This is a genomic window from Paraburkholderia monticola (genome assembly GCF_001580545.1).
In the GTDB taxonomy this organism is placed as follows: Bacteria; Pseudomonadota; Gammaproteobacteria; order Burkholderiales; family Burkholderiaceae; genus Paraburkholderia; species Paraburkholderia monticola.
On record NZ_LRBG01000003.1, the window covers coordinates 226,507 to 331,191 of the forward strand.

A 104,685-nucleotide genomic window follows, 5' to 3' on the forward strand; every position below is an offset into this window, starting at 1 on the left:
CACCACGAAGTCGCGCTGCTGCACGATCGACGTCGAGCCGCGCTTGAAATAGAACACATAGTCCCAGCGCTCGGCATGGAACATGTCGGTCAATAGCGGCGTGCCGAGCAGTTGACGCACTTGCGCGCGCGTCATGCCGACCTTCATCTGATTGGCCATTTCCTGCGACACGAAATTACCTTGCACAACCGTAATACGATACGGCGTAATGCGTTGGGCAATGCGCTGGGTCAGGCTGTCGTATGTGGAACATCCGGCAAGAACCGCGACAGTCGCAACAGCGATCAAGGTACCCCGCATGCGGCTCCCCCGGTAGATCAATTGAGATTTAGAAATCATTTCACTCACCGTGCGGGCCCACTTGCGGGCCGCGCTCATTCCATCGAAGATGACCAGAACGGCAAAAACACATTACTATGAGAGCCCAGCATTGTACTCTAGGGATCCCTTGTCATGACCAATCCAACCGATCTCAAGAATATCGGGCTCAAGGCGACCCTTCCGCGCCTCAAAATTCTTGAGATTTTCCAGCACAGCCCGGTGCGTCACCTGACCGCCGAAGACGTCTACCGCAACCTCCTGCACGAAGAACTCGATATCGGTCTCGCCACCGTCTATCGCGTGCTGACGCAATTCGAGCAGGCCGGCCTGCTCTCGCGCAGCAATTTCGAATCGGGCAAGGCGGTGTTCGAACTGAACGAAGGGTCGCACCACGACCACCTCGTCTGCCTCGATTGCGGGATCGTCGAAGAATTCTTCGACCCCGAAATCGAAAGCCGTCAGCAGTCCATTGCCAAGGCTCGCGGCTTCAAGCTGCAGGAGCACGCGCTGGCGCTGTATGGGGTATGCACCAAGGAGAATTGCCCGCATCGCAAGCATTGATATCGATGCGTTGCGGACCGCAGGGATCAGGCGGCCCGCCAAGTGGAAAAAGACCCGGCCGATGGAGATCATCGGCCGGGTCTTTTTTTCGATGCGGCAGCCAATGTCGCTATCCGATCAGTTCCACGCTGGGCTCGAAGGCGAGCCGCCACGGCTCGGAAAGTTGCAATTCGTCGCAATTCGGCGCGTCGCCGCCACGATCGACGACGATGAAATCGCTGACCTGATCCAGCGCGAGCAGCGGATGGTGCCAGACCCCTTTCGCGTAATTGACGCCCTGCCACGCGTCCGTCCAGAACGCGCGCATGCTTGCCGCGTCGAACTCGCCGGCCGGCGCGACCACCACCAGATAGCGGCCCGCGCGTAAGGGAATGAAAGCCTGACTGCCGAGCGGATGCCGCTCCATCATCGTGATCTCGACGGGCAGCGCGCGCGGCTGCGCCCGAAACAGGTTGACGAGCGGCCGGCCGCCGTCCTCCACCACGTCGACCCGCGCGAGGTCGTGATAGCGCTCGGTCGTGCCGCCGTTGATCGGAAAATGACGCGCGCCGTCGAGTTCGATCACGTCGCCGAACGGTGCGAACGCCGCGCGCGTCAGGCGCTCCATCTGCAGGATCTTCATGGGTGCCGCTCCATTGCTCGACGTTAGGCGATCTCGCCCCACAGACGCAGGCGCGACACGCCGCCGTCCGGGAAGATGTTGAAGCGCACGTGCGTGACCGGTCCGAGCGCGGCGAGGTCATCCGTGAACGTGTGCACGTGGTCCATCTGCAGTTTCTGTTCGCCGAGCAGCACCGGCCAGAACATCGCCTGGGTGACGAGCGAATCGTCGGTGCCGCCCGTTACCGATGCCGCCTGCAGCGAGCAGCGGTCCGGGAAGTTGCCCTTGAAGTGCGCGGTGTCCACTTCGATCTTGCGGATCACGCCAGGCCGCGCAAGCGCGACGATCGCCCAGTCGTTGCCCGGCTCGCGACGCCGCCGCGTCTCCCAACCGTCACCCATGTTCACGCCGCGGCCCGGCATCAGCATCTGCGAGGCCGGCCCGAAATGCTGGTTGTTCGCGGCGACCAGATAGGCGCCGTTTTCGATCGCGGCGAGATCGAGCAGCGTGCCGCGCTCGACACGCGTCCAGTCGCGCTGCGGTTGGCCGTACACGCGCAGTCGCGCGAGGCCGCCGTCCGGGTACAGATTCACGCGCAGATGGGTGACGGGGTGCGGGTCGTTCACCTCGACGTAGTGATGCTGGTTGCCCTGCAACGTCGTGGCCGCCACGAGCGGCTGCCAGTCGGCGTGATCGGGCGGCACGTCGGCGTCGCTATGACAGGCGTCGATCGACGCGGCCGGCGGGAAATTGCCGGTGAAGTGGCTCGTATCGAGATCTACGCCACGCACGACGCCCGGCCGCGCGAGACGGATCACGCAGTAGTCGTGGCCGGTCGTGCGCTTGCGACGCGTTTCCCAGCCGTCCATCCACTTGCCGTGGTCGTCGTATTTGCCCGGGATGAACACCGCCGGCTGCGGGTCGAGCATGCGCTCTTTCGGCGCGAAGAATTCGTCGCTGGCGAACAGCGCCTGCGCGCCGAGGCGCGGATCGGCGAGGTTCATGTAGCGGCGCGTGAAGGCGGGAGCGTTCGGGTCGAGGATCGGGTTGGCCATGATGTCGGTCGGTGTCGAAGAGATCAGGAACAGCCAGCGGAATTGCGGCATCCGCCGGCTAGCGAAAAAACAGTAAAAGGTCGTTTAAAGCACTGTCGGTTGGTCCGGTCAGACCAGAATTAACGTATCGGCATCAGACTGCGGGGGCGTGCTCCCCCGCGCCCGGCTCGACGAGTGTGTCGTCGACCGCGGGCACGAAGCGCAGCGCGGCGTCACGATTGAGCACGCGATGCGCGCGCGCCTTGTCGATGTCGTTTTCCCACACCGCGACCACCACGGTCGCGACGCAGTTGCCGATCAGATTGGTGAGCGCGCGGGCGATGCCGACGAACCAGTCGACCGGCAGGATCAGCACGAGGCCGAGCACCGGGATCGCGGGAATGGCGGAGAGCGTCGCCGCGAGAATCACGATCGCCGAGCCCGGAATGCCGTGCGCGCCCTTCGACGTCACCAGCGATACCAGCACCACGACGATCAGGTCGTGAATCGACAGCGGCGTGTTGGTGGCCTGCGCAATGAAGATGACCGCGAGCGTCAGATAGATCGAAAAGCCGTCGAGGTTGAACGAGTAGCCGGTCGGAATCACGAGGCCGACCGTCGAATCCTTGATGCCCATCCATTCGAGCTTGCGCATGATCTGCGGCAGCACGGCATCGGACGATGCGGTGCCGAGCACGATCGACAGTTCCTCGCGCAGATAGCGGATCAGCTTGAAGATGCTGAAGCCGGCGAGTCGCATCACCGCGCCGAGCACGAGCACGACGAACACGACGCAGCTCGCGTAGAAGACCAGCACGAGCATGCCGAGCTGTTTCAGCGACTCGACGCCGTAGGTGCCGGTCGTGAACGCGATCGCGCCGAGCACGCCGAGCGGCGCGAGCTTGATGATGAAACCCATCACACGGAAGAACACCTGCGACAGTTCATCGATCAGCCCGCTCACGCGCTGCGCGCGCTTGCCGAGCAACGACAACGCGGAGCCGAACAGCACCGAGAACACGAGGATCTGCAGGATGTCGCCGGTCGCGAATGCATTGATCGCGGTGTCGGGGATGATCTTCAGCAGGAAGCCCGCGGTGTCTTTCAGGCTTTTCGCATGCTCGGTGTAGGTCGCGAGCGACCCAGCATCGAGCGAATTGAGGTTCACGTTCATGCCGGCGCCGGGACGCGTCGCGTAGGCGAGCAGCGCACCGATCACGAGCGCGACCGTCGTCATCGCCTCGAAGTAGACCACGGACTTCAGACCGACGCGGCCGACCTTGCGCAGATCGCCCGCGTGCGCCATGCCGCTCACCACGACGCAGAACACGATCGGTCCGATCACCATCTTGATCAGCTTCAGAAAGCCATCGCCGAGCGGCCGCAGCGACTGCGCGAAATGCGGAAATACGGCACCGAGCACGACGCCGACCACGAGCGCTATCACGACCCGGCCAAATAGCGAATTGAAGAATTTCAACACGGCTTCCTCCTACGGATGGTTGTCTCGGTCACTTCTGTTCAGACTGGTCCGACCAGTACTGTTATGGCCAATAGTAGGAAGTCGATATACTCCCGTCAAGGATTGATCGAACAGTGTTTACCCGTTGTTTTTTCGGCGATTTCGGGTCGGATTGGGGATTTCGCGTGGCGTGCGATACGCCCTCTTCGAGCCCGTATTAGAATTGCGGTCAGACCACGCTACCGAGCGCCTGCATGTCATGAAAAACGTCCCGCATACCGTCACCGACGCGGCCATCGCCACCATCCGCGAGCGCATCGAAGCGGGGGTCTATCCGGTCGGTAGTCTATTGCCGGCGCAGCGCCAACTGTCCGATGAATTGTCGATCAGTCGCGCGTCGCTGCGAGAGGCGCTCTCCACGCTCGAAGCGCTCGGCTTGCTGGTGATCCGCCCCGGCAAGGGCGTGTACGTGGAAAGCGCGCAGGCGAAGAACGCGCAGGCGTGGCGTTTCGCCGAGCAGTCGTCGCTGCCCGACACCTATCAGATGCGCTACGCGCTCGAAGGCTTCGTTGCCCGCATGGCGGTGCTCGCGGTCAGCGACGACGATCTCGCGTGGCTCGAAGAAAACATCACCGCCATGCAAAGCGCGCTCGCCTGCGATGAACTCGACGAAGCGGCGCGGCTCGATTATGCGTTCCATATGCGCATCGTCAGCATCGCGGGCAATGCGGCGATCGAGTCGATCCTGCGCAGCAGCGCCGAAATCATGAAGGAAAGCCAACGCATGCCGTTTTACCGGCGCGAGCGGGTGCTATCCACCTACACCGAGCATCGCGCGATTCTCGACGCATTGAAGGCCCGCGATTCGCTCGCCGCGGGCAAGGCGATCGAGACGCACATCGCCAACGCCGCGCAACGCGCCGGCGTCTATTTCCCGACGCCGTAGGCGGTAAAAACCGCAGACGAAAAAAAAGCCGCTCCGAAGAGCGGCTTTTTCATGCAGCGTGAAACCCGAAACTTACTTCGCGTTCGCGAGCGCCACAGCCGTGTCCAGCATGCGGTTCGAGAAGCCCCACTCGTTGTCGTACCAGCTCGACACCTTCACGAGACGGCCCGACACCTTGGTCAGCGTCGCGTCGAAGGTCGACGAAGCCGGGTTGTGGTTGAAGTCGATCGACACGAGCGGTGCGTCGTTGTAGCCGAGGATGCCCTTCAGCGCGCCTTCCGACGCTTCCTTCATGATCGCGTTGACTTCCGCGACCGTCGTGTCGCGCGCGGCGATGAACGACAGGTCGACGACCGACACGTTGATCGTCGGGACGCGGATCGCGTAGCCGTCCAGCTTGCCGTTCAGTTCCGGCAGCACGAGGCCGACCGCCGACGCAGCGCCGGTCTTGGTCGGGATCTGGCTGTGCGTGGCCGAACGCGCGCGGCGCAGGTCTTCGTGGTACACGTCGGTCAGCACCTGGTCGTTCGTGTACGCGTGGATCGTCGTCATCAGGCCGTTCACGAGACCGATCTTGTCGTTCAGCGGCTTGACCAGCGGCGCGAGGCAGTTGGTCGTGCACGATGCGTTCGAGATGACTGTGTCCGATGCCTTCAGCACGTTGTGGTTCACGCCGTAGACGACCGTTGCGTCGACGTCCTTACCGCCCGGCGCCGAGATGATGACCTTCTTCGCGCCGCCCTTGATGTGCGCGCTCGCCTTTTCCTTGGTCGTGAAAAAGCCCGTGCACTCCATCACGACGTCGACGCCCAGCTCGCCCCACGGCAGTTCGGCCGGGTTGCGGTTCGCCAGCACGCGGATCTTGTCGCCGTTCACGACGAGGTAGTCGCCGTCCACCGACACTTCACCCGGGAACTTGCCGTGCGCGGTGTCGTACTGCGTCAGGTGAGCGTTGGTCTTCGCATCGCCCAGATCGTTGATGGCGACGATTTCGATATCGTGCTTCTTGCCGTTTTCATAGAAGGCGCGCAGGGTATTGCGGCCGATCCGGCCGTAGCCGTTGATTGCGACGCGAATCGTCATGATTTATCTCCTGATGGCTAAAAAATCCGTTTATGTTCGCCTGGTCGGGCATGCGCTTCCGTGCGTTGCCGCGCAGCCTCGATCAGCGCGACGGCAACGCGATGCACCGTTCAGCCGAGCGCGGCCTTGGCCGTCGCCACCACGTGCTCGACGGTGAAACCGAAATGCTTGAACAGCACGCCTGCCGGGGCCGATTCGCCGAACGTGTCGATGCCGACCACGCCGCCTTCCAGACCCACGTACTTGCGCCAGAAATCCGACACGCCCGCTTCGATCGCGACGCGGCGCACGCCGTGCGGCAGCACGCGTTCGCGGTACTGGGCGTCCTGCTTGTCGAACACGGTCGTCGACGGCATCGACACGACGCGTGCCGCGATGCCTTCGCGCGCGAGCGGCTCGACGGCCTTCATCGCGAGTTCGACTTCCGAGCCGGTGGCGATCAGGATGATCTTACGCGCGACGATCTCTTCGTCCCAGTCGCGCAGCACGTAGCCGCCCTTCTCGACGTTGGCGATCTGCGCGTCGGTGCGCTCGTTGAACTGCAGGTTCTGGCGGCTGAAGATCAGGCACGACGGACCTTCATGCTCGATCGCATGGGTCCAGGCCACCGCGGTTTCGACCGTGTCGGCCGGGCGCCACGTTTGCAGGTTCGGGATCAGGCGCAGGCTCGCGACGTGCTCGATCGACTGGTGGGTCGGGCCGTCTTCGCCGAGACCGATCGAGTCGTGCGTGAACACGAAGATCGACGGCGACTTCATCAGCGCGGCGACGCGCAGTGCGTTGCGGCTGTAGTCCGAGAACGTCAGGAAGGTGCCGCCGAATGCCTTGAAGCCGCCATGCAGCGCGAGGCCGTTGATCGCGGCGCTCATGCCGAATTCGCGCACGCCGTAGTTCACGTAGTTGCCGGCGGCACGGCCTTCGGCATTCACGCGCACCGGCTTGGCGGCCTTCCAGTTGGTCAGGTTCGAGCCGGTCAGGTCGGCGGAGCCGCCGAGCAGCTCGGGCAGCACAGCCGACAGGCCTTCGATGGCCTGCTGCGACGCCTTACGCGTCGCGACGGTTTCGGCGCGCTCGTTGGCACCGGCGATGATTGCGCGCGCCTTGTCCTTCCAGTCGGCCGGCAGTTGCTTCGCGCTGCGGCGCTTGAACTCGGCAGCTTCCTGCGGGTACTTCGCCGCGTAGGCCGCGAACGCCTTGTCCCAGTCCGCTTCGAAGCGCGCGCCCGCTTCCTTCGCATCCCACGCTGTGTAGACTTCCTGCGGAATCACGAACGGCTCCCACTTCCAGCCGATCGCCTCGCGGGTTGCCGCGATTTCCTTGTCGCCAAGCGGCGCGCCGTGCGAATCGTGCGAGCCTGCCTTGGTCGGCGCGCCTTCGCCGATCACGGTCTTGCAGCAGATCAGCGTCGGCTTGTCCGACTGCTTGGCCTGCTTGATCGCCGCGTCCACTGCGTCGACGTCGTGGCCGACCACGTTCGGGATCACGTTCCAGCCGTACGCTTCGAAGCGCTTCGGCGTGTCGTCGTGGAACCAGTGCACCACTTCGCCGTCGATCGAGATGCCGTTGTCGTCGTAGAACGCGATCAGCTTGTTCAGCTTCAGCACGCCCGCGAGCGAGCAGGCTTCGTGCGAAATGCCTTCCATCAGGCAGCCGTCGCCGACGAACACGTAGGTGTGGTGGTCGACGATCTTCGCGTCAGGCTTGTTGAATTCCGTAGCGAGCAACGACTCGGCGAGCGCCATGCCGACCGCGTTCGCGAGACCCTGGCCGAGCGGGCCCGTGGTCGTCTCGACGCCCGGCGTGATGCCGTATTCCGGGTGACCCGGCGTCTTCGAATGGAGCTGGCGGAAGTTCTTCAGCTCTTCCATCGGCAGATCGTAGCCGGTCAGATGCAGCAGCGAGTACAGCAGCATCGAGCCATGACCGTTCGACAGGACGAAACGGTCGCGATCCGCCCAGTGCGGGTTCTTCGGGTTATGGCGCAGATGGCGCGACCACAAGGCGACGCCGATTTCGGCCATGCCCATCGGCATGCCGGGGTGGCCGGAGTTCGCCTTTTGAACGGCGTCCATGGCCAGCGCGCGGATCGCGTTAGCCATCAGGGAAGTGGGTGCGGGAGACGGGGTCGTCATGTCGAGTCCGGAGACAGAGTCAGAAAGCGGGGGCGCGCTTGATGCCCGGAAGCTCGGCGACCAGTTCGCTACGGCGCACGATGCGGCGCCAGGAGACGCGAAACGGGCAGAGCAAGCGGACAAGGCTGAAAGCATGACATTCTAGCAGAAGGTTAACCCGTATCCGGCCCGAAAGCCGCCTGGCCGTTAGGTTCAACGCACGCGCCGCCATGTCGCGGCATTTACAATTCGAGCAGCTGATTGCCCCACGTTGCCGATCGAGCCCGTCCGCCGTGAACGCTCCTCTGTTGTTCCATCCATGCCCCGACGCCGTCTATGGCTTTCCTCACGCGCGCCTCGTCGAGCGTGTCGAGTCGCGCTATCAGACGATCGAGATCTGGGACACGCCGCAGCTCGGCACGCTGTTCACGCTCGACGGCCGTCCGATGACGTCCGCCGGCGACGAGTTCATCTATCACGAATGCATGGTGCATCCGGCCGCGCTCGCGCACCCGGCGCCGCGCGCGGCGCTGGTGCTCGGCGGCGGCGATGGCGGGGCCGCGAGGCAGTTGCTCAGACATCCGGGCATCGAGCGGATCGTCGTGGCGGAGCTCGATGCCGAGGTCGTGCGGCTCACGCGCACGCATTTGCCGGACGTACATGGTGGAGCGTTCGACGATCCGCGCGTCGAGCTCGTGATCGGCGACGCGGCGGATTATGTCGCGTCGGCGGCTCATGCGATGCACGGTGCAACGAACCTCCCGACCGCGCAGTTCGATCTTGTCGTGTTCGACCTGACGCCGCCCGATTCGCCGGCGGCCGGCCTGTACACGCCGGCCTTCTACGCGCAGTTAAAGCGCGTGCTGCGCGCGGACGCGTTGCTGTCGCTGCATCTCGGCTCGCCGTACTTCCACGCGCCGCGCATCGCCGCGCTGCTTCGCGATCTGCGCGCCGCGTTCGCGCAGGTGCGCACGCTGAGCACCTTCGTGCCGCTCTACGGCTCGCTATGGATGATGGCAATCGCAAGCGACACACTCGACCCCGCCGCGCTGACCACCGACGCGCTCGCGCAACGCATGGCCGCGCGCGGCATCGCTTCGCTGCGTCACTACGAACCAGCCCTGCACGCGGGGCTATTCTCGGCAGCGCGATCGGTGCGCGATAAACTGAGTCCGTTGACGAAGCCATCCATTTGAAGCGTGGCCGCCTTCTTGCTCGAATCGATTCGAGCGATCCCGGCATGCCGCGCCCGACCGAAACCCGAAACAGTGACCTCGCTGACCCACGAGATCCGGAGAACTCCATGACCGCCCCCCGCCCCGCCGGTGTGCCCTGGCTGACCCCCTATCTGACGGTGCGCGACGCGCGCGCGTCGACGGCGTTCTTTACGGCGGCTTTCGGCTTCGAAGTGCGCGACAGCGTGCAGGACGACGGCGTCGTCATGCACGTCGAGATGACCTATCAAGGCCAACTGATCGTGATGTTCGCGCCCGAAGGCGCATTCGGCTCGACCGCGCAGACACCGAAAAGCGCGGGCACGATCGCGCCGCAATCGTTCTACGTCTATGTCGAGGACGTCGATGCCGTGTATGCTCGCGCGCTCGCGGCCGGCGCGAAGTCGCTGAGCGAGCCGCAGGACCAGTTCTGGGGTGACCGCTTCGCGCAGGTCGAGGATATCGATGGCTATCGCTGGGCGCTCGCCCGCCACCTTTCCTGAATTCAAGAGTCTTCCGTCGATGCCCCGTTTTTTTGTCGATACGCCGCTTTACCCCGACGACTCGATCGCGCTGCCCGACGACGTCGTGCGCCACGTGGCCGTGCTGCGTCTGCAGCCTGGCGATCCGCTCGTGCTGTTCAACGGCGAGGGCGGCGAATACGGCGCCGAGCTCGTTGAGGTCGAGCGCCGCTCGGCTCGCGTGAAGATTCGCGAATTTCGCGCGCTCGAGGTCGAGCCGCCGTATCGGCTCACGCTCGCGCAAGGCATCGCCGGCGGCGACAAAATGGACTGGCTGATCGAGAAGGCCGTCGAACTCGGCGCCTCGGGCTTCGTGCCGCTTGCGGCCGCGCGCAGTGTCGTGCGGCTCAGCGGCGAGCGCGCGCTGCGGCGGCAGCAGCACTGGCAGGGTGTGGTGCGGGCCTCGTGCGAACAGTGCGGGCGTAATCGTCTGCCGCAGGTGATGGCGGTGCAGGAATTCGGCGCGTGGCTCGATACGCTATCGCGCGAGCCGGCGCCCGGTGAGCTGCGCCTGCTGCTGTCGCCGCGCGCCAGCATCAGCTTTGCGGCGCTACCCGACGCGCCCCCGCAAGGCCACGTCACGCTGCTGATCGGCCCCGAAGGCGGCCTTTCCGCCGACGAGGAGTCCGCAGCCGGCGAGCAAGGTTTTACCGCCGTGGGCCTGGGGCCGCGCGTGCTGCGCACGGAGACCGCGGGAATCGCGGTGCTGGCGGCGCTCGCAGCGCGCTGGGGCGGTTGGTAAGCAGCGGTTTGGCGAGCCAACGCCCAAAAGCAAAGGCCCGCTAAATTGGCGGGCCTTTGCCGTCTTTACCGCGACGTTCGCTGCCGGATCCCGGCAACTTCGCCCCAACGGGCGAAATTCCTCCGAACCTCAAGCGAACGAGTAGAACACCCGGAACGCGACTTTGCGCTCGGCCCAGAATTCGGCCGCTTCGCGGAACACATCGAGCAGCGTCTCGCGCCCTTCCTTGTCGAATTTCTGCGCAATTGGCAGATGTTCGAGCACGATCACGAAACCGGGCTGCGCGCCGGCTTTATGCACGAGGTCGGTTAGGCAGTCGTACAGCGCGTCGTAGTTCTTGCCGAAATGCTTGGGAAACAGGAACGAAGTCGCGATCGTCTCGAGCACCTCCTGCTTCGAGGCGGCGTTCGCGCAGTGCGCATACAGAAAGTGCTGGCCAAGCTGGTTGGCTTCGTCGGCGAGATCCTGCACGCGGAACGCACGGATCGACTGCACGATATTCGGCCGCACCGTCCTGAAAAGGCTCATGGGCTCCTCGTTCGATGAAACCACCGTGCCCGCCTCACTTTGATTGTCGCGACCCTGCTCGGCGGCCCGCATCTTCATGACGCGTTGGAACAAATTGCCGTCGCCGGCCGCGAAAAGATCCGTCGCGACTCCCGAATCGTGCGCGTAGATGTTGTCGCTCATGCCGTTCATCCCGATGTCATTCAACAATACGATTAAAACTGGTGTAGTGGTCGTCCGAGTAATAACAATTGTCGGTTCGCTGTGGCGGACCTCCGCAGACGATGCGGCGCGCCCCGCGATTGCGCGCGTGAGGCGTGGGGACGGTGTACTCGTGGTAATAGCCGCGCCGATGGGCGGGCAGCACCCGTTCGTAGTTACCGAATACGATGCCGTCCTTCTGATACGGGTAAGGTCCGCCGGCGGCAATGAGGTTCAACGTGTTGACCGCCTCGCGCGGCAATTGCGCGAGTGCGACGGTGCCCACCTGCCCTTCCGCCGCAGCCGGCGCCGAGTAGTCTCGCGCCAGCGCTTCGGGCGCGAAACCAGACAGTGCGCAGAGCGCGGCAGCACCGATCAGCACGCCTTTGATGCGCAACCCGTTGCGTGCCATGTATCAGGTTTCCCCGCTGTCAGATCACGAGTTTGACGACCATGAAAGTCGTAAGGGTATCGCTAATAGCCTTTGGAATCAACGTTCGACGGCCTGCGGCACCCGATCCGACCCCACGGAAAAGCCGTCGGCCGCGACTTTGACGACATTTGACAGAATGTTTAGCCTGCTCAGGCTAAACTGAGCTCAATCGTGATCGAACGCAGCGCGCAGGCGGTGCAAGGGCCGCTCGTCGAGGCGTTCGATAACGGTTGTTAGAGCCTGGAATTGCTTAGCCGAAAGGCTAGGTCATTGCCATTTTTCGGGGTGGCGGTCCCCAGCTTGCCCTGAAGGCGTGCCCATTGCGGGCACGCCTTTTTTTTCACGGCGCACCGGTGGGAGAACCGGCGCCGGGCCTGGCGCGGCCCGGTGGCGACGCGGGGCTTAACGGGTTGCGATCACGTCCGCAACCAGCAGTGCCGTCATGTTGACGATGCGGCGCACCGTCGCCGAAGGCGTCAGCACGTGCACCGGTTTGGCCGCGCCGAGCAGCATCGGGCCAATCGCGATGTTGTTGCCGGCCGCCGTCTTCAGCAGGTTGTACGAGATGTTCGCCGCATCGATGTTCGGCAGCACCAGCAGGTTCGCGTCGCCTTCGAGCGTCGAATCGGGCAGCACCTCGCGGCGCAGGTTGGCGTCGAGCGCGACATCGCCATGCATTTCGCCGTCAACTTGCAGATCCGGCGCGCGTTCGCGCAGCAGTTCGAGCGTATCGCGCATCTTCTGCGCGGTCGGCGCGTTGCTCGAACCGAAGTTCGAATGCGACACGAGCGCGACCTTCGGCTCGATACCGAAACGGCGCACTTCCTCGGCGGCCATGATCGTGATCTCCGCCAGTTGCTCCGGCGTCGGATCGACGTTCACGTGCGTATCGACCAGGAAAATCTGGCGATTCGGCAGCACCAGCGCATTCATCGCCGCGTAGACTTTCGCGCCTTCCTTCTTGCCGATCACCTGGTCGATGAAGTGCAAATGGCGGTGCGTCGTGCTGACCGTGCCGCAGATCATGCCGTCCGCCTCGCCCTTCTTGACCATCATCGCGCCGATCAGCGTGGTGCGGCGGCGCATTTCGAGCTTTGCCATCTGCGTGGTGATGCCCTTGCGCGACATCATCTTCGCGTATTCCTGCCAGAACTCGCGGTAACGTTCGTCATGATCGGTGTTGACGACCGTGTAGTCCTGCCCTGCGACGAGCCGCAGGCCATAACGCGCGATCCGCTGCTCGATCACGGCCGGCCGGCCAATCAGGATCGGCTTGGCGAGCTTTTCGTCGACGATGATCTGCATCGCGCGCAGCACGCGTTCTTCTTCGCCTTCCGCGAACACGATGCGCTTCTTTTCCGGCTCGACGCCGCGCGCCAGCTGGAAGATCGGCTTCATCGTCGTGCCGCTGTGGTAGACGAACTGCTGCAGATGCTGGCTATACGCTTCCATGTCCTCGATCGGACGCTGGGCGACGCCGCACTCCATCGCGGCCTTCGCCACCGCGGGCGCGACCTTGACGATCAGACGCGGATCGAAGGGCTTCGGAATCAGGTATTCCGGTCCGAACGACAGATCCTGGATGCCGTACGCAGTCGCGACGATGTCGCTCTGCTCCTGGCGCGCCAGCTCGGCAATCGCGTTGACCGCGGCGATTTCCATTTCGCGCGTGACCGTCGTCGCACCGGCGTCGAGCGCGCCGCGGAACAGGAACGGGAACACGAGCACGTTGTTCACCTGGTTCGGATAGTCGGTGCGGCCCGTGCACAACACCGCGTCCGGGCGCACTTCGAGCGCGAGTTCCGGCAGGATTTCCGGCGTCGGATTCGCGAGTGCGAGGATCAGCGGCTTGGCGGCCATCTGCTTGACCATGTCCTGCTTGAGCACGCCGCCGGCCGACAGGCCGAGGAAAATATCCGCGCCTGCGACCACCTCGGCGAGCGAACGTGCGTCGGTTTCACGCGCGAAACGCTCCTTGTCCGGGTCCATCAGCTCGGTGCGGCCCTTGTAGACCACGCCCGCGAGGTCGGTCACGGTGATGTTCTCGAGCGGCAGGCCGATATCGACGAGCAGATCCAGGCACGCCAGCGCCGCGGCGCCCGCGCCGGAGGCGACCAGCTTGACTTCCTTGATGTCCTTGCCGACGACCTTCAGGCCGTTGGTGACCGCCGCCGCGACGACGATCGCGGTGCCGTGCTGGTCGTCGTGGAAAACCGGAATCTTCATGCGCTTGCGGCATTCGCGTTCGACGATGAAGCAATCCGGCGCCTTGATGTCTTCGAGGTTGATGCCGCCGAAGGTCGGCTCGAGCGCGGCGATCACGTCGACCAGCTTGTGCGGATCGGTCTCGTTGATCTCGATATCGAACACGTCGATGCCGGCGAACTTCTTGAACAGGACGGCCTTGCCTTCCATGACCGGCTTCGACGCGAGAGGTCCGATGTTGCCGAGACCGAGCACCGCGGTGCCGTTCGTGACGACGCCGACGAGGTTGCTGCGCGCGGTGAAGCGCGCGGCGTTCAGCGGGTTCTCGACGATTTCCTCGCACGCGAACGCGACACCCGGCGAATAAGCCAGCGCGAGGTCGCGCTGGTTGATCATCTGCTTGGTCGGGGCGATCGCGATTTTGCCGGGAGTCGGGAACTCGTGGTAATCGAGAGCGGCTTCGCGGAGTTTGGTATTGACGGGATTCGACATAAGGCGGGCTTCGAAGTGCAGATTAGAATAGACGTTCGACGGCATTGTAGCCCCAATTGCCTACGCAATTCCTTCAATACGGGTACAACAGCCGCGACTGAAACAGCGTGAAAGCGCATTGCGCCAGGTGTTGTCCGTGGCGCGCGTGGTCCGACGCGCGCTACGACATACCGCGCGCAATGCCAGTGATCCGTGCTATTTCACGCCTCTTTTTTCGCTCATCGTCCGCCATCATGCTTTCCGAGTTTTCGCTGATCGACCGCTTCTTCGCTCGCCGCGCCGCCACCGCTCGTCCGTCCATTGCCGGGAGCGACACGCTCGGTATCGGCGACGATTGTGCGTTGCTCGCGCCACGCTCAGGCGAGATGCTGGCGATATCGACGGACATGCTGGTCGAAGGCCGTCACTTCTTCGCCGATATCAATCCCGAAGCGCTCGGTCACAAGGCACTCGCCGTCAATCTGTCGGACCTCGCCGCGATGGGCGCGCAGCCGCAGGCGTTCACGCTGGCATTTTCGCTGCCGAAGGCCGACGAAGCGTGGCTTGCCGGCTTCAGCGAAGGCCTGTTCACGCTGGCCGATCGTTATGGTTGCGAGCTGATCGGCGGCGATACGACGGGCGGCCCGCTCAATCTGTGCATCACGGTGTTCGGCAGCGTGCCGCCACGAACGGCCTTGCGCCGCGATGCCGCGCTACCCGGCGACGACATCTGGATCTCCGGCACACTCGGCGACGCGCGCGCCGGCCTCGGCGTGCAGCGCGGCGAATGGACCGCGAACGCGAGTGACGCCGCGCTATTCCGCCACGCGCTCGAACGCCCCGAGCCGCGCATCGCGCTCGGCCTCGCGCTGCGCGGCATCGCGCACGCGGCGCTCGATGTGTCGGACGGACTCGCCGGCGATCTGCTGCACATCCTCGAGCGCTCGTCGGTATGCGCGAGCGTCGACGTCGATGCGGTGCCGCGCTCGGCCGCGCTGCGCCGACTCGCGTCCGACGTCCAGCAGCGCTGCACGCTTGCGGGCGGCGATGATTACGAGCTGTGCTTCACCGCGCCCACCGCCGCGCGCGCCGCGGTCGAGGCCGCCGCGCATAAGGCGTCCGTGCCCGTCACCCGCATCGGTACAATACGCGCCATGGATGCGGCCACTGACCGCCCGGCCATCGTCTGGCGCAACGCCGCCGGCGCGCCGCTCACCGTGACGTTGCAAGGTTTCGATCACTTTCATGCAGAATGACCCCTCGCTCGGCCCGGCCGAGGACTTCATCGGCGACAAGCCGCCTCAGGCGCCCGGACCGCGCGCACCGAAGCCCAGTGCGCCGCGCCGCGCCACCGCACGCTTCATGCTGTCGCATCCGTTCCATTTCCTCTCGCTCGGGTTCGGCAGCGGCCTGTCACCGGTCGCGCCCGGCACGGCGGGCACGCTGTTCGCGTGGGCCTCGTTCGTGGTGCTCAGCCGCTATCTGACGGTCATCGAGTGGGGCGTCCTGATCGTCGCCGGCTTTCTCGGCGGCATGGCGCTATGCGGCTTCACCGCGAAGCGGCTAGGCGTAGAGGATCCGTCGGCGGTCGTGTGGGACGAAATCATCGCGTTCTGGCTCGTGCTGCTGATGGTTACGCCTGCTACGCTCACCGGCCAGGTGTGGGCGTTCATCGTCTTCCGCTTCTTCGACATGGTGAAGCCGCCGCCCATCGGCTACTTCGACCGTCGGCTGAAAGGCGGCTTCGGCATCATGTTCGACGACCTGGTCGCCGCATTCTTTACGTTGCTCGTGATCGCCCTGTGGCGCATGTCGGTTTGAGCGCCGCCTGAGCACGGTTTGACTGACGTTCGACTCTTTTAGCCGCCGCCCGGCCCTTGCCGTTCGCCGCGCCTCACGGCCGGCTTCGTTTTCCGGATTGACTGACGCCATGCCTACCGATTCCGTCGTTCATCAGCTTGCGATCCGCGTGAGCAACCGTCTGCGCGACGAGCGCCTGATGCTCGTGACCGCCGAGTCCTGTACGGGTGGCATGGTCGCGACCGCGATCACCGACATCTCCGGCAGCAGCGGCTGGTTCGAGCGCGGCTTCGTCACGTATTCGAACCAGGCGAAAAGCGAAATGATCGGCGTGCCGGCCGACCTGATCGAAAAGCATGGCGCGGTCAGCGAGCCGGTCGCGCGCGCGATGGCCGAAGGCGCGCTGCGCAACAGCCGCGCGCAGGTCTCGGTGGCGATCACCGGCGTCGCCGGCCCCGGCGGCGGCACGGAAACCAAGCCGGTCGGCATGGTGTCGTTCGGCTGGAGCAACCGGCTGCATACGTCGGTGGAAACGAAGATTTTCAAGGGCGACCGCGAGCAGATCCGCGTGCAGGCCGCGGCGCACGCGCTGCGCGGCGTGCTGGCGCTGCTCGACGAGCGCGAGCATTGAGCCGCGCCTGACCATTACCCAAGAGGCGGACTATGCCGGATTCACGTGCGATCGCCGACGAACTGATCCGCCGCTTTGCTCTGCAGCCACATCCAGAAGGTGGTTTTTTCGCCGAGACCTACCGAGCGAGCGCGCGCGTGCTGCGCGCCGGCGAGCCGGGCAAGGCCGACGACACGCGCGCGGCGTCGACCGCGATCTATTACCTGCTGTGCGACGGCGCGCACTCGGCGTGGCATCGGATTCGCTCCGACGAGGTATGGCATTTCTACGCCGGCGAGCCGCTGCTGGTCCACGTGCTGGACGAGAGCGATGCCAGCGGCGCGCTGATCACGCACCGGCTAGGCAATCCGCTGACGCATCCCGACACGGTCTGTCAGGCCGTCGTGAAGGCGGGGCTTTGGTTCGCAGCCGAGTGCGCCGATCCGGCCTCGTTCGCGCTGGTCGGCTGCACGGTCGCGCCGGGTTTCGAATTCAGCGAGTTCGAGCTCGCGGATGTCGACACGCTGAAAACACGGCATCCGCGGCATGCGGGGTTGATCGGGCGACTCGGACCGGCGGATTGACGCGCCGCGCCGCCCGTCGATTCAACGAAACGCGTTGATCCGATCGCGTGTGTCTTTCGCGGCCTGCGCGGCTGCTTGCGCGAAATCGTCGCCCTTGCCCGCGTAGATGATCGCGCGCGACGAGTTGATCAGCATGCCGGTACCGTTCGCGGTCCGGCCCGCGCTCACGGTGGCTTGCACGTCGCCCCCTTGCGCGCCGATGCCCGGAATCAGCAGCGGCATATCGCCGACGATGCCTCGCACGACTTCAATCTCTTTCGGGAACGTCGCGCCGACCACGAGCCCGAGCTGGCCGCTCGCGTTCCACTTCTGCGCGGCCAGTTGCGCGACGACCTGATACAGCGGCCGCCCGCCCGTCTCGAGGAATTGCAGGTCCGAACCGCCCGCGTTCGACGTGCGGCACAGCACGATCACGCCCTTGCCTGCGTGCTCGAGATACGGCTCGATCGAATCGAAACCCATGTACGGATTGACCGTCACCGCGTCGGCCTGGTAGCGCTCGAACGCCTCGCGCGCGTATTGCTCGGCCGTGCTGCCGATATCGCCGCGCTTCGCGTCGAGAATCACCGGCAGGCCCGGATGGTTCGCGTGAATGTGGGCGATCAGCTGCTCGAGCTGGTCCTCCGCGCGATGCGCGGCGAAGTAGGCGATCTGCGGCTTGAACGACGACGCGTAGGGCGCGGTCGCATCGACGATCGTGCGGCAAAACTCGAAGATTGCGTCGGCTCGGCCCGCGAGCGCGCCCGGGAATTTGCTGGGCTCGGGATCGAGGCCAACGCACAGCAGCGAGTTCGTGCGCTGCCAGGCGTCGTTGAGTGTCTGGATGAAGTTGGACATGGTGTGTCTCGCGGCGAGCTGGTGATCGGGGAAGGCGCGTATTTTACCTGTCCCGCGAGCGCCGACCGTCCAGAGCGGCCCTCGCGCGGACCCGCCTCATTGGCGGCAGCCGCGCCCGTCCCTCTCCGGCAGGCGGCGACCGAGATCGCTATTGCTTGCGCCGCGAGCCGCGCCCGCCCGGCATCGAGCGCAGCCCGGTACGCTCGACCGTAAAGCGGAACGTGCGCGTCAGGCGCTCGCCGCGCTTGAGCAGCGTCATGCCGTTTTCGCTTGCGCCGCCGGCGAGGTTCATCGCGTTGATCGGATGGTCGACCGGCTCGAAGCAGAAGAAGTCTTCGCCGGGCGGTGTGTACAGCACGTAGTAGTCGGTGTCGGCAGCGATGTTCAGCGACAGCCGGCGCTTCGGCCACACCACCGCCGCCTGGCCGCTCCAGCCGGTGAACGCGTGATTGACGATCGACTCCGGCAGCGGGTACGCGACGCCGAACTGCCACGCAGGCGGCGCCGGCACGTGGCGCACCGGCAGCCAGTCGTCGCCCGAGAGCCACAGGCCGCCGGCCGCTGCCGACAGCTCGGTGTCCGCGTCGCGCACGAAAAACGGATGCACGCCGAGCCCGAAAGGTAGCGTCTCCCGTCCGGCGTTTTCGATCTCGAGCGCGACGACGAGCGTCGCGCCGTCGAGCGTGTAGGTTTGCGTCGCGCGAAACGCGTACGGCTTGCCGTCGCTGCGATCGAGCGCGAGCCGCACGTGTTCGCGGTCCGCTTCGAGCACCTGCCATTGCGCGAGCCAGCCGTCGCCGTGGATCGGCAGCGGTTCGTCGGCGCGGTTGCGCGGCACCTCGACGCGCCGTCCGGCCACGCTGAAATGGCCGCCGCCGATACGGTTCGAGTACGGCAACAGCGGATAGCAGGCGAGCTGGTTCGGTTGCGTGTCCGCGCCAACGTGGCGGCAGCGCCGGAAAATCGGCGTCAGCGCACCGTCGTTGCGCCAGTCGAAGCGGGTCACGCCGCCGCCGAGCGTCGGCGCGACGTCGAGGCGCAGCTGCGCGTTGGCGAGCGTGATACACGCGATATCGCCGGCGCTGCTTTCGCCGACCGCCACCGCCGACGTGCTCGGTCCCGCCAGCACCGGGTTGGCCGCCGCGGCGAGTCGCGAGCGTCGGGTTTGGGATGTGGTGGATGAGGCTGAAACGAGATTCGCAACAGTCATATCTGGCTCCATCGAGAGGCGTGGGACATTGCCGTCAGTGCTGACGGGTGTTGCGGGCGATTTTTATGTGACGAAGTCGCCTCGAGTCCGAACTGCATGCTGCCGATTCGTTGCCGGCCGGTCGCGGGCGCGTCGCTCGCGGACCGAAACTGCTACATCGACTTCTGCTTCACCTTCAGGACCGCAGCCCCGGCGCGCGACCGGGCTGCGTCATTCTGCGCTAGATGGGCGCGCCCTGGAACAGGGGTTCGGGCACACCGTGGCGCGCAAGCGTCGCGACGAACACGCCGCCCGCGAGCGTATCGGCTGCGCGCGCGGTCGCGTCGAGCTCGGCGTACGCGCTCGTGATATAGAGCGTGTCGAGCGTCGCGCTGGCCGGGGCCTCGCCCAGAGCGGCACCGCCGAACGCGACGCAGCTCGGCTGCGTGGTCGGCACGTCGACGCGCTCGGTTTCCACGCCATCGGCGCCGTAGCGCACCACGCGCGCGCCGCCCCACTGCGCGTTCCAGAGGCCACCGACGCTATCGACGGTCGAGCCGTCGGGGATGCCGTTCGCGTCGGTCAGGCGAGTGAACACGCGATCGTTCGCGACACGGCCGTCCGCGCGATAGTCGCAGGCGCGGATTTCACGGGTCGGCGAATCGCAGTAGTACATCGTCGCGCCGTCGGGACTGAACGCGATGCTGTTCGAAATCGCCGGCGCTGGCAAGGGCAAGCGTTCGAGCGACAGATCGTGATTGAGCCGATAAAAGCCGCCGACCGCCCGCAGTTGCCCGCTTTCATCCTTGGTGCCGAACACGAAACGGCCTTGCCGATCGCAACGGCCATCGTTCACGCGCGTCCCGAGTCCCGGCTCGACGTCGACGATGCGCCGCGTGCTGCCGGTCTCCAGATCGAAAAACGCCAGATGCGAAGCGAGACCGGCCAACAGATAGCGCGGGTTCGCGCACAGCGCGAAGGTGGCGAGCCGCTCGGGCATGTCGAACGAATCGCTGCTGCCGTCGGCCGGATCGTAGCGCCACAGCCGCGCGCCTTCGATGTCGGTCCAGTAGAAGCGGCCGCTCTGCGCGCACCAGGTCGCGCCTTCGCCCAGCTCGCACTGCGCGTCGAGCAGCAGCGTCGCCCGTTGCACGCGCGGGTCGGTCTTCACGCCCAGCCTCCGTCGACGATGATGTCCTGCGCCGTGATCATGCGGCTGTCGTCGGCCGCCAGGAACAGCGCCATGCGCGCGAGGTCGGCCGGCATCAGCTCGGCGTCGATGCACTGGCCTTCCTTGATCTGGCGGCGGCCGTTGTCGTCGAGCCACAGGCGCAGCTGCTTCTCGGTCATCACCCAGCCCGGCACCAGCGTGTTGACGCGGATATCGAAGTGGCCGAGATCGCGCGCGAGGCCGCGCGTGAGACCCTGCACCGCCGATTTCGACATCACGTACACCGGATAGCCGCCGTTCTTCAGCATCCAGCTGATCGAGCCGAGATTGATGATCGAGCCGCTGCGCGCGGCCTTCATGTCCTCCATCACGGCCTGCGCCGCGAAGAACTGATGGCGGATGTTGACCGCGATGCCCGCGTCGAACGACTCGCGCGTCACCTCGCCGATCTGGTGGCGTTTATCGTTCGCCGCGTTGTTGACGAGCACCTGGATCGGACCGAGCGCCGCCTTCACGTCGGCGATCGCTTTTTGCAGTGCGTCGACGTCGGTCAGATCGCAGCGCAGAAACAGCGGCTTGTGCTTCGAATCACCGAGCTGGTCGGCGAGCGCTTCGCCCGCGCTCGCGTCGATATCGAAGAACGCGACGCGCGCGCCCTGCGCCGCGAAGTGCTCGACGAACGATGCGCCGATGCCGGTCGCGCCGCCCGTGATCAGCACCGTACGGTCGACGAGGCTCGGATAGCGCGCGTACGCGGTATCCGCGAGGCGGGCATTTGCATTGGCAGGAGACGACATCGTTCGATTCCTTTATGAGCTTGGGATGAGGTGAAAGTGAATCAATCGCGCGAGCCGCGGTTCTTCAACTGGTCGAGCAACACGGCCGCGAGCAGGATCGCGCCGCGCACGAGGTACTGGTAGAACGCGTCGATGTTCATCAGGTTCATCACGTTCTCGACCGTACCCATGATCAGCACGCCGATCACGACACCGGAGATCGTCGCGCGGCCGCCCAGCAGCGACACGCCGCCGAGCACGCACGCGGAGATCACGTTCAGCTCGAAGCCTTCGGCGGCGTTCGGCTGACCCGACGTGATCCGCGAGGCGAGAATCACGCCGGCGAGCGCGGTGACCGCGCCCTGGATCAGGAAGATGTAGACGCGCGTGCGCTCCACGTTGATACCGGCGAGCCGCGACGCTTCCGGATTGCCGCCGATCGCGAGCGTATTGCGGCCGTAGACGGTCTGGTTCAGCATCACGCCGAACACGATGAAGCACATCAGCGTGACCCAGATCGGCAGCGACACGCCGAAGAACGTCAGGCCGCCCAACGCGATGAACGTATCCGACGACACGCCGACCGCCTGCCCATGCGAGACGATGAAGCCGAGGCCGCGGACGATTTCCATCGTCGCGAGCGTCGTGATCAGCGCGTTGATGCGCAGATAGGCGATCACCGCGCCGTTGACGAAGCCGATCACCGCGCCTGCCGCGACCGCCGCGACGATCGCGATGAACGTGCTGTTCGTCGCATTGAGCACCATCGCGCACAGCACGCCGGCGAACGCGACGGTCGAGCCGACAGAAAGATCGAAGTCGCGCGACGCGAGGCAGAACATCATCGTGCACGCGACCATGCCGATCTGCGAGATCGACAGCGCGAGGCCGAGCATGTTCTCGATCGAGAAGAAATGATCGACGGTCAGCGACATCGTGACGAACATCACGACGAAGATCACGATCAGGCTGTACTCGGTGATCTGCTGCCACCACTTGGCCTTGTCCGTGGTCTGCGGAATCAGCGCGTCGGCCGCGCTCTTGGCGGCCTGCTGCGCGAGGTTTTCTCTGGCTTGCATGTTCAATACTCCTCCCCGTTCCCCACGGGTTGCGGACTCACGTCCGGATAAGGTTCAGGCCGCGCGCGACCCGCTCTGGTTGGCGGCGTTCGCGTTCGCATCGGCGTTCGCATTGGCGTTTTCAGGCGGCGCGGTCGAGCTTTGCGGCAGCGCGAGGCCCAGCACCGACTGCTCGCTCGCGTCCTTGCGCGCGAGTTCGCCGGAAATGCGGCCCTGGCGCATCACGACGATCCGATCGGACACGCCGAGCACTTCAGGTAGTTCAGACGAAATCATCACGATCGCGCAGCCGCGCTCGGCGAGCTGATAGATCACGTTATAGATCTCGTGCTTCGCGCCGACGTCGATGCCGCGCGTCGGTTCGTCGAGAATCACGACCTTCAGATCGGGCTCGGCGAGCCAGCGCGACAGAATCGCCTTCTGCTGATTGCCGCCCGACAGGAAGCGGATCTTCTGCCGGCGATGCGGCGTCTTGATCTTCAGCAGCTTGATGAAACGGTCGGCGGTCTGCGCCTCCTTCTTGCGATCGAGAAACACGCCCGCGCGCAGAAAGTGACGGCGGCAGCTGATATTGATGTTCTCCGAGACGCTCGCCATCGCGACGATGCCCTCTTCCTTGCGATCCTCGGGGCACAGCACGATGCCGTGTTTAATCGCCTCGCCCGCGCTGCGCACCTTGATCGGCTTGCCGTCGAGCACCAGTTCGCCGCCCTTACGATGCTCGGCGCCGTACACCAGATGCATCAGCTCGCTGCGGCCCGCGCCGACGAGGCCGAAGAAGCCGACGATCTCGCCGCGCCGTACCTCGAAGCTCGCCGGCTGCGCGAGCGGATGCCCTTCGATCGCTTTCGCCGCGAAGCGCACTTCGCCGAGCGGCCGCGCCGAATAGCTATAGATGTCCGAAATTTCCCGCCCGACCATCTCGCTGACGATCGTGTCGCGCGACACGCCTTCGAGCGTAGGATGCGAGGCGACCTTGCGGCCGTCGCGGAAGATCGTGCACGCGTCGCACAGCTCGTAGATCTCGTCCATGCGGTGCGAGATGTAGATCATCGCGCGGTTGTCGGCGCGCAGATCGCGCACCAGCTTGAACAGCACCTCGGTCTCGCGATGCGACAGCGAGCTGGTCGGCTCGTCGAGCGCGATCACGCGCGCGTTGCGCATCAGCGCCTTGCAGATCTCGACCATCTGCCGCTGCGCGATCGACAGCTTGCGCAGCTTCGCGTTCGGATCGAGCGCGACGCCCATCGCTTCGAGGCGCTCGCGCACGAAGCGCTTCGCCTCGCGCTTGTTGACCCAGCCGAGCGAATTGGGCAGCTGACCGAGCAGCAGATTTTCCGCGACCGTGAGGTCGGGCACGTACTGCAGTTCCTGGTGAATCACCGCGATGCCGGCACCGATCGATGCGGCCGCGCTCGGAAAGCGCACCTCGTTGCCGTCGATCATCATGCGGCCCGAATCGGGCTGATACTCGCCGCCGAGAATTTTCAGCAGCGTCGATTTCCCTGCGCCGTTTTCGCCCATCAGGCCGTGCACCTGGCCGACGTTGACGTCGAAGGACACACCGTCGAGCGCACGCACGCCTGGAAAGACCTTGCCGATATTGTCAAAACGTAGCGTCGCTGACACTTCGCCTCCTCATGCCTCATATGTACCTTGGGCGCGCCGCCCTCCGCGAGATGCGGAGAAAGCGGCGCGCCGGCGGTGTACTTCATGTCACCGCAAGACCCGCGCTTACTTCGACGCGAGGCCCATCTTCTCGCGCACTTCGGCGACGTTGTCGCGCGTCGCCAGCATGCCGCTCGTCAGCGTCAGCAGCGGCGGCTCCTTGCCTTGCGTGATCCACACGTACATCAGGTCCGAGGTTTCTTCGCCGTGGCGCTTCGGGCTGATGATCACGGTGCCGTAGAAGCCAGTCGGCTGCGGCTTCTTGAACTCGTTCAAAGCCGAGTCCGCCCCGCCGATACCGATACCGATCATGTTGTCGGCCTTGAAGCCGCGGCCTTCCGCCGCGCGCACCGCGCCGAGCACACCTTCGTCGTTCAGCGCGTAAGCGACCCAGTGCTTGAACTGCGGGTTCTTGGTCAGCGCGATGTTGGCGGCATTGAACGCGTTTTCCGTGTCGGTCTTCGCTTGCGGCGCGGCGATCACGTTCGCTTTCGGAAAGCCCGCGGCGACCAGCGCGTCGGTTGCGCCGGTGGTGCGGTCATGCGCGGTCGGCAGCTGCTCGTAGGTCACGTCGATCGCGCCGACGTCCTTCATGTCCCAGCCGCGTTTCTTGATTTCAGCCGCCAGGCCGTCACCGACCTGCTTGCCGATGTTGTACGCCGAGATGCCCATATGCGGCACCGACTCGATCGGCTTGCCCGCACCGTCGACGAGGCGGTCGTCGACCGTCATCATCTTCAGGCCGTCGGCCTTCGCCTTCGCGACGATGCCCGGCCCGAGCTTGACGTCGGGCGTGCAGATCACGAAGCCCTGAGCCTTCTGGGCGGCGAGGTTATCGATTGCGCTCATCACCTTCTCGCCCGACGGCGCACCGATCTTCACCAGCGTGAAGCCCTTCTCCTTGGCGGCAATCTCCGCGAACTTCCATTCGTCCTGGAACCACGGCTCTTCCGGCTGTTTCACGAGAAAGCCGATCTTGACCGTATCGGCAGCCTGTACGACCGGCGCGTTGAAGAGCACACCCGTCGCCGCCGCTGCCAGCGTGAGGAAAATTCTTCGTTTCATGATGCGTGTCTCCTGACTAATTGATAACGAGAAGGTATCGGCCGCGTCTTCTTGTACCGGTCTGACACACGCGGCCAGCGCGTCGTCCGGTGTTCGGTGCATGTTGTTGCTCGTGTCTGTTCGCGATGCGAGCTCAGTCGTGATACAGCGCCGAGCGCCCGCCATCGACGGTGATGCAGCTCGCGTTGATGAACGGCGCCTCGTCCGATGCGAGGAACACCGCGGTCATCGCCACCTCCTCCGGGCGGCCGATGCGCTTCATCGGTTGCAGATCGAGCGTCGCCTGCTTCGCGGCGGCCGGATCGGGCTGCTCGTTCCACCAGTCGTGCGTCAATTGCGTCTCGATGTAGCCCGGCGCGATCGCGTTCACCCGCACGTTGCGCGGCGCGTACTCGATCCCGAGCGCGCGCGTGAGGCCGATCACGCCGTGCTTTGCCACCGGGTACGGAAAGCAGCCCGGAATGATCTTGAAGGCGTGCGTCGACGCGATGTTCACGATGCTGCCCGCGCCGCGTTCGACCATGCCCGGCAACACCGCGCGGCAGCCGTTCCACACGCCGTCGAGATCGACCGCGAAGCAGCGCCGCCAGTCGGCGTCGGTCATCGTCAGCGGATCGCAGAACACGTTGATGCCCGCGTTGTTGACGAGGATGTCGAGCGCGCCGAACGCGCTTTCGCCTTCGCTGACCGCGTGCTGCACCGACGCCGCCTGCGTCACGTCGGTCTGCACCGCGAGCGCACGCGCGCCGGTCTGGGCTTCGATCTGCGCGGCCGTGCGCTGCGCCATGTCGAGATCGAGTTCCGCCAGCACGACGGCCGCGCCCTCGCGGGCGAACGCGAGCGCGATCGCCGCGCCGATACCGCGCCCGGCGCCGGTCACGAGAGCGGCTTTGCCGGCGAGCCGGTTCATTTCTTCACGCCCGCGCGAGCGATCCGCAGACCGTTGATGAACGCCTTCGCGTGCGAGGCGGTCACCGCGGCGCTCTGTCCCGGCTTGTACAGCGCCGAGCCGAGCCCGAAGCCGTTCGCGCCGGCGCTGAGAAACGGCCCCATGTTGTCCGGCGTGATGCCGCCGACCGGCACCAGCGGCACCTGCGCGGCGATCACCGCACGCCATGCCTTGACGACCTGGCAGCCGAGCTGCTCGGCGGGGAACATCTTCAGCACGTCCGCGCCGTTCTTCAGCGCGATGAACGCTTCGTTCGGCGTCGCGACGCCCGGCGCGCAGGCGAGGCCACTCGCCTTCGCGGCCCTGACGACTTCCGGATCGCTATGCGGCATCACGACGAGCTCGCCGCCTGCCGCCTTCACGTCGTCGACGAACTGCGGATGCAGCACCGTGCCCGCGCCGACGATCGCGTCGGCCGGCAGCACCTTGCGGATCGCCGCGATGCTGTCGAACGGCTGCGGCGAATTGAGCGGCACCTCGACGATGCGAAAGCCCGCTTCGTACAGGGCCTGACCGTGATCGGCCGCGTCGGCGGGCGTGACGCCGCGCAGGATCGCGATCAACGGACAGGCTTCGAACGCGGCGATCAGACCCGCGTGCGGCATGTACGGTCCGGGCAGATTGATGTGAGGTTGCATGTCGGTTCCTTGTTTCGTGAGCGTCAGGGGCGAGAGTCGCGCCGGTTAGCCTGCGTGCGTCGCATGGGCGGAAGGCTGGACGAGCCCCGCTGCGACGGCGACGCGCCACAGGCCGCGCTCGGTTGCGTGCCTGACCGGTTCCGCGCGCAGACAGCCGAATTGCGCAAGCGCGAGGCGGTAGCGCTCGCACAGCGCGTCGTTGCCGATCAGCCGAAGACTCTGTTGGGCGAGCGAGCTGCCTTGCTGCGCGAGTACCGCTTCGAGGCCGGCGAGCTCATGTCCAATCAGAAGGCCCGACAGATAGTCGGGCTGCGCCTCGCTCGACAGCTCGCCGGTCAAGCCGAGCGTACGTGTGCTGAACACGGTCGCGAGCACGCCGGCCTGGCCCTTCTCGCGCGCGATGTTCACGCCGCGCAGGAACGCTTCGGTATCCGGACGATCGGGGGTGGCCATCGTGCGACCGAGAATCGTATGCTCGCGCAGCGCGGCGAACACCTCGCCGGTCATGAAGGTGTGAAAACGCTCGATGCGCGCTCCCTGCACGACCGCCCACTTCGCATGCGTGCCGGGCAGGCCGATCAACGAACGGGCGTGGCTGTCGGCCGCGTTCGGCTCCTGCGCGCCGTCGGTGTCCGCGCTGAGCGCGCCGAAAATTTGCGTCTCCTCGCCGCGCATCACGTTGGGCAGCTCGCCGCGTTGCAGCACGCCCGGCACGATATGCAGCGTCGCGCCCGATGCGGTCTCGACGCGCACGATGCCGGCCACCAACGCATCGGCGTTTGCGGGCGTTTCGACATACGGCGCCTCGAGCCAGCCCTGTGCGCTGCCGACCATCCCCGCGGCGATTACCGGCACGCCGCGCGCCTGGTCGAGCCAGGCGCCGCAGGCGTCGTCGAACGCGGCGTCGAAGCCGCCCTCGGCCGCGCTGCGCGGCAGATTCATGATGCCGGCCGCCGATGCGCGCGTCGCCAGCACGTGGCCGTGCGCGTCGAACAGATAGGCGCGCAGCGATGTCGTGCCCCAGTCGAGCGCGATCAGCGCGGCGTTGGCGAAGTCGACGGCGGCGACGTCGGGGGCGCCGGTCGTCACGCCCGTATCGGGCGCGGCGGCCGTCTGGTGGTTCGCCAGCGTGGCGGTGCCCGCTTGTTTCATCGCTTGATCCTGCGCGTGGCCGGTTGCGGAGCGCGCCAACCGAGTTCTTCCGAGATCGCGCGCGCCTCGCGCTGCACGATCGGAATCAGTTCGTCCATCCGTTCGAGCGGCATATACGGAATCGTGCTCGCCACCGACAGCGCCGCGACGATCGCGCCCGACGCGTCGCGCACCGGCGCCGCGACGCAGCGGATCGCCGCTTCGTTCTCCTCGAGATCGAACGTGTAGCCGCCGGCCGCGTAGCTGGTCATGCGTTGCAGGAAGGTCGGCGCGTCGGGGCGGTTGTCCGGCTTGAAACTCACGCCGGCGAGCGCGCGGCGCGACGCGTCGAACAGCGACTGCCATGCATCCGGCCCAAGGTCGAGCATCATCGCCTTGCCGATGCCGGTCGACGCGAGCGGCATCCGGTGACCGACCCGCGAGCGCATTTCGAGGCCACGCGTGCCGGGGATCTTGTCGATGTACAGCACGTCGTCGCCGTCGCGCACGCCGAGATGGATCGTGTCGAGCGTCTGCTCGGCCAGCGACTCCAGATGCGGACGCGCGACGGCCGTGAGCGGCATCTGTTCGAGCGCGATCGTGCCGAGCTCGATCAGCTTCGGCCCGAGCAGATAGCCGCCCTGCACCTGACGCAGATAGCGCGCCTGCACGAGGCTGCTGACGAGCCGGTGGGTGGTGCTGCGAGTCGTGCCGAGCGCGGCGCCGAAGCTGCGCAGATCGCGCACGCCGGCCGCGGCCGCCTCGAGAATCGCGAGGCCGCGCAACAGCGTCTGCGTGCCGGCCTGCTGCGGCGTGATTTCCAGCAGCGTGACCGGCAGCCCGAGCCCGTCGACGGTCGCCGCGCGCGCCACCGGACGCGACGTCCTTGCGGTAGCGGACGCATTGGCGGCGGCATGGGTGGGGTTGGCTGAGGTCTCGCGCGACGTCGGCTTCAGCGCGGAATTCGACGCGCTGTCCGGGCCGCCGTTCGACCCCTGCGCGACCTCGGCCGCGCTGGCGGCGTGAGTGGGCATCGCTTTGTTCATGGCGATTCGCTTTCGGATGATTTCTGCGCCTGGCGCGCGGGCCCGGAGAACAGGGCGGGAATGTCTGCGGCGGCGCTGCTAGCGACGGCGCGTTCGCGCGGCCGCTGGGTTCGGCTGCCAGACATGGTTGGCCTCGTCTCCGGTTTTTTCTGTCGCTGTTCGCTGGGTCTCGCTCTGGGCGCGGACTTCGCGATGCATGTTGGCTTGGATTGTAGGGCGACTTTCGAGAATCACCAATATGTGAATGTTGAGTCCATATAATGAGATTTTAGTAGCCAAACACGTGTTTAGCAGAGGGTTGCGCGCCTGACCGAAGACGCAAAAAAGCCCGCGTAAGGCGGGCTTTGGAGCGGGAAAACCGGAGAAATCGAGGTTTTTTCAATCGGGCAATTCGGCGGCACCCATACGCCGCGCGATCACGCGCGCGCGCTGCGCGAGGTACGCCGAATTCCTGTGTTCGTCGAAATATTTGGGGCGCGGCAGCATCACCGCGAGCCGCGCCGACTGCGCGGCCGTGAGCTTGCTCGCCGAGGTCTTGAAGTAATACTGCGCGGCCGCCTCGGCGCCGTACACGCCGTTGCCCCATTCGACCGAGTTCAGATAGATCTCGAAGATGCGCTGCTTGTCCATCAGCGTTTCGAGCATCCACGTGATGATCAGCTCCTGGCCCTTGCGGATATAGCTCTTCTCGCGCGACAGAAACAGGTTGCGCGCGAGCTGCTGCGAGATCGTCGAGCCGCCGCGCACGATCCGTCCCTGCGCCTTGTTGCGCTCCCAGGCTTGCAGGATCGCGTCGGTTTCGTAGCCTTTGTTGTTGACGAAGTTCGCGTCCTCGGACGCGATGATCGCGCGCTTCAGGTTGCGCGAAATCTGGTCGTACGGCACCCACGTGCGCTGTATCGACAGATCCGGCCGATCCTGCGAAAGACGCCACGCGTCCGAGCGCATGAACGCAGTCGAGCGCGGATTGACGACATTCCAGATCGCGATCTGCGCGAAGTAGAACGCCTGCGTGGCAAGCCACGCGATCACCACGACCGTGATCAGATATGCGAGCCAGCGCAGCGCGCCCGCCTGACCGCGCGGACCGCCGGTGCGCTGCGTCGCTGTCATGGTGCGTGCCGTCCGCGCGCTGACGTTATGCGGGCGACGGCGCCGACAGCAGCGCGCGCAACTCGGCGAGCACCGGCGCGCCGTCCGGACGCGCGCCGCGCCACACGTAGAACGATTCGGCGGCCTGCTCGACCAGCATGCCGAGGCCGTCGGCGCCACGCGCGCCGAGCTTTGCCGCGTGCTGCATGAAGACGGTCGGATGGGCGCTGTACATCATGTCGTAGGCGAGCGTGCCGTTGCCGAAGGCGCGGTCGTCGCACTCCGGCAACGCGGCCTCGAGGCTGCCCGCGGTCGCATTGACGATCACGTCGTACTGGCCTGCCTCGATCGCGCGGGCGCTGCCGCCGACGAGCCGGCAGTGCGCGTCGCTCGCGGCTTGCGCGAACTGCTCGACCAGCGCCTCGGCCTTCTGCGCCGTGCGGTTCACGATGGTCAGCGTATGCGGCGCACGGTCGAGCATCGGCAGCACGACGCCACGCGCGGCGCCGCCCGCGCCGAGCAGCAGGATGCGCGCGCCCTTCAGCGGCACGCCGAGATTCACCTCGATGTCGCGCACGAGGCCGAAGCCATCCGTGTTGTCGCCGTAGATGCCGTCGGCGTCCACCCGCAACGTGTTCACCGCGCCGGCCGCCGCCGCGCGCGGCGACAGCGTGTTGGCGAACGCATGCGCGTCGAGCTTGAACGGCACCGTCACGTTCAGGCCGCGCCCGCCCGCTTCGATAAACGCGCGCACGTGCGGCACGAACGCGTCGACCGGCGCGAGCAGATGGCCGTACTCGACCGGCTCGCCGGTTTGCGCCGCGAAGCGCGCGTGGATGAACGGCGACTTGCTATGACCGACCGGATTGCCGATGACCGCATAGCGGTCGCGTGCTTCGTTGCTGCTCATCGTCCCGGCTCCGTGATGTTTTGATCGGTGTCGGCGGTGTTGGGGGCGTCGTTGCCGTCGCCGCCTGCCGCGGATTCGTCGCCGCCGGCGGTGTCGGCTTCCGCCTCGGCTTCCGCTTCGCTTTCGGCGCTGGCGTCGGCCGCGTCGAGCAGTTCCTCTTCGCCCTCGTCCTCGCCTTCTTCCGCTTCGGCGCCGCTCGTCACGGTCGGCGCATCGAGCACATGCAGCAAACGCACCGACGCTTCGATCGTCAGTTCATCGATCGACATCACTTCCATCTGCAAGCGCGTACCGCGCGCATGCACGCCGAGCCCCGGCACGTGCAGCAGCAGCGGAATTTCTTCCAGACGCACGAGATCGCCCTTCACGACCGACGCCACCACCTGCTTGCGGTTTTCCTGCGTGAGCCAGCGCAGACACCAGAAGTACTCCATGCGGCGCTGATAGTCGGCGTAAGCGGTGTAGGTGTCGTCGAAGCCCTGCACGACCGCGAACAGATCGGCGTCCTTCGGCTTGAACGGCGCGGCGAGCTTCGCGGTCACGCCGTGCTGCACGCACGCGATCAGCTGCCACTGATTCACGAGGTCGACGTAGCGGCGCAGCGGCGACGTGCTCCACGCGTACTGCGTAACGCCGAGCCCTTCGTGCGGCGCCGCGTTGGTCTGCATGCGCGTGCGCTTCGGGCCGCTGGGCGCGCCAAACGCGCGCTGCGTGCGATAGATGCCCGGCACACCGTGATCGTGCAGGAACGCGCCCCACGACGAATTCGCGAGAATCGCCAGCTCGGCGACGATCGTGTCGAGCGGCGAGCCGCGCCGGCGCGGCGTGATCGTGATGTGCTCGCCTTCGACGTAGAAATTGAAGTCGGTATTGCGCTGCACTTCGCGGCGCAGGCCGTAGCCGGCGCGCGCGGTCTGGCGCTTTTCGAACAGCGCCTGGGCGAACGGCCACAGCACGGCGATATCGTCCTTGTGCGGATACTCTCCGCTGCCTTCGGCGAGCGCTGCTTCGGTGACGACTTCGTCGAGCGTGTTGTGGCGCAGGTTGTTCTTCACGAACACGCGCTCGGCGCGCGTCTCGCTCGCGACGATTTCCTGCGTTTCGCGATTGATGATCACGTACAGCGACAGCGCCGGGCGATACCCGCCCTCGGCGAGCGTGAACGTGTCGACGACGCTGTCGGGCAGCATCGTAATCTTGTCGCCGGGCATGTAGACCGTCGACAAACGCGCGCGCGCGATCGCGTCGACGTCATCGCCACGCTGGATGCCAAGCGCCGGCGCGGCGATGTGCACACCGATGCGCACGCGACCGTCGGCCAGATGCTCGACCGAGAACGCGTCGTCGATTTCGGTCGTGGTGATGTCGTCGATCGAGAATGCCTCGACGTCGGCCTGCGGCAGATCGTCGGGCACGTTCGCGGCCGCGACCGACGGGAAGCCGGTGCCATGCGGGAAGAACTCGGACAGGAACTTCGCCTCGTGCAGCGCGCGCGGCGACGCGATCGCGCCGCATTCGAGCATCAGCCGGGCCTGCGAGATGCCGCGCGCGGCCGCGGCGGCTTCGAGCGCCTTGTACTCGATCGTGTTCTTGTCGGGCTTCGTCAGCAATGCGAGCCCCTTGCCGCCCGCGAACGCGTCCGGCAGACGGCCTTCCTTCAGCTCTTCCTCGTACTGTGCCTGCACGAGCGCCTGCTGACGCTTGCGCTCGAGGCCCGCGAGCGCCATTTTCAGCTGCTCCTGCGGCGCGCGCTGGTACATGCCGCGGCCCTTGCGACGGAAGTACACCGGCGCGCCATGCATGCGCAGCACCAGCGCCGCGCGCTCGATCGCACCGAAGCTCTGGCCGAAGTACTCGGCGCCCAGCGTCGCGAACGGGAATTCCTCGTCCGGCGCGCACTCCCACAGGAAGTCGAGATCGATGTCCTGCGCGAGCGCGTCAGCCTGCTGCATCAGTTCGGCCGCGGTGGGCTTCTCGAACTCGATCAGCACATCCTTCGCGCGCACCTTCGCGCGCCGCCCGCCCGGCAACTCGACCTGAAATGCGTCGCCCTGGCGCGACAGCACGCTGCCGGCCTTGAAACTGCCCGATTCCTCGAAGAAAACGTTCACTCAATACTCTCGTTCTGACTTGCATCTGCCGGCGCGCCCGACGCCCAATGGCGATCGATCACTGCATGCGCGGCACGGCAACCTGTTCGTGATAAGAATCCGCGGCGCGCACTGCGCGCGCCGGCGCGGGTTGAAACTTGCGAATCTTGCGACCTGCGGTGGCGGTCGGTGTGTCTTTCTGACGTCCTTGCAGGGAGGGTGCAGCTAGTGGTGCCGCCGCCCTTGCGCGTCGTCAGACCGTCGCGCGCGGTGCCGGCGGCTCGACGTGTTCGGCGTCGCAAAACGCCAGCACGTCGTCGAGATACTGCGCGAACTCGCTGATCGCGTGGTCGCTGCCTTCGATCAGCGTCGTGCGCGCGCCCGGATAGTGCGCGAGCATCTCGCGGTAGTCGAGCACCTCGTCGCCGGTGGCTGCCATCAAATAATAGCGTTCGGGCCGCGTGATCGATGCGACCCCGAGCGCGCGTAATTCATCCAGATGATGCGGCTCGACCACGATGCTACCGCCGCCGTGCCACAACGGCTGCTCGCCGAGATACGCGCTCAGATCGCGCTGCGGCACGACCGCCGGGTTCAGCAGCACGGCCGGCCAGCCGTGCTTCTCGGCCAGATGGGTGGCGAAGTAGCCGCCGAGCGAGCTGCCGATCACCGTCACCTGCTGCGCACCGCCCTTCGCGCGAGCCTCGGCCACCCGCGCTTCGGCGAGCGCGATCGTCTCGAGCGGCGAGACCGGCAGCATCGGGCAGCACCATTCGTCGGCGCGGCCGAGTTCGGCAAGACGCGCCGCCAGCAGGCGCGCCTTGAACGAATTCGGCGACGACCGGAAACCGTGCAGATAGAGAATCACGACGCGCCTCGCGCCGAAAGACCGTCGAGCAGCTTCTGATGCACGCCGCCGAAGCCGCCGTTGCTCATCACCAGAATCTGGTCGCCGGGGCGCGCCGCGTGGACCACGGCCTTCACTAGCGCGTCGAGGTTGTCGAACGCCTGCGCCTTGCCGTCGAGCGGCGCGAGCGCCTCGCCGAGGTTCCAGCCGAGCGCGTCGCGCCCGCTCGGCGCGCCGTAGCCGAACACGAGGTCGGCGTCGGCGAGGCTCGCGGGCAGTTGCGCCTTCATGACGCCGAGCTTCATCGTGTTCGAGCGCGGTTCGAGCACCGCGAGAATGCGCGTGTTGTCACGGCCGACGCGCGCGCGCAGCCCGGCCACCGTCGTTTCGATCGCGGTGGGGTGATGGGCGAAGTCGTCGTACACGGTCACGCCGTCGACGCTGCCGCGCACTTCCATGCGGCGCTTCACGTTGCGAAAGCCGGACAGCGACTTCGCGGCCTGCGCGGGCGGCACGCCGACGTGGCGCGCGGCGGCGATCGCGGCGAGCGCGTTCATACGGTTGTGCTCACCCTGCACCTGCCAGGCGACCACGCCGACGCGCTCGCCGTCGTGATAGACGGCGAAGCGTTCGTCGACGGGCACGCCTTGCTCGGCCGGTTGAATCTCCCAGCCGCCCTGCACGCCAAAGCGTTCGACCTCGCTCCAGCAGCCGCGCGTTAGCACGCGCTCGAGCGCGTCCTCGCGGCCGTTCGTGACGACTCGGCCGAGGCGCGGCACCGTACGGATCAGATGATGGAACTGGGTTTCGATCGCGGCGAGATCGGGGAAGATGTCGGCGTGATCGAATTCGAGATTGTTCAGCACGGCCGTTTTCGGGCGGTAATGGACGAACTTCGAACGTTTGTCGAAGAACGCGGTGTCGTATTCGTCGGCTTCGATCACGAAGAAGCTCGAATCCGTGAGCCGCGCCGATACGCCGAAATTCAGCGGCACGCCGCCGATCAGGAAGCCGGGGTTCAGTCCCGCGTCTTCGAGCAGCCAGGTGAGCATCGAGCTCGTGGTGGTCTTGCCGTGCGTGCCGGCCACCGCCAGCACCCACTTGCCGTTCAGCACGTGCTCGCCGAGCCATTGCGGACCGGACACATACGGCAGACCGCGGTCGAGAATCGCTTCCATCAGCGGGTTGCCGCGCGTGACCACGTTGCCGATCACGAACAGATCCGCGTTCAGGCCGTTCAGCTGGTCCGCGTCGTAACCCTCGATCAGACCAATGCCTTGCGCCTCGAGCTGCGTGCTCATCGGCGGATAGACGCCGGCGTCGCAGCCGGTCACCGTGTGGCCCGCGTTGCGCGCGAGCACCGCGAGTCCGCCCATGAAGGTGCCGCAGATGCCGAGGATGTGGATGTGCATAAGCCTGTCGTGCCGCGCGGGCGTTTTTTGCGAGGGATGGGAGAGCCGCAGGAGGGCCGGAACGGCCATCTGCAAAGGACGCCTATTGTAACCGACGCGGCGCGCGCTGCTCCCCGCCAGCCACGCCCGGCGCCACCCGCTCCGGGGCGCCGAACCGCGTCGCCAGGGCCGATCGAGTATCATGCAAGGATGGTCCGCAAATCACATTTCGATCCGCAGCGCGTGCGCGAGGAAATCGCGATCGCGGCTGCACGCCTGATTGCCGAAGACGGCCTGGACTACGCCAGCGCGAAGCGCAAAGCGGCCCGGCAGGTCATCGGCGAGACCCGTATTGCCGGCGAATGGCTGCCGGACAACGATCAGATCGAAGAAGAGATCCGCGAATACCAGGCGCTGTTCCAGGGCGACAGCCAGCCGGCGCTGCTGCGGCGCTTGCGGGTGATCGCGGTCGACTGGATGGAGCGGCTCGCGCCGTTCAATCCATATCTAACGGGCGCGGTGCTCGGCGGCACGGCCGGCGAACATTCGGATGTCCATCTGCAGGTGTTTTGCGACAACCCGAAGGAAGTCGCGATCTACCTGCTCAATGCGAACATCCAGTACGACGTGTCGGAAACACGGCACTTCGCGGGTCGCGGCTATGTGGAGACGCTGAGCTTCCTGTGGCGCCCCGCGGACGAACGCGGCGCGGAGCCGGTCGGCATCCACCTCGCGCTGTACGAAACCGACGACCTGCGCGGCGCGGTACGCGCCGACGCGCGCGGTCGCACGGCGCGAGCCAATTTGCAGGCGGTGCAGGCGCTGCTCGACGGCGACCCAGTGCCGTCCTTCACCAATTGAACTGAACAGACAGAACAGAGCACGATGAACACAAGACGTATGCTGGCGGGCGCGGTCGTCGCGCTGGTCGCCGCGGGCGGCGGGGTGCTGGCCAATCACTGGTTCAATCGCGATAGCGAGGTCGCGTACGCGGCGCAGGCCGGTGCGCAAGCCGGCTCACAGTCCGATCCGCATGCGACGAACCCCGTCCAGCAACTATGGGCCGCGCCGGTTACGAACGTCGACGGCAAGCCGCAGTCGCTGAGCCTGCTCAAGGGCCGCCCGATCGTCGTCAACTTCTGGGCCTCCTGGTGCGGTCCGTGCGTCGAAGAAATGCCGGCGCTGTCGCAGATCCAGCGCGAGTATGCAAAGAAAGGCATCCAGTTCGTCGGCCTCGGCGTCGACTCGGAAAAGAACATCCAGACCTTCCTGCAGAAGGTCAAGGTCGCCTACCCGATCTACGTGACCGGCTTCGGCGGCGCCGACCTCGCCCGCGCATTCGGCAACAACGCGGGCGGACTGCCGTTTACCGTCGTGATCGACGCAAAAGGCAACATTCGCTCGACAAAATTGGGCCAGATCGACCCCGCGGCCCTGCGTCAGACGCTCAATGCGCTGTAAATTTCCCGATTTCCGGGACTGTGCTATTTGGCATCCGATTCCGTGCAGAACGAGCAAAAATGCGCGAATAATTCCCGAATTTGAGTGAAGTTGGGCCCACGGCCGCGCCGCCGCCCGCGCCAGCCGACGCCCCGTACGCGCGCGAAACTAGACAAGTTTCTCTAATCAGCGCTAAAGTTCGCGCAATTCCACGGAAAAAGAAGCGACCATGACGCGACTGCTGGTACTGCACGGCCCCAACCTCAATCTTCTCGGCACCCGGGAACCCGAGGTCTACGGTCGCGTGACCCTGCCGCAGATCGATCAGGCGCTGGCGGATCGCGCAGCCGACGCAGACGTCGAGCTTGCGTCGTTCCAGAGTAATCATGAAGGCGCGCTGGTCGACCGTATTCAGGCCGCCCGCACCGAGAAAACCGATTTCATCCTGATCAATCCCGCCGCGTACACGCACACGAGCGTGGCCATTCGGGACGCACTAGCGGGGGTCGGCATCCCGTTCGTCGAGATTCATCTGTCGAACGTGCATCGTCGCGAACCGTTCAGGCATCACTCGTATTTCTCCGACCAGGCTGAGGGCGTCATCTGCGGCCTCGGCTGGAAGGGGTATCTGTACGCGCTCGAATTCGCGCTCGACCGGCTCGCGGCCGGCTCGTCGCGCGGCTGAATCCAAACACGTCCAATTTGAGCCGGCTACTGCACGCTTGCACGCGCCGGCACACTACGCATTGAAAAGGGGCACCCTGATGGATCTACGTAAACTCAAAACTCTGATCGACCTCGTCTCGGAGTCCGGTATTTCCGAACTCGAAGTGACCGAGGGCGAAGGCAAGGTCCGCATCGTCAAGAATGCGCCGCCGGTTTACGTCCAGCAGTCCCCCTCGTACGCCGCACCGCAATTCCCGCAGGCCGCACCGGTAGGCGCGGTCGAAGCACCGGCCGCTGCGGGTGCTCCGGCCACGCCGGCCGCCGTCGCGCCGCAGGGTCACGTGGTGACCTCGCCGATGGTCGGCACGTTCTACCGCGCACCGTCGCCGGGCGCCGATCCGTTCGTCCAGGTCGGCGACACGGTCAAGGAAGGCCAGACCATCTGCATCATCGAAGCGATGAAGCTGCTCAACGAGATCGAGTCGGACAAGTCCGGCGTGGTCAAGGAAATCCTCGTCGAAAACGGCCAGGCGGTCGAGTACGGCCAACCGCTGTTCGTGGTCGGCTAACGCGGCACGCACTATCCGCCGCCCGCGCGCCGCTCTTCCCGAGGCGCGCGACCGATCCTCTGCGGCAGCCGACGTCGTGACCGACCCGGCGCCCATTGATGAGTCGAAAACCCGCTATGTTTGAAAAAATCCTCATTGCCAACCGTGGCGAGATCGCGCTTCGTATCCAGCGCGCCTGCCGCGAACTCGGCGTCAAGACGGTCGTCGTCTATTCGGAAGCCGACAAGGAAGCCAAGTACGTGAAGCTCGCCGACGAGGCGGTCTGCATCGGCCCGGCACCGTCGAATCTGAGCTATCTGAACATGCCTGCGCTGATCAGCGCGGCCGAAGTCACCGACGCCGAAGCGATTCACCCCGGCTACGGCTTCCTGTCAGAGAACGCCGACTTCGCCGAGCGCGTCGAGCAGTCCGGCTTCACCTTCATCGGCCCGCGTCCGGAAACGATCCGCATGATGGGCGACAAGGTCACGGCGAAGCAGACCATGATCAAGACCGGCGTGCCTTGCGTGCCGGGTTCGGAAGGCGCTCTGCCGGACGATCCGAAGGAGATCGTGAAGATCGCCCGCCAGGTCGGCTATCCGGTCATCATCAAGGCTGCTGGAGGCGGCGGTGGCCGCGGCATGCGCGTGGTGCACACGGAAGCGGCGTTGGTCAACGCGGTCAACATGACACGTGAAGAAGCCGGCCGTGCGTTCGGCAACCCGCAGGTCTACATGGAGAAATTCCTGGAGAACCCGCGGCACATCGAAATCCAGGTGCTGGCCGATTCGTTCAAGAACGCCGTGTGGCTGGGCGAACGCGACTGCTCGATGCAGCGTCGTCACCAGAAGGTGATCGAGGAAGCGCCGGCGCCGGGCATCGCGCGTCGTCTGATCGACCGCATCGGCGATCGTTGTGCGGACGCATGCAAGAAGATGGGTTACCTCGGCGCGGGCACCTTCGAGTTCCTGTATGAAAACGGCGAGTTCTACTTCATCGAGATGAACACGCGCGTGCAGGTCGAGCACCCGGTGACCGAGCTGATCACGGGCGTCGACATCGTGCAGGAACAGATCCGCATCGCGGCGGGCGAAAAGCTTGCGTTCCGTCAACGCGACATCGTGTTCAAGGGCCATGCGATCGAATGCCGGATCAACGCTGAAGATCCGTTCAAGTTCACGCCGTCGCCGGGACGCCTGACCTCGTGGCACATGCCGGGCGGTCCCGGCATCCGGGTCGATTCGCACGCGTACAACGGCTATTTCGTGCCGCCGAACTATGATTCGATGATCGGCAAGCTGATCGCTTACGGCGCGACGCGCGAACAGGCGATCAAGCGGATGCGCATCGCGCTGTCGGAAATGGTGGTCGAAGGCATTCAGACCAACATCCCGCTGCACCGTGAGCTGATGCTCGACGCGAAGTTCGTCGAAGGCGGCACCAGCATTCACTACCTCGAAAACCGGCTGGCTGCGCGTCAGCAGGTTGCGGAAGAAGCGTAAGTCATGAGCTATCGGGAACTGGTCGCCGAACTGGCACGCGAGCACGCGGAGGAGTTGTCCGACGCGCTGCTCGAGTTGGGCGCGCTGTCGGTATCGGTCGAAGACGCCGACGCCGACACGCCCGACGAACAGCCGTTGTTCGGCGAGCCCGGTCTGACGCCGGATCGCACGGCGTGGCAGCACTCGCGCGTGATCGCGCTGCTCGCGCCGGAACACGATCCGGCCGTGCTGCTGACCGCCGCGGCCAACGAAATCGGACTCGAAGCCGCGCCGGCCTACACCGTGCGCGAGGTCGAGGAGCAGGACTGGGTGCGGCTCACGCAGTCGCAGTTCGATCCGATCCAGATCGGCGAGCGCATCTGGGTCGTGCCGTCGTGGCACGACGCGCCGGACCCCGACGCGCTCGTGCTCGAACTCGATCCGGGCCTCGCGTTCGGCACCGGCAGCCACCCCACCACGCGACTGTGCATGGAGTGGATCGAGCAGTCGGTCAAGGCCGGCCAGTCCGTGCTCGACTACGGCTGCGGCTCGGGCATCCTCGCGATTCTCGCGAAGAAGTGCGGCGCCGATCCGGTGATCGGCATCGACATCGATCCGCAGGCGGTCGAATCGGCGCGTCACAATAGCGAGCGCAATCGCGCCGAGGTCACCTATGGCCTGCCCGACGCCTGTCCGGCCGGCGAGTTCGACGTCGTGGTCGCGAACATCCTGTCCAATCCGCTGAAGCTGATGGCGTCGATGCTGTCGTCGAAGGTGAAGCCGGGTGGACGCATCGCGCTGTCGGGCATTCTCGCGCGCCAGGCCGACCAAGTCGCGCAGGTCTACGCGCGCTGGATCGATATCAGCGTGTGGCGCGAGCATGAGGGCTGGGTGTGCCTCGCCGGAACACGCCGCGAAACCAATTAGAATAAGGCGTATTGTCACCCCAACGGCCTCAGGCTCAACGGCTCGATATGCACCTGGCGACGCGCTGCCCCTTCTGCGAAACTGTCTTCCGTCTGCAACCGGCGCAGCTTGCGCAGCGCCGCGGCCTCGTGCGTTGCGGGCATTGCCAGGAAGTCTTCGACGCGTCGAGCAGTCTGTTCGACGTCGCCGAAGGCGGTGATTTTTCCACGGCCAAACCGGTTGCCGCCGCGGCGGCGATCGAAGCGCTGTCGGGTGTGCGGCAACCGAGTCCCGACTTCAGCGGCGTCGCGATGGACCTGTGGGCGCCGGCTTCGGACCACGTGCCCACCAGCAGTTCCAGCAGCACGCTCGATAGCCGTTTGCGCGACCACGCCAACAGCATGGAGCTTGGGCCGCTGCCGCTCGGCCGCAACGAGCACGCCTCCGTCACGCGAGGCACCCCGCATCAGGCGAGCGAGCCCGAATTGCGCGCCGGCGGTTTCACCGCGCCGCTGCCCGCGGACGATGAACCGACGCTTGCCGACGCGCCGCTCGAACCATTTGCCTATCCCGCTGACGATGAGGTCGATGAAGCGCCTGTCGTCCCGCCCGCGGCGCGTCCCGCCGCGCCGCCCGCCCCACCGCCGTTCGAAGACGAAGCGCCGCGCGTGTGGCGCAAGACCGAACGCTCCGAGCCGTCCACGCTCGATGAACCCGCGCTGCGCGAACCCGCGAGTCTGCATGGCGTGGCCGACAACGAACCGCGCTTTGGCGCGGCCGGCTTAGGCGCGGCCGGCTTCGGCGCGGCCGCAGGCCTGGGTGCAGCGGGTGCAGCGAGTGCTGCCGGTACCGGCGGACCCGGCGGCCCGCGCCCGCCGGGCGGCCCATCGCCAGCCGGATCGAGCGGCGAGCCGTTCTCGGTCAACCCTCCCGTCGGCGACGGCGGCGATCCTTTTACGGTCATGCGCGAAACCCGCCCCGCGGAAGCCGGACGCGTCGGCTGGATCGTGGCTGGCGTGGTGCTCGCCGCGCTGCTCGTCATTGCACTGCTCGCGCAACTCGCGTGGTGGCAGCGCGAGACCGTGATGATCAACCTGCCGCGCTCGCAGATTCTCTACGCGCAGGCCTGCGCGCATCTCGGCTGCCAGCTGACGCCGCCGCACGACATCGAGGGATTGCTCGTCGAGCCGTCCGATCTGCGGCAGATCGACGGCCCGCACAAGCTCGAGCTGAAGATGCCGCTGCACAACCGCCTGAACATCGCGCTCGCCTACCCCGCAATCGAACTCACGCTGCTCGACGATCAGAACAACGTCGCCGTGCGGCGCGTGCTGTGGCCGCAGGATTATGTGCCGCCCGGCACCGTGATCGCGAACGGCCTGCCCGCGCACGCAACCCAGACGATGATCGTGCACCTCGACACCGGCACGGCGATCGCCTCCAATTTCCGCGTACAGATTTTTTATCCGTAACGCACCCTCGCGCGCCCGCCCCCGAGCGGGCGCATCATTGTCGTCACTGACGCACTTTTCGGAGCACAACACATGAGTCAAGTCACGCTGGGTGGCAACCCGATCGAAGTAAGCGGCACGTTCCCGTCGGTCGGCCAGCAGGCCGCCGCGTTCTCGCTGGTCGGCCGCGACCTGAAGCCGCTGACGCTCGCCGATTTCGCCGGCAAGCGCAAGGTGCTCAATATCGTCCCGAGTCTCGACACGCCGACCTGCGCAACGTCGACCCGCAAGTTCAACGAAGCCGCCGCGAAGCTCACCAACACGGCCGTGATCGTCGTCTCGGGCGACCTGCCGTTCGCGGCGTCGCGCTTCTGCACGACCGAAGGCATCGAGAACGTGGTGACGGCCTCGACGTTCCGCGGCCATGAATTCGCCAAGGCGTACGGCGTCGACGTGACGAGCGGTCCGCTGACCGGCCTGACCGCACGCGCGGTCGTCGTGATCGACGAGAACGACAAGGTCGTGCACGCCGAACTGGTCGGCGAAATCAAGAACGAGCCGAACTACGACGCAGCGCTCGCCGCGCTGAAGTAAGCCCTCTCGCGCGCGAACGACGGCACTGCGCGCGGTGCTGTCGTCGCCTCGCGTCTCTTCCCACCGCATTCATACAGGAACGCTCGCCTTGGCTACGCTCATCTGCGGCTCGCTCGCGTACGACAACATCATGACCTTCGAAGGCCGCTTTCGGGAGCACATCCTGCCGGAGCAGGTCCACATCCTGAACGTGAGCTTCCTCGTGCCGACCATGCGTCGCGAGTTCGGCGGCTGCGCGGGCAACATCGCCTATGCGCTGAATCTGCTCGGCGGCAACGCGCGCATCATGGGCGCGATCGGCGCCGTCGACGCGCAGCTCTATCTGGACCGGCTCGCGCAGCTCGGCCTGTCGACGGAAAACGTGCTCGTCGTGCCGGACACCTACTCGGCCCAGGCGATGATCACGACCGATCTCGAGAACAACCAGATCACCGCGTTCCATCCGGGCGCGATGATGCAGTCGCACCTGAACCGCGCTGACGAAGTGAAAGGCTTGACGCTCGGCATCGTCGCGCCGGACGGCTACGACGGCATGGTTCAACACTCCGAACAGCTTGCCGCCGCGGGCGTGCCATTCATCTTCGATCCGGGCCAGGGTTTGCCGCTGTTCGACGGCGAGACGCTGCGGCGCGTCATTGAACTTGCCACCTATGTTGCGGTCAACGATTACGAAGCCAGGCTGGTGAGCAACAAGACCGGCTGGTCGATCGAACAGATCGCCAGCAAGGTCGACGCGTTGATCATCACGCTCGGCGAGAAGGGTGCACAGATCCATCACGGCGGCGGTATCGAAGAGATTCCGGCTGTCACGGCCAGGCAAGTGCTCGATCCCACCGGCTGCGGCGACGCGTTTCGCGGCGGCTTGCTCTACGGTATCGAGAACGGCCTTGGCTGGGCCACCACCGGCCGTCTCGCCAGCCTGATGGGGGCACTGAAGATCGAGCATCAAGGCCCGCAAAACTACGCGCCCAGCCGGGCGGAAATCAACGAGCGGTTCAAGCAGGCCTTCGGATACGACCTGCCCTGATATCGCGAGCCATGGGAGTTTGGGAATGAGAACAACGAGTCGCCTGATCGTCGCCACCTTGATCGCGGGTTCCCTGGCCATGTCGGGGTGTGCGGTCAACAGCAGCTCTCCCGACGTTTTCACCGCGTCGCAGGCGCAGCGTGAGCAAACGGTTCGCATGGCCACGGTCGATAGCGTGCGCGCGGTGCGGATCAGCACGAACAACGGTCAGCCGAGTGGCCTCGGCGCCGCCGGCGGTGCGGCGCTCGGCGCGCTCGCCGGCAGTTCGATCGGCGGCGGACGCGGCTCCGTCGCGACGGGGATCGTCGGCGGCATCGGCGGTGCGGTCGCCGGCAATGCGGTCGAAAACCGCGTCGCCATGCGCGACGGAATCGAAATCACCGTGCGGCTCGACAACGGCGACATGCGCGCAATCACCCAAACCGCCACCGGCGAGATCTTCCGCGCCGGCGATCGCGTGAGGCTGCTGTCGAGCGGCGGCGTCACGCGCGTCACGCACTAAGCGCACTTCCCCTTCGCGCGGCCGCGCACGGTTCAGCGCCGCGACGACGACATCACACGCATGCGCCCTCACGGGTCCATGCGTGTTTTTTCTTTCAGGACACCGGGCAAAAAAAATCCCGCCACCGGCACACCGGTAACGGGACATTGACCGGGTGGCACTCGCGAGAACGCGAGCACCACCCGGTCATCCGACACATCCTGCGACGTGTCGACGTACTGCTACTGCTTACGGACGGCTGCCCGTCGGGAACGGCCATGCCGCTGCCGGGTTCAGCGCGGTCTTCACCGTCGCCGCCGGTGCGCTCGAGACAGCAGGCGCAGCGGGAGCAGGCGCAGCCTTCTTGGCGACAGCCTTCTTCGCAGGGGCAGCCTTCTTCGCAGGCGCAGCGGCCTTCTTCGCGGCAGCCTTCTTGGCAGGTGCAGCTTTCTTGGCTGCAGCCTTTTTCGCAGGCGCCGCCTTCTTGGCCGCTGTCTTCTTCGCTGCGGCCTTCTTCGCCGGTGCTGCCTTCTTCGCCGCGACCTTCTTGGCTGCAACCTTCTTCGCTGCGACCTTCTTCGCTGCGACCTTCTTCACCGCGGCTTTCTTCGCCGGTGCTGCCTTCTTCGCTGCGACCTTCTTGGCTGCGACCTTCTTCGCTGCAACCTTCTTCGCCGCGACCTTCTTCACAGCGGCTTTCTTCGCCGGTGCTGCCTTCTTCGCCGCAACCTTCTTCGCAGCAACCTTCTTCACTGCGACCTTCTTGGCGGCGACCTTCTTGGCCGGTGCGGCTTTCTTAGCCGGAGCAGCCTTCTTGGCAGCGGTCTTCTTTGCTGCGGGCTTCTTGGCCGCGGCTTTCTTTGCAGTTGCCATCATTTTCTCCTTCAGGTTTTCAGATGAGGTCAGTTCAAACTACACCCTTCGTCAAAACCCGCTTCCCGCGGACGCTTCTCAGGGCGCGCGCTACGAAGCGGGCTATTCATCGGCGTACGCTGGTGCAACGCGCTTACGCTAATGAATGCGGTAAGGCGCGCCGTGCCCGAAGGCACCGCGCGCCAAATCTGGTCGGCGTCGCAGGGCGACGCCGGCAATTGCTTGATCGGGCCGCCGGCAACGACGCCGGCGGCTTTTTCCGGGGGGAAGTTTGCCCATCCCACTGAAGGGTCCGCAAAGTGCCTGTCATGTTTGTGGGCCGTCAAGGCACCGGGCACGCTTTGCATCAGGCCGTTCTGCTCCTAACCCGGGGCGCCGCGGCCACAGGCGGCGGCATCCCCATCAATGAAACCATCCGCGATACGAATCCCGGCTTACTCCCAGGAAAGCGCACCGCCAGTCTGATATTCGATGACTCGCGTCTCGAAGAAATTGCGTTCCTTCTTCAGGTCGATCATCTCGCTCATCCACGGGAACGGGTTTTCCTCGTTCGGGTAGAGCGGATCGAGACCGATCTGCTGGCAACGGCGATTGCAGATGAAGCGCAGATAGCTCTTGAACATCGACGCGTTGAGGCCGAGCACCCCGCGCGGCATCGTATCTTCGGCGTAGCGATATTCGAGCTCGACCGCCTGCTGGAAGATCGCGCGGATTTCGGCGCGGAACTCAGCCGTCCACAGGTGCGGGTTTTCGAGTTTGATCTGGTTGATCAGGTCGATGCCGAAGTTGCAGTGCATCGACTCGTCGCGCAGGATGTACTGGTACTGCTCCGCCGCGCCGGTCATCTTGTTCTGGCGGCCGAGCGCCAGGATTTGGGTAAAGCCGACGTAGAAGAACAGGCCCTCCATCACACAGGCGAACACGATCAGCGAGCGCAGCAGCGTCTGGTCTGCTTCGAGCGTGCCGGTCTTGAAGGCCGGATCGGTCAGCACGTGGATGTACGGAATCAGGAATTCGTCTTTCGCGCGGATCGACGGGACCTCGTGATACGCGTTGAAGATTTCGCCCTCGTCGAGACCGAGCGACTCGACGATGTACTGGTAAGCGTGCGTGTGGATCGCCTCTTCGAACGCCTGACGCAGCAGGAACTGGCGGCATTCGGGCGCCGTGATGTGGCGGTAGGTGCCCAGCACGATGTTGTTGGCGGCGAGCGAGTCGGCCGTCACGAAGAAGCCCAGGTTGCGCTTGACGACGCGGCGCTCGTCCTCGGTCAGCCCGTTCGGGTCTTTCCACAGGGCGATGTCGCGCGACATGTTCACTTCCTGCGGCATCCAGTGGTTGGCGCAACCGGCCAGATACTTTTCCCACGCCCACTTGTACTTGAACGGCACCAGCTGATTGACGTCAGTCTGGCCGTTGATGATGCGCTTGTCGGCGACATTGACCCGCGCTTCGGAAGCGGCCGCCGCGTTGGCAACCGCGTTGCCAGCATGAGCGACGGGAGCGACAGCGATGTCGTTCGCGAAGACTTCTTGAGCGGAGGGAGCATGAGGAGCGGAACGCGTTCCGATTTGCGAACCCACAACCGACCCCGCAGCGTTGCGCAACACATCCGGTTGCGTCGCGCTCGAGGGAGTTACGGCAGCGATCTCGTCATCCCAGTTGAGCATAAATGTCACCATCAATTTAGAACGGTTTGTACCATCTTTTCACGAGCGATAAAAGAGTCCACTCGCGAAAATTCCTGTTTTCGATTCGCGTTGCTACGTTCATACAACACTTTGTTCGACATGCTGTGTGTGATGCGTCGAGTGACACGCGATGAACGCGTGTTGAACATGTGTTGTCGTGATGCTTCGCGAACTCGAAGAGCAACGTTTCGACACGACGTTTCGTTGCTCTATCTATATGTATTGCGCAGTGCGTTGGCGGCATCCGTTGACCGATCGATGCCGCGGGAGCTGCTCATCGCGAGAGTCGGCGTTGCCGGGTGAAGTGCGATGTCATGTCGGGCGATGCTTGCGGCGCTTGATCCTGATCGAGCCGCTTGCTTCGTCGGGTGTTGCCAACTGCCTGACCGACTGCTGTGCTGCCTTGCTGCATCGACGAGCGGTGAGATCTCGATACTGCCCACCGCCCATCGACCTGCTTCTACTTCGCTTCTACTTCGCTTCTACTTCATTGACGAGGCGCGTTGCTCGCCGCATGCGGGTCATCACCTACGACTACCTCGCGTGCTGTTAGCAAGCAACGCTCCCGCTGCTTGCCGCTGCTTACTGGCAAGCCTCGCACTCGTCGAAGCCAGGATCGCCCGGACGCATCATGCACACCGGACCATCCGCTTCGGGCGCCGCTTCGACTGCGACTGCGACCGCGGCAGTCGCCGCAGCCGCTGCCGCAGCCTGGAAGCCGCCGCTCACGCCACCCGCCGCACCACCGCCCACGCCGAAGCCACCTGCCGCGCCGCCTGCGCCACCCGAGCCGTCATGACCCGAGCTCACCGCGTTCAACGCGCCGTGCGCGACCGTCGACTTCTCGACGTGCGTCGCCGCCATCGTGCGCAGGTAGTAGGTGGTCTTCAGACCGCGCAGCCAGGCGAGCTTGTAGATCTCGTCGAGCTTCTTGCCCGATGCGCCCGCCATGTAGATGTTCAGCGACTGCGCCTGGTCGATCCACTTCTGACGACGCGAGGCCGCTTCGACGAGCCACGTCGGATCGACTTCGAACGCGGTCGCGTAGATCGCGCGCAGGTCGGCCGGGATGCGGTCGATGCGCGACAGCGTGCCGTCGAAGTACTTCAGGTCGGCGACCATCACTTCGTCCCACAGACCGCGTGCCTTCAGGTCGCGCACCAGGTAGTCGTTGACCACCGTGAATTCGCCCGACAGGTTCGACTTCACGTACAGGTTCTGATAGGTCGGCTCGATGCATGCCGACACGCCGATGATGTTCGAGATCGTCGCGGTCGGCGCGATCGCCACGCAGTTCGAGTTGCGCATGCCGTAGGTCGAGATGCGCGAGCGCAGCGTCGCCCAGTCCATCGACTCGCTCGAATCGACTTCGACGTAGCCGCCGCGCGCGTCGGCCAGCAGCTTCACCGAGTCTTGCGGGAGGATGCCGCGATCCCACAGCGAGCCGCGGTAGCTCGAGTAGCGGCCGCGCTCTTCGGCGAGCTCGGTCGACGCGTAGTACGCGTAGTAGCAAACCGCTTCCATCGAGCGATCGGCGAACTCGACCGCTTCCTGCGACGCGTACGGCGTGCGCAGCACGTGCAGGCAGTCCTGGAAGCCCATGATGCCGAGGCCGACCGGACGGTGCTTCAGGTTCGAGTTACGCGCCTTGGCGACCGCGTAGTAGTTGATGTCGATCACGTTGTCGAGCATGCGCATCGCAACGCTGATCGTGCGCTTGAGCTTGTCGTGGTCGAGCGCGAGCGTGCCGTCGGCCTGCTCCTTCAGGTGCGCGACGAGGTTCACCGAGCCGAGGTTACAAACGGCGATTTCGGCGTCGCTCGTGTTCAGCGTGATTTCCGTGCACAGGTTCGACGAGTGGACGACGCCGACGTGCTGCTGCGGCGAGCGCACGTTGCACGGATCCTTGAACGTGATCCACGGATGGCCGGTTTCGAACAGCATGCCCAGCATCTTGCGCCACAGCTGCGCCGCCGGAAGCTTCTTGAACAGCTTGATCTCGCCGCGCGCGACCTTGTCTTCGTAAGCCGTGTAAGCCGTTTCGAACTCCGCGCCGAACTTGTCGTGCAGATCCGGGCACGTGGACGGCGAGAACAGCGTCCAGTCGCCGCCTTCCATCACGCGCTTCATGAACAGGTCGGGAATCCAGTTCGCCGTGTTCATGTCGTGCGTGCGACGACGGTCGTCGCCGGTGTTCTTGCGCAGCTCGAGGAACTCCTCGATGTCGAGGTGCCACGATTCGAGGTACGCGCACACCGCGCCCTTGCGCTTGCCGCCCTGGTTCACGGCGACCGCCGTGTCATTGACGACCTTCAGGAACGGCACGACGCCTTGCGACTTGCCGTTGGTGCCCTTGATGTGCGAGCCGAGCGCGCGCACGCGCGTCCAGTCGTTGCCGAGGCCGCCGGCGAACTTCGACAGCAGCGCGTTTTCCTTCAGCGCTTCGTAGATGCCGTCGAGGTCGTCGTCGACCGTGGTCAGGTAGCACGACGACAGCTGCGAGCGATGCGTGCCCGAGTTGAACAGCGTCGGCGTCGAGCTCATGAAGTCGAAGCTCGACAGGATGTTGTAGAACTCGATGGCGCGCGCTTCGCGGTCGATCTCGTTCAGCGACAGGCCCATCGCGACACGCATAAAGAATGCCTGCGGCATTTCGATACGTACGCCGTCGTGATGCAGGAAGTAGCGGTCATACAGCGTCTGCAGACCGAGGTAGCCGAACTGCAGGTCGCGGTTCGCGTCGAGCGCGGCGCCGAGACGCTTCAGGTCGAACTGCTGGAGCTTGTCGTCGAGCAGGCCGGCGCCGATGCCGCGCTTGATGAACTGCGGGAAGTACTCGGCATAGCGCTCGCCCATTTCGGCTTGCGTGACTTCTTCTTCGAGGATCTCGCGGCGGATCGTGTGCAGCAGGATGCGCGCGGTGGCCTGGCTGTAGGCCGGGTCCTTTTCGATCATCGTGCGGGCAGCGAGGATGGCCGAGTCGTAGACCTGGCTCATCGGCACGCCGTCGTACAGGTTCTTCACCGTTTCCGCGACGATCGGCTCGGCGCTCACCGCGTCGCCGAGGTTCGCGCACGCGGACTCGATGATGCCGCGCAGCGCGGCCATATCCAGCGGACGCGTGATGCCGTTGTCGGTCACGTTCAGGCCCGGCGTGCTGGCGGCCTCGGCATGCTCGTCATGCGCGCGCGCCTGGTTGCGCTTCTCGCGATACAGCACGTAAGCACGCGCGACGTTGTGCTCACCGCCGCGCATCAGCGCGAGCTCGACCTGATCCTGAATGTCTTCGATATGGAACGTGCCGCCGTTCGGACGGCTGCGCACCAGTGCGCGCACCACGTTCTGCGTGAGTTGCTCGACCAGTTCGCGCACGCGCGCCGACGCCGCACCCTGACCACCGTTGACGGCGAGGAACGCCTTCGTCACGGCGATCGCGATTTTCGACGGCTCGAACGACACCACGCTACCGTTGCGGCGGATCACCTTGTAGTCGGCGTAGTTCGCTTGCGGCGCGAGCGCCTGGGCGCCTTCAGTCTGGCCGAACGCCTGGCCAGTCGGTGAGCCCTCGTACCGGGTCGTCACGTTGTCGGTGGTTTGCATGTGCAAAGCTCCTGGTCTTGGAAATGGCGGCGAGTGCCGCGGATTAAAACGAACGCCGCGCCGCCGCGTGCGCGAGCGATGAGGTGCAGGAAGGCCGGCCAGGCCGGTTGGCGGGATGCAACTGCGAGGAAGCCTGGTTCGATTTGATGTCGGTCTTCATCGGGTCGGTCGCGATCACTGGCTGGTCCTTTCCTGAATGCTTCTGGATGCGGCCGGAGATCCCCCACCGACCGCGCCCCAGGAATTTTTTTCGCTGCCTGGAATGCTTGCGGCGCCGTGCTCGGGGAGCGGGGCGCCGCAGACTTATTCACTGCTTTTCACCTGGTTATGCACATGGTTATTCACAGCACAACACAAGATATAGTGCACAACTCAGCTTTCGGCACCAAGTATAGTGGAGATTCGAGACAGGTCAAACCGTTTTATTTTGCTGCCGGAGTCTTGACTTCTGGCTTACGCGGCGCGTGCAAGCTCCCCGGAGAAGTAGGCTGCGCCTCGTTCTCTGCGAATCACGCAAGGTTGTGCGAAGACGATTACCGCGTTTCGGAAAACTTGAGATAGGGGAAATACCGACCGTCGAGCGACGTGTCGCGTTGCAGTCGCGGCCATTCGAAATGTGGACCGGGATCGGTCTTGCGACCGGGCGCGATGTCGGAGTGTCCGGCGAGCGCGTCGATCGGATAGTGCGCCTTCAGTGCGCTCACGAGCGCGGCGAGCGTGCGGTATTGCGCCGCTTCGAAGGCGGTGGTGTCGCTGCCTTCGAGCTCGATCCCGATCGAGAAATCATTGCAGCGCTCGCGGCCGAAAAAATTCGACGGCCCCGCGTGCCACGCGCGCTCGTTGCACGACACGAACTGCTCGAGTGCGCCGTCGCGATGGATCACGAAATGCGCGGACACGCGCACGCCGCGCAGATGCGTGTCGTAGTACGGGTGAGCGTCGCAGTCGAGGGTGTTCTGGAACAGCTCGGCAATCGCAGTGCCGCCGAACTCGTTCGGCGGCAGGCTGATGTTGTGAACGACGATCAGCGTTGGCAGCGCGCCTGGCGGCCGTGCTTCGAAGTTGGGCGACGGGAGCTTGCGTGCGGCGGCAACCCAACCGCCGGCAGCGACGGTGAACGCGTCGCTCATCGGGCGTCGCGCCCGGTCGGACGTGCGCCGTGGCGCTGCGCGTGCGCGGCGCAGCAGAACGTCTGCCCCGCCACACTCACCGAGTCGCTCTTCGGCGCATGCACGCCGCACTCGAGGCAGCGAATCATCGGCTCGGCAAGCTGCGGCTGTCCGCTCGGGGAACCCGCGCCACCTTGCGCGGCACCGGCACCGTTTGCGCCACGGGCACCGGTGCGCTGCGCGCTTTGCGCGTCGTGGCGGCGCAGCGCCTTCACGAGCCATTGACCGACGATGAACAGCAGGATCAGCAAAAAGATTTGTCGCATGGAGACACGCTCACACTACAGGCCGGTGCAACAGCACCTCGAAAACAAAACGGCTGCCGACGTACGCGAGCAACAGCGCGACGAACGACGCCAGCACCCAGCGCAATGCCGCACGGCCGCGCCAGCCGGACACCTTGCGCGCGGTCAGCAGCGCGCCGAACATGACCCACGAAAGAATCGCGAAGACGGTCTTGTGATCGAGGCGCAGCGCGCGGTCGATCAGCTGCTCGCTGAACAGGATGCCCGACAGAAGCGTCAGCGTGAGCAGCACGAAGCCGGCGCCGATCAGACGGAACAGCAGCTTCTCGAGCGTGAGCAGCGGCGGCAGCGTATCGAGCCAGCTCGACCACCAGCCGTTGCCCGCCGCCGCGTGCCGCTGCGCGAGACCGCCGCGGCGCATCGCATGCAAACGCCGCTCGATCGCCAGCATCAGCACCGCGTGCAGCGCCGCGATCGCGAACAGTCCGTAGGCGATGTTCGCGATCAGGAAGTGCAGCTTGAACATCGGCGCGGCCGCATAGGGCAATACGCGCACGCCGCCGAACGCGAGCGGCAGCAGCGACGCGAAGCACGCGAGCGGCAACACCAGCAGCCGCAAGCCGTCGAGTGGGAAAAAGAAACTCTCGATCCAGTAGATGCCGGCGCCGAGCCAGAACATCGCCGACAGCGCGAACGCGAAGCCGAACACCATCGCGTTCTGCGGGAAGATGGTGGTGTGCAGCAGCACGCCGTGAGCGAGCAGCGCGACGAACAGCAGCGCGCGGCCGGGCGCGCTCATGCCGGTGGCCACCGACGCGCCCGCGCTCGCGGCATGATCGGGCAGCGGCGGCACGCTCTCGAGCAGCGGGCGCACGGCCGCGTGCCGATGCGAGCGCCAGCCGGCCACGGCGAGGCCGCCGTAGAGAAGCGCAGTGAGGGCATACAGTACAATATCCATATTCGAAGTTTACACTAGGCCCCTACTCCGCGACGTCTCGCGCGTCGTGCGCTGCGCGGGCCCCACCGTTCATCGCTCCCCATGCTCGACAATCTGACTCAACGGATGGCGCGCGTCGTCAAGACGCTGCGCGGCGAAGCCCGGCTCACCGAGGCGAACACTCAGGAAATGCTGCGCGAAGTGCGCCTCGCACTGCTCGAGGCCGACGTGGCGCTGCCCGTCGTGCGCGAGTTCATCGCAAAGGTGAAGGAGAAGGCGCTCGGCGAGGAAGTCATCTCCAGCCTATCGCCGGGTCAGGCGCTCGTCGGCGTCGTGCAGCGCGAGCTGACCGCCGTGATCGGCGGCGACTACGAAGGCAAGGCCTCCGAGCTCAATCTCGCCGTCACGCCGCCCGCGGTCATCCTGATGGCGGGTCTGCAGGGCGCCGGTAAAACGACCACGGTCGGCAAGCTCGCGAAGCTGTTGCGCGAGAAGTACAAGAAGAAGGTGCTGACCGTTTCGTGCGACGTCTATCGTCCCGCCGCGATCGCACAGCTGAAAACGGTGACCGAGCAGGTCGGCGCGGACTTCTTCCCGTCGGAGGCGAACCAGAAGCCGGTCGACATCGCGCGCGCCGCCGTCGACTGGGCGAAGCGCCACTACCACGACGTGCTGCTCGTCGACACGGCCGGCCGTCTCGGTATCGACGAAGCGATGATGCAGGAAATCGCCGCGCTGCATGCCGAGCTGAAGCCGGCGGAAACGCTGTTCGTCGTCGACGCGATGCTCGGCCAGGATGCGGTCAATACCGCGAAGGCGTTCAGCGACGCGCTGCCGCTCACCGGTGTCGTGCTCACCAAGCTCGACGGTGATTCGCGCGGTGGCGCGGCGCTGTCGGTGCGTCACGTGACGGGCAAGCCGGTCAAGTTCGTGGGTGTCGCCGAGAAACTCGATGGCCTCGAAGTGTTCCACCCGGACCGCATGGCGAGCCGGATTCTCGGCATGGGCGATATCCTCGCGCTCGTCGAGGAAGCGCAGCGCGGCGTCGACGTTCAGGCCGCGCAGAAACTCGCCGACAAGGTCAAGAAAGGCGGCGACTTCGACCTCAACGATTTTCGCGCGCAGCTTACACAGATGAAGGGCATGGGCGGCCTGTCCTCGCTGATGGACAAGCTGCCCGCGCAGTTCCAGCAGGCCGCGGCCGGCGCCGACATGAGCCAGGCCGAGAAGCAGATGCGCCGCATGGAAGGCATCATCAACTCGATGACACCGGCCGAGCGCGCCAAGCCCGAACTGATCAAGGCGACCCGCAAGCGCCGCATCGCCGCGGGTGCGGGCGTGCAGGTGCAGGAAGTCAACCGCATGCTGAACCAGTACGAGCAGATGCGCACGATGATGAAGAAGCTCAAGGGCGGCAACCTGCAGAAGATGATGCGTGGCATGAAGGGCATGATGCCCGGCATGCGCTAAGCTTGATGGGAACGGCGCGCGCCCGCGTCGATGCGCGGCGCGGCTGACTTCGGCAACGTGCGGGTTTATTCTGTAGCGCATTGCCTCGTCCCTCGCCGGAACGCCCCTCGGGATGTTCCCACCCACACTATGTATACAGTTACCGTCCGTCAGACGTCATGAACCGCGAAGAAGCCCTCCATATTTTTCAACACTCCGAAGAGATCGTTTCGGCCGCTGACGTCAATGCGTCGATCGCCGGCATGGCGGCCGCCATCCGCGACGAGATGAGCGAGGACTTCCCGCTCGTGTTGTCGGTGATGGGTGGCGCCGCGGTGTTCACCGGCATGCTGCTGCCGCACCTCGATTTCCCGCTCGAGTTCGACTACATCCACCTGACGCGCTACCGCAACACGACCCAGGGCAGCAACGAGATGCAATGGCGCGTCGCGCCGGCCGAGTCGGTCAAGGATCGCGTGGTGCTCGTGCTCGACGACATCCTCGACGAAGGCGAGACGATGGCCGCGATCCGCGACCGCATCCTCGCGATGGGCGCGAAGCGGTTCCTGTCGGCGGTACTGTGCGAGAAGATCATCCAGAAGGCGAAGCCACTGCGCCCCGATTACTGCGGTTTCGAAGTGCCGGACCGGTATGTGTTTGGCTGCGGGATGGACGCGAAGGGCTACTGGCGCAACCTGCCGACCATCCGGGCATTGACCGAGGGTGCGTGAGCGGCGCATCCGCCCGCATACCGGCGAAAAAAAAGCAGCCTGCATGGCTGCTTTTTTTATGGCTGCGACCGTAGCAATTCGCGCACCCGCTCCGGCGTCACAGCTTGTGCACGAAAGAGCGGATTCCGCCGAGCATCATCTCGACTGAAATCGCGACCAGCACGAGCCCCATCAACCGCTCGAACGCCGTCATCACCCGTTCGCCGAGCCATGCCTGAATGCGCTCGGCGAGCATCAGCACGATCGCGCAGATGACCATGGTGACGGTCAGCGCGCCGACCCACTCGTACATCTTGCCGGGCGCCTGCGAGGTCAACAGCATGACCGTTGCAAGCGCCGACGGGCCCGCCAGCGCCGGAATCGCCAGCGGCACGATCAGCGGCTCGCCGCCGCGCGCGTCGCCGCCGAACGGACCGTCGGGATGCGGAAACACCATGCGCAGCGCGATCAGAAACAGCACGATGCCGCCGCCGATGCGTAACGACTGGTCACTCAGGCTCATCATGCGCAGAAAGCCCTGCCCGAACACCATGAACACCAGCAGGATCGCAAACGCGATCGCGACCTCGCGAAAGATCACGATCGTGCGACGCTCCGGCGCCACCCCCTTCAGACAGCTGATGAAGATCGGGATGTTGCCGAGCGGATCGGTGATCAGGATCAGCAGCACGGTCGCGGACAGGAAGGTGTACTCCACAGCCCGCTCCGCTTATTTTGCGAGTGCCGCGCGCACTTTTTCGACGACGGTCTGCGCGGCGTCCTCGACCGGCAGCAGCGTCGCTTCGGTGTCGCGGCGGCCCTGATACTCGAGCTTGCCGTCCTTCAGACCGCGATCGCCGATCACCAGTCGATGCGGCACGCCGATCAGCTCCCAGTCGGCGAACATCACGCCCGGACGCTCGCCGCGGTCGTCGAGGATCACGTCGATACCGGCCGCGACGAGCTCCGCGTACAGCTTGTCGGCCTGCTCACGCACCGCGTCGCTGCGGTCATAGCCCATCGGGCACAGCACGACCTCGAACGGCGCGATCGACTCGGGCCAGATGATGCCCTTGTCGTCGAAATTCTGTTCGATCGCGGCGCCGAGAATACGCGTGACGCCGATGCCGTAGCAGCCCATTTCCATCGGCCGCGGCTTGCCGGTTTCGTCGAGGCAGGTCGCGTTCATCGCTTCGGAGTACTTGGTGCCGAGCTGGAACACGTGGCCCACCTCGATGCCGCGGCAGATGTCGAGCACGCCCTTTCCGTCCGGCGACGGATCGCCCTTCTTCACGTTGCGGATGTCGGCGACGACCGGCTCCGGCAGGTCGCGGCCCCAATTGACGCCGGTGATGTGATAGTCGACCTCGTTCGCGCCGACCACGAAATCGCTCATGTTCGCGACCGTGCTGTCCGCGACCACCTTGACCGGCTTCTTCGTGCCGATCGGACCGAGATAGCCCGGCGGCGTGCCGAACGTCTCGATGATCTCGGCTTCGGTCGCCATGCGGAAATTGGCGAGGCCGGGGAGCTTGGCCGCCTTGATCTCGTTCAGATCATGATCGCCGCGCAGCATCAGCAGCCAGATGGTCGGCTCGGCGCCTTCGTTCTCGGTGGCGAGCACGACCGACTTGATCGTGCGTGCGAGCGGAATGTTCAGCAGTTCGGCAACCGCCTCGCACTTCGCCTTGCCGGGCGTCGCGGTTTTCTTGATGTCTTCTGCCGGTGCCGCGCGCTGGGCGATCAGCGGCAGCGCTTCGGCTGCCTCGACGTTCGCGGCAAAACCCGAGGTCGGGCAATACGCGATGTCGTCTTCGCCGGTCTCCGCGATCACGTGGAACTCATGCGACCCGCTGCCGCCGATCGAGCCGTTGTCGGCCGCCACCGCGCGGAAGTCCAGACCAAGGCGCGTGAAGATGCGCACGTACGCGTCGTACATCTTGCGATACGACTCGCGCAGACCTTCCGCGTCCTTGTCGAACGAGTACGCGTCTTTCATGATGAACTCGCGGCCGCGCATCACGCCGAAACGCGGACGGATCTCGTCGCGGAACTTCGTCTGGATCTGATAGAAGTTGACCGGCAGTTGACGATAGCTCTTGATCTGGTTGCGCGCGATGTCGGTGACGACTTCCTCGTGCGTCGGGCCCATCACGAAGTCGGCCTGCTTGCGGTCCTCGAAGCGCAGCAGCTCGGGACCGTACTTCTCCCAGCGGCCCGATTCCTGCCACAGCTCGGCCGGCTGAACGGCCGGCATCAGCAGTTCGATCCCGCCTGCCCGGTTCATTTCCTCGCGCACGATCGCTTCCACCTTGCGAATCGAGCGCAGGCCGATCGGCAGGTAGTTATAGATACCGCCCGCGACGCGACGGATCATGCCCGCGCGCACCATGAGCTTGTGGCTGATGATTTCGGCGTCGGCGGGCGCTTCTTTGAGGGTGCCGATAAAGAAACGGGAGGCTTTCATTCAAAGTGTCCAAAAGCGGCGGCTTCCGGGAGGACCGCCAGAAAAGGTGAAAACATGGGGAAAATCGGCACAGATCCGCGACCAGGCCGGCACGGTTCGCCCGACCGACGACGCGTTGTCCCTGCGCGGCGCCGAAACCGCCGCGCACAGCATCTCGCAAGGGATAGGGCACGGAAAAACCGACAGGCTACCGCAAACCCGGGCCTGTTGCGGCGAATCGGTCCATTCTTATGCGATTCGGTGCGTCGGGTCCGTTATCTGTTTATAATCAAAGCAATTTTAAAGGATTCGAAGGTGGTTGTATGCTGGATCGTGAAGGCTTTCGCCCGAACGTCGGCATCATCCTCTTGAACGCGCACAACGAGGTGTTTTGGGGCAAACGGCTCCGTGAACATTCCTGGCAGTTTCCGCAAGGGGGCATCAAATATGGTGAGACCCCCGTGCAAGCGATGTATCGGGAGTTACACGAAGAGACCGGGCTGCTTCCTGAGCACGTCAAGGTGATCGGTCGCACGCGCGACTGGTTGCGTTATGAGGTGCCTGACAAGTTCATCAAGCGCGAAGTACGCGGTCACTACCGCGGCCAGAAACAAATCTGGTTTTTGCTCCGGATGGTAGGACGCGACTGTGACATCTGTCTGCGCGCAACCGACCACCCCGAGTTCGATGCGTGGCGTTGGAACGAGTACTGGGTGCCGCTCGACTGTGTGATCGAGTTCAAGCGGGATGTGTATCAGTTGGCGCTGACGGAGCTGTCCCGTTTCATGCGCCGGCCTGCGCCGCGTGCGGAAAAACCTGGCGGGCATCATGGGTCACGTTATCCCCGGATAGCGTCCTCGATGCAAAGCCCGCCGGATTCCACGGTAAGCTCGGCGGTCACTACCGTCACTACCGTCACTACCGTGAGTTCGGTCAGCGTCGAAACATCGACGCGTGTGCTGATCGTGCCAGATTGCGGTCCCGGCTCACGGGACGCGAGCATGAGACCGGAGCGCGAGCGCGAAACGGCCGAAGCCGATGACGCAGTCGCCCCGTTAGTCCAACGAGGCGCGCGCGATTGACCATACCGGGCGGCGGCCCACGCCGCCTCTCTCTGGCGCGGCTTTCGGGCCGCGTCCGTCTTTCGAGGGAATCATATTGAAAGCATTTGCACTCGCCGTGGCCTGCGTCGCCACCGGCGCCCTGCTGGCAGGCTGTTCGAGCGCCGGCAAACCGACCAACAAGGACGACAGCGCATTCACCTATCTGCTGGATCGCAAGAGCAACTGGGTTGAAAACAAGGTGGACACGTTACCGCCGCTGCCCACCGACGCGAACCTGCTGCCGTTCGAAGTCTCCGGCAATACGCCGCTGCATTTCGCGATCGACCCGAAGTCGGTCAGCGTCGGCACCGACGGCGTCGTGCGTTACACGGTAGTCGTGACGAGCCCGGGCGGCGCGCGCAACGTCAATTACGAGGGCATTCGCTGCGACACGTATGAATGGCGTCAGTATGCGGGTTTGAACGCCGATCACGACGGGTGGGATGCGACGGTCGCCAACCAGTTTTCGCGCATCGAGAACGGCGCGCTGAACGCGTACCAGGCCGCGCTGTATCAGGACTATATGTGCGCGAACAAGATTCCGACCGGCACCGCGCAGCACATCGTCGAGAACATCCGCTATAAGCGCACGCAGACGTCACAGATTCACTGAAGCCGTTTGCGCGGCGCGCGTCTGGTTCAGGCGCGTTGCTTGTGCATAACGATAAAAAAAGCCGTTCCAGCATGCGCTGGAACGGCTTTTTTGCTGGCTTTTATTGAGCGCGAGGTGCGCGCCGCCTGAAAGATCAAAGCAGCACGAGATTGTCGCGGTGAATCAGTTCCGGCTCGAGCATATAACCGAGAACCGACTCGATCTCGCCGCTCGGACGCCGCTGGATCAGCTTGGTTTCCGCGCTGCTGTAGTTCGTCAAACCACGTGCGATCTCACGCCCGGAGGCGCTCAGACACGCGATCACCTCGCCGCGCGCAAATGCGCCCTGCACGCCGACTATGCCGATTGGCAGCAGGCTCTTGCCGCCCGCGGTTAGCTTTTCCACCGCACCGTCGTCGATCACGACGTGGCCGCGCACCTGCAGGTGATCGGCCATCCACTGCTTGCGCGCCGCCATGCGAGCGGTACGCGCGATCAGCTGGGTGCCGATCGCCTCGCCCGCTGCGAGCCGCAGCAGCACGTCTGCTTCGCGCCCACTCGCGATCACTGTATCGGCGCCGCTGTGGGCCGCACGTTTGGCAGCAAGAATCTTGGTCAGCATGCCGCCGCGACCGAGGCTCGAGCCCGCGCCGCCCGCCATCGCCTCGAGTTCCGGAGCGCCGGCGTCGGCCTGCTGGACCAGCGTCGCGTTCGGGTCCTTGCGCGGATCGGCGGTGAAGAGACCTTGCTGGTCCGTCAGAATTATCAGCGCGTCACCTTCGATCAGATTGGCGACCAGCGCGCCGAGCGTGTCGTTGTCGCCGAACTTGATTTCGTCGGTAACGACCGTGTCGTTCTCGTTGATGATCGGTACGACGCCGAGCCGCAGCAGCGTGAGCAGCGTGGAGCGCGCGTTCAGATAGCGCTCGCGATCGGCAAGGTCGGCATGGGTAAGCAGGATCTGCGCAGTCTGGATCGAATGCTCCGCGAAACGGCTTTCGTACACCTGCGCGAGGCCCATCTGACCGACCGCCGCGGCCGCCTGCAATTCATCGATTTCGCGCGGCCGCTTCGTCCAGCCGAGCCGCTGCATGCCTTCGGCGATCGCGCCCGAGCTGACCAGCACCACCTCTTTGCCCTGCGCGCGCAGCGCGGCAATCTGCGCGGCCCAGCGGCCGATAGCCGCATGATCGAGGCCCCGCCCGTCGTTCGTGACGAGGCTCGAGCCGACTTTGACAACCAATCGCCGTGAATCTGCGATGACGGAACGCATTGTGCGCTGTCTCCCAAGATGACGCGTGATGCATGCCGGCACCCGCCGCTGGCGCCGACGCTCGAGTTGTTATTCCTGCGGATCGGTGCTGGCTTCACCGGTGCCGGACGGGACTTGCGTTCCTTCGCGGAAACGCACGTCGGAGGCGAGGTCTTCGGCTTCGGCCGCGCGTTGCGCTTCGGAATGCTCGGCGAGGTAGTCGAACACCGCGTAGCAAAGGTTTTCACAGCCCTGGCCGGTCAGCGCCGAGATCTCGAACACCGGACCATCCCAACCGAAACCTTCGAGGAAAGTCGCCACGCGCGCTTCGCGATCGTCTTCTGGCACCATGTCCAGCTTGTTCAGCACGAGCCAGCGGGGCTTCTGATAGAGCTCTTCGTCGTACTTGCGCAGCTCGTTGACGATGGCCTTCGCTTCCACGACAGGATCGATCGATTCGTCGAACGGCGCGATGTCGACGATATGCAGCAGCAGACCCGTGCGCTGCAAGTGCCGCAGGAACTGATGGCCGAGGCCAGCGCCTTCCGCCGCGCCTTCGATCAGCCCCGGAATGTCGGCGATCACGAAGCTGCGGCTCGGCCCGACGCGCACGACGCCAAGATTCGGCGCGAGCGTGGTGAACGGGTAATCGGCAATTTTCGGCTTTGCGTTCGACACCGACGAGATAAACGTCGACTTGCCGGCATTCGGCATGCCGAGCAGACCGACGTCGGCCAGCACTTTCAGCTCGAGGCGCACCATGCGGCGCTCGCCGGGCTTGCCGTCGGTCTTCTGACGCGGCGCGCGGTTCGTGCTGGACTTGAAATGCAGGTTGCCGAGACCGCCCGCGCCGCCCTGCGCGATCTGCACGCTCTGGTTGTGCTCGGTCAGATCGGCGATCAGTTCGCCGGTTTCCATATCCGTGATCGTGGTGCCGACCGGCATGCGCAGTGTGATGTCGTCGCCGCCCTTGCCGTAGCAGTCCGAGCCGCGGCCGTTTTCACCGTTGCGCGCCAAATGTTTTTTCGCGTAGCGGTAGTCGATCAGCGTGTTGATGTTGCGATCCGCGATTGCGATCACGCTGCCGCCCCGCCCGCCGTCACCGCCATCTGGGCCGCCGAACGGAACGAATTTCTCGCGGCGCATCGACGCGCTGCCATCCCCTCCGTCGCCGGCGATGACTTCAATCCTCGCTTCGTCAATGAACTTCATGCGTTACTCCGTCCCGTGGTGTACCCGATTCGATGCTGGGTTGATACTGATTGGATGCTGCTATTTTGCCGCGCGCGCCGCGCGTTGATCAATCGACCGAACGGCCTAGTCGCCGATGTTGAGCGCCCGGCTGCGCGTCTTCGACGCCATGCTAAAGAGGCGCCGCAATAAAAAAGGCCCCGCGAACTTCGCGGGGCCTTTTACGGTCCTGAAGCCCGTGCCTGATTAAACTCAGGCTGCCGGGACGACCGAAACGGTGTGCTTCTTCGCTGCGCCCTTCGTCGAGAACTGGACGTGGCCGTCCTTCAGCGCGAACAGGGTGTGATCCTTGCCCATGCCGACGTTCTCGCCAGCGTGCATGCGCGTACCGCGCTGACGCACGATGATGCCACCAGCGTTGATAGCCTGGCCGCCGTAAACCTTAACGCCGAGGCGTTTCGATTCCGAGTCGCGGCCGTTCCGGGACGATCCGCCTGCCTTTTTGTGTGCCATTTGATTTGCTCCTTAACCGGTGCGCTTACGCGTTGATCGCGTCGATGCGCAGTTCGGTATAGTTCTGGCGGTGGCCGCCATGCTTCTGGTAGTGCTTCCGGCGACGCATCTTGAAGATGGTCACTTTTGCGTGACGACCTTGCGACACGACGGTAGCCTTGACGGAAGCCCCACTGACCAGCGGCGTACCGAACTTAATCGATTCGCCTTCGCCCACTGCGAGAACCTGGTCGAGCGTGATTTCAGCGTCAATGTCTGCCGGTATCTGTTCTACTTTAAGTTTTTCGCCGACGGCAACTTTGTACTGCTTGCCACCGGTTTTTATGACCGCGTACATTGAGAACCTCACTCTGTATTCATTTTTCCCACGCACCGCGCGCGGAAACTCTAAATTATACATGGAGTTAGCTGCTCGGTCAAAACCTGCTTACCAAATCGTGTATCGCCCGGCTTCGCCTCTTTCGCTGCCCCTCGCGCGCGGTGACTAGCGCCCCGAGGGCCGTGCAGACGGCCTTGGCACGCGGCCTTGGCGCCTTGCCGAACCCATCGGCGCCGCAGCCGACGACCCGGAAGCGCCCCGATCGCCTTATAATTCGCGGCACTACCCAATTCAGCCATCATGTCGTCGACTGCCACTCCCTCCCCCAACGTCGCCAGCCTGCTTGCTCCGATCGCCGAAGACATGCAGCAGGTCAATCGCGTCATCCGGCAACGTCTCGCGTCGGACGTGATGCTGATCAACCAGATTTCCGAGTACATCATCAGTGCCGGCGGCAAGCGGCTGCGGCCCGCGCTGCTGTTGCTGGTGGCAGGCGCGCTGGGCGATACGACGGGGCACCGGCACGAGCTGGCCGCGGTCGTCGAATTCATCCACACGGCCACGCTGTTGCATGACGATGTGGTCGACGAATCCGACCTGCGGCGCGGCCGCCAGACCGCCAACGCGTTGTTTGGCAACGCGGCGAGCGTGCTGGTCGGCGATTTCCTTTACTCGCGCTCGTTCCAGATGATGGTCGGCGTGGGCAAGATGCGCGTGATGGAGATTCTGTCGGAGGCGACCAATATCATCTCCGAAGGTGAAGTGCTGCAGCTGTTGAACATGCACGATGCGGACGTCGACGAAGCCCGCTACATGCAGGTGATCCGCTACAAGACCGCCAAGCTGTTCGAGGCGGCCGCCCAGCTCGGCGCGGTGCTGGCCGGCGCGGACGCAAAAATCGAAGCCGCCGCCGCCGAATACGGCCGCCGCATCGGCACCGCGTTCCAGATCATGGACGACTGGCTCGACTACACGGGTACGGCGGAGTCGATGGGCAAGAACGCCGGCGACGATCTGCGCGAAGGCAAACCCACGCTGCCGCTCATCTATCTGATCGAACGCGGCACGCCCGAGCAGTCGGCGCTTGCGCGCGAGGCGATCGAGCAAGGCGGCACCGACCGCTTCGAGACGATTTTCGAGGCGATCACACGCTCAGGCGCGCTCGATCACACGCTCGAGTGCGCGAAGCAGGAGGCGCAGGCAGCTGCGGCGGCAATTTCTTCATTTCCCCATTCCATTTTCAAAGAGAGCCTGCTAGAATTATGTTCTTACTCGACGGCAAGACAGTCTTGAACGAGACTGAAACGCCGAGTTAGTCTGAATCGAGTCAGCAGTACCAAATCGGGGTGTAGCTTAGCCTGGTAGAGCGCTACGTTCGGGACGTAGAGGCCGGAGGTTCGAATCCTCTCACCCCGACCAGATTCTCCTTGTTAGCTCAAGGTTCAAAAACCGCCGCAGCATTGCTGGGCGGTTTTTTTGTTTTGTGCGGCGAATTTTCGCTGCTTCCTGCTGCGCGTCGCCCGTTTCTTCTTCGCTTGGCTCGTCAGCGACGGCGGCCCCCGTCCCCAGCGGAACGCGCAGTCCCCTCTGCTATATTCTCTCCATCCTTTCCCTTATTTTTCACGACGCGTGGAACAACTTCCCTTATGGGCGCAGATCGGCGCCGTCCTTCTGCTACTTGTCTGCTCCGCCTTTTTTTCCATTTCCGAGACAGCGATGATGGCGCTCAACCGTCATCGCCTCAAACATCTCGCCAGCAAGAACACGCTCGGCGCGAAAACCACCCAAGGCCTGCTCGCAAAAACCGACCAGTTGCTGAGCGTGATCCTGATCGGCAACAACCTGTTCAACACGATCATTCCGGTACTGACCACGTCGGTCGCATTGCACACGTTCGGCCGCAATAGCCTCGTGCTGTCTATCGCGACCGGTATTGTCGCGTTCCTCATTATCGTATTTGCGGAAATCACGCCGAAGATCGTCGGCGCGACGTTTCCCGAAAAAATCGCGCTGCCCGCGAGCCTGCTGATCGCCCCGCTGATGCGCGTCGCGAGACCGCTGATCTGGTTCGTCAATCTGTTCGCAACTGGCATCCTGCGCGTGCTCCATATCAATACGAAGGGCGCGCGCGACCAACGGCTATCCACCGAAGAACTGCGCACCATCGTGCTCGAGTCGGGCAGCTTCATGCCGACCAAGCACCGCAGCATCCTGCTGAACCTGTTCGACCTCGAGAACATCTCCGTCGATGACGTGATGATCCCGCGCCGCCGCATTGAGGCGCTCGACTTCGAAGCTCCATTCGAGCAGATCCTGCATCAACTGGAGACCTGCTATCACAACAAGCTGGTCGTCTACCAGGGCGACATCGACCGCGTACTCGGTGTGCTGCATGTGCGCAAGACGCTGTCGGCGCTGCACAACCAGGAGCTCGACCGCGACGCCTTGCGCGATCTGCTCACCGAGCCGTACTTCGTGCCGAGCGGCACACCGGTGTTCCAGCAGTTGCAATTCTTTCAGGAGAGCCGGCACCGCATCGCGCTCGTCGTCGACGAGTACGGCGAACTGCAGGGTCTTCTGACGCCGGAAGACATCATCGAGGAGTTGATCGGCGAATTCACCACGTCGATTCCGCGCGGCGCCAGTTCGCGCGGCGGCTGGAACGAGGCGGGCGAATGCATCGTCGCGGGCAGCATGCCGTTACGCGAGCTAAACCGCTGGCTGCAACTCGCGCTGCCAACCGATGGCCCCAAAACGCTCAACGGCCTGATTCTCGAGATTCTCGAAGACATCCCCGACGGCGACGTCTGCGTCCGCATCGGCGACATCAAGCTCGAAGTGATGCGCAGCGACGATCAGGCGATCCGCACGGTCAAGCTGTTCAAACCGCCGTCGCGCACCAAGGCGGGTAAAGCACGGTCCGGCTGAACTCCGCGCCGTCGCTAGCTGGTCACAGTCAGCATCGCACAGGCTCGCGATGCGCGCCATTAGCCGAATGGCCGAATGGCGTTCGGACGCCCGCAACCGGAAGATGAAGCCGTCATGTTCTACAGGCGGCTCATCACCGGTCTCTCATGCAAACACCCTTTGCCACCGCGGCGCCGTCGCCGCGTCCACTCGCTCTCGCCGGCGAAACCAGCGCAACGAGTCTGAACGATCCCGACAACGCTCCAGCCGTGCGTCTGTTGACCGACACATTGCACGAAGCGACGCGGCGCAATGCGTCGGATATCCACATCGAGCCGGCCGAGCATGGCTGGCGTGTGCGCCTGCGGATCGATGGCGTGCTGCACGAAATCCCGCGGCCGCCGGCGCATCTGCGCGACGCGTTCGTCACCCGTGTGAAAGTGCTGGCGCGTATGGACATCGCCGAGCGACGCGTACCGCAGGACGGCCGGCTTCGTCTCGCGACGTCGCCAGGACGGCTCGAGGACTACCGCGTCAATTCGCTGCCGACGCTGTTCGGCGAAAAGCTCGTGCTGCGCCGGCTCGACGCGCTGCCCGCCGATCTTTCACTCGATTCACTCGGCCTCGATCCGGCGCAGCGCGAAACCGTCGACGCCGCGATCCGCGCGCCGCATGGCCTGATGCTCGTCACCGGACCCACGGGCAGTGGCAAGACGCTGTCGCTGTACTGCTTCCTGAACCTGCTGAATGGCGAGGCGCGAAACCTCTGCTCGGTGGAAGACCCGGCCGAGATCCAACTGGCCGGCATCAATCAGGTCAGCGTGCGCGAAAAGGCCGGACTGACTTTTGCGGTCGCGCTGCGCGCGTTTCTGCGTCAGGACCCGGACGTGATCATGGTGGGAGAAATCCGCGACAACGAAACCGCCGACGTCGCCGTGAAGGCCGCGCAAACCGGGCACCTCGTGCTGTCCACGCTGCACACGAACGACGCGCCCGCCGCCATTGCCCGTCTGATCGATATCGGTGTCGAGCCATACAATCTTGCCGCGGCGCTGCGCATGGTGACCGCGCAGCGGCTGGTGCGGCGGCTGTGCGTCGCGTGCCGCGCACCCGCGCCGCATTCGGCGGCGGCGCTCAGGGCAGCAGGCTTCGGCGACCATGAACTCGACGGCTGGCAACCGTATGCGGCTACCGGCTGCGCGGGTTGCCACGGCATCGGCTATCGGGGGCGGGTCGGCATCCATCAGGTGATGCCCGTCTCCGACGCGATGCGTGAGCTGATCGTCGCAAGCGCGGGTGTGCATGAACTCGCACATCTCGCGCAGACCGAACGGGTTGCGACGTTACGCACCGCGGCGCTCGCACGTGTGCGCGACGGCACCACGAGTCTCGCCGAAGCGCTGGCCGCCACGGAGGTCGCATGAGTATCACCGCTCAGTCACCGACACGGCCCGTCGTGGCCGATCTGCGATTCAGATGGCGCGGCATCGACGCCGACGGCACGCGCCAGAGCGGCACGCTGATCGCGCCCGATGCGAGCGCCGCGCGCGCGATGCTCAAGCGCGACAACCTCTTTATCGTCGAACTCGCAACGCAAGGGCCGGCGCCACGGCCGAAAGCTCGCGCGGCCGATGTCACGCTATTCACCCGACAACTGTCCAGCCTGCTGCGTGCCGGTTTGCCGCTCGCGCCCGCGCTCGAACTACTCGCGCAGGCACCGACGCAGGGCCGGCGGCAAGGCATGCCGCGCATCGTGGACACTCTCGCACGCGACATCACCAGCGGCCTGCGCTTTTCGGCGGCCTTGCAGCGGCACCCGGCGCAGTTCAATGCGCTGTACTGCCAGCTCGTAGAAGTCGGCGAAGCGGCGGGCGCGCTCGTCACCGTGCTCGGCCGCCTCGCCGACGATCGCGAACGCGCCGCCGCGCAACGCGCGAAGGTGCGCGCGGCGCTCACCTATCCGGTCGCTATCCTGCTGCTCGCGATCGCGATTACCGCGGCGTTGCTGGTGTGGGTGGTGCCGACGTTCAAGCAGATCTTCGACGGCTTCGGCGCGAAACTGCCCGCGCCGACGCAGTTCGTGCTGGCGCTATCGGCAGGCGCCGCCCGCTGGAGCGTGCCACTCGTCGTGCTGATGATCGTCATCGGCTCCGCGGTCACGTTCGTGCTGCGCCGTTCGGCAAGCGCGCGCATCCGCTTCGCGCACGTGTCGCTCAACCTGCCGGTGGCCGGCCCGCTGCTGCGCACGCTGTGCGCGGCACGCTGGAGCCGCGCGCTTGGTACGCTGCTGGCAGCCGGCACGCCGCTCGCCGACGCGTTCGATTCGCTTAGCCAGGCAACCGGCAATGCCTTCTTCGATCGTGCGACCGCAAGCATCGCCGTGCGACTACGGCGCGGCGAACGGCTCGCCGCGGCGATGCACGCGGCGCACTGCTTTCCCCCCGAGATCGTGCAGCCGGTTGCGGTCGCCGAGGAATCCGGCGCGCTCGACAGCATGCTGCTCGATGTCGCGTCGCTTGCAGATCGCCAGGTCGACGACAGGATCGGCACACTATCGAGCCTGTGCGAGCCGCTCGTGATCGTCGTGCTTGGCACGTTGGTCGGCGGGCTCGTGATCGCGATGTATCTCCCCATTATTCAACTCGGCAACGTGGTGTAGCATCGCAGCCGAATCCACTGCCTCACTATGCAAGCTCCACTTCCGCTCGTGTCACAAACCTCCTCCAGCCTGCTCGCAGGTTTACTGCCAGGCCACTTTGCCAGCGATCTCGGCCTCGCGTTCGCCAGCCTTCCCGTCGGCGTTCAGATCGCTTTCGCGATCGTGTTCGGCCTCGTGATTGGCAGCTTCCTGAACGTGGTCGCGCATCGGCTGCCGATCATGCTCGAGCGCGCGTGGCGCGCCGAAATCAGCGAGGCCACCGACGAGCCGCAGCCCGAGGACGGATTGCCAGCGCGCTATAACCTGTGGGTGCCGCGCAGCGCCTGCCCGCATTGCGGACACGTGCTGAGCGCCTGGGAAAACTTGCCGGTGCTGAGCTACCTGCTGCTGCGCGGCCGTTGTTCCGCATGCGGCACGCACATCAGCCCGCGTTATCCGCTGCTCGAAATCGCGAGCGGCGCTTTCGCGGCAGGCTCGCTGATAGCGTTCGGCCCGACGCTGATGGCACTCGCCGCGTTCGGCCTGTGTGCAACGTTACTCGCGATGAGCGCAATCGACATCGACACGCATCTGCTGCCCGACTCCCTGACGCTGCCGCTGTTGTGGGCCGGGCTGATCGTCAATTTCAACGGCATGTTCACGAACCTGCACGATGCGGTGCTCGGCGCTATCTTCGGATATCTGGTGCTGTGGGCCGTGCATTGGGTATTCAAGCTCGTGCGCGGCATCGAAGGTATGGGTTATGGCGACTTCAAGCTGCTCGCGGCGCTCGGCGCGTGGCTCGGCTGGCCTGCGCTGCCTCAGATCGTGCTGATCGCGGCAGTGGCCGGTGCCGTGGTCGGCCTCGCGGCGACGTGGTTCGGCCGCATGCGTTTCGAGGAGCCGCTGCCGTTCGGGCCGTTTCTCGCGGCGGGCGGTGCGCTCACGCTGTTTGTCGGCACGCCGCTTTATCTGGCTCTGGGAGGCTGAAGCATGTTCGTCGTGGGACTCACCGGCGGCATCGGTAGCGGCAAATCGACCGTGGCCAATCTGTTCGCGGCGCGCGGTGTGCCGCTCGTCGACACGGACGTGATTGCGCATCGCATCACTGCGCCGCATGGCATCGCGATGCCACACATCGCCGCCGAATTCGGCGCCGCGTTCGTCGCCGCCGATGGCTCGCTCGATCGCGCGCGCATGCGCTCGCTCGTGTTCAGCGACGAGACCGCGCGCAAACGTCTCGAAGGCATCACCCATCCGCTGATTCGCGCGGAAACCGAGCGCGAAGAGCGCGAAGCGCAAGGGCCGTATGTGATCGTCGTGGTGCCGTTGCTGGTCGAGTCCGGGACCTGGAAGAACCGCGTGAATCGCGTGCTGAGCGTCGATTGCAGCGTCGACAGGCAAATCGCGCGCGTGATGAGCCGCAACGGTTTCAGCCGCGAGCAGGTGCTCGCGATCATCGCGCGCCAGGCGACGCGCGAAGCGCGCCTCGCCGCCGCCGACGACGTGATCGTCAACGACAACCAACCGATCGAAGAACTAGAAGCTCAGGTAGACGCTCACCATCGCGCGTATCTGTCACTTGCGAAGGATGAAGCCGAGTCATAGCGCGCGCGGGAACCGAAGCGCTGATAACGACGTGAACTCACGAAAAAAGTTGCGAAAGCGCGCAGAAAAAGTGCGTGATTGCTTGGGTAGTCCCACGGCATTAGAATGTTTTGCATTCCTGTCACCGACCACGCCCGAGGCGAGCCCGCTTGATCCTTTACGAGTACCCCTTCAATGAGCGAATCCGGACGCTGTTGCGGCTCGAAGATCTGTTCGAGCGCTTCACGTTCTTTCTGACTCAGGAAGACGCGAGGGAACATCACGTCGCACTGACAACGCTGTTCGAAATTTCCGAAGTGGCGGGTCGCGCGGATCTGAAGTCGGATCTGATGAAGGAGCTCGAGCGACAGCGGCAAACGCTCGCGCCGTTTCGCGGCAATCCGGGCATTGAGCAGAACGCGCTCGAAGCGGTGCTCGGCGAAATCGAACAGACCCTCGCGGGGCTCACGCAAATGCAAGGCAAGACCGGCCAGCATCTTGCAGACAACGAATGGCTCGCGAGCATTCGCAGCCGCGCAATCATCCCCGGTGGCACCTGCAAATTCGATCTGCCCTCGTATTACGCCTGGCAACAATTGCATCCCGATCAGCGTCGCCAGGATATCGCCAAGTGGGTGACACCGCTTTTACCGCTGCGCGACGCGGCCGCGATCGTGCTGCGACTCGCGCGCGAATCGGGCCAGGCATCGAAGGTGATGGCGATGCAAGGCAGCTATCAGCAAATGCTGTCGGGCCGCTCGTATCAATTGATGCAGGTTCGCGTGGCTCCCGAATTGCGCGTGATCCCCGAGGCGAGCGCCAACAAGTACATGCTGTGGGTGCGCTTCACGGTGCAGGACGGCGATCTGCGGCCGCGCGCGGTCGACGTCGACGTGCCGTTCCAGCTGACCCTCTGCAGTCTGTAACGGCCTGTCCGCCACCGTCGCGTCTTCAGCGCACACCGGATTTGAAAGAACGCGCCTTTGAAGCGGCGCGAAATAGCCCTATATTCGTTACTTGTTCCGTTTGCGATTGACCGTCCGACCGTATGCCTACCGTCGTCAAATGCCCTACCTGCGGTAAAGATGTCCGCTGGACCCCTGAGAGCCGCTTCCGTCCATTCTGCTCGGAGCGCTGCAAGCAGATCGATCTCGGCGCATGGGCCGCCGAAAAATACAAGATTGGCGGCAATGAACAGGAAGGATCTTCTTCCGAAGAGGAAACGCCGCGCGGCGACTACAACCCGCACTGAGCGCGCCAGTAGAAAAGCCACGTGAACGAGCGCTGTCGAGACAGCGCCCGCTATCGCGTGGCCTTTTCAGTCACTCTCTTCAAGCAATTACTGCTATTCGGCCGCGAGCCACTCCAGCACCGGAATCGTCGCCGGCAGCAACGGCTCGACGTCCGCGGGCAAGCTTTGCCATACGAACGCCTGACCTTCGCGCCCGTGCGGCTCGCCTGACCACTGCGTCACTTTGCAGAAGAAAAGGCGCACATAGGCGTGCGGATAGTCGTGTTCGAGCGTATGCCACAGATGGCTCGCCTCGACCTCGATTCCCAGTTCCTCGTGCAGTTCGCGCGCAAGCGCGGCCTCGACCGATTCACCCGGCTCGAGTTTGCCGCCCGGAAACTCCCAATAGCCCTCGTACGGCTTGCCGGCCGGACGCTGTGCTAGCAGATAGCGCCCATCCGGCTGTACCAGCACGCCAACGGCGACTTCGGTAACAGGACGGGTCGCGCCGATTTTGGCCTCGCCGTTGCCGGCGTTTTCGCTTGCCTCGTTCATGCCGACGTCTTACGGCCGGACCAGTCGCGCGCGAACTGCCACGCGACCCGTCCCGAGCGCGAGCCGCGCTCCAGTGCCCACACCAGCGCATCGCCGCGTGCCGTCTCGACCTCGGCGTCGTCGCAACCGAAATGGCGCAACCAGTGCGCGATGATCGTCAGGTAGTCGTCCTGCTTGAACGGATAGAAGCTGACCCACAGCCCGAAACGCTCGGACAGCGAAATCTTCTCTTCGACCAGTTCGCCCGGATGAATCTCGCCGTCCGACGTGTGCTTGTACGTCTCGTTGTCGCTCATGTACTCGGGCAGCAGATGGCGGCGGTTCGACGTCGCGTAGATCAGCACGTTGTCCGACTGCGCGGCGACGGAGCCATCGAGCGCGACCTTCAGCGCCTTGTAGCCCGACTCGCCCTCTTCGAACGACAGATCGTCGCAGAACACGACGAAGCGCTCGGGGCGCTTCGCGATCAGATCGACGATGTCGCCGAGATCGTGCAGGTCGTCCTTGTCCACTTCGATCAGGCGCAGGCCGTCTTTCGCGTAAGCGTTCAGACACGCCTTGATCAGCGACGATTTGCCGGTGCCGCGCGCGCCCGTCAGCAGTACGTTGTTGGCCGGCTGCTTGCGCACGAACTGGCGCGTGTTCTGTTCGATCAGCCCTTTCTGGCGATCGATGTTCTGCAGGTCGTCGAGCGTGATCGACGAAATGGCGGGCACCGGCTGCAGATAGCCGCGCCCCTGGCGCTTGCGCCAACGGAACGCGACCGCGGCCGACCAGTCGATCTCGGGCGCGGCGGGCGGAAGCATCGCTTCGAGGCGGCCGAGCACGGCTTCGGCCCGGGTCAAAAACTGTTCGAGTTTGTCCATGTTGAGGAGGCGGCCAGCGGCCGCGCATTGAACCTGGTTACGAGCGGTAGTCGGCGTTGATGCTCACGTAGTCGTGCGACAGATCGCAGGTCCAGATCGTGGCTTGCGCATTGCCGCGTCCAAGCACGACGCGAATGCCGATCTCGCTCTTTTTCATCACGCGCTGGCCGTCTTCTTCGCGGTAGGCCGGGTTGCGGCCGCCGGCAGTCGCGACCAGCACGTCGTCGAGATACAGATCGATCTTGCCGACGTCGAGATCGTCCACGCCGGCATAGCCGATGGCCGCGAGAATGCGGCCGAGGTTCGGGTCCGATGCATAGAAGGCCGTCTTCACGAGCGGCGAGTGGCCGATCGCGTAAGCGATCTGGCGGCATTCGCCGACGCTCGAGCCGCCTTCGACATGCACGGTCATGAATTTGGTCGCGCCTTCGCCGTCGCGCACGATCAGTTGCGCGAGGCTCTGCGCGACCTCGGTCACCGCGTCGCGCAGCGCTGCATAAGCGGGCGAATCGGTGGACGTGATCGCCGGCAGGCTCGATTTGCCCGACGCGATCAGAATGAACGAATCGTTGGTCGAGGTATCGCCATCGATCGTGATGCAGTTGAACGAGCGGTCCGCGACGTGCTTCACGAGCTCGTCGAGCACCGGTTGCGCGACGGCCGCGTCGAACGCGAGGAAGCCGAGCATGGTCGCCATGTTCGGCTTGATCATGCCGGCGCCCTTGCTGATACCGGTGAGCGTGACCGTGTGACCGTCGAGCGTGACCTGGCGCGAGACCGCCTTCGGCAGCGTGTCGGTCGTCATGATCGACTGCGCCGCGTCGTACCAGTTCCCTTCCTTGCGGTTCGCGAGCGCGGGCGGCAAGCCGGCTTTCAGACGATCGACCGGCAGCGGCTCGAGAATCACACCCGTCGAGAACGGCAGCACCTGCTCGGGCGCGATGTCGACGAGACGCGCGAGCTCCGCGCAGGTTTCGCGGGTCGCCGCGAGGCCCGGCTCACCGGTGCCCGCGTTCGCGTTGCCGGTGTTGATCACCAGCGCGCGAATTGGCTTGCCGCCCGCGCGCACGCGCTGCAGGTTTTCACGGCAGACCGTGACGGGCGCCGCGCAGAAGCGGTTCTGCGTGAACACGCCGCCGACCGTCGCGCTTTCGTCGACGGAAATGACCAGCACGTCCTTGCGGTTCGGCTTGCGGATATTCGCCTCCGCCCAGCCGAGCGTGACGCCGGCGACGGGGTGGAGTTGAGCGGGATCGATCGAGGGAAAGTTGACAGCGATGGTCGCGACCTGTCGAAGAAAATGCCGGCGGACGCCGGCATCGGGAAAACGGGACTGATGACCCGGGCGTGGTGCCGGGTCACCGGCGAAATCATCACGGTCAAGCGGCGCTCAAAAACGCCGCGGCGCGCCCGCAAGCGCGCCGCGTCGGCATCAGGCGATCTTGCCGTGGCACTGCTTGTACTTCTTGCCACTGCCGCACGGGCACGGGTCGTTGCGGCCGACCTTCGGCACGTTGTCGGCATTCACGTGCACGGTCGCCTGCGGCGACGCGCCGTGGCCATGGCTCATCGCGTCGCCGATCATGGCGGCGGCCGCTTCGGCCGCGACGGGCGCGGCGGCGCCGGCTTCCGCGAACTCCGCATGACGGAACTCGACGTTCTCCAGATGGCTGCCCTGCTCTTCCATTTGTTCCGCGGCCGCTTCGAGTTGCTCCGGCGACTGGATCTGCACGTTCATCACGACGCGCGTGACTTCGAGCTTCACGGCGTCGAGCATCGCGGCGAACAGTTCGAACGCCTCGCGCTTGTATTCCTGCTTCGGGTTCTTCTGCGCATAGCCGCGCAGATGGATGCCCTGGCGCAGATGGTCGAGCGCGGCCAGATGCTCGCGCCACGCGCGGTCGAGCGTCTGCAGCATGATCGAGCGCTCGAACGCGCTGAACGATTCGCGGCCGACCAGTTGGACCTTCGCCTCGTACCCCTCGTCGGCGGCAGCTTCGACCGCTTCGAGAATTTCGTCGACGCTGATCGAGTTCGACTCGTTGATCATTTCCTGGATCGCGAGGTCGAGTTGCCATTCGTTGCGCAGCACTTCCTCGAGTTCGGGCACGTCCCACTGCTCTTCGATGCTGCCGACCGGCACGAACTGATGCACGAGGTCGCCGATCACGCCATGACGCATCGCGGTGATGGTCTCGGTGATGTCGTTCGCTTCGAGCAATTCGTTGCGCTGCTGGTAGATCACCTTGCGCTGGTCGTTCGACACGTCGTCGTATTCGAGCAATTGCTTACGAATATCGAAGTTGCGCGCCTCGACCTTGCGTTGCGCCGATTCGATCGAGCGCGACACGATACCCGCTTCGATCGCCTCGCCTTCCGGCATCTTCAGGCGGTCCATGATCGCGCGCACGCGGTCGCCGGCGAAAATGCGCAGCAGCGGATCTTCCAGCGACAGATAGAAACGCGACGAACCCGGGTCGCCCTGACGGCCGGCACGGCCGCGCAACTGATTGTCGATCCGGCGCGACTCGTGACGCTCGGTGCCGATGATGTGCAGGCCGCCCGCGGCCTTCACCTGATCGTGCAGCGTCTGCCATTCGTCGTGCAGTTTCTGGATGCGGCGCTGCTTTTCGTCGTCGGCGAGCGTTTCGTCCTGCTCGATGAACGACGCCTGCTTCTCCGCATTGCCGCCGAGCACGATGTCGGTACCACGGCCGGCCATGTTGGTCGCGATCGTGATGCGTTGCGGACGGCCCGCTTCGGCGACGATCGCCGCTTCGCGCGCGTGCTGCTTCGCGTTCAGCACCTCGTGCGGCAAGCCGGCCTGCTTCAGCAGATGCGACAGCAACTCCGAGTTCTCGATCGACGTCGTGCCGACCAGCACCGGCTGACCGCGTTCGAAGCACTCGCGGATGTCGCGGATCACCGCGTCGTAGCGTTCCTTCGCGGTCTTGTAGATCTGATCCTGCTTGTCGATCCGCTTGGGCGGGCGGTTGGTCGGGATCACGACCGTTTCGAGGCCGTAGATCTCGTTGAATTCGTACGCTTCGGTGTCGGCCGTGCCGGTCATGCCGGCCAGCTTCGCGTACATGCGGAAGTAGTTCTGGAACGTGATCGATGCGAGCGTCTGGTTCTCGCTCTGGATCTTCACGTGCTCCTTCGCCTCGACCGCCTGGTGCAGACCGTCCGACCAGCGGCGGCCGGCCATCAGACGGCCGGTGAATTCGTCGACGATGATGACTTCGCCGTTCTGCACGACATAGTGCTGATCCTTGAAGAACAGCGTGTGCGCGCGCAACGCCGCGTACACGTGGTGCATCAGCGTGATGTTCTGCGGTGCATACAGGCTTTCGCCCTCGCCGATCAGACCCCACTCGCCGAGCAGGCGCTCGGCCTTTTCGTGGCCCGACTCGGTCAGGAATACCTGACGGCCTTTTTCGTCCAGCGTGTAGTCGCCCGGCTTTTCGACGCCGGTGCCGTCCGCCTTCTCTTCGCCGATCTGGCGCTCGAGCAGCGGCGGCAGCGCGTTCATGCGCACGTAGAGTTCGGTGTGATCTTCGGCCTGGCCGGAGATGATCAGCGGTGTCCGCGCTTCGTCGATCAGGATCGAGTCCACTTCGTCGACGACCGCGAAGTTCAGGCTACGCTGCACGCGCGCGTCGGTCTCGTAGACCATGTTGTCGCGCAGGTAGTCGAAGCCGAATTCGTTGTTGGTGCCGTAGGTGATGTCAGCGGCGTAGGCCTGCTGCTTCGCCGTATGCTCCATCTGCGACAGGTTGATACCGACCGACAGACCGAGGAAGTTGTAAAGGCGCGCCATCCATTCGGCGTCGCGCTGCGCGAGGTAGTCGTTGACCGTGACCACGTGGACGCCGCGGCCCGACAGCGCGTTCAGGTAGACCGGCAGCGTCGCGACGAGCGTCTTGCCCTCGCCGGTGCGCATTTCGCCGATCTTGCCGTAGTGCAGCGCCATGCCGCCGATCAACTGCACGTCGAAGTGGCGCATCTTCAGCACCCGCTTGCTGGCCTCGCGGCAGACCGCGAACGCTTCCGGCAGGATCTTGTCGAGCGATTCGCCGCTCGCGACGCGCTGGCGGAATTCACCCGTTTTGGCGCGCAGTTGGTCATCCGTCAATTGCTCGATCTGCGGCTCGAGCGCATTGATCGCCGCGACGGTCTTTTGATATTGCTTGACTAGCCGCTGATTACGGCTGCCAAAAATCTTCTGTAGAAAACCGGTGGTCATCGGATCGGTGTCTGCGTCGCGGCTTCGGCTGGCTCGCGGTGTGCGCTTCGCGCATACCGCGCCTGGGTCGGAAAGTCCTCGGCGGCTTAGTCCAAGAGTGAATTCGAATCGGGCATTTTAGCACGCGCCTCCGGCTACGCTCGTGTCGTGGGCGTGACGGCACTGGCCTGTGCCAGCCCCGCCAGGCGACCTTCGGCGCGGCGCCGACCAGCTTCGCAAGCTGCCCGCGCGGTACAATCGCGGCGTGGGCGCGCATGGGGCGTGCGCACGTCGTCATTGCCAAACATGAGCCGTTTTTCGTCCTTTTCAAGGCCGCCGAAGCAGTTCGATCGGCGCCGCCCGCAACCGCTCGCCGAGGTGCTCGGCCGCACGGATGCATTCGCCGCCCTGCGCGCCGGCGTCGAGCAGATCGCCGCGCTCGAAAAGGATCTGCGCGCGCTGCTGCCCGATTATCTGGCGACGAGCGTCGAGCCCGGCTTCATCAAGGAAGGCGTGCTGGCCCTGTTCGCCGCGCACAACGCGCTCGCGGCGCGTCTGCGGCATCTGGAGCCGCGGCTGCTGGCGGATTTGCAGCAGCGCGGCTGGCCCGTGCATGCGCTGAGGATTCGGGTGCGGCCGCAGCCGCTGAAGGAACCGCCACCCGTCAAGCAGGCGCGCATGACGCCGGCCGGCGCCGACGCGCTGCAGGCGTTGAGCGAATCGCTGGCGCCCTCGCCGCTACAGGAAGCGCTCGCGCGCATGGCCGCGCGGCATCGGCGCAATCGCTGAACGCTCAACGAAAAAAACGGCCCGAATGGGCCGTTTTTCTTGGGGCTGCGTATAACGCCAGGTACGCCAGCGTTACGCGAACGCCGTCTGCGTTTCGTATGCGAAGCCGCGCGGAGCCTTCTGCGTATCGTCGAAGGTGACGATTTCGTACGAATCTTCGTGCGCGAGCAATTCGCGCAGCAGCGCGTTATTCAGACCGTGGCCCGACTTGTACGCGGTGTACGAAGCGAGCAGCGGATGACCAACCACGTACAGGTCGCCGATCGCGTCGAGCATCTTGTGTTTGACGAACTCGTCGTCGTAACGCAGGCCGTCGTTGTTCAGGATGCGGTATTCGTCGAGCACGATCGCGTTGTCCATGCTGCCGCCGCGCGCGAGGCCGAGTTCGCGCATCATTTCCACTTCATGCGCGAAGCCGAACGTGCGGGCACGCGCGATTTCGCGCACGTACGACGTGTTGGCAAAATCCACTTCCAGTGCCTGGCCGGTTTTGTCCACAGCCGGGTGACGGAAGTCGATCGTGAACTTGAGCTTGAAGCCGAAGAACGGCTCGAGCCGCGCGAACTTGTCGCCGTCGCGGATTTCGACCGGCTTCGTGACCTTGATGAATTTCTTCGGCGCGTTTTGCTCTTCGATTCCCGCCGATTGGATCAGGAACACGAACGAACCCGCGCTGCCGTCCATGATCGGAATTTCCTCGGCGGTGACGTCGACGTAAAGATTGTCGATGCCAAGACCGGCGCAAGCGGACATCAGATGCTCGATGGTCGACACGCGCGCGCCGTCTTTCTGCAACACGGAAGCCAGACGCGTATCGCCAATCGCCATCGCCGACGCAGGAATGTCCACCGGCGTGGGCAAATCCACGCGCGAAAACACGATGCCAGTGCCCGGCGCCGCCGGGCGGAGCGTCAGATTGACTTTACGGCCGGAGTGCAACCCGATCCCGACAGTCTTGACGATCGATTTGATTGTGCGCTGCTTCAACATGGTGGTCTTCTGTTCGATTGAAAATCCTAATCAGGACTTTTTATTTCATAGCCCGAATTATACTCCAATCCCCAGACAAGCGTCCTTGCAGGGAACGTATCAATCTGTTTCGCTGCATTACCCAATGGGCACAGCGACGGAAAGCGTGACGGGCCGATGCCCCGGAACGGAGGCGTTTCCGGTCATCGGCCCGCGTAACGGCCTGTCACAAAAGCGTCGCAATCACCGTTGCCGAAGCGCCACGCATCACAAACGCGCAGGCCCGCGGCGAAGGTGCGACGCCAGCAACTAGCGCAACGTGGCGAGAATACTCGCCGCATCGCTGACTTCGAATTTGCCGGCAGCTTCGACGTTCAGCGTCTTGACCACGCCGTCGTCGACCACCATCGCGTAGCGCTGGGAACGGATTCCCATGCCGCGCCCCGACAGATCCTGCTCCAGACCAAGCGCCCGTGTGAAAGCCGCACTACCGTCCGCCATCATGCGCACCTTGCCCGAGGTGTGCTGATCGCGTCCCCACGCGCCCATGACGAACGCGTCGTTGACGGACACGCACCAGATTTCGTCGATGCCGGCAGCGCGCAACTGCTCAGCCCGCTCGACATAGCCCGGTACATGTTTGGCCGAACAGGTCGGCGTGAACGCGCCGGGTAATCCGAAGATCACCACGCGTTTGCCCGCCGTCTGCTCGCGCACGTCGAAACTGTTCGGTCCGATCGTGCAGCCCGCCCGGTCGTCTTCGACATACTCGAAGAGCGTCGCGTCGGGCAGCTTTTCACCTTCCTTGATCATGCTCAGTCCTTTGCATCGATGCGAAGCACGCTCGCACGTCCTCGTGTCGCAGTGAATCCGGTTCGGCCCATCCAACTATAGGCCACGCCGTGCGGCGGTTGTCGCTTCGTCCGTTTCGCGAATCCGCAGAGGGCAGTTGCCCCTGCCGCGAATCAGACGATACGCGACCTGCTTGCCGTTCACCCGCCACGCTCGTGCATTCGTCCGCCAGCGCTGCACCTGCGACACATCTCGCAGCGCGGCAACGAAGCCTGCCCGTGCGCTCAGTCCGCCTGCTTGCGCAGGAATGCCGGAATGTCGTACGTATCGACGCCCTTTTCCTGCAGCGCCTGCACGTGCGAGGCCGCCGTGTCGCGCGACGTGCGCCACACCGCCGGCGTGTCGAGCGCGCCGTAGTCGGCCGTGCTGGCGTGACCTGCTGCCGGTGCGTACGCCGCATGGGCCATCGCGCCGATCGGCTGGTTGTCGGTGCCGGTGCGCAGCAGCGTCATCGGTGCCGACTGCTGCTTCTTCGCCGCGCGGCCCAAGCCCGTCGCGACGACCGTCACGCGCAGCGCGTCGCCCATCGCATCGTCGTACACGGCGCCGAAGATCACGGTGGCATCTTCCGCAGCATAGCTCTTGATCGTGTTCATCACTTCGCGCGTTTCCGACAGACGCAGCGAACGGCTCGACGTGATGTTGACCAGCACGCCACGCGCGCCCGACAGATCGACGCCTTCCAGCAGCGGGCTCGCAACGGCCTGTTCGGCCGCGAGACGCGCGCGATCGACACCGGCAACCGTCGCCGTGCCCATCATCGCCTTGCCCTGCTCGCCCATCACGGTCTTGACGTCTTCGAAGTCGACGTTGACGAGACCGTCGACGTTGATGATTTCCGCAATGCCCGCGACCGCGTTGTTCAGAACGTCGTCAGCGCACTGGAAGCACTTGTCCATCTCGGCGTCGTCGCCCATCACCTCGAACAGCTTGTCGTTCAGCACGACGATCAGCGAGTCGACGTGATCCTCCAGTTGCTGCGAACCGGCTTCCGCCACGCGCATGCGCTTGCCGCCTTCGAATTCGAACGGCTTGCTGACGACGCCAACGGTCAGAATACCCATTTCCTTCGCGATCTGCGCAACCACCGGTGCCGCGCCCGTGCCCGTGCCGCCACCCATGCCGGCGGTGATGAACACCATGTGCGCGCCGCGCAGTGCGTCGGCGATACGCTCGCGTGCTTCTTCAGCCGCGGCGCGGCCCATTTCCGGCTTCGCGCCAGCGCCCAGACCCGTGTTGCCGAGCTGGATCACCGCGGTGGCACGCGAACGCGACAGTGCCTGCGCGTCCGTGTTCATCACGATGAAGTCGACGCCTTGCACGCCTTTGTTGATCATATGCTGAACGGCATTGCCGCCAGCGCCACCGACACCGACGACCTTGATGATGGTGCCGTTCGTTTCGGTTTCCAGCATCTGGAATTCCATGTTGCCTCCGTCAAGATAAAAAGTTACCGCCACTCGGCGTTATCCGGCAGGAGATCGGGCAACCCCCTGTCGCGCGCCGGCCGCCGGCACCAGCGCGAATTTCTCGAAACCTGTGATCAGAAGTTGCCGAGGAACCAGTCCTTCATACGCGAGAACACCTGTCCCATCGACCCCGACTGCACCGCAACCTTGCGCCCGCGCATGCGCTGCGAGCGTCCTTCGACGAGCAGGCCCATCGCCGTCGAATAGCGCGGATTGCGCACGACGTCGGCGAGACCGCCCGCATACTCCGGCACGCCGATGCGCACCGGTTTCAGGAAAATGTCCTCGCCGAGCTCGACCATGCCGATCATCATCGACGCGCCGCCCGTCAGCACGACGCCCGAGCTCAGCAGTTCCTCGTAACCCGACTCGCGCACCACCTGCTGCACGAGCGAAAACAGTTCTTCGACGCGTGGCTCGATGACGGCCGCGAGCGCCTGGCGCGACAGCGTGCGCGGACCGCGCTCGCCGAGGCCCGGCACTTCGATCATCTCGTCCGGATCGGCGAGCGCCTGCTTGGCGATGCCGTAGTCGACCTTGATGTCTTCGGCGTCCGGCGTCGGCGTACGCAGCGCCATCGCGATGTCGCTGGTGATCTGGTCGCCGGCGATCGGAATCACGGCCGTGTGGCGGATCGCGCCTTCGCTGAAGATCGCGATGTCGGTCGTGCCACCGCCGATATCGACCAGCACCACGCCCAGTTCCTTTTCGTCTTCCGTCAGCACCGCGAGCGACGACGCGAGCGGCTGCAGGATCAGATCGTTCACTTCGAGCCCGCAGCGGCGCACGCACTTGACGATGTTCTGCGCCGCGCTGACGGCGCCGGTGACGATATGCACCTTCACTTCGAGGCGGATGCCGCTCATGCCGATCGGCTCGCGCACATCTTCCTGACCGTCGATGATGAATTCCTGCGTGAGGATATGCAGCACCTGCTGATCGGTCGGAATGTTGATCGCCTTGGCCGTTTCGATCACGCGCGCGACGTCCGCCTGCGTGACTTCCTTCTCCTTGATGGCGACCATGCCGCTCGAATTGAAGCTGCGGATATGGCTGCCGGCGATGCCGGTGAACACGTTCGTGATCTTGCAGTCGGCCATCAGCTCGGCTTCCTCGAGCGCGCGCTGAATCGACTGCACGGTGGCTTCGATGTTCACCACCACGCCCTTCTTGAGCCCCTTTGATTCGCTCTGGCCGAGACCGATCACCTCGTAGTGACCCTCGCCCTTCAACTCGGCGACGATGGCCACTACCTTCGCTGTTCCGATGTCGAGGGCGACCAGCAAATCTTTATAGTCTTTACTCATAGCGTGCTCAGTGCGTGTGATGTCCGTTTACTTCTTGCCCTTGTCGGGTTCGCTGATGAAGCGCATGCCAGCGGCACGAATCGCGAAACCGTTCGGATAGCGCAAGTCCGCATACTCGATATCCTTTCCCCAACGTTGCGTGACCGCGCTCCATGCCGCGGTCAGGCGTTTGCTGCGATCGGCCAGGGTGTCCTGATTGCGCTCGCGCCCCAGCTCCACCTGCGTGCCGTTCGACAGCTTCACCGTCCACGCGTAGCGCGGCGACAGCGTCACTTCCTCGGGCGTCGCGTCGATCGCTGCGAACCACTTCTGGAAGTCGTGATAGCGCGCGACGACGTCCTTCGCCGTACCGTCGGGACCGTCGAACGCGGGCAGGTCTTCGTCCAGCTCGCCCTGGTTCGCGGTGAACAGCTCGCCGTCGACGCTCACCAGCTGATCGCTGCCCCACGTCCCTAGCGGCTTGTACTCCTCGAGCGTGACAGCCAGTGCATTCGGCCATACGCGCCGTACGCTCGCGTGACGCACCCACGGCATCTGCTCGAATGCCTGCCGCGCGGCGTCGAGATCGACCGTGAAGAAGTTGCCCTTCAGGCGTCCCACGACGCCGGCGCGCACCGTCGGCGAATTGATGTGCTCGGTGTCGCCGTCGATCTGGATCTCGCGCAGCGAGAAATTCGGGCGCTGGATCAACCAGTAACCGCCCGCCGCCAGCAGCACGAGCACCAGCAACGCATGCAATGCGTTGGTGGCGAAATTGAGCTGGCGAACGTTGTTCCACATGGGTTGCTTGCGGTTGCCTTGGTTAGTCCTGCAGCGTCAGCGCCAACACGCCGACCACCAGTTCCTGATAGCTGATACCGACCGCGCGCGCCGCTTTCGGCGGCAGCGAGTGATCGGTCATGCCAGGCGCCGTGTTCACTTCGAGGAAGTACGGCTTACCTTCGCCATCGAGCATGAAGTCCGCGCGGCCCCAGTCGGTGCAGCCGAGCACGTCGAACGCGCGACGCGCGAGCACCTTCAGGCGCGCTTCCTCTTCGGCGCCGAGACCGCAGGGAATCAGATACTGCGTGTCGTTGGCGATGTACTTGGCGTGGTAGTCGTAGAACTCGCCGGCCGGCACGATGCGGATCACCGGCAGGTCGAGATTGCCAGCGATGCACGCGGTGTATTCGCCGCCGCCTTCGATGCTCTTCTCGACCACGACGATGCGGTCGTGCTTCACGGCTTCGAGCAACGCGGCCGGCAATGCGTCCGCACTCTTCACCTTGATCACGGCGACGCTCGAACCTTCGCTCGCCGGCTTCACGAACAGCGGCAGTCCGAGCTTCGCGACGATCTCCTGCGCGCGCGCTGCGTAGTCGTCACCGCGCAGCACCGCTTCGAACGGCGGCGTCGGAATGCCGAGCTGCTGCCACACGAGCTTGGTGCGGAACTTGTCGAGACCGAGCGCCGAGCCGAGCACGCCGCTGCCGGTGTAGCGGATGCCGTAGAAATCCAGCGCGCCCTGGATCTGGCCGTTCTCGCCGTAGCCGCCATGCAGCGCGTTGAACGCGCGCACGAAGCCTTCGTCCTTCAAGGCGGACAGCGGACGCTCGGCCGGATCGAACGGATGCGCGTCGACACCGGCGTCACGCAGACCTTGCAACACCAGACGCCCGGAATTGAGCGACACCTCGCGCTCAGCGGAATTACCGCCGAGCAGCACTGCAACCTTGCCGAATTGTTTAGGGTCGATACTGCTCATTTCACACCTTCATTTCCTGAGCGAGGCGACCCGGCACACCGCCGATCGAACCCGCGCCCATCGTAATCACCACATCGCCGTCGCGCACCACCGTGGACAGCGCGTCCGGAACCTCATCCACCGTGTCGACGAACACCGGCTCGACCTTGCCCGCGACGCGCAACGCGCGCGCCAACGCGCGGCCGTCCGCCGCGACGATCGGCGACTCGCCGGCCGCATAGACTTCGGTCAGCACGAGCGCATCGACAGTCGACAGCACCTTCACGAAATCCTCGAAGCAATCACGGGTACGCGTGAAGCGGTGCGGCTGGAACGCCAGCACCAGACGCCGGCCCGGAAACGCGCCGCGCGCCGCCGCGACCGTGGCGGCCATTTCGACCGGGTGGTGACCGTAGTCGTCCACCAGCGTGTAGGCGCCCGCGGCCTGGCCGTCGCTCACGACCGGCACTTCGCCGTAGCGCTGGAAGCGCCGGCCGACGCCGTTGAATTCCGCGAGCGCTCGCTGGATATCGGCATCTTTCACCTCAAGTTCAGTCGCAATTGCAATTGCGGCCAGCGCGTTCTGCACGTTGTGCTCGCCCGGCAGGTTCAGCGTGATGTCGAGCGGCGCCGCGTCTTCGCGCAAAACGGTGAAATGCATGCGGCCTTCGCGCGCTTCGACGTTGACCGCGCGCACCTGCGCATCGGCCGCGAAACCGTAGCGGATGATCGGCTTCGACACGAACGGCAGGATCTCCTTCACATTCGGATCGTCGACGCACAGCACCGCGATGCCGTAGAACGGCAGACGGTGCGTGAATTCGATGAACGCCTGCTTCAGACGCGCGAAGTCGTGACCATAGGTGTCCATATGGTCGGCGTCGATGTTCGTGATGACCTCGATCACGGGGAACAGGTTCAGGAACGACGCGTCCGATTCGTCCGCCTCGGCGACGATGAAGTCGCCAGTGCCGAGACGCGCATTCGCGCCCGCGCTGATCAGCCGCCCGCCGATCACGAAGGTCGGATCGAGTCCGCCCGCTGCGAGCACGCTCGCGACGAGCGAGGTGGTCGTGGTCTTGCCGTGCGTGCCGGCAATCGCGATGCCCTGCTTCAGACGCATCAGCTCCGCGAGCATCACGGCGCGCGGCACGATCGGAATGCGGCGATGACGCGCCTCGAGCACTTCGGGGTTGTCGCTGCGCACCGCGGTCGACACGACCACCGCGTTGGCGCCTTCGATGTTCTCGGCCGCGTGGCCGATCGAAATGCGCGCGCCGAGCGCGGCGAGACGCTCGGTGACCGCGTTGCCCGACAGGTCCGAGCCGCTCACCTGGTAGCCGAGATTGACGAGCACTTCGGCGATGCCGCTCATGCCGACGCCGCCGATACCGACGAAATGAATGTGTTTGACGATGTGTTTCATTGCTTTCCTTCTGGGCTCACGCCCGCCATCGAACCCGCACCCGCCACCGTCGCGCAGATCTGCGCGACCTGTTCGGTGGCATCCGGTTTCGCGAGCGAGCGCGAACGCTCCGCCATTTCCGCGAGACTTTCCCGGGTCTGGCTGCGCAACCAGTCGGCGAGCTTTTCCGCCGACAGGTCGCGTTGTTGCACGACCAGCGCCGCGCCGTTGTCGGCGAGGAACGCTGCATTAGTGGTCTGGTGATCGTCGACCGCGTACGGGAACGGCACGAACAGCGCCGCGACGCCGACCGCCGAAATCTCCGACACCGTCATCGCGCCCGAGCGGCAGATCACCAGATCGGCCTGCGCATAGGCGCTCGTCATGTCGTCGATGAACGGCACGAGCGAGACGTCCGCGCCTGCCTGCAAGCCCGCCGCCGCGTAGTTCTCGCGCAGCGCGTCGATATGCTTCGCGCCCGCCTGATGCACGACGCGCGGCCGCTCGTTGGCGCCAAGCAGCGCGACCGCACGCGGCACGACTTCGTTCAACGCGGCGGCGCCGAGACTGCCGCCCACGACGAGCACGTTCAGCGGACCGTTACGCTGCGCGTAGCGTGCTTTGGGTGGATTCGCGCGCGCAAGTTCCTCGCGAATCGGATTGCCCGTCCATTCGGCGTGCGGCAACGCATTCGGAAATGCGACCAGCACGCGCTTCGCGAGCTTCGCCAGCACCTTGTTCGCGAGACCCGCGATCGAGTTCTGTTCGTGCAGCACGAGGGGGCGGCCGCTCAGTGCGGTCATCAAACCGGCCGGGAACGTGATGTAGCCGCCCATGCCGAGCACGACGTCGGGCTTCACGCGACGCAGCACGCTCAAGCTCTGCGTGCAGGCGCGCAGCAGGTTCACCGGCAGCATCAGCTTGGTCTTCAGACCCTTGCCGCGCACGCCGCCGAAGCGTACGTACTCCATCGGAATGCCGTGCTTCGCGACGAGCGTCGCTTCCATGCCCGCGGGGTTGCCGAGCCACACGACCTTCCAGCCCCACGCCTGCATCAGATGCGCGACCGCGAGCCCCGGGAACACGTGTCCCCCGGTGCCACCGGCCATCACCATCAGCGTGCGTTGTGGCAGAGCCGTCATACTTTGCCCCCGCGCATCAACACACGATTCTCATAGTCCACCCGCATCAGCACCGCGATCGCGACGCAGTTCAGCACGATGCCCGAACCGCCGTAGCTGACGAGCGGCAGCGTCAGGCCCTTGGTCGGCAGAAGACCGAGGTTCACGCCCATGTTGATGAAGGTCTGCGCGCCGAACCAGATGCCGACGCCCTTGGCGACCAGACCCGCGAACGTGCGATCGAGTGCGAGCGCCTGACGGCCGATCTCGAACGAGCGGCGCACGATCCAGTAGAACATCAGAATCACGACCAGCACGCCGACGAACCCCAGCTCCTCGCCGATCACCGCGAGGATGAAGTCGGTATGCGCTTCCGGCAGATAGTTGAGCTTTTCGACGCTGCCGCCGAGCCCCACGCCGAACCATTCGCCGCGCCCGAAAGCGATCAGCGAGTGCGTCAGCTGATAAGCCTTGCCCTGCGCGTAGCGGTCGTCCCACGGATCGAGGTACGCGAAGATCCGCTCACGACGCCACGGCGACGCCCACACCAGCAACGTGAAGGTGCCCACCGCGGTGGCGACCAGGCCGCCGAACAGCTTGCCGTTCACGCCGCCGAGGAACAGCACGCCCATCGCGATCGCCGCGATCACCATGAACGCGCCCATGTCGGGCTCGAGCAGCAGCAGCATGCCGACGAGACCCACGGCGACCGCCATCGGCAGGAAGCCCTTCGCGAGGCTGTGCATGTATTCCTGCTTGCGCACCGTGTAGTTCGCCGCGTAGATCGTCACCGCGAGCTTCATGATTTCCGACGGCTGCATGTTCGTGATGCCGAGCGGAATCCAGCGGCGCGCGCCGTTCACACCCTTGCCGACGTGCGGAATCAGCACGATCACGAGCGCGACGAGCGAGATCAGGAAGAGCTTCGGCGCGTACTTGTCCCACGTGGAAATCGGAATGCGGAACGACGCGACGCCGATCGCCGCGCCCATCAGCACGAAGATGATCTGGCGCACGAGAAACGCCCAATCGCGATACGACGAGTACTTCGGCGAATCGGGCATCGCGATCGACGCCGAGTACACCATCACGATGCCGAGCCCGAGCAGCGCAACGACCACCCAGAGCAGCGAGTGATCGTAGTCGAGCATGCGCGAGCGCAGCGGCCGCACGCCGTTGACCGCGCTCGCAAGACCGCTGCCGCCCGTGCGGGTGGCGGTGCGCGCCGCGGTGCCATCGCCGCCTGCGTGCCGCGAGCCGAAGCGTTCCGACCAGCTCATATCATCGTCCCCCGTTCGGCCGCGATGTCTTCGACCGTGCTGCGGAATACCGCGGCGCGGTGTGCATAGCCCTTGAACATGTCGAAGCTCGCGCACGCGGGCGACAGCAACACCGCGTCGCCGGGCTGCGCGAGCGCGGTGGCCGCGCGCGTCGCCTCTTCCAGCGTCGCGTGATCGGTCATCGCGACGCCGCTATGTTCGAGCGCCGCGCGAATCTGCGGCGCGTCACGACCGATCAGCATCACCGCGCGACACCAGCGCATCACCGGCGCGGCGAGCGGCTCGAATGCCTGGCCCTTGCCGTCGCCGCCGGCGATCAGCACGACGCGCTGAGCGAGACCGTCGAGCGCGGCGACCGTTGCACCCACGTTGGTGCCCTTGCTGTCGTCCACGTAGTCGACGCCGTCGATCGATGCGATCAGCTCCACGCGATGCGGCTCGCCGCGGTACTCGCGCAGGCCGTGCAGCAGCGGCGCGCCGGGCAGGCCGATCGCACGCGCGAGCGCGTACGCGGCCAGCGCGTTCGCGGCGTTGTGCAGACCGCGGATGCGCAGTGCGTCGGCGGGCATCAGGCGCTTCAGCGTGATGTCGGGCGTTGCGACCGCTTCGTTCTTGCGACGGCGCTTCGTCGTCGGTGCGTCGCTCGCGTCGCGATCTTGCGCCTCGACGAGCCACACCATGCCGTTGTCGCGCAACAGGCCATAGTCGCCGTCGTTCTTTGGCTCGCTGGTGCCGAACGTGACGATCTCCGCGTCGCCGGCGGCAGGTGCGAGCGCCATCACGCGCGCATCGTCGCGGTTCAGCACGCGCACCGTCTGTGTACCGAAGATGCGGCCCTTCGCGGCCGCGTACGCATCGAGTCCGCCGTGCCAGTCCAGGTGGTCCTGCGTGATGTTCAGCACGACGGCGGCGTCCGGCGTAAACGTGTGCGAGGTCTCCAGCTGGAAGCTCGACAGTTCGAGCACCCACACGTCGGGCAGCGCGGTCTGGTCGATCGCTTCGGACAGCTTGTCGAGCAGCGACGGGCTGATGTTGCCCGCCACCGCGACCTTCTTGCCCGCGCGTTCGCATAGCAAGCCGGTCAGGCTCGTCGTCGTGGTCTTGCCGTTCGTGCCGGTGATCGCGATCACCTTCGGCGCGTAGCCGGACTCGCCGAGCGTGCGCAGCGCCTGCGAGAACAGTTCGAGCTCGCCCCACACCGGGATGCCCTGCTCGCGCGCGGCCGTGATCAGCGGCAGCAGATCGGCCGCGAGCGGCGACAGCCCCGGGCTGATCGCGACCAGCTCGACACCGTCGAGCAGCACCGGCGAAAACGCACCGCCGACGAAATCGGCATCGACACCATGCGCTTCGAGCGCGGACAGGTTCGGCGGCACTTCGCGCGTATCGGCCACGCGCAGCCGACAGCCGTGCCTGGCGCACCAGCGCGCCATCGCGAGACCGGATTCACCCAGTCCCAGCACGAGCACCATCGGCTTTTGCCGATCCCGAAACTTCTCGCCGAACATCGCCTGCTTCCTTAAATACTGCTGCTTAGCGCAATTTGAGCGTGGACAAACCGAACAGGCACAACATCAACGTGATGATCCAGAAACGCACGACCACCTGCGTTTCCTTCCAGCCCGACAATTCGAAATGGTGATGCAGCGGCGCCATCTTGAAGAAGCGCCGCCCTTCGCCGAAGCGGCGTTTGGTGTATTTGAACCACGTGACCTGCAGCATCACCGACAGCGTTTCCGCGACGAAAATGCCGCCCATGATGAACAGCACGATTTCCTGACGCACGATCACCGCGACCGTGCCGAGCGCGCCGCCGAGCGCGAGCGCGCCGACGTCGCCCATGAACATCTGCGCCGGGTGCGTGTTGAACCAGAGGAACGCAAGACCCGCGCCGCCCATCGCCGAACAGAAGATCAGCAATTCGCCCGCGCCGGGAATATGCGGAAACAGCAGGTACTTCGAATAGACCGAGCTGCCCATCACATAGGCGAACACGCCGAGCGACGCGCCCACCAGCACGACCGGCATGATCACGAGACCGTCGAGGCCGTCGGTCAGATTCACCGCGTTGCTCGCGCCGACGATCACCAGGTACGTGAGCACGATGAAGCCCCACACGCCGAGTGGATAGGTGATCGACTTGAAGAACGGCACCAGCAGGTCGGCGCGCGCGGGCAGGCCCATCGACAAACCGCTGCGTACCCACGCCATGAACAGGTCGAAGACGCGCACGTTGCTCGCCTCGGACACGCTGAACGCGAGATAAACCGCCGCGAACAGACCGATCACCGACTGCCAGAAATACTTCTCGCGCGACGACATGCCGCGCGGGTCCTTGTAGACGACCTTGCGGTAATCGTCGACCCAGCCGATCACGCCGAAACCGAACGTAACGAGAATCACGATCCAGATGAAACGGTTGGTCAGATCGGCCCACAACAGCGTGGCCACGCCGATGCCGAGCAGGATCAGCACGCCGCCCATGGTCGGCGTGCCGGATTTGACGAGGTGGGTTTGCGGACCGTCTTTGCGGACGGCCTGGCCGACCTTCATCGCGGTCAGCTTGCGAATCACCGCCGGGCCGCAGACGAGCCCGATCGACAATGCGGTGATGCTCGCCATCACCGCGCGAAACGTCAGATAACTGAACACGCGCAAGAAGCTTGCGTCATTCTGCAGCCATTGCGCCAGCGCCAGTAGCATGCGTGGATCCTTCTATTTCAATGTGCGGCGGGCGTCGAGCCCGCGGCGTTGGGTTGTGGACTCGTAACGGCGTCCACCACGCGCTCCATCTGCATGAAGCGCGAGCCTTTCACGAGAAACGTTGCGGCAGCGCCGAAGCCGGCCTGCTGCAGTTGCGCGACCAGCGCGCCGACATCGGCGAGGTGGTGCGCGCCCGCGCCGTACGCGGTGCAGGCGTCGCGCGAGGCGTCGCCCATCGCATACAGCGCGTCGATACCGCGCTCTTTCGCATACGCGCCGATTTCGCGGTGAAACGCCGGGCCGTTGTCGCCGACTTCGCCCATGTCGCCCATCACGAGCACACGCGGCGAGGGGCGCGACGCGAGCACGTCGATCGCGGCGCGCATCGAATCGGGATTCGCGTTGTAGGTGTCGTCGATCACGGTTGCGCCCGCGAGCGTGCCGAGCGCGGCCTGCTTGACCTGCAGGCGTCCCTTCACCGCGCCGAACGATTCGAGGCCGCGCTGGATCGCGTCGAGCGACACACCCGCCGCCAACGCCGCCGAAGTCGCCGCGAGCGCGTTGTGCGCGTTGTGATTGCCGAGCACCTGCAGCGTGATGTCGAGATGGCCTTGCGGCGTGTCGATGCTCAAACGCTTGCCGTCGAAGGTGCCCTTCACCGCCGCTTCGGTCGTGCGCTCAGCACTGTTCAGCGCGAAATCGATGATGCGATTGCCGGTCGCGGCGACGCGCCAGATGCTCGCGTACGCGTCGTCCGCGGGGAACACCGCCGTGCCTTCCGGCGACAGCGCGTGAATCACGCTCGCATGTTCGAGCGCGACCGCTTCGACGGTCGCCATGAATTCCTGGTGCTCGCGCTGCGCGTTGTTGACGACGGCGACCGTCGGCTCGGCGAGTTTCGCGAGCAGTTCGGTTTCGCCCGGATGGTTCATGCCGAGTTCGACCACCGCGAGACGATGCGCGGCGTGAATGCGGAACAGCGTGAGCGGCAGGCCGATGTCGTTGTTGAAATTGCCCGCGGTCGCAAGGCGCGCATCCGCGCCGACCGCCGCCGCAAAGATCGACGCGATCATTTCCTTGACCGTGGTTTTGCCGTTGCTGCCCGTCACCGCGACGAGCGGCAGGTCGAACTGACGACGCCAGCCGCGCGCAAGCGCGCCGAGCGCCGCACGCGTATCGGCGACGCGGATCGCGGGCACGCTCCAGTTCTCCGGCGTGCGCGCGACGAGCACCGCCGCGACGTTGCGTTCGGCGACTTGCGGCAGGAAGTCGTGCGCGTCGAAACGATCGCCCTTGATCGCGATGAACAGATCGCCGGGGCCGGCGCTGCGGCTGTCGGTCGAGACGCGCTCGAAGCGCACGCTGTCGTCGCCGGTGACGACTGCGCCGGGAATCTGCGCGGCGGCTGCGCGTAGCGAGAACATGGTCATTCGCCACCTCCGCGTGTTTGTGTGGCCCGCGCGGCGAGCGCGAGGCGGGCGTGATCCTGATCGGAGAAAGCGCGTTTCTTGCCCATGATTTCCTGTGTCGCTTCGTGCCCCTTGCCGGCCAGCACGATCACGTCTTCGCGAGCGGCGCCGCGGATTGCCTGCAGGATCGCGCTCGCGCGGTCCTCGATACGGCGCGCGTGCGACGCATCCGTCATGCCGGCGGTAATTTGCTCGATGATCGCGAGCGGATCTTCGCTGCGCGGGTTGTCGCTCGTCACGACGACGTTGTCGGCCAGCCGCTCGGCGATCGCGCCCATCAGCGGACGCTTGGTCGCATCGCGGTCGCCGCCGCAGCCGAACATGCAGACGAGTTCGCCGCCGCGCGCGGTCGCGATCGGGCGTAGTGCCTCGAGCGTCTTTTCGAGCGCATCGGGTGTGTGCGCGTAGTCGATCACGACGAGGGGTTCGTCGTTCTGCAGACGGCCGCCCAAACGCTGCATGCGGCCGTTCACCGGTTCGAGCTTGACGAGTTCGGCGAGCGCCGCGGCGAATGGCAGGTCGGCGGCGAGCAGCACGCCGAGTACCGCGAGCAGATTGCTGACGTTGAAGAGGCCGAGCGTTTGCACTTCGACTTCGGCGTCGCCCCAGTCCGATGTGTTCAGATGAAACGCGGTGCCGTTCGCGGTGGCGCGCACGTTCGATGCGGTGAGCCATGCGTCGGCTTGCGATGTGTCTGTGGCGTTCGCGTCGGCTTGCCCGGCCTCGATGCCATAGGCGATCGTGCGCGCATGAGCACGCGTGCTCGCGAGCAAACGCCGGCCGGCGGCATCGTCGCGATTGATCACGGCCGCGCGCAGCCCGGGCCATGCGAACAGGCGCGCCTTGGCGGTTTCATACGCCTCGAACGTGCCGTGATAGTCGAGATGGTCCTGCGTCAGGTTCGTGAACACGGCGATGTCGAACGCGGTGCCGTTCACGCGGCCCTGGTGCAGCGCATGCGACGAGACTTCCATCGCCACTGCCTGCGCGCCCGCGTCGCGCAATTGCGCGAGGCCGCGTTGCAACTGCGGCGCGTCGGGCGTCGTGAAGCCGGTGTGCGTGAGGTGACCGACGAAGCCCGTGCCGAGCGTGCCGACGATCGCGCAGCGCGTGCCGAGCGCGGACAGCGCCGCGGCGACCCACTGGCTACACGAGGTCTTGCCGTTCGTGCCGGTGATGCCGACCGCGAGCATCGCGTCGCTCGGATCGCGATACCACGCGCTCGCAATCGTGCCGGCGAGTTCGTTCAACGCCGGCACCGCGTGCGCGACGGACGCGTCGAGCGTGCCGCTGAAACCTTCGGGTTGCACGAGCACGGCGGTGGCGCCGCGTTCGATGGCCGCGTCGATGAACGCGCGGTTGTCCGCGCCTTCGACCGCGTAGGCGAAAAACGCGTCGCCGGCCGCGAGCGAGCGCGTGTCGGCGTGCAGATGCGCGCCTGGCTGCGCGTGCGCGTGCAGCCAGGCGAGGGCGTCGGCGATCTGCCGGTGCGCTGGATGTTGCTCGCGCAGCGCGCTCATCGCTCGACTCCTGGATGATTTTTCGGGTTGGCGGAAATGGTCATCTTCTTGACGCCGGCATTCGTCGACAGCTTCTTCGCCTCGGACTGCGCGGCCGGCACGCTCGGCGCGGACGCAGCCGAATCGTCGGACACGACCATCTGCTTGACGGGCATGTCGGGCGGCACGTTCAGCGCGCGCAGCGTATCGCCGACGATGCCCGAGAACACCGGGCCCGACACCTGGCCGCCGAAGTGGCTGCCGGCGGTCGGTTCGTCGACCGACACCGCGACGACGATGCGCGGATTCGGCATCGGCGCCATGCCGACGAACGAGGCGCGATATTTGGAATGGTCGTAGCCGTGCGGCCCGTGCTTGTACGCGGTACCGCTCTTGCCGCCGACGCGATAGCCGGGCACCGCCGCGTCCGGCGACGTGCCTTGCGCCGACACCACGGTTTCGAGCATCGTGCGCACTTCACGCGCGGTGGTCGGCGAAAAGATCTGCGGACCGATGGCCGGCTGGTCGCCCGGCACATGGAAAATCGTCACCGGCATGATCTGGCCGTCGTGCGCGATCGCGGTGTACGCGCGGCCGAGCTGGAACAGCGACACCGACAGGCCGTAGCCGTACGACATGGTCGCCTGTTCGATGCGGCGCCAGCTCTTCCACGGCCGCAGACGACCCGCCGCCGCGCCCGGGAAGCCGACCTTCGGCGCCTGGCCGAGACCGATGCTGGTATACATGTTCCACATCTCTTCGGGCCGCAACTGCATCGCGATCTTGGTCGCGCCGATGTTGCTCGACTTCTGGATCACGCCGCCGACCGTCAGCACGCCGAAACCGCTGTCGTCGGTGATCGGCGCGCCGTCGAGTACGAAATGGCCGTTGCCCGTATCCACCAGTGTAGTCGGCGTCACGCGGTGCAGATCGAGCGCGAGCGAAACCGTGAACGGCTTCATGATCGAGCCCGGCTCGAACGTGTCGGTCAGGATCCGGTTGCGCAGCTGGTCGCCGGTCAGGTGCGTGCGGTCGTTCGGGTTGTAGGTCGGATAGTTGACGAGCGCGAGCACCTCGCCGGTGCGCACGTCGATCACCATCGCCGCGCCAGCCTTGGCCTTGGTTCTCTCGACGGCCGCTTTCAGGTTCGTATAGGCGATGTACTGGATCTTGCTGTCGATCGACAGATCGACATCGCGGCCGTTGTGCGGCACGACCTGCTCGTCCACGTCCTCGATGATGTGGCCCATGCGGTCCTTGATCACGCGACGGCTGCCGGACATGCCCGCGAGCAACTTCTGGTCGCCGAGCTCGACGCCTTCCTGGCCTTCGTCCTCGACGTTCGTGAAGCCGATCAGGTGCGCCGTGATCTCGCCTTCCGGATAAAAGCGCTTGTATTCGTCGCGCGAGTAAATGCCGGGAATGTCGAGCCCAACGACCTTCTCGGCGACGTCGACTGGCACCTGGCGCTTCACGTAGACGAAAGTCTTGTCTTCCGACAACTTCGCACGCAGCTCCTTCGTGGTCATGCCGAGTAGCTTGCCGAGCGCGTCGAGCTTGTCGGCGCCGAGGTCGTCCGGCACCGATTCGGGAATCGCCCAGATGGCGCGCACCGGCAGACTCGTGGCGAGCACGAGACCGTTGCGATCGAGAATCTTGCCGCGCGTGGCCGGCATGTCGATGCGGCGTTGATAGCGGATTTCGCCCTGCTTCAGATAGAACGCGTTGCCCGGTCCCTGAATCCAGAACGCGCGCGCGGCGAGCGCGACGAACGCCATGAACAGCAGGAACACGACGAGCTTCGAGCGCCACATCGGCAGGCGCACCGACAAGATCGGGTTGGCCGAAAACGCGACGCTCTTGTGCGCCGACGATTTTTTCATCGGTTGCCTCCGCGACGGGTCGCGGCCGGCGCCGAGGCCGGAGCGGAAGTCGGAACGGGCGCGTCGACCGCGGTCGCGGTACCCGGGTTCAGCGTCAGGTACTGGGTGCGGCCCGTGGTGACCGATTGCATCTTCAGCGAGGCGGTGGCGATCTGCTCGATGCGCGACGTTTTGGACAGCGCGCTCTGCTGATATTGAAGCTGCGAATAGTCCTGCTGCAGCTGACGCTCCTGCGACTGCGCGCGCTGCAACTGGATAAAGACCTGTCGCTGCTGATTGGTCGCGTTGACGACCGACAAGGCACAGCCCATCACGATGATCAGCAGGAAAATATTGAGGCGGTTCATGGCGCGATCCGCTCCGCCACGCGCATCACGGCAGAACGGGCGCGCGGGTTGTCGGCGACTTCAGCGTCGCTCGCGAATACGCGGCCGATGATCTTGAGCGGAGGGCTCGGCAGGTCGACCGCGCGGATCGGCAGACGGCGGTCGACCGCCGGCGTGCTCGCGTGCGCCTGCATGAATCGCTTGACGATCCGGTCTTCGAGCGAATGAAAGCTGATGACCACCAGCCGCCCCCCTTGCTCCAACAACGACAATGCTGCTTCTAGAACGACTTGAAGCTCCGCAAGCTCTTGATTGACGTGAATCCGTATAGCCTGAAAGGTGCGGGTTGCCGGGTCCTTGCCCTTCTCACGGGTTTTGACGACGTTAGCCACGATTTGGGCAAGCTCGCCCGTGCTGACGAGAGGCCCAAGACGGTCGGACTCTGCCCGGCGAGCAACAAGCGCCTTTGCAATCTGAAAAGCAAACCGTTCTTCCCCATAATCTCGTATCACCTCCGTCAATTCCTGCACCGTGGCCCGCGCGAGCCAGTCAGCGGCGGACTCGCCGCGCGTCGGGTCCATCCGCATGTCGAGCGGGCCGTCGGCGCGGAAACTGAAGCCCCGCTCCGGATCGTCGACTTGCGGCGACGACACGCCCAGATCCAGCAACACTCCCGACACACGCCCTACCCCGCGCTCCGCCATCGCGGCGCGCAGTGAAGCAAAACTCTCGTGGACGATGGCAAAGCGCGGATCGGCGATCTTCTGCGCCGTCGCGATCGCGAGCGGATCCTTGTCGAACGCGATCAGCCGCCCCGCCTCACCCAGCCGCTCCAGCACGAGGCGGCTATGGCCGCCACGGCCGAACGTGCCGTCCACATAGGTGCCGTCGGCGCGCGTGACCAGCGCGTCGACCGCTTCGTTCAACAGCACCGTGCGATGCTGCAATTCGTTTCCCATCGCTGGAGCCATATAAATGAGCCGCGATCAGAACGTGAAGTCTTTCAACGCGTCGGGCATGCCCTCGGCGATCGCCGCCTGTTCCTTCGCGGCGTAAATCTGCGCATCCCACAACTCGAAGTGACGGCCCATGCCGAGCAAGGTCACTTCTTTCTCCAGCGAGCCAGCCGCGCGTAACTCCGGCGACACGAGCACCCGGCCTGCGCCGTCCATATCCACATCCATTGCATTGCCGAGAAAAATGCGCTTCCACCAGGCCGCGTTCATAGGCAGCTTGTCGACCTTGTCACGGAAGACTTCCCATTCCGGGCGCGGAAAGAGCAACAGGCAGCCGTCCGGGTGCTTGGTGATCGTCACCCGGCCCTCTGCCTGTGTTTGCAGCGCATCCCGATAACGAGAGGGAATCGACATCCGCCCTTTCGCATCGAGCGTCAGCGCCGACGCCCCTTGGAACACTTTGCTCTCCCCTGTTGCGACGCTATTTGCGCCGCCCGCCCGATCCGTGGAAATCTACCCGAAAGTGGTGCCGAGAACACACAAAAATACACTTTCTCACACTGTCTCCCACTTTAGAGGAACGCTAAACACGGGTCAAGGGAGCGACTCGCTTTTCGAGCGGATTTTGTTTGCTAGAACAAGGACTTAGCGCGACTCCTTCACATCCCGCATAAAACGGAAAACCGTTATAAATTAACGGGCTAGTGCAACTTGTGAAGGTGATACGTGAAAAGTGCGGGGAAACAGCGCGGATTGAAAGAGATCGTTAAGTGCGTCGGGAAGTGAAAAAGCGGCGTGGCGGGAACGGATGACGAACGGCGCGCGCGGCGCCGTCCCACTTGGGAGGGGTGGGTTCAGCGAAGGGGGTGAGGATGCCTGCGGAGCTCCGGTCTGTGACGCGAAGGGGCTGAGACCCTCATATGTAATAGGCAGTGCGCGTCATGACCTTCGACATTGCGCGCATCAACGTGCGAGCCGGGAACGGCAACTCGATGCCGCCCGCATCCATCGCGGCCTTGCCGTGCTGCGCTTCATCGAGGCGCATCTGTTCGACGATTGCGCGCGATTCATGGTCCGCGGCGGGCAGCTGCTCGAGATGATTGTCGAGATGCTGCTCGACCTGGCGCTCGGTTTCGGCCATGAAGCCAAGACTCACGCGATCGCCGAAGCGTCCCGCGGCGAGACCGATCGCGAGCGCGCCGGTGTACCACAGCGGATTGAGCAGACTCGGACGCGAGTCGAGCGCTTCGAGGCGTTTGGCGGTCCACGCAAGATGATCTTCTTCTTCCGACGCCGCGTGATCGAACATGGCACGCAGCCCGGGGGAGCGGGTGGCGAGTTTCTGCGCCTGGTAAAGCGCCTGCGCGCACACTTCGCCGACGTGGTTCACACGCATCAACCCGGCCGCATGGGCACGCTCCTCGGGCGATAGTTCGGGCGCCTCGGCCGTCGCCGCCGAGACCTGCGGAAGCGGCAGCGGACGGCTCATTCGCGACACTCCCGTCAGTGAGCGTATACCCCGATCAAACTCGCCAATCAACTCGTCCAGCAACATTAAGCGCTCCCTGATTCGACCACCGCCGCACCGATCCGGAAGGTCCGTGGGACAGGGACTTGCGGCGCAAAACCCGCTCCCAGACAAGCACGTATCTGCATGAAATCGGCGGTTAATTTCGGATTTTAGACCATGTTGCGTAAACGAAACAGCGGCCATCCGGAGCGACGCCTTTTTCTTTGTCCCATGTATGCCTTTTGTTACATTACGTGGCAACTTCTCGCGAAGTTGGATAAGCAAGGCAGTAGGCACCCAACAAATATTTCGCCTTGTACAAAAGATTCGTATTCCTTGGAGATCATTCGATGAAAAAGTCGCTTCTCGCTCTCGCAGCATTGGGCGCATTCGCAGGCGTCGCTCATGCTCAGAGCAGCGTGACCCTGTACGGCATCGTTGACGTTGGTATCAACATGAACACCAACGCCGGCGGCTTTCACAAGTACGACATGTCCAGCGGCGTCCTGCAAGGCTCGCGTTTCGGCCTGCGTGGCACGGAAGATCTGGGCGGCGGTCTGAAGGCCCTGTTCGTATTGGAAAACGGCTTTGACGTGACCAACGGCAAGCTCGGTCAAGGCGGCCTGATGTTCGGTCGTCAGGCATACGTCGGCCTGTCGAGCCAGTTCGGCACGGTCACGCTGGGTCGCCAGTACGACTCCGTGGTCGACTATGTGGGCCCGTTTGAATCGGGTGATCAGTGGGGCGGCTACATCGCCGCTCACCCGGGCGATATCGACAACTTCAACAACGCGTATCGCACCAACAACACGATCAAGTTCACGAGCAACAACTACAACGGCCTGACGTTCGGCGGCACGTATAGCCTCGGCGGCACCGCCGGTGACTTCACGCACAACCAGATCTGGTCGTTGGGTGCTGGCTACGCTAACGGTCCGCTGCAGTTGGGCGTTGGTTACCTGAACGCACGCACGCCGGCAGCATCGGGTGGTCTGTTCAACAACGGCGGCACGATTGCAACGAACACGCCGGCTGTGGGTACCACTCCGGCCAACTTCGCTGTTACGACGCCGATCTACGCTGGCTTCGCATCGGCTAACACGTACCAGGTCGTCGGCGCAGGCGGTGCCTACACGTTCGGCGCGGCAACCATCGGCCTGACGTATTCGAACATCCAGTTCGGCAACCTCGGCAAGACGTTCGCGTCGCCGTTCGCTGGCCAGAAGGCAACGTTCAACAACGGCGAAATCAACTTCAAGTATCAGTTGACCCCGGCCCTGCTGGTCGGCGCAGCGTATGACTACACGCGCGGCGAGCAGATCGAAGGCAACTCGCGCGCCCAGTACCATCAGGGCGCGCTGGGCGTGGACTACTTCCTGTCCAAGCGTACCGACGTGTACCTGGTCGGCGTGTACCAGCACGCTCTGGGCGATACGGTCAACGCAACGGGTCAGGTGGTCGAAGCAACGGCAGGCATCAACGGCCTGACCGGTTCGTCGACCAACAACCAGTTCACGGCCCGCATCGGTATCCGTCACAAGTTCTAATAAGTCGTAAAAACGCAGTTTGTCTTAAAGGCGCCTTCGGGCGCCTTTTTTTGTGCGCGCGTTTTACGTGCGGCTGACCGAGTGTGTTTACGCCGCGCAACGGCAACAAAAAGCCCGGCGCACTTTCGCGCGCCGGGCTTTATTCTGTTCTCCTTTCTTCCTTACGCCCTGCCGTCGCGCAACTCGCGGCGAAGAATCTTGCCGACATTGCTCTTCGGCAACTCGGTACGGAATTCGACGAGCTTGGGCCGCTTGTAGCCGGTCAGTTGGGTTTTGCAGTAGGCGAAGATCTGTTCGTCGGTCAGCGACGGATCCTTCTTCACGACGAACAGCTTGACCGCCTCGCCCGAATGCTGATCCGGCACGCCGACCGCCGCGACTTCGTACACCCCCGGCAGCTTGGCGACGACGTCTTCGACTTCGTTCGGATACACGTTGAAGCCGGACACCAGAATCATGTCCTTCTTGCGATCGACGATCTTCACGAAGCCGTCGGTGCCCATGATGCCCACGTCGCCCGATTTGAAGAAGCCGTCCGCCGTCATCACCTTGGCGGTTTCGTCGGGTCGGTTCCAGTAGCCCGCCATCACCTGTGGGCCGCGGATGCAGATCTCGCCGGGCTGGCCGGGCGCAACCTCGTTGCCTTCGTCGTCGCGGATCGAGACTTCGGTCGACGGCAGCGGCAGGCCGATCGTGCCGCTGTATTCCGTGGCGGTGACGGGATTGCAAGTCACGCACGGCGACGTTTCCGACAACCCATAGCCCTCGATGATCGGCGTACGCGTCAGTTCGAACCAACGCTTTGCGACTGCCTCCTGCACCGCCATACCGCCGCCGTTGGCGGTCAGCAGCTTCGAGAAGTCGAGCTTGTGGAAGTCGGGGCTGTTCAACATCGCGTTGTAGAGCGTGTTGACGGCAGGAATCGTCGTGATCGCGTAACCTTCGAGCGCCTTGATCATGCCGGGGATGTCGCGCGGATTCGGAATCAGCACACCGAGTCCGCCAGTGTGAATCGTCAGCAGTCCACATACGGTCAGCGCGAACACGTGATACAGCGGCAGCGCGACGACGGTAATGAACTGATCGATATCCGTGCGGTTCGCGCGCGCCGGATCGAGCCAGGCTTCCGACTGCAGCACGTTCGCGATCAGGTTCCGATGCAGCAGTGTCGCGCCCTTGGCCACGCCGGTGGTGCCGCCTGTGTATTGCAGGAACGCGATGTCGTCAGGCCCTTGCTGGACCGGCTGGAATGTCAGGCGTGCGCCCTCTGAGACGGCGTCGTTGAACTTGACGTGCCCCGGCAGGCTCCACGCCGGCACCATCTTCTTGACCTTGCGCACGACGAAGTTCACGAGCGGACCTTTGATGCCCATCAGATCGCCCATGGCCGCCACGACCACATGCTTGACCGGCGTATTGCGCACGATCGCCTGCAAGGTTCCGGCGAAATTCTCGAGCAGAATGATCGCCTCAGTGCCGCTGTCCTTCAGTTGATGTTCGAGTTCGCGCGGGGTGTACAACGGATTCACGTTCACGACCACATAGCCCGCCCGCAGAATCGCGGCGATCGCGACCGGATATTGCAGCACGTTCGGCATCATGATCGCGACGCGTGCGCCGCGGGCGAGTCCCTTCGACTGCAGCCACGCCGCGAGATTGCGCGACAGCTCGTCGAGTTCACCATAGCTGATCTGCTTGCCCATGCAGACGAACGCCGGCTTCGCGCGGTGTTCGCGAAAGGCTTTCTCGAGCAGCTCGGCCAGCGACGAATAGCGCGTCGGGTCAATCTCTGTGGGAACGCCGGGCGGGTACGATTTCAGCCAGATTTTCTCCATGCAGCGTCTCCTCCTGAATTATTTTCGAATGGTCGTGCTAAAAACGCATCGTAGCATGGGCATATTGTGGCCAATGGCGAAAGCGATGAGGTTAGACGGCCGCCTCGAACTTGCGAGGCTGGATGCCGGATTCAAATTGCGGTGCGGCTTTCAGGCTCGCTCGACCTCGACGAGGCAGTCATAAAACGTTGCCGAGCCGCCAAGATCGGTGAGGGCCTGGCTAGTCAACTGGTTTGCGTTGCGGCCGTCTGGCGCGAGCTTCTTCCACCAGATCGACAATCCGACGACCAAGCCTCCGCGTGCCCGATCCGTCACGCGGGCACGCGCCTGCATCGAACCGCGGTCGTTGAAGATGCGGACCTGATCGCCGTCGCTGATGTTGCGCGGCTGCGCGTCGTCCGGGTGGATGTCCAGATGTGGCTCGCCTTCGGTCGCGCGCAGACTCTCGATGTTCACGAAGGTACTGTTCAGGAAGTTACGCGCGGGCGGCGAAATCATCGCGAGCGGATAGCGGGCGGCCAGTTCGGGCGCGCCATCCGCCGATTCGTAGGGCGCCAGATAGTCCGGCAGTGGGTCGAGACCCTGTTGCGCGAGGCGCTCGCTGTAGAACTCGCACTTGCCGGACGGCGTGCGGAAGCCGCCGTCGGCCAACGGCGCGTCGGGCAGATTCAGCTGGGCCCAGCCGGCTTGCTTCAGCGATGGCCAGTCGACTCCTTCCAGCGTCTTGTCGTTCCAGCGAAAAGCGGCTTGCGCGACAGTTTCGTCGCTGTCGAAGAGCGCCGGTTCCGTCAGGCCCATGCGGTGCGCGATGCCGCGGAAGATCTCGGTGTTCGGGCGCGCGTCACCGAGGGGCGCAATGGCGGGCAAGTTGGCCATCACGTACGTGTGGCCGTAGGACTTGTGAACGTCGAGATGCTCGAGCTGGGTCGTGGCGGGTAGCAGCAGGTCAGCATAGTCCGCCGTGTCGGTCTGGAAATGCTCGAGCACGATCGTGAACAGATCCTCGCGCGCAAAGCCGGCCGCGACGCGTTCGGAGTCCGGCGCGACCGCGACCGGATTCGAGTTGTAGACCACAATCGCCTCGACCTTCGGGCCAAACGTGGCGTCGCCCGGATGCAGCAGCGCGTCGCCGATCGCGTTCATATTGATCACGCGGCTGGGCTTCGACGGCCAGCCGGGCATCAGGTCGGGACGCTGCAACGCATGCGAGTCGACCGGCGCCCAGCCGCTCGACGACAACAGCGCCCCACCCGCACGCTCGCGCCATGCGCCCGTCAGCGATGGCAGACACGCGATCGCGCGCACCGCATTGCCGCCGCCACGCACTCTCTGCAGCCCGTAGTTCAGGCGGATCGCGGCTTTTTTGGTGCCACCGTAAAGTCGCGCAAGATCGGCGATCACCTGCTCTTCGACGCCGCAAATATCACTAACGCGCGACAGCGGATAGCTGAGCGCGCGCGTCTTCAGGGCAGCGAAGCCGACTGTATGCGCGGCGATGTATTCGTGGTCGAGCAGGTCCTCGGTGATCAGCACGTTCATGATCCCGAGCGCGAGAGCGCCGTCGGTGCCAGGCTTCAGCGCAATGTGCTGATGGCATTTTTCCGCGGTTAGCGAGCGATACGGATCGATCGCAATCAGCCGCGCGCCGCGCCGCTTGGCTTCCTGTGCGCGCGTCCAGAAATGCAGATTCGATGCGATCGGGTTGGCTCCCCAGATCAGGATCACGTCGCTCTCGGCGAAAAACTCGGTGTGCATTCCGATGCCCCCGCCGTACGTGTACTTGAGGCCCGCGGCGCCTGCGGCCGCGCAAATCGTTCGATCCAGCTGCGACGCGCCGAGCTTGTGGAAGAAGCGTTGCGCGATGCTGTCGCCTTGCACCAGCCCCATCGTTCCCGCGTAGCTGTAGGGCAGAATCGCTTCCGGCGCGCGACGTGCAATTTCGCCGAGGCGGGTGGCCGCGAGATCGAATGCCTCGTCCCAGCTGATCGGCTCGAAGCGACCCTCGCCCTTGCGGCCGACACGCTTCATCGGCGTCGTCAGCCGGTTCGGATGGTACACACGCTCCGCGTAGCGGCTGACCTTCGTGCACAGCACGCCTTGAGTCGGCGGGTGGTCGGGATCGCCGACGACCTTGATTGCACGTCCGTTGTCGACGGTCACACGCATCGCACAAGTGTCAGGACAATCGTGCGGGCACACGGCGCGCGCGAATTCGGTCGGGGCGTTCATCGGCAATCCATCCTGGCGAGCAGTGAGCGGTCGGGCAAAGTGGAATTTTATTACGTCGATAGGCCGCCGACCCGGGTGGTGCCGTCAAAAATGCCTTCGGCGTAGAATGAATTATCCGAAGTGCCCGGGCCGGCCTGGTCCGCAGCAATCTCATGCTAGTCAAGCACAAACGCCTCCTCACTCCATCATGAAACTGATCCCCGAAATCCTGGCCGCTCGCGGCGAAATCCAGACCCTTCGACGAACCATCCATGCCCACCCGGAACTGCGCTACGAAGAGACGGCGACCGCCGATCTGGTGGCCCGTTCGCTGGAGTCCTGGGGCATCGAGACCCATCGCGGTTTGGGCAAAACCGGCGTGGTCGGCGTACTGAAACGCGGCAACGGCTCGCGTTCGATTGGCCTGCGGGCCGACATGGATGCGCTACCGATCCAGGAGCTCAACAGCTTCGATCATCGCTCGACGAACGATGGCAAGATGCACGCGTGCGGCCATGACGGGCATACGGCAATGCTGCTCGGCGCCGCGCATTATCTGGCCAAACATGGTGATTTCGACGGCACGATCGTGTTCATTTTCCAGCCGGCCGAAGAAGGCGGCGCTGGTGCGAAGGCAATGATCGACGACGGCTTGTTCAGCAGATTCCCGGTGGACGCCGTTTTCGGTATTCACAACTGGCCGGGTATGCCGGCGGGCCATTTCGGCGTCACCGAAGGCCCGATCATGGCGTCGAGCAACGAATTTCGCATCGAAATCAAGGGCGTCGGCTCGCATGCGGCGCTGCCGCACAATGGCCGCGATCCGGTCTTTACGGCGGTACAGATTGCTAGCGGGCTGCAAAGCATCATCACGCGAAACAAGAAGCCGCTCGATACCGCGGTGTTGTCGATTACGCAGATACACGCCGGCGATGCGGTCAATGTCGTGCCGAACGACGCGTGGATCGCGGGAACCGTGCGGACCTTCACCACGGAAACGCTCGACCTGATCGAGTCGCGCATGCGCAAGATCGCGCAGAGTACGGCCGAAGCCTACGATTGCTCTGTGGACATCCACTTTCACCGGAATTACCCGCCTACGATCAACAGCAGCGAGGAAGCGCGTTTTGCCGCGTCGGTCATGAAAGAGATCGTGGGCGCGGAAAACGTCGATGATGCAGTTGAACCGACCATGGGCGCCGAGGATTTTTCGTTCATGCTGCTTGCGAAGCCAGGGTGCTATGCGTTCCTGGGCAACGGCGAAGGCGGCCACCGCGAAGCCGGCCACGGCGCGGGCCCTTGCATGCTGCACAACGCGAGTTATGACTTCAACGACGAGCTATTACCGGTGGGGTCGACGTATTGGGTTCGGTTGGCGCAGAAATTTCTGGCGTAGGGGAAGTAGAGCCCTGATGAAGCATTGATGCGGGTTGATGTGTCGCCTGCGTCGATGCTATTTGCTTCGCGCATTCGGACTGCGAGAACAATACACGGCCGCCCTTCTCGTTCGTGCTCAGACGAGGACACTGCTGTCGCTGATGGCCGCGTAAACGCAAAAACCCCAGCCTGTAGGGGGTGGGGTTTCTGACGGGGTGAGGAGCCTGACGATTACCTACTTTCACACGGGCAATCCGCACTATCATCGGCGTGGAGTCGTTTCACGGTCCTGTTCGGGATGGGAAGGGGTGGGACCGACTCGCTATGGTCATCAGGCATGAGGGGTTGCTGCGTCGCAGGGTATGCGCCACAGCCAATCTGGAAGAAGTAGTTTCTGGTGATGCTCACCAGAGCGGGGTTGTGTTGTTTCAGGCACAACACTGATCTCAACCGTGTGCATAAAACACACCTGTTATAG

At 64.7% G+C, this 104,685-nt stretch carries 96 protein-coding genes, 1 tRNA gene and 1 rRNA gene (1 of these 98 only partly in view); 35 read left to right on the top strand and 63 right to left on the bottom strand.

Annotated elements, in window-relative coordinates; translation table 11 throughout:
- Window positions 1-300 carry the beginning of an outer membrane protein assembly factor BamE gene (locus CI15_RS04425; protein WP_062124683.1) on the bottom strand. Its footprint begins 552 nt before the window's first position, so only the first 300 of its 852 coding nucleotides appear in the window; the start codon lies at window positions 298-300; its stop codon lies off the left edge, out of view.
- Window positions 301-453: 153 nt separating this feature from the next.
- Between CI15_RS04425 and fur the strand changes: the two genes are divergently transcribed.
- Window positions 454-882: a ferric iron uptake transcriptional regulator gene (gene fur / locus CI15_RS04430; protein WP_062124685.1), complete on the top strand. Its 429-nt coding sequence runs from the start codon at window positions 454-456 to the stop codon at window positions 880-882.
- Window positions 883-991: 109 nt separating this feature from the next.
- Here the strand turns inward: fur and CI15_RS04435 are convergent, their stop codons facing one another.
- The 3 genes from CI15_RS04435 to CI15_RS04445 all read right to left on the bottom strand — a co-directional run bounded on the left by CI15_RS04435 (window position 992) and on the right by CI15_RS04445 (window position 4,000).
- A complete protein-coding gene (locus tag CI15_RS04435; RefSeq protein ID WP_062124687.1) occupies window positions 992-1,504 on the bottom strand; it encodes an ureidoglycolate lyase in 513 nt (170 codons plus the stop codon).
- Window positions 1,505-1,527: 23 nt separating this feature from the next.
- Entirely contained in the window at window positions 1,528-2,538 is a 1,011-nt protein-coding gene (gene alc / locus CI15_RS04440) for an allantoicase (RefSeq protein ID WP_062124865.1), read from the bottom strand.
- 133 nt (window positions 2,539-2,671) lie between these two features.
- Window positions 2,672-4,000 carry a C4-dicarboxylate transporter DctA gene (locus tag CI15_RS04445; protein ID WP_062124689.1) on the bottom strand — a complete coding sequence of 443 codons (1,329 nt, stop codon included), beginning with the start codon at window positions 3,998-4,000 and terminating at the stop codon, window positions 2,672-2,674.
- A gap of 238 nt (window positions 4,001-4,238) precedes the next feature.
- Here CI15_RS04445 and CI15_RS04450 point away from each other — a divergent pair, with 238 nt between their 5' ends.
- Complete coding sequence (locus tag CI15_RS04450; protein WP_062124691.1) at window positions 4,239-4,925, top strand: FadR/GntR family transcriptional regulator; 687 nt, start codon at window positions 4,239-4,241, stop codon at window positions 4,923-4,925.
- 72 nt (window positions 4,926-4,997) lie between these two features.
- Here the strand turns inward: CI15_RS04450 and gap are convergent, their stop codons facing one another.
- Window positions 4,998-6,008 carry a type I glyceraldehyde-3-phosphate dehydrogenase gene (gap, locus tag CI15_RS04455; RefSeq protein WP_062124693.1) on the bottom strand — a complete coding sequence of 337 codons (1,011 nt, stop codon included), beginning with the start codon at window positions 6,006-6,008 and terminating at the stop codon, window positions 4,998-5,000.
- 110 nt (window positions 6,009-6,118) lie between these two features.
- Complete coding sequence (tkt, locus tag CI15_RS04460) at window positions 6,119-8,140, bottom strand: transketolase (RefSeq protein ID WP_062124699.1); 2,022 nt, start codon at window positions 8,138-8,140, stop codon at window positions 6,119-6,121.
- Window positions 8,141-8,412: 272 nt separating this feature from the next.
- Between tkt and speE the strand changes: the two genes are divergently transcribed.
- From speE to CI15_RS04475, 3 genes are all read left to right on the top strand, one after another.
- Entirely contained in the window at window positions 8,413-9,315 is a 903-nt protein-coding gene (speE, locus tag CI15_RS04465) for a polyamine aminopropyltransferase (RefSeq protein ID WP_062124701.1), read from the top strand.
- Between the two features lie 107 nt (window positions 9,316-9,422).
- Window positions 9,423-9,836, top strand: a complete 414-nt coding sequence (locus tag CI15_RS04470) for a VOC family protein (protein WP_062124703.1) — start codon at window positions 9,423-9,425, stop codon at window positions 9,834-9,836.
- A 19-nt stretch (window positions 9,837-9,855) separates the two neighbouring features.
- A complete protein-coding gene (locus CI15_RS04475; RefSeq protein WP_062124866.1) occupies window positions 9,856-10,596 on the top strand; it encodes a 16S rRNA (uracil(1498)-N(3))-methyltransferase in 741 nt (246 codons plus the stop codon).
- Window positions 10,597-10,725: 129 nt separating this feature from the next.
- On the opposite strand, the gene CI15_RS04480 is transcribed toward CI15_RS04475, so the two are convergent.
- The 3 genes from CI15_RS04480 to CI15_RS04490 all read right to left on the bottom strand — a co-directional run bounded on the left by CI15_RS04480 (window position 10,726) and on the right by CI15_RS04490 (window position 14,479).
- Complete coding sequence (locus tag CI15_RS04480) at window positions 10,726-11,286, bottom strand: barstar family protein (RefSeq protein WP_062124868.1); 561 nt, start codon at window positions 11,284-11,286, stop codon at window positions 10,726-10,728.
- A gap of 16 nt (window positions 11,287-11,302) precedes the next feature.
- Window positions 11,303-11,716, bottom strand: coding sequence for a ribonuclease (locus CI15_RS04485; RefSeq protein ID WP_062124705.1), 414 nt, complete (start codon window positions 11,714-11,716; stop codon window positions 11,303-11,305).
- Window positions 11,717-12,139: 423 nt separating this feature from the next.
- On the bottom strand, window positions 12,140-14,479 hold the full coding sequence (locus CI15_RS04490; RefSeq protein ID WP_075643650.1) for an NADP-dependent malic enzyme: 2,340 nt from the start codon (window positions 14,477-14,479) through the stop codon (window positions 12,140-12,142).
- Window positions 14,480-14,667: 188 nt separating this feature from the next.
- Here CI15_RS04490 and thiL point away from each other — a divergent pair, with 188 nt between their 5' ends.
- From thiL to CI15_RS04510, 4 genes are all read left to right on the top strand, one after another.
- Entirely contained in the window at window positions 14,668-15,669 is a 1,002-nt protein-coding gene (gene thiL, locus CI15_RS04495; protein ID WP_062124707.1) for a thiamine-phosphate kinase, read from the top strand.
- On the top strand, window positions 15,659-16,234 hold the full coding sequence (locus tag CI15_RS04500; RefSeq protein WP_075643651.1) for a phosphatidylglycerophosphatase A family protein: 576 nt from the start codon (window positions 15,659-15,661) through the stop codon (window positions 16,232-16,234). The genes thiL and CI15_RS04500 overlap by 11 nt, the downstream gene beginning before the upstream one ends.
- Window positions 16,235-16,343: 109 nt before the next feature.
- The gene (locus CI15_RS04505) at window positions 16,344-16,844 is read left to right on the top strand and encodes a CinA family protein (RefSeq protein WP_062124709.1); all 501 of its coding nucleotides are present in this window, start codon (window positions 16,344-16,346) and stop codon (window positions 16,842-16,844) included.
- A 32-nt stretch (window positions 16,845-16,876) separates the two neighbouring features.
- Complete coding sequence (locus CI15_RS04510) at window positions 16,877-17,407, top strand: cupin domain-containing protein (protein ID WP_062124711.1); 531 nt, start codon at window positions 16,877-16,879, stop codon at window positions 17,405-17,407.
- Between the two features lie 21 nt (window positions 17,408-17,428).
- On the opposite strand, the gene pyrF is transcribed toward CI15_RS04510, so the two are convergent.
- The 16 genes from pyrF to mpl form a co-directional block, all read right to left on the bottom strand.
- Window positions 17,429-18,244: an orotidine-5'-phosphate decarboxylase gene (gene pyrF, locus CI15_RS04515; protein WP_062124713.1), complete on the bottom strand. Its 816-nt coding sequence runs from the start codon at window positions 18,242-18,244 to the stop codon at window positions 17,429-17,431.
- A 148-nt stretch (window positions 18,245-18,392) separates the two neighbouring features.
- Complete coding sequence (locus CI15_RS04520; protein WP_062124715.1) at window positions 18,393-19,454, bottom strand: aldose 1-epimerase; 1,062 nt, start codon at window positions 19,452-19,454, stop codon at window positions 18,393-18,395.
- A 220-nt stretch (window positions 19,455-19,674) separates the two neighbouring features.
- Window positions 19,675-20,604 (bottom strand): SMP-30/gluconolactonase/LRE family protein, encoded by a 930-nt coding sequence (locus tag CI15_RS04525; protein ID WP_062124717.1) that lies wholly within the window; start codon window positions 20,602-20,604, stop codon window positions 19,675-19,677.
- Window positions 20,601-21,401 (bottom strand): SDR family NAD(P)-dependent oxidoreductase, encoded by an 801-nt coding sequence (locus tag CI15_RS04530; RefSeq protein ID WP_062124719.1) that lies wholly within the window; start codon window positions 21,399-21,401, stop codon window positions 20,601-20,603. Before CI15_RS04530 ends, CI15_RS04525 begins: the two co-directional genes overlap by 4 nt.
- A 41-nt stretch (window positions 21,402-21,442) precedes the next feature.
- On the bottom strand, window positions 21,443-22,459 hold the full coding sequence (gene araH, locus CI15_RS04535; RefSeq protein ID WP_062124721.1) for an L-arabinose ABC transporter permease AraH: 1,017 nt from the start codon (window positions 22,457-22,459) through the stop codon (window positions 21,443-21,445).
- 54 nt (window positions 22,460-22,513) lie between these two features.
- Window positions 22,514-24,088 (bottom strand): L-arabinose ABC transporter ATP-binding protein AraG, encoded by a 1,575-nt coding sequence (gene araG, locus CI15_RS04540; RefSeq protein WP_062124723.1) that lies wholly within the window; start codon window positions 24,086-24,088, stop codon window positions 22,514-22,516.
- 105 nt (window positions 24,089-24,193) lie between these two features.
- Entirely contained in the window at window positions 24,194-25,192 is a 999-nt protein-coding gene (locus CI15_RS04545; RefSeq protein WP_062124725.1) for an arabinose ABC transporter substrate-binding protein, read from the bottom strand.
- 133 nt (window positions 25,193-25,325) lie between these two features.
- Window positions 25,326-26,102 (bottom strand): SDR family oxidoreductase, encoded by a 777-nt coding sequence (locus tag CI15_RS04550; protein ID WP_062124727.1) that lies wholly within the window; start codon window positions 26,100-26,102, stop codon window positions 25,326-25,328.
- Window positions 26,099-26,779 (bottom strand): 2-dehydro-3-deoxy-6-phosphogalactonate aldolase, encoded by a 681-nt coding sequence (locus CI15_RS04555; RefSeq protein WP_062124730.1) that lies wholly within the window; start codon window positions 26,777-26,779, stop codon window positions 26,099-26,101. The genes CI15_RS04550 and CI15_RS04555 overlap by 4 nt, the downstream gene beginning before the upstream one ends.
- Before the next feature lie 45 nt (window positions 26,780-26,824).
- The gene (locus CI15_RS04560) at window positions 26,825-27,931 is read right to left on the bottom strand and encodes a 2-dehydro-3-deoxygalactonokinase (RefSeq protein ID WP_062124874.1); all 1,107 of its coding nucleotides are present in this window, start codon (window positions 27,929-27,931) and stop codon (window positions 26,825-26,827) included.
- Window positions 27,928-28,956, bottom strand: a complete 1,029-nt coding sequence (locus CI15_RS04565; protein ID WP_062124732.1) for an IclR family transcriptional regulator — start codon at window positions 28,954-28,956, stop codon at window positions 27,928-27,930. Before CI15_RS04565 ends, CI15_RS04560 begins: the two co-directional genes overlap by 4 nt.
- Window positions 28,957-29,334: 378 nt before the next feature.
- Window positions 29,335-30,069: a monofunctional biosynthetic peptidoglycan transglycosylase gene (mtgA, locus tag CI15_RS04570; RefSeq protein ID WP_062124734.1), complete on the bottom strand. Its 735-nt coding sequence runs from the start codon at window positions 30,067-30,069 to the stop codon at window positions 29,335-29,337.
- Window positions 30,070-30,094: 25 nt separating this feature from the next.
- Window positions 30,095-30,958: a shikimate dehydrogenase gene (gene aroE / locus CI15_RS04575; protein WP_062124735.1), complete on the bottom strand. Its 864-nt coding sequence runs from the start codon at window positions 30,956-30,958 to the stop codon at window positions 30,095-30,097.
- The gene (locus tag CI15_RS04580; RefSeq protein WP_062124737.1) at window positions 30,955-33,069 is read right to left on the bottom strand and encodes a ribonuclease catalytic domain-containing protein; all 2,115 of its coding nucleotides are present in this window, start codon (window positions 33,067-33,069) and stop codon (window positions 30,955-30,957) included. Before CI15_RS04580 ends, aroE begins: the two co-directional genes overlap by 4 nt.
- Window positions 33,070-33,301: 232 nt before the next feature.
- On the bottom strand, window positions 33,302-33,916 hold the full coding sequence (locus CI15_RS04585; RefSeq protein ID WP_062124739.1) for a YqiA/YcfP family alpha/beta fold hydrolase: 615 nt from the start codon (window positions 33,914-33,916) through the stop codon (window positions 33,302-33,304).
- Complete coding sequence (gene mpl / locus CI15_RS04590) at window positions 33,913-35,376, bottom strand: UDP-N-acetylmuramate:L-alanyl-gamma-D-glutamyl-meso-diaminopimelate ligase (protein WP_420915846.1); 1,464 nt, start codon at window positions 35,374-35,376, stop codon at window positions 33,913-33,915. Before mpl ends, CI15_RS04585 begins: the two co-directional genes overlap by 4 nt.
- A 120-nt stretch (window positions 35,377-35,496) precedes the next feature.
- Here mpl and CI15_RS04595 point away from each other — a divergent pair, with 120 nt between their 5' ends.
- From CI15_RS04595 to CI15_RS04640, 10 genes are all read left to right on the top strand, one after another.
- Window positions 35,497-36,147 carry a hypothetical protein gene (locus CI15_RS04595; RefSeq protein WP_062124743.1) on the top strand — a complete coding sequence of 217 codons (651 nt, stop codon included), beginning with the start codon at window positions 35,497-35,499 and terminating at the stop codon, window positions 36,145-36,147.
- Window positions 36,148-36,171: 24 nt separating this feature from the next.
- Window positions 36,172-36,747 carry a TlpA family protein disulfide reductase gene (locus CI15_RS04600; RefSeq protein WP_062124745.1) on the top strand — a complete coding sequence of 192 codons (576 nt, stop codon included), beginning with the start codon at window positions 36,172-36,174 and terminating at the stop codon, window positions 36,745-36,747.
- A gap of 208 nt (window positions 36,748-36,955) precedes the next feature.
- A complete protein-coding gene (gene aroQ, locus CI15_RS04605; RefSeq protein WP_062124747.1) occupies window positions 36,956-37,411 on the top strand; it encodes a type II 3-dehydroquinate dehydratase in 456 nt (151 codons plus the stop codon).
- 79 nt (window positions 37,412-37,490) lie between these two features.
- Window positions 37,491-37,961: an acetyl-CoA carboxylase biotin carboxyl carrier protein gene (gene accB / locus CI15_RS04610; RefSeq protein WP_062124750.1), complete on the top strand. Its 471-nt coding sequence runs from the start codon at window positions 37,491-37,493 to the stop codon at window positions 37,959-37,961.
- Window positions 37,962-38,077: 116 nt separating this feature from the next.
- Window positions 38,078-39,442 carry an acetyl-CoA carboxylase biotin carboxylase subunit gene (accC, locus tag CI15_RS04615; RefSeq protein WP_062124752.1) on the top strand — a complete coding sequence of 455 codons (1,365 nt, stop codon included), beginning with the start codon at window positions 38,078-38,080 and terminating at the stop codon, window positions 39,440-39,442.
- Between the two features lie 3 nt (window positions 39,443-39,445).
- Complete coding sequence (prmA, locus tag CI15_RS04620) at window positions 39,446-40,348, top strand: 50S ribosomal protein L11 methyltransferase (RefSeq protein ID WP_062124753.1); 903 nt, start codon at window positions 39,446-39,448, stop codon at window positions 40,346-40,348.
- Between the two features lie 47 nt (window positions 40,349-40,395).
- Window positions 40,396-41,799: a zinc-ribbon and DUF3426 domain-containing protein gene (locus tag CI15_RS04625; protein ID WP_062124755.1), complete on the top strand. Its 1,404-nt coding sequence runs from the start codon at window positions 40,396-40,398 to the stop codon at window positions 41,797-41,799.
- 72 nt (window positions 41,800-41,871) lie between these two features.
- Window positions 41,872-42,372: a thiol peroxidase gene (gene tpx, locus CI15_RS04630; protein ID WP_062124757.1), complete on the top strand. Its 501-nt coding sequence runs from the start codon at window positions 41,872-41,874 to the stop codon at window positions 42,370-42,372.
- 88 nt (window positions 42,373-42,460) lie between these two features.
- Window positions 42,461-43,399, top strand: a complete 939-nt coding sequence (locus tag CI15_RS04635) for a carbohydrate kinase family protein (RefSeq protein WP_062124759.1) — start codon at window positions 42,461-42,463, stop codon at window positions 43,397-43,399.
- A 25-nt stretch (window positions 43,400-43,424) separates the two neighbouring features.
- Entirely contained in the window at window positions 43,425-43,901 is a 477-nt protein-coding gene (locus CI15_RS04640) for an outer membrane lipoprotein (protein ID WP_062124761.1), read from the top strand.
- 228 nt (window positions 43,902-44,129) lie between these two features.
- Here CI15_RS04640 and CI15_RS04645 read toward each other — a convergent pair whose 3' ends face one another.
- The 7 genes from CI15_RS04645 to CI15_RS04670 form a co-directional block, all read right to left on the bottom strand.
- Window positions 44,130-44,753, bottom strand: coding sequence for a histone H1-like DNA-binding protein (locus CI15_RS04645; RefSeq protein ID WP_062124763.1), 624 nt, complete (start codon window positions 44,751-44,753; stop codon window positions 44,130-44,132).
- A 29-nt stretch (window positions 44,754-44,782) separates the two neighbouring features.
- Complete coding sequence (locus CI15_RS35140; protein WP_075643652.1) at window positions 44,783-45,100, bottom strand: hypothetical protein; 318 nt, start codon at window positions 45,098-45,100, stop codon at window positions 44,783-44,785.
- Between the two features lie 87 nt (window positions 45,101-45,187).
- The gene (locus CI15_RS04650; protein WP_062124765.1) at window positions 45,188-46,423 is read right to left on the bottom strand and encodes a ribonucleotide-diphosphate reductase subunit beta; all 1,236 of its coding nucleotides are present in this window, start codon (window positions 46,421-46,423) and stop codon (window positions 45,188-45,190) included.
- Between the two features lie 603 nt (window positions 46,424-47,026).
- On the bottom strand, window positions 47,027-50,044 hold the full coding sequence (locus tag CI15_RS04655; protein ID WP_062124766.1) for a ribonucleoside-diphosphate reductase subunit alpha: 3,018 nt from the start codon (window positions 50,042-50,044) through the stop codon (window positions 47,027-47,029).
- A 533-nt stretch (window positions 50,045-50,577) separates the two neighbouring features.
- A complete protein-coding gene (ampD, locus tag CI15_RS04660; protein WP_062124768.1) occupies window positions 50,578-51,174 on the bottom strand; it encodes a 1,6-anhydro-N-acetylmuramyl-L-alanine amidase AmpD in 597 nt (198 codons plus the stop codon).
- Window positions 51,171-51,479, bottom strand: a complete 309-nt coding sequence (locus tag CI15_RS04665) for a PP0621 family protein (RefSeq protein WP_062124769.1) — start codon at window positions 51,477-51,479, stop codon at window positions 51,171-51,173. Before CI15_RS04665 ends, ampD begins: the two co-directional genes overlap by 4 nt.
- Window positions 51,480-51,489: 10 nt before the next feature.
- Window positions 51,490-52,416 (bottom strand): cytochrome C assembly family protein, encoded by a 927-nt coding sequence (locus tag CI15_RS04670; protein WP_062124771.1) that lies wholly within the window; start codon window positions 52,414-52,416, stop codon window positions 51,490-51,492.
- Between the two features lie 81 nt (window positions 52,417-52,497).
- Between CI15_RS04670 and ffh the strand changes: the two genes are divergently transcribed.
- Both ffh and CI15_RS04680 read left to right on the top strand, forming a co-directional pair.
- Entirely contained in the window at window positions 52,498-53,865 is a 1,368-nt protein-coding gene (ffh, locus tag CI15_RS04675; protein WP_062124773.1) for a signal recognition particle protein, read from the top strand.
- Between the two features lie 158 nt (window positions 53,866-54,023).
- Entirely contained in the window at window positions 54,024-54,575 is a 552-nt protein-coding gene (locus CI15_RS04680) for a hypoxanthine-guanine phosphoribosyltransferase (RefSeq protein WP_062124775.1), read from the top strand.
- 97 nt (window positions 54,576-54,672) lie between these two features.
- Here CI15_RS04680 and CI15_RS04685 read toward each other — a convergent pair whose 3' ends face one another.
- Together CI15_RS04685 and CI15_RS04690 are read right to left on the bottom strand one after the other, a co-directional pair.
- Window positions 54,673-55,272 carry a MarC family protein gene (locus CI15_RS04685; protein ID WP_062124777.1) on the bottom strand — a complete coding sequence of 200 codons (600 nt, stop codon included), beginning with the start codon at window positions 55,270-55,272 and terminating at the stop codon, window positions 54,673-54,675.
- A gap of 12 nt (window positions 55,273-55,284) precedes the next feature.
- Window positions 55,285-57,021 carry a proline--tRNA ligase gene (locus CI15_RS04690; RefSeq protein WP_062124778.1) on the bottom strand — a complete coding sequence of 579 codons (1,737 nt, stop codon included), beginning with the start codon at window positions 57,019-57,021 and terminating at the stop codon, window positions 55,285-55,287.
- A gap of 302 nt (window positions 57,022-57,323) precedes the next feature.
- On the opposite strand from CI15_RS04690, the gene CI15_RS04695 reads away from it, so the two are divergent.
- Window positions 57,324-58,082 carry an RNA pyrophosphohydrolase gene (locus tag CI15_RS04695; RefSeq protein ID WP_062124780.1) on the top strand — a complete coding sequence of 253 codons (759 nt, stop codon included), beginning with the start codon at window positions 57,324-57,326 and terminating at the stop codon, window positions 58,080-58,082.
- A gap of 76 nt (window positions 58,083-58,158) precedes the next feature.
- Window positions 58,159-58,716 (top strand): CNP1-like family protein, encoded by a 558-nt coding sequence (locus CI15_RS04700; protein ID WP_062124782.1) that lies wholly within the window; start codon window positions 58,159-58,161, stop codon window positions 58,714-58,716.
- A 133-nt stretch (window positions 58,717-58,849) separates the two neighbouring features.
- On the opposite strand, the gene proB is transcribed toward CI15_RS04700, so the two are convergent.
- The 4 genes from proB to rplU all read right to left on the bottom strand — a co-directional run bounded on the left by proB (window position 58,850) and on the right by rplU (window position 61,988).
- Entirely contained in the window at window positions 58,850-59,968 is a 1,119-nt protein-coding gene (gene proB / locus CI15_RS04705; RefSeq protein ID WP_062124783.1) for a glutamate 5-kinase, read from the bottom strand.
- Between the two features lie 69 nt (window positions 59,969-60,037).
- Window positions 60,038-61,159, bottom strand: a complete 1,122-nt coding sequence (cgtA, locus tag CI15_RS04710) for an Obg family GTPase CgtA (protein ID WP_062124785.1) — start codon at window positions 61,157-61,159, stop codon at window positions 60,038-60,040.
- A gap of 231 nt (window positions 61,160-61,390) precedes the next feature.
- Window positions 61,391-61,651: a 50S ribosomal protein L27 gene (gene rpmA / locus CI15_RS04715; protein WP_008923994.1), complete on the bottom strand. Its 261-nt coding sequence runs from the start codon at window positions 61,649-61,651 to the stop codon at window positions 61,391-61,393.
- A 25-nt stretch (window positions 61,652-61,676) separates the two neighbouring features.
- A complete protein-coding gene (gene rplU, locus CI15_RS04720; RefSeq protein ID WP_007180329.1) occupies window positions 61,677-61,988 on the bottom strand; it encodes a 50S ribosomal protein L21 in 312 nt (103 codons plus the stop codon).
- A 282-nt stretch (window positions 61,989-62,270) separates the two neighbouring features.
- On the opposite strand from rplU, the gene CI15_RS04725 reads away from it, so the two are divergent.
- The 9 genes from CI15_RS04725 (at window position 62,271) to yacG (ending at window position 70,354) form a co-directional block, all read left to right on the top strand.
- Window positions 62,271-63,263 (top strand): polyprenyl synthetase family protein, encoded by a 993-nt coding sequence (locus tag CI15_RS04725; RefSeq protein WP_062124787.1) that lies wholly within the window; start codon window positions 62,271-62,273, stop codon window positions 63,261-63,263.
- A 49-nt stretch (window positions 63,264-63,312) separates the two neighbouring features.
- Window positions 63,313-63,389: transfer RNA gene (locus tag CI15_RS04730), tRNA-Pro, on the top strand.
- Between the two features lie 210 nt (window positions 63,390-63,599).
- Entirely contained in the window at window positions 63,600-64,898 is a 1,299-nt protein-coding gene (locus CI15_RS04735; protein WP_075643653.1) for an HlyC/CorC family transporter, read from the top strand.
- Window positions 64,899-65,044: 146 nt separating this feature from the next.
- The gene (locus CI15_RS04740) at window positions 65,045-66,301 is read left to right on the top strand and encodes a GspE/PulE family protein (RefSeq protein WP_062124790.1); all 1,257 of its coding nucleotides are present in this window, start codon (window positions 65,045-65,047) and stop codon (window positions 66,299-66,301) included.
- Window positions 66,298-67,536 (top strand): type II secretion system F family protein, encoded by a 1,239-nt coding sequence (locus CI15_RS04745; protein ID WP_062124792.1) that lies wholly within the window; start codon window positions 66,298-66,300, stop codon window positions 67,534-67,536. The genes CI15_RS04740 and CI15_RS04745 overlap by 4 nt, the downstream gene beginning before the upstream one ends.
- 27 nt (window positions 67,537-67,563) lie before the next feature.
- Entirely contained in the window at window positions 67,564-68,505 is a 942-nt protein-coding gene (locus CI15_RS04750; protein WP_062124794.1) for a prepilin peptidase, read from the top strand.
- A 3-nt stretch (window positions 68,506-68,508) separates the two neighbouring features.
- Window positions 68,509-69,123 (top strand): dephospho-CoA kinase, encoded by a 615-nt coding sequence (gene coaE / locus CI15_RS04755; RefSeq protein WP_062124798.1) that lies wholly within the window; start codon window positions 68,509-68,511, stop codon window positions 69,121-69,123.
- Window positions 69,124-69,272: 149 nt separating this feature from the next.
- Window positions 69,273-70,028 (top strand): cell division protein ZapD, encoded by a 756-nt coding sequence (gene zapD, locus CI15_RS04760; protein WP_062124800.1) that lies wholly within the window; start codon window positions 69,273-69,275, stop codon window positions 70,026-70,028.
- A gap of 122 nt (window positions 70,029-70,150) precedes the next feature.
- Window positions 70,151-70,354 carry a DNA gyrase inhibitor YacG gene (gene yacG, locus CI15_RS35145; RefSeq protein WP_075643654.1) on the top strand — a complete coding sequence of 68 codons (204 nt, stop codon included), beginning with the start codon at window positions 70,151-70,153 and terminating at the stop codon, window positions 70,352-70,354.
- A gap of 93 nt (window positions 70,355-70,447) precedes the next feature.
- On the opposite strand, the gene CI15_RS04765 is transcribed toward yacG, so the two are convergent.
- From CI15_RS04765 to secA, 4 genes are all read right to left on the bottom strand, one after another.
- Entirely contained in the window at window positions 70,448-70,888 is a 441-nt protein-coding gene (locus CI15_RS04765) for an NUDIX domain-containing protein (protein WP_062124802.1), read from the bottom strand.
- Window positions 70,885-71,754: an ATP-binding protein gene (locus CI15_RS04770; protein WP_062124804.1), complete on the bottom strand. Its 870-nt coding sequence runs from the start codon at window positions 71,752-71,754 to the stop codon at window positions 70,885-70,887. The genes CI15_RS04765 and CI15_RS04770 overlap by 4 nt, the downstream gene beginning before the upstream one ends.
- A gap of 37 nt (window positions 71,755-71,791) precedes the next feature.
- Entirely contained in the window at window positions 71,792-73,033 is a 1,242-nt protein-coding gene (argJ, locus tag CI15_RS04775; RefSeq protein WP_062124806.1) for a bifunctional glutamate N-acetyltransferase/amino-acid acetyltransferase ArgJ, read from the bottom strand.
- A gap of 153 nt (window positions 73,034-73,186) precedes the next feature.
- Window positions 73,187-76,000, bottom strand: a complete 2,814-nt coding sequence (gene secA, locus CI15_RS04780) for a preprotein translocase subunit SecA (RefSeq protein ID WP_062124807.1) — start codon at window positions 75,998-76,000, stop codon at window positions 73,187-73,189.
- Between the two features lie 285 nt (window positions 76,001-76,285).
- Here secA and CI15_RS04785 point away from each other — a divergent pair, with 285 nt between their 5' ends.
- Window positions 76,286-76,768, top strand: a complete 483-nt coding sequence (locus CI15_RS04785) for a DciA family protein (RefSeq protein ID WP_062124809.1) — start codon at window positions 76,286-76,288, stop codon at window positions 76,766-76,768.
- A 72-nt stretch (window positions 76,769-76,840) separates the two neighbouring features.
- Here the strand turns inward: CI15_RS04785 and lpxC are convergent, their stop codons facing one another.
- From lpxC to coq7, 18 genes are all read right to left on the bottom strand, one after another.
- Window positions 76,841-77,758 (bottom strand): UDP-3-O-acyl-N-acetylglucosamine deacetylase, encoded by a 918-nt coding sequence (gene lpxC / locus CI15_RS04790; protein ID WP_062124811.1) that lies wholly within the window; start codon window positions 77,756-77,758, stop codon window positions 76,841-76,843.
- 288 nt (window positions 77,759-78,046) lie between these two features.
- Window positions 78,047-78,550 carry a peroxiredoxin gene (locus CI15_RS04795; RefSeq protein WP_062124812.1) on the bottom strand — a complete coding sequence of 168 codons (504 nt, stop codon included), beginning with the start codon at window positions 78,548-78,550 and terminating at the stop codon, window positions 78,047-78,049.
- A gap of 263 nt (window positions 78,551-78,813) precedes the next feature.
- Complete coding sequence (gene ftsZ / locus CI15_RS04800; RefSeq protein WP_008921173.1) at window positions 78,814-80,016, bottom strand: cell division protein FtsZ; 1,203 nt, start codon at window positions 80,014-80,016, stop codon at window positions 78,814-78,816.
- 116 nt (window positions 80,017-80,132) lie between these two features.
- Entirely contained in the window at window positions 80,133-81,365 is a 1,233-nt protein-coding gene (ftsA, locus tag CI15_RS04805; RefSeq protein ID WP_062124814.1) for a cell division protein FtsA, read from the bottom strand.
- 27 nt (window positions 81,366-81,392) lie between these two features.
- Window positions 81,393-82,145 (bottom strand): cell division protein FtsQ/DivIB, encoded by a 753-nt coding sequence (locus tag CI15_RS04810; RefSeq protein ID WP_062124816.1) that lies wholly within the window; start codon window positions 82,143-82,145, stop codon window positions 81,393-81,395.
- 22 nt (window positions 82,146-82,167) lie between these two features.
- A complete protein-coding gene (locus CI15_RS04815; RefSeq protein WP_062124819.1) occupies window positions 82,168-83,109 on the bottom strand; it encodes a D-alanine--D-alanine ligase in 942 nt (313 codons plus the stop codon).
- A gap of 1 nt (window position 83,110) precedes the next feature.
- On the bottom strand, window positions 83,111-84,514 hold the full coding sequence (gene murC, locus CI15_RS04820; protein WP_062124821.1) for a UDP-N-acetylmuramate--L-alanine ligase: 1,404 nt from the start codon (window positions 84,512-84,514) through the stop codon (window positions 83,111-83,113).
- Window positions 84,511-85,635: an undecaprenyldiphospho-muramoylpentapeptide beta-N-acetylglucosaminyltransferase gene (gene murG, locus CI15_RS04825; protein WP_062124823.1), complete on the bottom strand. Its 1,125-nt coding sequence runs from the start codon at window positions 85,633-85,635 to the stop codon at window positions 84,511-84,513. The genes murC and murG overlap by 4 nt, the downstream gene beginning before the upstream one ends.
- Window positions 85,632-86,894, bottom strand: a complete 1,263-nt coding sequence (ftsW, locus tag CI15_RS04830) for a putative lipid II flippase FtsW (RefSeq protein WP_062124825.1) — start codon at window positions 86,892-86,894, stop codon at window positions 85,632-85,634. Before ftsW ends, murG begins: the two co-directional genes overlap by 4 nt.
- Complete coding sequence (gene murD, locus CI15_RS04835) at window positions 86,891-88,402, bottom strand: UDP-N-acetylmuramoyl-L-alanine--D-glutamate ligase (protein WP_062124827.1); 1,512 nt, start codon at window positions 88,400-88,402, stop codon at window positions 86,891-86,893. The genes ftsW and murD overlap by 4 nt, the downstream gene beginning before the upstream one ends.
- Window positions 88,403-88,427: 25 nt before the next feature.
- A complete protein-coding gene (mraY, locus tag CI15_RS04840) occupies window positions 88,428-89,597 on the bottom strand; it encodes a phospho-N-acetylmuramoyl-pentapeptide-transferase (protein ID WP_062124828.1) in 1,170 nt (389 codons plus the stop codon).
- Window positions 89,598-89,614: 17 nt separating this feature from the next.
- Window positions 89,615-91,027, bottom strand: coding sequence for a UDP-N-acetylmuramoyl-tripeptide--D-alanyl-D-alanine ligase (locus tag CI15_RS04845; protein WP_062124830.1), 1,413 nt, complete (start codon window positions 91,025-91,027; stop codon window positions 89,615-89,617).
- Complete coding sequence (locus tag CI15_RS04850; RefSeq protein WP_062124831.1) at window positions 91,024-92,586, bottom strand: UDP-N-acetylmuramoyl-L-alanyl-D-glutamate--2,6-diaminopimelate ligase; 1,563 nt, start codon at window positions 92,584-92,586, stop codon at window positions 91,024-91,026. The genes CI15_RS04845 and CI15_RS04850 overlap by 4 nt, the downstream gene beginning before the upstream one ends.
- Window positions 92,583-94,448, bottom strand: a complete 1,866-nt coding sequence (locus CI15_RS04855) for a peptidoglycan D,D-transpeptidase FtsI family protein (RefSeq protein ID WP_062124832.1) — start codon at window positions 94,446-94,448, stop codon at window positions 92,583-92,585. Before CI15_RS04855 ends, CI15_RS04850 begins: the two co-directional genes overlap by 4 nt.
- Window positions 94,445-94,795 carry a cell division protein FtsL gene (gene ftsL, locus CI15_RS04860; protein ID WP_062124833.1) on the bottom strand — a complete coding sequence of 117 codons (351 nt, stop codon included), beginning with the start codon at window positions 94,793-94,795 and terminating at the stop codon, window positions 94,445-94,447. Before ftsL ends, CI15_RS04855 begins: the two co-directional genes overlap by 4 nt.
- Window positions 94,792-95,745, bottom strand: a complete 954-nt coding sequence (gene rsmH / locus CI15_RS04865) for a 16S rRNA (cytosine(1402)-N(4))-methyltransferase RsmH (protein ID WP_062124834.1) — start codon at window positions 95,743-95,745, stop codon at window positions 94,792-94,794. The genes ftsL and rsmH overlap by 4 nt, the downstream gene beginning before the upstream one ends.
- A gap of 15 nt (window positions 95,746-95,760) precedes the next feature.
- On the bottom strand, window positions 95,761-96,189 hold the full coding sequence (mraZ, locus tag CI15_RS04870; RefSeq protein ID WP_062124835.1) for a division/cell wall cluster transcriptional repressor MraZ: 429 nt from the start codon (window positions 96,187-96,189) through the stop codon (window positions 95,761-95,763).
- A 457-nt stretch (window positions 96,190-96,646) separates the two neighbouring features.
- Window positions 96,647-97,285, bottom strand: a complete 639-nt coding sequence (gene coq7, locus CI15_RS04875) for a 2-polyprenyl-3-methyl-6-methoxy-1,4-benzoquinone monooxygenase (RefSeq protein WP_062124837.1) — start codon at window positions 97,283-97,285, stop codon at window positions 96,647-96,649.
- A gap of 305 nt (window positions 97,286-97,590) precedes the next feature.
- Here coq7 and CI15_RS04880 point away from each other — a divergent pair, with 305 nt between their 5' ends.
- Window positions 97,591-98,787, top strand: coding sequence for a porin (locus CI15_RS04880; RefSeq protein WP_062124838.1), 1,197 nt, complete (start codon window positions 97,591-97,593; stop codon window positions 98,785-98,787).
- Between the two features lie 161 nt (window positions 98,788-98,948).
- On the opposite strand, the gene CI15_RS04885 is transcribed toward CI15_RS04880, so the two are convergent.
- Window positions 98,949-100,622, bottom strand: coding sequence for a long-chain fatty acid--CoA ligase (locus CI15_RS04885; RefSeq protein WP_062124840.1), 1,674 nt, complete (start codon window positions 100,620-100,622; stop codon window positions 98,949-98,951).
- Window positions 100,623-100,772: 150 nt separating this feature from the next.
- Window positions 100,773-102,851: a molybdopterin-containing oxidoreductase family protein gene (locus CI15_RS04890; protein ID WP_062124842.1), complete on the bottom strand. Its 2,079-nt coding sequence runs from the start codon at window positions 102,849-102,851 to the stop codon at window positions 100,773-100,775.
- 187 nt (window positions 102,852-103,038) lie between these two features.
- Between CI15_RS04890 and CI15_RS04895 the strand changes: the two genes are divergently transcribed.
- The gene (locus CI15_RS04895; protein WP_062124844.1) at window positions 103,039-104,226 is read left to right on the top strand and encodes a M20 aminoacylase family protein; all 1,188 of its coding nucleotides are present in this window, start codon (window positions 103,039-103,041) and stop codon (window positions 104,224-104,226) included.
- A gap of 203 nt (window positions 104,227-104,429) precedes the next feature.
- Here the strand turns inward: CI15_RS04895 and rrf are convergent.
- Window positions 104,430-104,543: ribosomal RNA gene (rrf, locus tag CI15_RS04900) — 5S ribosomal RNA — on the bottom strand.
- Between the last annotated feature and the right edge of the window lie 142 nt (window positions 104,544-104,685).

Excerpts from the sequence above, each read along its gene's own strand:
- fur (WP_062124685.1), top strand. The coding sequence starts at position 454 with ATGACCAATCCAACCGATCTCAAGAATATCGGGCTCAAGGCGACCCTT.
- CI15_RS04435 (WP_062124687.1), bottom strand. The coding sequence starts at position 1,504 with ATGAAGATCCTGCAGATGGAGCGCCTGACGCGCGCGGCGTTCGCACCG.
- alc (WP_062124865.1), bottom strand. The coding sequence starts at position 2,538 with ATGGCCAACCCGATCCTCGACCCGAACGCTCCCGCCTTCACGCGCCGC.
- CI15_RS04450 (WP_062124691.1), top strand. The coding sequence starts at position 4,239 with ATGAAAAACGTCCCGCATACCGTCACCGACGCGGCCATCGCCACCATC.
- gap (WP_062124693.1), bottom strand. The coding sequence starts at position 6,008 with ATGACGATTCGCGTCGCAATCAACGGCTACGGCCGGATCGGCCGCAAT.
- tkt (WP_062124699.1), bottom strand. The coding sequence starts at position 8,140 with ATGACGACCCCGTCTCCCGCACCCACTTCCCTGATGGCTAACGCGATC.
- CI15_RS04470 (WP_062124703.1), top strand. The coding sequence starts at position 9,423 with ATGACCGCCCCCCGCCCCGCCGGTGTGCCCTGGCTGACCCCCTATCTG.
- CI15_RS04475 (WP_062124866.1), top strand. The coding sequence starts at position 9,856 with ATGCCCCGTTTTTTTGTCGATACGCCGCTTTACCCCGACGACTCGATC.
- CI15_RS04480 (WP_062124868.1), bottom strand. The coding sequence starts at position 11,286 with ATGAGCGACAACATCTACGCGCACGATTCGGGAGTCGCGACGGATCTT.
- CI15_RS04485 (WP_062124705.1), bottom strand. The coding sequence starts at position 11,716 with ATGGCACGCAACGGGTTGCGCATCAAAGGCGTGCTGATCGGTGCTGCC.
- CI15_RS04490 (WP_075643650.1), bottom strand. The coding sequence starts at position 14,479 with ATGCCGTCGAACGTCTATTCTAATCTGCACTTCGAAGCCCGCCTTATG.
- thiL (WP_062124707.1), top strand. The coding sequence starts at position 14,668 with ATGCTTTCCGAGTTTTCGCTGATCGACCGCTTCTTCGCTCGCCGCGCC.
- CI15_RS04500 (WP_075643651.1), top strand. The coding sequence starts at position 15,659 with ATGCAGAATGACCCCTCGCTCGGCCCGGCCGAGGACTTCATCGGCGAC.
- CI15_RS04505 (WP_062124709.1), top strand. The coding sequence starts at position 16,344 with ATGCCTACCGATTCCGTCGTTCATCAGCTTGCGATCCGCGTGAGCAAC.
- CI15_RS04510 (WP_062124711.1), top strand. The coding sequence starts at position 16,877 with ATGCCGGATTCACGTGCGATCGCCGACGAACTGATCCGCCGCTTTGCT.
- pyrF (WP_062124713.1), bottom strand. The coding sequence starts at position 18,244 with ATGTCCAACTTCATCCAGACACTCAACGACGCCTGGCAGCGCACGAAC.
- CI15_RS04520 (WP_062124715.1), bottom strand. The coding sequence starts at position 19,454 with ATGACTGTTGCGAATCTCGTTTCAGCCTCATCCACCACATCCCAAACC.
- CI15_RS04530 (WP_062124719.1), bottom strand. The coding sequence starts at position 21,401 with ATGTCGTCTCCTGCCAATGCAAATGCCCGCCTCGCGGATACCGCGTAC.
- araH (WP_062124721.1), bottom strand. The coding sequence starts at position 22,459 with ATGCAAGCCAGAGAAAACCTCGCGCAGCAGGCCGCCAAGAGCGCGGCC.
- CI15_RS04545 (WP_062124725.1), bottom strand. The coding sequence starts at position 25,192 with ATGAAACGAAGAATTTTCCTCACGCTGGCAGCGGCGGCGACGGGTGTG.
- CI15_RS04550 (WP_062124727.1), bottom strand. The coding sequence starts at position 26,102 with ATGAACCGGCTCGCCGGCAAAGCCGCTCTCGTGACCGGCGCCGGGCGC.
- CI15_RS04555 (WP_062124730.1), bottom strand. The coding sequence starts at position 26,779 with ATGCAACCTCACATCAATCTGCCCGGACCGTACATGCCGCACGCGGGT.
- CI15_RS04560 (WP_062124874.1), bottom strand. The coding sequence starts at position 27,931 with ATGAAACAAGCGGGCACCGCCACGCTGGCGAACCACCAGACGGCCGCC.
- CI15_RS04565 (WP_062124732.1), bottom strand. The coding sequence starts at position 28,956 with ATGAACAAAGCGATGCCCACTCACGCCGCCAGCGCGGCCGAGGTCGCG.
- mtgA (WP_062124734.1), bottom strand. The coding sequence starts at position 30,069 with ATGACAGCGACGCAGCGCACCGGCGGTCCGCGCGGTCAGGCGGGCGCG.
- aroE (WP_062124735.1), bottom strand. The coding sequence starts at position 30,958 with ATGAGCAGCAACGAAGCACGCGACCGCTATGCGGTCATCGGCAATCCG.
- mpl (WP_420915846.1), bottom strand. The coding sequence starts at position 35,376 with ATGGCCGTTCCGGCCCTCCTGCGGCTCTCCCATCCCTCGCAAAAAACG.
- CI15_RS04595 (WP_062124743.1), top strand. The coding sequence starts at position 35,497 with ATGGTCCGCAAATCACATTTCGATCCGCAGCGCGTGCGCGAGGAAATC.
- CI15_RS04600 (WP_062124745.1), top strand. The coding sequence starts at position 36,172 with ATGAACACAAGACGTATGCTGGCGGGCGCGGTCGTCGCGCTGGTCGCC.
- aroQ (WP_062124747.1), top strand. The coding sequence starts at position 36,956 with ATGACGCGACTGCTGGTACTGCACGGCCCCAACCTCAATCTTCTCGGC.
- accB (WP_062124750.1), top strand. The coding sequence starts at position 37,491 with ATGGATCTACGTAAACTCAAAACTCTGATCGACCTCGTCTCGGAGTCC.
- accC (WP_062124752.1), top strand. The coding sequence starts at position 38,078 with ATGTTTGAAAAAATCCTCATTGCCAACCGTGGCGAGATCGCGCTTCGT.
- prmA (WP_062124753.1), top strand. The coding sequence starts at position 39,446 with ATGAGCTATCGGGAACTGGTCGCCGAACTGGCACGCGAGCACGCGGAG.
- CI15_RS04625 (WP_062124755.1), top strand. The coding sequence starts at position 40,396 with ATGCACCTGGCGACGCGCTGCCCCTTCTGCGAAACTGTCTTCCGTCTG.
- tpx (WP_062124757.1), top strand. The coding sequence starts at position 41,872 with ATGAGTCAAGTCACGCTGGGTGGCAACCCGATCGAAGTAAGCGGCACG.
- CI15_RS04640 (WP_062124761.1), top strand. The coding sequence starts at position 43,425 with ATGAGAACAACGAGTCGCCTGATCGTCGCCACCTTGATCGCGGGTTCC.
- CI15_RS04645 (WP_062124763.1), bottom strand. The coding sequence starts at position 44,753 with ATGGCAACTGCAAAGAAAGCCGCGGCCAAGAAGCCCGCAGCAAAGAAG.
- CI15_RS35140 (WP_075643652.1), bottom strand. The coding sequence starts at position 45,100 with ATGCAAAGCGTGCCCGGTGCCTTGACGGCCCACAAACATGACAGGCAC.
- CI15_RS04650 (WP_062124765.1), bottom strand. The coding sequence starts at position 46,423 with ATGCTCAACTGGGATGACGAGATCGCTGCCGTAACTCCCTCGAGCGCG.
- CI15_RS04655 (WP_062124766.1), bottom strand. The coding sequence starts at position 50,044 with ATGCAAACCACCGACAACGTGACGACCCGGTACGAGGGCTCACCGACT.
- ampD (WP_062124768.1), bottom strand. The coding sequence starts at position 51,174 with ATGAGCGACGCGTTCACCGTCGCTGCCGGCGGTTGGGTTGCCGCCGCA.
- CI15_RS04665 (WP_062124769.1), bottom strand. The coding sequence starts at position 51,479 with ATGCGACAAATCTTTTTGCTGATCCTGCTGTTCATCGTCGGTCAATGG.
- CI15_RS04670 (WP_062124771.1), bottom strand. The coding sequence starts at position 52,416 with ATGGATATTGTACTGTATGCCCTCACTGCGCTTCTCTACGGCGGCCTC.
- ffh (WP_062124773.1), top strand. The coding sequence starts at position 52,498 with ATGCTCGACAATCTGACTCAACGGATGGCGCGCGTCGTCAAGACGCTG.
- CI15_RS04680 (WP_062124775.1), top strand. The coding sequence starts at position 54,024 with ATGAACCGCGAAGAAGCCCTCCATATTTTTCAACACTCCGAAGAGATC.
- CI15_RS04690 (WP_062124778.1), bottom strand. The coding sequence starts at position 57,021 with ATGAAAGCCTCCCGTTTCTTTATCGGCACCCTCAAAGAAGCGCCCGCC.
- CI15_RS04695 (WP_062124780.1), top strand. The coding sequence starts at position 57,324 with ATGCTGGATCGTGAAGGCTTTCGCCCGAACGTCGGCATCATCCTCTTG.
- proB (WP_062124783.1), bottom strand. The coding sequence starts at position 59,968 with ATGCGTTCCGTCATCGCAGATTCACGGCGATTGGTTGTCAAAGTCGGC.
- cgtA (WP_062124785.1), bottom strand. The coding sequence starts at position 61,159 with ATGAAGTTCATTGACGAAGCGAGGATTGAAGTCATCGCCGGCGACGGA.
- rpmA (WP_008923994.1), bottom strand. The coding sequence starts at position 61,651 with ATGGCACACAAAAAGGCAGGCGGATCGTCCCGGAACGGCCGCGACTCG.
- rplU (WP_007180329.1), bottom strand. The coding sequence starts at position 61,988 with ATGTACGCGGTCATAAAAACCGGTGGCAAGCAGTACAAAGTTGCCGTC.
- CI15_RS04725 (WP_062124787.1), top strand. The coding sequence starts at position 62,271 with ATGTCGTCGACTGCCACTCCCTCCCCCAACGTCGCCAGCCTGCTTGCT.
- CI15_RS04740 (WP_062124790.1), top strand. The coding sequence starts at position 65,045 with ATGCAAACACCCTTTGCCACCGCGGCGCCGTCGCCGCGTCCACTCGCT.
- CI15_RS04745 (WP_062124792.1), top strand. The coding sequence starts at position 66,298 with ATGAGTATCACCGCTCAGTCACCGACACGGCCCGTCGTGGCCGATCTG.
- CI15_RS04750 (WP_062124794.1), top strand. The coding sequence starts at position 67,564 with ATGCAAGCTCCACTTCCGCTCGTGTCACAAACCTCCTCCAGCCTGCTC.
- coaE (WP_062124798.1), top strand. The coding sequence starts at position 68,509 with ATGTTCGTCGTGGGACTCACCGGCGGCATCGGTAGCGGCAAATCGACC.
- yacG (WP_075643654.1), top strand. The coding sequence starts at position 70,151 with ATGCCTACCGTCGTCAAATGCCCTACCTGCGGTAAAGATGTCCGCTGG.
- CI15_RS04765 (WP_062124802.1), bottom strand. The coding sequence starts at position 70,888 with ATGAACGAGGCAAGCGAAAACGCCGGCAACGGCGAGGCCAAAATCGGC.
- CI15_RS04770 (WP_062124804.1), bottom strand. The coding sequence starts at position 71,754 with ATGGACAAACTCGAACAGTTTTTGACCCGGGCCGAAGCCGTGCTCGGC.
- secA (WP_062124807.1), bottom strand. The coding sequence starts at position 76,000 with ATGACCACCGGTTTTCTACAGAAGATTTTTGGCAGCCGTAATCAGCGG.
- CI15_RS04785 (WP_062124809.1), top strand. The coding sequence starts at position 76,286 with ATGAGCCGTTTTTCGTCCTTTTCAAGGCCGCCGAAGCAGTTCGATCGG.
- lpxC (WP_062124811.1), bottom strand. The coding sequence starts at position 77,758 with ATGTTGAAGCAGCGCACAATCAAATCGATCGTCAAGACTGTCGGGATC.
- CI15_RS04795 (WP_062124812.1), bottom strand. The coding sequence starts at position 78,550 with ATGATCAAGGAAGGTGAAAAGCTGCCCGACGCGACGCTCTTCGAGTAT.
- ftsZ (WP_008921173.1), bottom strand. The coding sequence starts at position 80,016 with ATGGAATTCCAGATGCTGGAAACCGAAACGAACGGCACCATCATCAAG.
- ftsA (WP_062124814.1), bottom strand. The coding sequence starts at position 81,365 with ATGAGTAAAGACTATAAAGATTTGCTGGTCGCCCTCGACATCGGAACA.
- CI15_RS04810 (WP_062124816.1), bottom strand. The coding sequence starts at position 82,145 with ATGTGGAACAACGTTCGCCAGCTCAATTTCGCCACCAACGCATTGCAT.
- CI15_RS04815 (WP_062124819.1), bottom strand. The coding sequence starts at position 83,109 with ATGAGCAGTATCGACCCTAAACAATTCGGCAAGGTTGCAGTGCTGCTC.
- murC (WP_062124821.1), bottom strand. The coding sequence starts at position 84,514 with ATGAAACACATCGTCAAACACATTCATTTCGTCGGTATCGGCGGCGTC.
- murG (WP_062124823.1), bottom strand. The coding sequence starts at position 85,635 with ATGACGGCTCTGCCACAACGCACGCTGATGGTGATGGCCGGTGGCACC.
- ftsW (WP_062124825.1), bottom strand. The coding sequence starts at position 86,894 with ATGAGCTGGTCGGAACGCTTCGGCTCGCGGCACGCAGGCGGCGATGGC.
- murD (WP_062124827.1), bottom strand. The coding sequence starts at position 88,402 with ATGTTCGGCGAGAAGTTTCGGGATCGGCAAAAGCCGATGGTGCTCGTG.
- mraY (WP_062124828.1), bottom strand. The coding sequence starts at position 89,597 with ATGCTACTGGCGCTGGCGCAATGGCTGCAGAATGACGCAAGCTTCTTG.
- CI15_RS04845 (WP_062124830.1), bottom strand. The coding sequence starts at position 91,027 with ATGACCATGTTCTCGCTACGCGCAGCCGCCGCGCAGATTCCCGGCGCA.
- CI15_RS04850 (WP_062124831.1), bottom strand. The coding sequence starts at position 92,586 with ATGAGCGCGCTGCGCGAGCAACATCCAGCGCACCGGCAGATCGCCGAC.
- CI15_RS04855 (WP_062124832.1), bottom strand. The coding sequence starts at position 94,448 with ATGAAAAAATCGTCGGCGCACAAGAGCGTCGCGTTTTCGGCCAACCCG.
- ftsL (WP_062124833.1), bottom strand. The coding sequence starts at position 94,795 with ATGAACCGCCTCAATATTTTCCTGCTGATCATCGTGATGGGCTGTGCC.
- rsmH (WP_062124834.1), bottom strand. The coding sequence starts at position 95,745 with ATGGCTCCAGCGATGGGAAACGAATTGCAGCATCGCACGGTGCTGTTG.
- coq7 (WP_062124837.1), bottom strand. The coding sequence starts at position 97,285 with ATGTTGCTGGACGAGTTGATTGGCGAGTTTGATCGGGGTATACGCTCA.
- CI15_RS04880 (WP_062124838.1), top strand. The coding sequence starts at position 97,591 with ATGAAAAAGTCGCTTCTCGCTCTCGCAGCATTGGGCGCATTCGCAGGC.
- CI15_RS04885 (WP_062124840.1), bottom strand. The coding sequence starts at position 100,622 with ATGGAGAAAATCTGGCTGAAATCGTACCCGCCCGGCGTTCCCACAGAG.
- CI15_RS04890 (WP_062124842.1), bottom strand. The coding sequence starts at position 102,851 with ATGAACGCCCCGACCGAATTCGCGCGCGCCGTGTGCCCGCACGATTGT.
- CI15_RS04895 (WP_062124844.1), top strand. The coding sequence starts at position 103,039 with ATGAAACTGATCCCCGAAATCCTGGCCGCTCGCGGCGAAATCCAGACC.